This is a genomic window from Streptomyces sp. NPDC046900 (assembly GCF_040644975.1).
Lineage (GTDB): Bacteria > Actinomycetota > Actinomycetes > Streptomycetales > Streptomycetaceae > Streptomyces.
This window is the reverse complement of sequence record NZ_JBEYXD010000034.1, coordinates 1-91,043: the sequence shown is the minus strand read 5'-3', so window position 1 is coordinate 91,043 and position 91,043 is coordinate 1. Positions and strand designations below refer to the sequence as shown.

Here is a 91,043-nt window from a genome sequence, read left to right as displayed (position 1 = left end):
GGCCGGCCGGGGCCGCACATCGCCGACGGCGCACTACGACGGTCTGTGCCTCGCCGCCTGACCGGCACCCGGCCCGCCGGGGTCAGACGAGCGCGAGACGCCGGCTCAGCACCTCGTCCGCGAGCCCGTACGCGACGGCCTCCTCGGCGGTGAAGACCTTCTCGCGGTCCATGCCGGCCCGCAGGGCCGCCACTTCGTGACCGGTGTGCCGGGAGAGCACCTCCTCCACCTGGGCGCGGATGCGGACCATCTCCTTGGCCTGGAGGCTCAGGTCCGAGACCGTGCCCTGCCGGCCGCCGCTGGCAGGCTGGCCGACCAGCACCCGGGCGTGCTGGAGCACGAACCGCCGCCCGGGGTCTCCGCCGGCCAGCAGCACCGCCGCCGTGGAAGCGGCCTGCCCGACGCAGAACGTGGAGATCGGCGCCTGCACGAACGTCATCGTGTCGTAGATGGCCATCAGGGAAGTGAACGATCCTCCCGGGGAGTTGATGTAGATCGAGATCTCGTGTTCCGGGTTCGCCGACTCCAGGTGCAGGAGCTGGGCGATGACGACGTTCGCGACGCCGTCGTCGATCTCGGTACCGAGGAAGATGATCCGCTCGGAGAGCAGCCGGCTGAAGACGTCGTACGACCGCTCGCCCTGCGCGGTGCGCTCGACGACGTACGGAACCGTGTACGACCCCATGTCACAACCCCATCCGTCGGCGGGAGGATGCCGGGCGCACGTCGGCGAGCGACTCGACGACCCGGTCCACCATCCCGTACTCCCTGGCCTGTTCCGCGGTGAACCAGCGGTCCCGGTCGCCGTCCCGCGCGATGGTCTCCTGGCTCTGCCCGGTGTGCTCGGCGGTGATCCGCTCGATGGCTTTCTTGGTGTACTCCAGGTTCTCCGCCTGGATCTCGATGTCGGCGGTGGTACCGCCGATGCCGGCCGACGGCTGGTGCATCATGATCCGCGCGTTCGGCAGCGCGAACCGCTTGCCGGGCGCTCCCACCGTGAGGAGGAACTGGCCCATGCTGGCCGCGAAGCCCATCGCAAGCGTCGACACGTCGTTGGGGATCAGCCGCATGGTGTCGTAGATCGCGAGACCGTCGGTGACCGACCCGCCCGGGCTGTTGATGTACAGGCTGATGTCGCTGCGCGGGTCCTCGGCCGACAGCAGGAGCAGCTGCGCGCACACCCGGTTGGCCGACACCTCGTCGACCTGCGTGCCCAGGATGACGATCCGCTGGGCGAGCAACTGTGCGGCGAGATGGTCGTCGAAGCGGCTGGTCGAGGTCTCGCCCTCCTCCGCGCGGGGCGAGGGCCTGGTGAGTCGGAGCAGTGGAGTCATCGGGTCTCCTTGTCGTGACGCGGGTACGCCGTCGACTCCACTGTCGGCCGCCGGTGACGGCCAGAGGAGATTTCTCTGCCCGCCGCAGATTCGCCACGGGCAGAGCGCGGGCTCAGCCCTTCTCGCGCAGTTGCCGGAAGAAGGCCCGGACGTCGTCCACCAGCAGATCGGGCTCCTCCATCGCGGCGAAGTGCCCACCGCGGTCGTACTCCGTCCAGCGCACGATGTTCTCCGTCCGCTCGGCCTTGTGCCGTAGCGGGACCTGCGGTTCGGCCGGGAAGACGGCGAGCGCGGTCGGGGCGGTGGAGGGTTCGGCGGGCGCGGCGCCCCGGCCCGAGGCATGGGCCCGCTCGTAGTAGATCCGGGACGCGGAACCGGCGGTGCCGGTCAACCAGTACAGCATCACGTCGGTGAGCATCCGGTCCCGGTCGACGGCTTCCTCGGGCAGCTCGGCGCAGTCCGTCCACGCCTTGAACTTCTCGGCGATCCAGGCGAGTTGTCCCACGGGCGAGTCGGTGAGCGCATACGCGAGCGTCTGCGGCCGGGTGGAGTGCACGTTCGCGTAGCCCGCTTCTTCGCGCTGCCACTCCGACCAGCGGTGCCAGGACGCGAGCGTGCGCTCGCGCTCCTCGGGGCCCAGCGCGGACAGCTCCTCGGCGGTCGGCTCGGTGGACTGCTGCGCCCCCGGCAGGAGGTTCAGATGGACGCCGATCACCCGGTCCGGGTGGACGCGGCCCAGTTCGCGGGAGATCGCCGCGCCCCAGTCCCCGCCCTGCACGCCGAACCGTGGGTAGCCGAGCCGGTCCATCAGCACGGTCCAGGCGTCGGCGATACGGCGCGCCTCCCAGCCGGTGTCCCGGGTGGGCCCGGAGAGTCCGAACCCGGGGATGGACGGCAGCACGACGTGGAACGCGTCCGCCGGGTCCCCGCCGTGGGCGGCCGGGTCGGTCAGCGGCCCCACGATGTCCAGGAACTCGACGAACGAGCCCGGCCAGCCGTGGGTGACGACCAAGGGGGTGGCGTCCGGCTCCGGGGACCGGATGTGGGCGAAGTGGACATGTGCCCCGTCGATCTCCGTGGTGAACTGGGGCCACTCGTTCAGCTGCGCCTCGGCGGCCCGCCAGTCGTAGTTGTGGCGCCAGTACCGGACGAGTTCTTGCAGATAGTCGCGCGGGACCCCGTACGCCCATCCCACGCCCGGCAGTTCGTCGGGCCAGCGGGTGCGGTCGAGACGGTCGTGCAGGTCGTCGAGGTCGCTCTGGGGGATGGCCAGACGGAAGGGCCGGATGCCGTCGGCGGGCGATGACGTCGTCATGGTGGGGATGCTAGTTCGGGTGCTGTCGGCGCCCCACGCAATAAATCGCCGTCCGGCCGATGAGTTCCGGGGCGAGGATCGGTCGAAAGAGGTGACCGCGTTCCACGCTCCAGGAGGTGCCCATGCCCACCGAAGGTTTCACCACATGTCTCTGGTTCGACGGCCAGGCCGAGGAGGCGGCGCACTACTACGTCGCGATCTTCAAGAACTCCAGCATCGGCCGGATCGGCCGTTACACCGAGGCCGGTCCGGGCCCCGCCGGCTCGGTGATCGCCGTCGACTTCGTGGCCAACGGCCAGAAGTTCGTGGCGCTGAACGGCGGCCCGCAGTTCACCTTCAACGAGGCGATCTCCTTCCAGATCCACTGCGCCGACCAGGAGGAGGTCGACCACTACTGGAACAAGCTCGTCGAGGGCGGCGGCGAGCCCGGCCCCTGCGGCTGGCTCAAGGACAAGTACGGGGTGTCCTGGCAGGTCATCCCCGACGGGCTGATCGACATGATCGGCGACCCGGACCACGAGAAGGCGGCCCGTACGACGCGGGCGATGCTCTCGATGGGCAAGCTCGACATCGCCGCCCTGACGAAGGCCTACGCGGGGGAGTAGCGGTGGCGCGTGGCGGCCGGCCCACCCGGGACGGGGTGCGCCGGCCGCAGGGCCTCCCGGGGCCGGTGGAGGCCCCGGAGGCGCCCGGACGTGTGGCTCGTCCGCCCGGAGCAGTCCGGTCACCGCTTGGCGGCACCTGGGATGCCCGCACGGTCCCGTCCGGGTAGCCCTGGAGCATGCGCATCCTCGGCGAGTTGGACCGACGGCTGTTCACCCGCGTCGCCACCGCCCGGGTGCCCGGCGCCGATCCGGCGCTCACCAGGCTCAGCCACCTCGCCGACCACGGCCGGCTGTGGATGGGCGCGGCGACCGGGCTCGCGGCGCTCGGTGGCCGTAGTGCCCGGCGCGCCGCCCTGCGGGGGATCGGCTCCCTCGCCATCGCCTCGCTCACCGTCAACACTGTCGTCAAGTGGAGCGCCCGGCGTCCCCGCCCCCTGCTCGACCCCGTACCGCCGGTGCGTCACCTCACCCGTCAGCCGTGGACCACTTCCTTCCCCTCCGGCCACGCGGCCTCGGCCGCGGCGTTCGTGACGGGGGTCGCCCTCGAGTCCACCCGGTACGGCGCGCTGGTCGCCCCCCTCGGCGCGGCCGTGGCCTTCTCACGGGTCTACGTGGGCGTGCACTACCCGGGGGACGTCCTGGCCGGGGCGGCGATCGGCGTCGGCGCCGCGCTGCTCACCTGCCGCTGGTGGCCGCCGCGCCAGGTGAATCCTGAGCGGGAGCGGCCGCCGGCCCCGGCACCGGCCCTGCCCGACGGCGACGGGCTCGTCGTGTTCGTCAACAGCGGCTCCGGAGCCGGGGCAGCGGCCCCCGCGCTGCCGCCCGCCGTCCTCCTCACCGAGCTGCTGCCTCGAGCCGAACTCGTCGAATGCGGCCCGGACGACGACTTCGCCGAACTGCTCGACCGGGCGGTGCGCCGCGCGGTCGAACGGAGCGGTGCGCTCGGCGTGTACGGCGGGGACGGCACCGTCAACGCGGCCGCGCGTGCCGCCGCCGGCAACGGGCTGCCGCTCGCGGTGTTTCCGGGCGGCACCTTCAACCACTTCGCCCTCGACGTCGGCGTGCCCCACCCGGAGGACACCGCGGCCGCGGTCGCCCGCGGTGACGCGGTCGCCGTGGACATCGCGGTGGCCGCCCCACGGTCGGTCCAGGCCCCCGGCACGGAGTCCGTCGAGTTCCTGAACACCTTCAGCATCGGCCTGTACGCCGATCTGGTGCGGATGCGCGAGCGCCTCGAGCGCCGCTGGGGCAAGTGGGCCGCCTCGGCCCTGGCGCTCATGCGGGTGCTGCGCACCGCGACCCCCGTCGAACTGCGGCTCAACGGCCGTCCCAGACGGCTGTGGCTGCTGTTCGCCGGCAACTGCCGCTACGTCCCGGACGGTTTCGCGCCCGCGTTCCGGCCGTGCCTGGACGACGGACTGCTCGATCTGCGGCTGATCGACGGCGGCCACCGCCTGGCCCGTACCCGAGTGGTCCTCTCCGCGATCGTCGGTGCCCTCGGCCGCTCGCCGGTCTACTGCGTCGAACGGGTGGCCTGGGCCCAGGTGGAGGACCTCAGGGGCGCGGACACTTTCGCGTACGACGGGGAGCTGGTCCGTGCCACCGGTGACCTGCGGCTGGAGAAGCGGCACCGCGCGCTCGTCGTCTACCGGCCCGCCGAACCGGGCAACGAGATCCTCCAGCAGGCACGACTCGCCGCCGCCGCGGCCCGCTACCAGAACAGATGAGGGGCCGCCGTCTCCCTGCGGACGGCGGCCCCTCGGCCTGTGTGGACCTCACATGTGGATGACGGTGGCGTTCTCGGGCCCCGGCTGCCTGCCGGGGCGGTAGAGCAGGAACGCGACCAGGGCGCCCGCGGCGAACAGGTCCGCCGACCACCAGAAGGCCGTGGTGTAGCTCTCGATGGTCGCCTGGGCACGGACCAGCTTGTCGGTCGGGTTCTTGCCGGCGAGGTAGTCGGTCGCGGCGCTGGCGGCCAGGGTGTTCAGCAGCGCCGTGCCGATCGAACCGCCCACCTGCTGCATCGCGTTGACCGACGCGGAGGCGACACCCGCGTCCTCGGCCGCGACTCCGCCGGTGGCCAGCTGCATGGCGGGCGGCATCACCAGACCCAGGCCCACACCGATCAGGATCAACTGCGGCAGCACCGCGGTCGCATAGTGCGAGCCGAGCCCGATGCCGGTCAGCCAGGCCATGCCGGCCGTGGCGACGGCGAAGCCCAGCGGGATGACGGCCTTCGGGCCGATCCGCGGCAGCAGCACCGTGGTGCCCAGCTGTGCCGCCACCATCAGCGCCCCGACCATCGGCAGGAACGCCACGCCGGTCTTCGTCGGGCTGAACCCCAGGTTCAGCTGCAGGTAGTAGGTGAGGAAGAGGAAGACGCCGAACATGCCCGCGCCGGTGATCAGCACCGCGAGGAACGAGGCCGCGCGGTCGCGGTCGAGCAGGACGCGCAGCGGGAGGAGCGGGTGCGGCGCCCGGGTCTGCCACCAGGCGAAGGCCACGAGCAGCAGACCGCCGGCGGTCAGGAAGCTCCAGGTCAGCGGGGAGCCCCAGTGGTGTGTCTCGGCGTTGGAGAAGCCGTAGACCACGGAGAAGAGACCGCCGGCGACCAGGAGCGTGCCGGGTACGTCGAGCTTGGAGTTCGCGGCGTCGCGGTGGTTGCCGAGCAGGATCCAGCCACCCGCGAAGGCGACCACGGCGATGGCCACGTTCACGTACAGCGTCCAGCGCCAGTCGAGCCCGTCGGTCAGTACGCCGCCGAGCAGCAGCCCTACGGCACCGCCTGCGCCGGCGATCGCGCCGTACACGCTGAAGGCCCTCGCGCGTTCACGGGCGTCCGTGAACGTCGTGTTCAGCAGCGAGAGCGCGGCCGGGGCGAGCAGCGCGCCGAAGACGCCCTGCAGGGCGCGGGCGGTGACCAGCATGCCGAAGCCGGTGGCGGCCCCGCCCAGCGCGGAGGCCGCGGCGAATCCGACGACGCCGACGAGGAACGCGGGCTTGCGTCCGAACAGGTCCGCGATCCGTCCGCCGAGCAGCAGCAAGGAGGCGAACGCCAGAGCGTAGGCGGTGACGATCCACTGCCGGTTGGCGTCGGAGAAGCCCAGGTCCGCCTGGGCGGACGGCAGGGCGATGTTCACGATGGTGGCGTCGAGCACCACCATCAGCTGGGCGATCGCGATGACCGCGAGGATCCACCACCGCTTCGGCGAGGCCGCCGGCGGCGCCTCCACGGCGCCTGCGCGGGCGCCGTCCTTCACCATCTGGGACATCGAGAACCACTCCAGGGAAAGTCGTTCGGGTCAGCGGTCTAAACGAAACCGTTTCGTACACATAGCTTAGGCGGGCTCTCTCGAAACGACAACGTTTCGATAGGGGGGTGGGCTGGATCACGTCGTACTCGGCGCCGATGTTCAGGGGGGCGATCGAACATTCCTTGACAGGAATATAACCAGCGAGGCATATTGGCTCGGTGTCCGATGCCTCTTTGTGGACCGCCCTCGCCGACCCCCATCGGCGGGCCATCGTCGCGCTCCTTCTGGAGCACCCGCGGCCCGTCGGTGAGATCGTCGAGGCGTGCGGTCTCAGCCAGCCGAGCACGTCGAAGCATCTGAAGGTGCTGCGCGAGGCGGGCCTGGTGCGCGTGCGACAGGACGCGCAGCGCCGGGTGTACGCGCTCGACCCGGCCCCCATCGCCGCACTCGACGCCTGGCTCGCCCCCTACCGCACACTCTGGAACACGAGCCTGGACGCGCTGGGCCGGCGCCTGGACGAGACATCGGACGGCACCGACGAACCCTTCCCGGAGGACTGATCCCCATGGCCGCCGAACTCACCGGCACCTACGTCTCCCTCGACGACGGCCGCCCCGCCGTCCGTTTCACCCGCGTCTACGACCACCCGGCCGCACGGGTCTGGCGGTTCGTCACCGACCCCGACGAACTTGCCCAGTGGTTCCCCTCCCGCGCCGAGTTCGACCTGCGCCCGGGCGGGACCGTCCGGTTCAGCGGCGACCCCAACATGCCCGAGTCGACCGGTACGGTCCTGGCCGTGGAGGCGCCGCGGCACCTCTCCTTCGAGTGGGGCGGCGACGAGCTGCACTTCGACCTCGAGGAACTGGACGGCGAACGCACCCGCTTCACGCTGACCAACGTCCTCGGCGCCCGGAACACAGCGGCCCGCAACGTCGCGGGCTGGGAGGTGTGCCTCTCGGCCCTGGACGCCAAGGCCCGCGGTGAACGGTTCGAGGGCCCGCACGCCGGGATGAGCGCACCCTGGAAGGAGTACTACGAGGGCTACATCAAGGCCGGGATCCCCTCGGGCGCGCCCGTCCCCGGCGCGGACGACTGACCGCTCACGCCATCTGACGCCGGACCAGCTCGTGCAGCCGTCCGGACGTGTCCGCGAGGAGCTGGGCCGGCGAGCCCTGCTGGGCGACCTTGCCGTCCTCCATCACGATGACGCGGTCCGCGTCCAGCACGGTGGACAGACGGTGGGCGATCACGATGCGGGTGGCGTTCAGGGCGCGCGTGGACTCGATGACCTTCCGCTGGGTCTCGTTGTCCAGCGCGCTCGTCGCCTCGTCGAAGAAGAGGATGCGCGGCCGCCGGATCAGGGCCTGCGCGATCATCAGGCGCTGACGCTGACCGCCGGAGATCGCGCCGCTGCCCTGGACGATGGTGTGCAGTCCCATCGGCATCCGCTTGATGTCCTCGGCGAGGCCCGCCATCTCGGCCGCCGCCATCGCCTCCTCGGGCGTGAACGGTTCGGTGCCGCAGATGACGTCCAGGATCGACCCCGAGAACGGCTGAGCGTGCTGCAGCACCACCCCGCACTGCCGGCGCACCGCGGACTGGTCGAGTGCCGTGAGGTCCTGGCCGTCGTACAGGACGCTGCCCGACACCGGCTTGTCGAAGCCGATCAGCAGCCGCAGCAGGGTGGACTTTCCGCAGCCGCTCGGGCCGACGATCGCCACGAACTCGCCCGGCCGCACGTCGAAGGAGACGTCGTCGAGGACCAGTGGGCCGTCGTCGGAGTACCGGAACGAGAGCCTGCGCGCCTCGATGCCGCCGGTCAGCACACCCGGGCGGGTGCTCGCCGTGCGCACCTCGGGCGTCGCGTCCAGCACCGGCTTGATCTCCTCGAACAGCGGCAGCGCCGCCACCCCCGAGACGAACGCGCCGGTCAGCTGGGTGACCGAGGTGAGCAGCATGGTCACGGAGGTGTTGAAGGTGAGGAAGGCGGCGGCGGACAGCGTGCCCCTGGCCGGGCCGGCGAGGAGCATGAACAGCAGCAGTGAGCACAGCGGCAGATACACCGCTCCCATGACCGTCGTCAGGTTCTTGATCCGGCCCACCCGCTGCTGCAGCTCCCGGCTGCGGGCGAACTCCCGCGCCCAGGCGGCGTACGCGTAGTTCTCGGCCGCCGCCACCCGCAGCTTGGGCAGGCCCCGCAGGGTCTGGAACGCCTGGTTGTTCAGCTTGTTGGTGAGCCGCACCAGCCGCCGCTGCCAGCGCACCTGCCACAGCCCCAGTCCCAGGAACACGGCGGCGATGACGACGAGCATGCCGATCGCCGCCAGCGCCATGGGCACGCTGTACCAGAGCAGCAGCGCGAGGTTCACCACGCCGACCGTCACCGACTGGGCGACCACCGGGGCGACGCCCGCGAGCAGTCGGCGGATGGCGCTGATGCCCATCGCCGCGCTGGCCAGCTCGCCGGTGGACCGCTCGGCGAAGAACTTCGTCGGCAGCCGCAGCAGCCGGTCCCAGACGGCGGGCTGGAGCGTCGCCTCGATCCGCCCCTCCAGGCGCAGGATGGTCAGGTTCTCCAGCAGCATGAACGCCGCCGCCACCACGCCGGTGACCATGATCGCGAGGCAGACCTGGACGATCAGCCCCTCCTCGGCCTTCGGCACGAACTCGCCGAGCACTTTGCCGGTGGCGATGGGCACCAGCGCGCCGATGACGACGGTCACCAGACCGCTGAGCACAAGGCCCCACAGATCGCCGCCCGTGCCCCGCATACTGAACCGCAGCAGCCCGAACGGGCCGAGCCGCCGGTCGGGCAGCGGACGGTAGAACATCACGGCACGGGGCTCGAACTCGGCGGCGTTCGCCTTCTCGATCGGTGTCTCCCGCCCCGACGACGGCTGGACGGCGGCATAGCCGCCGCGCCGCCACAGCAGCGCCACGGGCGCGCCCGACAGAGCCCGGTGGCCCACCAGGGGGCCCACGTCATCATGCCACCAGGGTCCGTCGAGCCGGACGGCCCGGGTGCGGACACGGGAAGCGAGCGCGATGCGCTCGACCGGATCCAAACGGTCGCTCTCCGTACCGCTCTGCGCGGGCTCGGCGAGGGTGATCCCCGCGGCACGCGCCACCACCTTGCAGGCCGCGTACGTGGCGTCGGCGTCCGCCGTCGTCGTGCGCTTCGCCGACGGTTTGCCGATCGAGGCGAGCAGCGTCTGGTCCGCCTGGGCACGCACCGCCTCACCCGCCTTGATACCCGCCGCCGTACGGGTCTCGTGGCTGCGCTCCAACTGCTCGATCCACCGGTCGAGCGTGGTGAGCAGGCGGTACTGCTGGTCGACCATGCTCTGCCAGATCGCGGGGTCCATCAGCAGGTCGGCCGCTGCCTCCGCCCCGTACAGGGAGCCGTACTGGACGCTGCCCGGCGGCACCTGCATCCAGAACACGTCGTCGTCGGTGATGTCGGCGGGCCGGTCGTTGGCCATCGGCGCCTGGAAGAGGATCGACAGGCCGCGGCCGACGCCCAGAGCGAGGGCGTACTCCAGCGGGCTCGTCGTCGGTGGCACGTACTGCGGGTTGCCGTACTCGTCGTACGACCACGTCTGGGTGTCGACCTGCTGGTAGAGCTCGCGCAGCTGGATACGGCGCACCACACAGTCGCGCACCGGGCGGGCGACCAGGGTGTGCTGGGGACCGGGGACCGGGCCGAGCAGCAGGGCGCCGGCTTCCAGACGGCCGATGTGGTGCCAGTGGCCCTGCACGACGGAGTCCACCGCGAACAGGTCCAGCGCACCGGAGGCGACCAGCCACAGCACCTGTGGCCCCTCCAGGTCGAGCCGGCCGAGGCCGGCGCAGTCGACCTGGGCCCCCATCTGGCCGAGGGCATTGAGGACGAGGTCGCCCTCGTGAACCGTCGTCATGTCATCGCTCCCTGACCAGCTCGGCGTACGCCCCGCCGGCCGCCACCAGGGCGTCGTGCCGCCCGCGTTCCACGATCGTGCCGTGCTGCAGCACGACGATCTCGTCGCTGTCGCGCACGGTGCTGAGCCGGTGCGCGATCACCACACAGGCGCAGCCGCGCTTGCGGATGTTGTCGATCACGGTCTGCTCGGTCTCCGCGTCCAGGGCGCTGGTCACCTCGTCGAGCACCAGGATGCTGGGGCCGCGCACCAACGCCCGTGCGATCTCAAGCCGTTGGCGCTGGCCGCCGGAGAAGTTCCGTCCGTCCTGCTCGACGCGGCTGTGGATGCCTCCCGGGCGGCGCATGACGACGTCGTACAGGGCGGCGTCCCGCAGCGCGGCGACCACGGCGTCGTCCGGGATCGAGGGGTCCCACAGGGCCACGTTGTCGCGGACCGTGCCCTCGAAGAGGAAGACGTCCTGGTCGACGAAGGACACGGAGGCCGCGAGCGCGCCGCGCGGAAGGTCCTCCAGGCGCTGCCCGTCGATGCGGATCTCGCCCTCCCACGGGGCGTACAGGCCCGAGATCAGCCTGGACACCGTGGACTTGCCGCTGCCCGAGCCACCGACCAGCGCCACCTGCTCGCCGGGGCCGACCGTCAGGTGGAAGCCTGTCAGCAGCGGTTTGTCGAGCGGGCTGTAGCCGAACGAGATGTTCTCGAGCTCGACATGGCCGTGCAGCCGGCGGGTCGACTCACGGCCGCCGGAGCGCCCGTAGAGCGGGTCGGCCTGGAAGTTCTCCACGTCCTTGAGACGGGCCACGTCCGCCGCGAAGTCCTGGATACGGCCCGCGACCCCGTTGAGCCGGGTGATCGGCGCGGTGAAGCGGGTCACCAGCGCCTGGAAGGCGACCAGCAGACCCACCGAGATATGGCCCTCGACCGCCCGCAGCCCGCCGATCCACAGGATCAGCGCGCTGTTGAGCGTGGCGAGCGTGGGGGCGACCACGCCCAGCCAGGCGCTCGGCGCTCCCAGCCGCTGCTGCTCCTCCAGCGTCGTGGCGTGCTGGCCGGCCCACTTGCGGAAGTAGCCGTCCTCGCCTCCGGTCGCCTTCATCGTCTCGATCAGCTGCAGGCCGGTGTAGGACGTGTTGGTGAGCCGGGCGGTGTCCGCGCGCAGCTTGGCCGTGCGCGTCGCCCGCAGCCGCACGACGACCCGCATCGCCACCACGTTCAGCAGCGCGACGCCGATACCGACGAACGTCAACTGCGGGTCGTACGTGTACAGCAGCACCGCGTAGAGCACGACGACGACCGCGTCGACACCGGCCGCCGCGAGGTCGCGGGCCAGGGTCTCGGCGACCGCGTCGTTGGACTGGAGCCGCTGCACCAGGTCGGCGGGGCTGCGCTGGGCGAAGAACGTGACCGGCAGCCGCAGCAGATGCCGCAGGAAGCGGGCACTGGAGAGAGTGGAGGAGATGATCCGCCCGCGCAGCAGGTTCGCCTGCTGCAGCCACGTCAGCACGATCGTCAGCAGCACGCAGGCCGCCATCGACGCGAACAGCACGCCGAGCAGCGAGGTCTGGCCGCCGATCAGGAACATGTCGATGTAGGTGCGGCTCAGCGCGGGGAGCGCGGCCCCGACCACCACCAGGAGGAGACTCGCCAGGACGGCGGCGGGCATGGTGCCCGACGTGCCGCGCAGCCGGGCCGGCATGGCACCGAGGATGCCCGGCCTGCGGCCGCCCCTGGTGAAGCCCTCACCCGGCTCCATCACCAGGACGACGCCGGTGAAGCTGGTGTCGAAGTCCTCCATGGGCACGAAGCGGCGGCCCTTGCCCGGGTCGTTGATGTACACGCCACGGCGGCCGAAGCGGCGGCCCATGCCGTCGTAGACGACGTAGTGGTTGAACTCCCAGAACAGGATCGCGGGTGCTTTCACCTCGGTGAGCGCGGCCGTGTCCATCTGCATGCCCTTGGCCGTCAGGCCGTAACTGCGGGCCGCCTTGAGGAGGTTGCTGGCGCGCGAGCCGTCGCGGGAGACGCCGCAGGCGATGCGGAGCTCCTCGAGCGGGATGTGCCGGCCGTAGTGGCCGAGCACCATCGCCAGGGAGGCGGCACCGCACTCCACGGCCTCCATCTGCAGCACGGTGGGGGTGCGCACGGTCTTGCGCCTGCCCTTGGGAACGGTGCGCTTCGGCGGCGGCGCGGCACGGCGTCTGCCCCGCACCGGGGGCAGGGTGTCCTGGGGAGCGGTCACGGCAGCAGCCAATCGACGGGACGCTGATCGGCCAAGCGGATCGAACCCGTGGCCAGGGTCATGGAGGAGAGGGCGAATGGGGGGCCGTCCGCGGACGACCACTTGTAGCCGCTCTTCGAGCGGGACGAGGAGTCGAGCCGCACGAGCACGGCCACCGGCCGGTCCTTCTTGGTGAACTGCTCGCCCAGCTGGCTGTCCCCGAGGAACGCGGCGATCTGCTGCGCCGACTGGGGGGTGCGGTCCACGGACTTCACATGACCGCGCAGCACGCCGTACTCCTGCGCAGGCACCGACTGGACGGTGAGGTCGACGGCGGCGTCGGCGGGGATGGAGGCGGCGTTCTCGGCGGGGACGTACACCGTCGCGTACAGCGGGTCCGACGCGTGCGCGACCTTCTCCACTGCGGCGACGTTCGCGCCGGTCTGGATGATCTGGCCGATGGTCGCGGCGAGCGCGGTGACCCGCCCCGCGGCGACCGTGCGCACCACCGAATCGCCTTGGCTGGTGCGGACCTGCAGCACGGGGGAGTCGGCGGGCAGCCGCTCTCCCTCCTTGGCGAGGACCGCGGTGACCTGCCCGGCCACGGGGCTCTGCAGGATGTAACTGCCCTCCCCATGCGTGAGGATGGCGGGAGCGCTGACCGTGGAGGCCACGGAGCCCGTCACAGCCCACACGGAGGCGGCGGCCATGGCGGCCACCGTGACCGTCAGTACGAACCAGCCCTGGGGGCGGGCGAAGCGCACCGGGAGGTCGAGCTCTTCGGGCGACTGCAGCTTGGCGAGGGCCTGTTGGCGGAACTGCACGGAACTTTCCCTCACCTGCGGGTGACTGGGAGCCGGCTCGGGTGAGCCGGGTCAACGGGGGAGCCGGCCCGTGTGCGAGCCGACCGATTCACGGCATCCGTGAGTCCCGGAACCGGTATGCGGTTCCGGGACTCAGCGGCGCAGGGGCGCGATCAGAGACCGGCGACCAGCTGGGTGACCGGAGCGGTGTTCAGGCCGGTGACACCCTCGACGGTGCCGACACCCGTGCCGACCAGGCCGGAGACCGGGGCGACGCCGTCCACCAGGCCGGTGACGGTGCCGACGGCGTTGAGGGACAGGCCACCGGACACGGCGTCCAGCTCGGCGTCCGAGATCTCGGCGGTCTCAACCTGGGGGGTGGAGTTCATGATGGAACTTCCCTTCATATGGGTATTCACAAGGGGAGAGCGGCCCGTCTCTGGGGACAGACGTCCGGCCGCGGTCCGCAGGCGCCGGGAACCCGTTGCCGGGTGCATCCTCGGCGGCCCCGCGGTGCAACGGATCAAAGCACGCCGACGCTCGGCGATTCCACTCAACCATCGCTCTCACCAGGGCAATTGACGTAGCCGGAGAGCGATCCGTGCAGGCTTGCGCACGTCTTTGAGGCGACTTCTTCACATGCTGCGCGGCATCGGCGCACACGGCGCCTTGTAGCCGCGGGGCCGAATGGGACAGTCCGCTCCAATGGCGCGTCCCCCGGCGCGCGACTGTGCAGATCTGCCGTACACGGTGACTTGCTTGAGTAATCGGTGTGCAGATTCCCTGAAGCCGGGATTCCGTCATGCGTCCGCCACCTTGCGTCACCGGCCGGTGGCGTACGGTGTCCGAAAGGCCCTCGGCAGGTGTCCGCGGGGCGTCCTCAGCCGAGCAGCGCGTACACCGTGCCGGCCCGCGCCGCGATCTCCGTCTCGCCCTCCGCGGTCATCGTCACGTCGGCGAAGGCCATGCGTCGGCCGAGCTTGGTGAGTACGACCTCCACCAGTACGTCGGCGTCCATGACCGCGCGCTGGAAGCTGGTCGACTGCTGGACCGTCGTCATCGGCACAAAGCCGCCGCGCGCCGCCGAGACCGCGATCACCGTGGCCGTGTCGGCCGCGGCCATCAGCGCCTGTCCCGAAAGACCGCCGCCCTCCCGGGCGAGCCGGGTGGACCACGGCAGTCGCAGGACGGTCCGTCGGTCGTTTAGTTCCACCACGCTCAGGCCCAGTTCGAGCACCCAGGGGGCGAAGTTGTCGGAGAGGAGCTTGTCGGCTTCGGCTGGAGTCATGCGCGATTCTTTCCCCCCGCCGCGCTCCGTCAGACGTGTTTGCCACCTATTTCACGCTTTCGCATACGCCAACTCGGCCAGTTGCAAGAGCGATTGAACGGCCCCCGTGACGCGCGCGTATCAACAGGCATCCAGGCGCCCAGTCAGCTGCCGGACGGCGGCAACGCACCCCGTCCCAGGAGGTCAAGAGTTGAGTCACAAACGCATACCCAAGCGCAAGGCCGCGATCGCGGCGGGAAGCGTGGCGGCGCTCGGAGCTGCGGCCCTTCTGCTGCCCAACGCCAACGCCTCCCAGACGGACTCGTCGACGGACGCCGCCCCCAGGACGTTCAAGGCCGGCGACGTCTCGGACCTCGCCTCGCAGCTGGCCTCCCAACTCGGTGACGCCTTTGCGGGCTCCTACTACAGTGCGGACAAGCAGCAGATCATCGTCAACGTGGTCGGCAACGACAGCAACGTCGTCAACGCCATCAGAAAGGCGGGCGCGGTCCCCAACCAGGTGCGCAACAGCACCGCCGCGCTCCAGACCGCCGCGAAGACCCTCCGGACCAGGGCGACGATCCCCGGCACCGCGTGGTCCGTCGACCCGAAGACCAACGAGATCCGGGTCACCGCCGACAGCACCGTCACCGGCTCCGAGTGGAACACGCTGCAGTCGACGGTCAAGAACCTCGGCTCGGGCGTCGCGACCGTCAAGAAGTCCGCCGGCACCTTCAAGACGTTCGTGTCCGGTGGCGACGCCATTTTCGCCCAGGTGAACGGCGGCGGCGTCCGCTGCTCCCTCGGCTTCAACGTCACGGCGAGCGACGGCAGCCCGGCCTTCCTGACGGCCGGTCACTGCGGAGTCGCGGCCAAGCAGTGGTCCGACTCGCAGAACGGCCGGCCGATCGCCACGGTCGACCAGGCCACCTTCCCGGGCAACGGTGACTTCTCGCTCGTCAAGTACGACGACCCGAACACCCAGGCCCCGAGCGAGGTCAACGTCGGCAACGGGCAGACGGTCCAGATCAACCAGGCCGCCGACGCGGTGGTGGGCCAGCAGGTCTTCCGGATGGGCAGCACCACAGGTCTGCACGACGGGACCGTCACGGGCCTCGACGCCACCGTCAACTTCCAGAGCGAGACCGACCCCAACGGCGTCGACACCGTCACCGGTCTCATCCAGACCGACGTCTGCGCCGAGGCCGGCGACAGCGGCGGCTCCTTGTTCACCCAGGACGGCGGCGCCGTCGGCCTGACCTCGGGCGGCAGCGGCGACTGCACCACGGGCGGCGAGATCTTCTTCCAGCCGGTGACCACAGCGCTCCAGGCGACCGGCGCGACGCTCGGCGCGGGCGGCGCGGCCGGCTCTGGCACGGGCGACCGGTCCGGAGCCGTCGACCCGAGCGCGGGTGAGCAGACGGCGAGCCCGGGCGGCCAGTCGAGCGGCACGGCGGACCCGTCGGGCCAGTCGCAGAGCAGCGGCGTCGGCGACGGCTCGGGACTGGTGTCGGGTCAGTGACCGGGACGCCGTAGCGGTTCCTGCGCGGCCGCGGAAGCGGTCCGGCCCCGGCGGGAGGGCCGGACCGCTTCCGTGTGTTCAGCAGGCCGCATGCGGGCGTTGGCGTCCGCAAAATGAGCAAAGTCGCCCTGTTGCGGTCGGCACCGCGACGGCCGGACCGCGCCGGCGCGCGTCCGCCGGTCGGGCAGGCGTGCGTCGCACGCGCGACGCCGCGGACCTCGGATGCCGCCCGGTCAGGGGCGTTCACCCTCCGTCGCCGGAAGCAGAACGAGGCCCGGCTCGCCGCCCGCCCCGGCTTCCGCGGCCCCCGCCGGAGGCGGCGGAGCCGCGGCCGGTACGCGCATCGTGCGCCGACGTGTCCGGGTCGGCCGGTCGCCCGCCGGGGGCGTGCAGACTGGCCAGCAGCGCCAGCAGTTCGGCGCTGCGGCTGCCCGGTTCGGCGTGGAAGACGACGAGGGTGAGCCCGTCCGTCCCACCGATCTCGAATTTGTTCGAGTGCAGCTCCAGGTCACCGACCTCGGGGTGGGTCAGCCTGCTGAGGCGGCCGCGTCGGGGCAGCACGTCATGACGGCCCCACAGCAGCCGGAAGCGTTCGCTGCGCACGGACAACTCGCCGACCAGCTCGACGAGTCGCGGATCGTCGACCTCGGAGCCCACGTGCGCGCGCAGACTCGCCACGCCCTCGGCGGTGGCCTCTTCCCAGTCGCGGCGCAGATCCCGCTCGGCGGGGTCCAGGAACACGGCCCGCAGCAGGTTCACGCCGGGCGCGTAGTGGGGGGAGAGGGCCGCGGCGAGTGCGTTGACAGCGAGGATGTCGGTGAACCTGTTCTGCACATAGGCCGGATTGCCCGTCCAGCCCTCGATGAGCTGACGGATGCTCACCGGGACCTTCTCGTCCCGCGCGGAGTGCTTTCGGGCGCGGGGCTGTTGGGGCTGTGCCAGGCCGATCAGATGCGTGGTCGTGTCGTCGTCCAGGCCCAGGACGCGGGCGAGCGCCCGGAGGACCTGCACGGACGGATTGCGGTCGCGCCCCTGCTCCAGACGCAGGTAGTAGTCGGAGCTGATACCGGCGAGCGTCGCCACCTCCTCGCGGCGCAGCCCGGGGACGCGGCGCAGCCCGCCACCGGTGATCCCCACATCCTCGGGCCGCACCTGGGCCCGCCGGGCGCGAAGGAAGTCGCCGAGCGCGTTTGTGCTGTTCATAGGACCACGGTAGGACTGCTCGCGGGTCCCAGACTGGCCCTGTCACCCCCAGGAACGCGGCTGAACACGAGCACGGCGGCCGCATCTCGCCCGTCGACGTTTGCGCGTACCGGGTTGCGCACAGGGGCTGCGCCGACGTCGCGGAAGCGCTGTAATTGCAAAATGGGCAGTGAGGGCGCTGCGGTGCGCAGAACGAGATCGCTCCGTGCCGAACTTGCCCTCAAGACCCTCACCACGGACCTCGACCCGCGCGAACGCCTGCGCCGCGTCCTCGAACAGGCCCTCGTCTTCGCCGGTGCGGCCCTCGCCGCCGTCTACGCCCCGGCGGAGGACGGCGGCCAACTGTGCCTCACCGAGTCGGTCGGTGTGCCGCGGACTCTGTACGGACTGCGCGACACCTACTCCCTCTCCGACGACGGCCCGGCGGCGCGCGTGCACCGCTCCAGGAAGCCCGTGTGGCTCACCGCCGAGGACCTCGCCCGCTGCGCCGAGGCCGAACGGCTGCCGGGAGGTGACTTCTCGCTGGCCGTCCTGCCGCTTCCGGACGCAGGGTGGCTGGTCGCGGTCAGCGACAGGCTGGACGGGTTCGACGCCGAGGAGCGCGGTTGTCTGCGGCTTCTCGCCGACGCCATCACCGGACCCGCCCGCGCCGAGGGCGATGTGGTCGAGCCGTCCGGAAGCTCGTTCAGCCTCGCCGTGGACAGCGGCCGGGTCGAGGTCGACGACGAGATGCTGGAGTTGTTCGGTATCGCCCAGGACGAGTTCGACGGCCGGGTCGAGACCCTCCTGGCCCGGACCGTGCCGGAGGACGTGCCCTCCCTGATGTCCGTGGTCGAAGCAGACCACATGTCCCTCGGCGACCGGGAACTGGAGTTCCGCATCCTCAAGCCCTCAGGCGAGCCGAAGTGGCTGCGGCTGCGCGGGCGCATGCTCCCCGGCGGGGAGGGCCGGTCGGCCCGGCTGGTCGGCACCGTCATCGACGCCTCGAAGCTGCGTCCAGCGGTCAGCGACGTCACCCGTATCCAGCGGCTGGCGGCGGACCTCGCCACCGCGGGCACGGTCCGGGACGTGAGCATGGCCGTGATCGGTGCCCTCCGCAAACCGCTCAAGGCCGACCGTGTGGCCCTCGCCGAGCTGGAGTCCGACCGGCTCGTCGTCACCTTCCTCGACCCGCCGGAACCGGAGGCGTGGCCCGAGGTGTGGCGGACGGAGTGGCGCTCGGAGTGGCCGGACGCGCCCGTGCGGGCCATGCCCACCCTCGCCGCCGCGCTGCGGGAGGGCCGCCCCGCGGTCTGGCCCGCCGGCACCGAGCTGGAGCCCGCGGTCGCGGAGGTCGGCCCCGGCGGCCTCGCCGTGCTGCCGCTGCCCGCCGCGGGCACCATGGCCGGTGCCTGCCTGATCGGCTGGGACAGCCCGCACGACTTCGGTGCGGACGAGCGCGCCCTGCTCACCGCGGTGGCGGGCCTCGCCGGACAGGCCCTGGTGCGCGCCCACGCCTTCGACGCCGAGCACGAACTGATCGGCATGCTCCAGCGCGCCCTCCTCCCGCGCCGTCTGCCCGAGCTGCCGGGCGCGGTCGCCGTCGCCCGCTATCTGCCCACCACCGCGGGGCTGGAGCTCGGCGGCGACTGGTACGACGTGATCCCGCTGCCCGACAACCACGTGGCCTTCGTCATCGGCGACGTCCAGGGACACAACGCCGGTGCCGCCACCCTGATGGGCCAGATGCGCACGGCGCTGCGTGCCTACGCCGCCGAGGGCCACCCTCCGGACGTCGTCGTCTCCCATGCCAACCGGCTCCTGGTGGACATGGAGTCCGATCTCTTCGCCACCTGCTGCTACGTCGACGTCGACATGGAGGAGGGCAGTGCCTGGTGCGTCCGCGCCGGCCACATTCCGCCCGTGCTCCGGCACCCGGACGGCAGGACGGAGATCGCCGAGTCGGAGGGCGGACCGCCCCTCGGCGTCCTCACCCGGGCCGACTTCCCGATGAGCCCGCTGCGGCTGCAGCCCGGGACGGTCCTCGCCCTGACGACCGACGGTCTGGTCGAGTCCGCCGACGTGGACATCGAGGACGGCCTCGCCCGGATGGCCCGCGAACTGTCCGCCGCCGATCCCGGGCACCTCGGGCTCGTCGCGGACGCCCTGCTCACCGGTGCCAACCGCAGCGACGACGTCGCCCTCCTCCTCATGCGCTACGACGGCATGGCGGTGCGTCCGCTGCGCGAGAGCTGGACGGTGTGGCGGGTCCCCGAGGCGGTCCGCCACGCCCGCCGCTTCACCCGCCGGACCCTCCGCACCTGGAATGCGACCGAGGAACTCGACGCGGTGCTCCTCCTCGTCTCCGAACTGGTCACCAACGCCCTGGTCCACACCGAAGGCCCGGTCCGCCTCGACCTCACCCTCTTCAACCACCGGCTGCGCATCGCGGTCGCCGACGCCTCGCCACGCACCCCGGTCAGGCCGACGAGCATCGGCTGGGAGGCCACGGGCGGCCGGGGCATCTGGCTCGTCGAGGCCATGTCGACGGCGTGGGGCACAGTGCCGGTCAGCGGTGGCAAGCAGGTGTGGGCGGACCTCGCCCTGACGCAGGCGCAGGCGCCGTCGCCGGAGCGCACCTGAGCCCGGCTCTCCGGGCCCACGCCGCACACCCGGCACAGAGCTCGCGGGCAGGACCGGGCCCGTCCGGCGTGACACCCTGACATCGTGCGCCTGCTCCTCATGTCCGACACCCACCTCCCCAAACACGCCAGGGAACTGCCCGCGCGGCTGCTCGCCGAACTCCCGCACGTGGATGTGGTGATCCACGCCGGAGACTGGGTGGACGTCGCCACCCTGGACCTGCTGGAGAGCCGGTCCGCCCGGCTGATCGGGGTCCACGGCAACAACGACGGCCCGGACTTGCGGGCCCTCCTCCCCGAGGTGGCCCGCGCCGAACTCGACGGCGTGCGCCTCGGAGTGGTCCACGAGACCGGCGCCGCCCAGGGCCGGGAACGCCGTTGCGCCGAGCGCTTCCCCGATCTCGACGTGCTGGTCTTCGGGCACAGCCACATTCCCTGGGACAGCACGGCGGACAGCGGGCTGCGCCTGCTCAATCCGGGTTCCCCGACCGACCGTCGCCGCCAGCCCCACTGCACGTACATGACCGCGACCGTGACCGACGGCGCACTGACCGACGTGGTGCTGCACCGGCTGCCGCCGCGGCCCGGGCGGTCGGCGGACACCTGAGCCCGGCCGCCCGTCGCGGTCGACGCGGCGCGTCCCGGGGTGCCGTAGCGCCGGCGGATTGCCTGCTACGACGGCTCGCGACCGGTCCGGCCGGCATGGATCGCGCCGTCCGTCGCCGCCAGTGGCGTACCGCTGCCTCCCCAGCGCAGTGCGACGATCTCGGCGGCGACGGACACCGCCACCTCCTCGGGCGTGCGCGCCCCGAGGTCCAGACCGATCGGCGAGCGCAGCCGGGCGAGCTCGGCCGGTGAGAGCCCGGACTGCGTCAGCCGGCTCATCCGGTCCTCATGGGTGCGGCGGCTGCCCATCGCCCCGATGTACGCGGCGGGCCGGCGCAGCGCCTCCTCCAGCAGGGGCACGTCGAACTTCGGGTCGTGGGTCAGCACGCAGATCACCGTGCGGTCGTCGGTGGCCGTGGCGTGCAGATAGCGGTGCGGCCAGTCCACGACGACCTCCACGCCCTCGGGGAACCGCTTCGGCGTGGCGAAGACGGGGCGGGCGTCGCACACCGTGACCCGGTAGCCGAGGAAGTCGCCGATACGGGCGACCGCGGCCGCGTAGTCGATGGCGCCGAAGACCAGCATCCGCGGTGGTGGCGCGAAGGAGTGCAGGAACACGGAGACGGCGTCCTCGCGCCGCTCGCCGTGCGGGCCGTAGTGCCGCCGCCCGGTGGCGCCCAGAGCGAGCTCGCCGCGCGCGTCGGCCGTGACCGCCACGTCCAGGCCCGTCGACCCCAGTGACCCCGCCACCTCGTCGGCCCATACGGCGAGCGTGGCCCCACGCGGCGCGGGACCGTCGATCACCGTCGCCACCGTCACCGGACGCCCGGCGGCCACCGACTCGGCCACCGCCCCGAAGGAGACGTCCTCCTGCGGCGTCACCCGGCGCACCAGCAGTGTGATCCGCCCGCCGCAGGTGAGCCCCACGGCGAACGCGTCCTCGTCGCTGTAGCCGAAGGTCTCGAGACGGGCCTCGCCCGACTCGATCACCTCCTGCGCCAGTTCGAACACGGCGCCCTCGACACAGCCGCCCGAGACGCTGCCCACCACGTCGTCGCCGGCACCGACGGCCATCGCGGCGCCCGGGCCGCGCGGAGCGCTTTCGCTGACGGTGACCACCGTGGCGAGTCCGAACGGGGACCCCGCCGCGTACCACCGGTGCAGCGCCGGAAGGATCTCACGCATCACGTCCTCCATCGGTCACGGTCCGCTCCTGTCACCTGCACCGCAAGTCTTCCGTGCGGCGGTGCCCGGCCTCTCGGCGAGCGCGTCCACACCGGTGGCCCGGGCACGTGCTCGGGGCGGGCCCTGAGAGCAGGTCCGGAGCACCCGGTGCGCGAGCCGGTGGGGGAGGCGCGCCCGGCCCGCGACGGGGCCGGATCGCTCTGGGGGCGGGGGAGGACGAGCCGCCGTTCACCGGCCGGGTGCCGCAGGGCGGGTGACGGACGGCAGGCCGTCAGCGTACGGGGCCACCGGATCCGCCCACGCCGCGAACGGCCCGACACGCCGGGAGGGCGCGGTGTGGGGCGGACCGCGGTGGGGCCGTGCCCGCCGCGGACGCCGTTTCGTTGAAGGTTAATCCGTTGCCGTGGCCGACGGGGTCCTGCTGCACTGCACGGGATCAGTCGTCGAGGCCGAGGAGCGGCAATGCGCACAGCGTTCATGTCCACCCAGGAAGGAACCACTCCCATTTCGAAGGACATGACGCTTGGTGCACACGCGCAACCCGCACACTCTGAATCTGGGAATCCTGGCGCATGTAGACGCCGGTAAGACGAGCCTTACCGAGCGGCTGCTGCACTCGGCCGGGGTGACCGACGAACTCGGAAGCGTGGACGACGGCAGCACCCGGACGGACTCGCTCGCGCTGGAGAAGCAGCGCGGGATCACCATCAAGTCCGCCGTGGTCTCGTTCGCGCTCGACGACATCACCGTCAACCTGATCGACACGCCCGGTCACCCCGACTTCATCGCCGAGGTGGAACGGGTGCTGAGCGTGCTCGACGGCGCGGTGCTCGTCGTCTCGGCCGTCGAGGGCGTCCAGGCGCAGACGCGCGTCCTGATGCGGACGCTGCGGCGGCTGCGGATCCCCACACTCATCTTCGTCAACAAGATCGACCGGCGTGGGGCCCAGGAGGAGGGCGTGCTGCGGGCACTGTCCCAACGCCTGTCCGTGGGGGTCGTGCCGATGGGACGCACCGGCGAACTGGGTACCCCTGAGGCGCACTTCGTACCCGGCCTGGTCCCGTCGGCGATCGACGTGCTCGCCGACCACGACGATGCGCTGCTGTCGGCGTACATCGAGGACGCCCTGGACCACGAGCACCTGTACAGGGCTCTCGTCGACCAGACTCACCAGTCCCTGGTGCACCCCGTGTACTTCGGGTCCGCCATCACCGGGGCGGGGGTGGGCGCGCTGATCCGCGGCATCAGGGAACTGCTGCCCGCCGCCGGCGGCGCGCCTGACGAACCCCTCTCGGCCACCGTGTTCAAGATCGAGCGGGGCCCCGCCGGGGAGAAGGTGGCGTACGCGCGGATGTTCACCGGAACGCTCCGCGTCCGCGACCGCGTGCCCTTCGGCGACGGGCGCGGGGAGGGCAGAGTCACCGCGATCAGCGTCTTCGACGACGGCGAGGACGCCCGCGGCGACGCCCTGCAGGCGGGCCGGATCGGCAAGCTGCGGGGACTCGCCGACATCAGGATCGGGGACGACATCGGCGTACCGAGGAAGGCATCTGGACAGTTCTTCGCGCCGCCGACACTGGAGACCGTTGTGGTGCCGGGACCCGGCGTCGACACAAGGGCCCTGCACCTCGCGCTCATCCGGCTCGCCGAGCAGGACCCGCTGATCGACCTCAGGCACGACGAGGTGCGGCAGGAGACCTCCGTGTCGCTGTACGGAGAAGTGCAGAAGGAGGTCGTCCAGGCCACGCTCGCCGATGAATTCGCCCTGGAGGTCACCTTCCGGGAGACGACGCCCCTGTGCATCGAGCGGCCGGCCGGCACGGGAGCGGCCGTGGAGTTCAACAAGAAGGACCCGAACCCGTTCCTCGCCACGGTCGGACTCCGCGTCGATCCCGCCCCGGTCGGCTCCGGCGTGGACTTCCGGCTGGAGGTGGAGCTGGGCTCGATGCCGTACGCCTTCTTCAAAGCCGTCGAGGACACGGTGCGGGAGACGCTCGGACAGGGGCTGCACGGCTGGGAGGTGACCGACTGCACGGTCACCATGACCCACTCCGGCTACTCGCCCCGCCAGAGCCATGCCCACCAGGGATTCGACAAGAGCATGTCGAGCACCGGCGCGGACTTCCGAGGACTGACCCCGCTCGTGCTGATCGAGGCGCTGCGCCGGGCGGGAACCCGGGTGTACGAGCCGATGCACGACTTCCGCATCGAGGCTCCGGCTGACACGCTCGGCGCCCTGCTGCCGGCGCTGGCCGCGATGCGGGCCCTGCCCCGGACGACGGGGACGAGGGGAACCCTCTGCGTCCTGCGGGGCACGGTCCCGGCGGCCCAGGTGCACTCCCTGGAGCAGCAGTTGCCGGGACTGACGCGGGGTGAAGGGGAGCTGGAGAGCGACTTCGGCCACTACGCAGCCGTCGCGGGCGGGTCGTCGCCCAGCCGGCCGCGCACCGACCACAACCCGCTGAACCGGAAGGAGTATCTGCTGAACGTGACACGCCGGCTCGAGGGATGAGCCGCTCGCTCCGGCCACCGCCCGGGGTGCGCGGACGGGGCGACGGCTCCGTCCGCGTCTTTGCTGAGCCCGGTGCGGACGGAGCCGTCGGTGCGGCGGGCGGAGGAGGTCAGCCGGCGGAAGGGCCCGTCCAGTCGGCCGGGACGTGTGCGAGGCGCACCCGCTGAGGGTGGTCGCCGACCGGGACCGAGGTCACCTTCTGGCCCGTGGCGAAGTCGATCGCGGTGACCTGGTCGGCGCCGCTCTCCGAGATGATGCAGTCCTTGCCGTCACCGCTCACCGTCGCCCAGTAGGGCTTGGACGCGGTGACGAGCGGGCCCTCCTGGAGCGTGGCGCGGTTGACGACCGTCGCGTAGTCGTCCATCGTCCCCGCGACGCACAGCTCGGTGCCGGACGGGTTCATCGAGATGCCGTGGTGCCGCGAGTCGTTCACCCATGTTGTACGGTCCTCGCTGGTGGCCGGGTTCTTCGGCAGGGTCTTCACCCGGGTGATCCGGTCGGCGGCCACGTCGTACTCCAGGAAGCCGTTGAAGAACGACACCTGGAAGTAGAGCTTGGACTCGTCGGGGCTGAAGGCCGCGGGCCGCACGGCGTCGGAGAAGTCCTTGAGCCCGATCGCGTCCAGCCGGCTCCGCATGTCGATGACCTTGACCTGCTTGAACGTGGTGGCGTCGACGACCGTGATGTGCCGGTCGCCCTTCGTCCAGTCCCAGGCCGGGTCGTCGAGCGCGGTGTTGACGTCGCCGATGGCCATGTTCCAGATGTACTTGCCGTCCTTGGTGAAGATGTTCTCGTGCGGCTTGTCGCCCGTGGCGAACTCGCCCAGCTGCCTGCCGGTGCCGATGTCCAGCACCTGCACCTTGTTCGCGGTGGACGCGGAGACCGCGACTCTGGTGCCGTCGGGGGAGACCGCCATGTGGTCGGCGCGGTAACCGGCCACGGGGAAACGCCAGTTGATCTTCCCCGTCGCGAGGTCGATGGAGACGACGTCGGCGAAGCTGGGCCGCGAGACGACCATGGACCTTCCGTCGGGCGTGGAGTACATGTCGTCGACGAACTGGTCGTGGCCCTCGCCGACGCTGTTGCGGATGGCCATGAAGTAGATCCACTTGATCGGATCGGCGTTGATCTCCGCCATTCGCTGTGCCTTGTCCGGGATCACGTCGACGCGGCCGATCCTGGCGAAGTCTCCGGTGGACTTGATGACGTCGGCGGTGCCGTCCCAGTTGTTGCCGACGAACATCACCTCGCGCAGCGCGGCGGGGGAGTCCTGCGCGGAGGCGGCCGTGGCCGTTCCGCCGGCGGTCAGGGCGAGGGCGGCGGCGAAGGAGAGGAGGTGGCGGGGTCTGAGCACGGACATGGGGGGTCCCATCTGTGGAGTCAATCCTGATCTAGGCATGACAAGCAGCGTCGGAGGGTCGGCTCGGGGAGCCGGGGGTGCCGCAGTTCGGGAATCTGAATACGCCCGCGTTCACAGTGGACTTACTGGAAAGTAAGGAAGGGGTGGCCCTCTCCACAAGACTCCGTACGCGACAAAATCGAGCAACGGTCGAACGGATCAGTGAGCGACGAGGGGGAGCGGGTGGCGGGCAGGCTCAGGCAGCCAACGGGCCGGTACGGCGGCAGATCGGCCGAGGAGCGCCAGGCGGAGCGGCGCCGGCGGTTCCTGGGCGCCGCGCTGCAACTCTTCGGTGACAGGCCGGGCTTCCGTGCCACTACCGTCGCCGCACTGAGCGAGGCGGCGGGCCTGTCGACGCGTCAGTTCTACGAGGAGTTCCACACCCTCGAGGACGTGCTGGCCGCGCTGCACCTCCAGGTCAACGACTGGGCGGAGGAGGCCGCGACCGCCGCTTTGGCCGGGGCCCGCGACCGGCCGCTCGCGGAGCGGGCCGCCGCGGTCTTCCGGGCGTACGCCGCGAACGTCACCTCCGATCCGCGCCGGATCCGCATCGCCTTCGTCGAGATCATCGGCGTCAGCCCGCGACTGGAGGAGCAGCGGCTCGAACGCCGGTCCCGTTGGGTGGACTTCATCTGCGCGGAGGCCGCCGAGGCGGCGGCGCACGGCGAGGCGGCGCCCCGCGACTACCGGATCGCGGCCACGGCGTTCATCGGCAGCGTCAACGGCCTGCTGCACGACTGGCGGGCCGGCTGGGTGGACGCGACCCTCGACGAGATCGTCGACGAACTGGTCCGGCAACTGCTGGGCATACTGCGGCCGGCCGGGTGGCTGCCGGGCGCCTGAGGCTCGGCCGGGCCGTCGGCCGCAGGCCACGGCGAGACGGCGGAGGGTGCGGACGCGCCTCACCGATGCCGGGTGCGACCCCTGCGAACGGCACGACGGGCCGGCGGACAGGGGTGGGGGCGCGCGGCTCGCAGCACCGAACGCAGAAGGGATACGGACGCGCGCAGACCTGCCGCGTAAACGGGTGATGGCAGCGAAGACCGGCCCTGCCGGCCCAGTTCCGCCCGTGCGGAGAAGGTCCAGGAGAGCCGCGAGCCGACCTGGAACTTCAGACGCCGCTGTCTTCCTACTCGTCCCATGCCTGACCTCCGTCGAGGGCCCGGCCCGGGGAGCGGCGGGTCGTGAAGGGCCTCTTCATCGAGCGTCCCCCGCTGACAGGGGCCCGGCAAGCGCAGCGGACTGTGCCCCTTGCGGGTGAGGGCCGAGGTGCTGCCCGTGACCGTCCGTAGCCCCGTGACGTTGCTGGGGCATGATCTCAACACGACGCATCGTCGCCGCAGTCGGTCTCGCCGTGGGCGTCACGGGCCTGGCCGCGCCGGTGGCCGGCGCGGCCACCGCGCCCCAGGACGCGGGCAGGCTCAACCCGGTCACCCTGCTCGACTCAGTGCCCCGCACCGGTGTCCCGGCCCAGTACAGCGAGGAGATCCCGACGGTCTCCGGCCAACTCGCGGGGCTGAACCACCTGAACGACCTCCAACAGCTCCATCAGGCCACCGACCTGGCCGCGCCCGCGACGGGGCTGCTGCCGGCCGTCGAGTCCTGAGGGCGGCGCGGCCCGCGACCGCAGTGTGACAGGGCCCCCGGCCGCAAGACGCCGGGGGCCTTGACATTCCCGGAGGCCCACCGGAGCATCGCGGGGGATCAGCGAATGGGATTTCACCAGGCGAACAAGCCGCGCGGTTCGCCTGGTCCTCCTGCCGCCCCAGCCCGTACCGAAGGAAGCCGCCATGCCCCTCACCCGCGAACTCCTCATCGGCGGCAAGGACGTGCCCGCCGCGTCCGCCCGCACCACCGTCGACGTCAACCCCTACACCGGCGAGGTGTACGCGACCCTCGCGGCGGCGGGCCCCGAGGACGTACGGCGGGCGGTGGACGCCGCGGACGCGGCCTTCGAGGACTGGGCGGCCCTCGCGCCCTTCGCCCGCCGGGCGATCTTCCTCAAGGCGGCCGACCTGCTGGACGCCCGGGGCGAGCAGGTGGCCGAGACCATGGCCCACGAGGCGGGCGCCACCCGGCCGTGGGCCTACTTCAACGTGTCCCTGGCGGCGAACATCCTGCGTGAGGCCGCGGCCGCGATCACCGCGCCGCGCGGTGAGGTGCTCAGCGCCCAGGAGGAGGGAGCGCTCGGCCTCGCGGTGCGCGAACCCCTCGGCGTCGTGGCCGCGTTCGCGCCGTGGAACGCACCGGTCATCCTCGGCGTACGGGCAGTGGCGGCACCGCTCGCCGCAGGCAACACGGTGGTCGTCAAGCCGAGCGAGGACGCGCCGATCGCCTGCGGTCTGCTCATCGCCGACCTCCTGCGGGAGGCGGGGTTGCCGGACGGAGTGCTCAACGTGGTCACCAACGCCCGGGAGGACGCGGCCGAGATCGCCGAGGCGCTGATCGGCGACGACCGGGTGCGCGCGGTGAACTTCACCGGCTCGACCGGAGTGGGGCGGATCATCGGCGAGCTCGCGGCGCGTCATCTCAAGCCCGCTGTCCTGGAACTGGGCGGCAAGAACGCCGTACTCGTGCTGAACGACGCCGACGTCGACCATGCCGTCGACGCGGCCACCTTCAGCGTGTTCATGAACTCCGGGCAGATCTGTATGTCGGGCGACCGGATCCTGGTCCACGAGTCGCTCGCCGAGGAGTTCACCGAGAAGTTCGTGCAGAAGGTGGCCTCGCTGCGGGCGGGCGACCCCGCGCATCCGCGGACGGTGGTCGGCCCGCTGATCAGCGCACGGTCCGCGCAGCGGCTGGCCGCGCTGGTGAAGGACGCCGTGGCCAAGGGCGCCGACGTGCTGACCGGCGGTGAGCCCGAGGGAGCGGTGTACCCGGCGACCGTCCTCACCGGCGTACCGAAGGACGCGGAGCTCTACTTCACCGAGTCCTTCGGCCCGGTCTGCGTGCTGGAGACGTTCACGGACGACGACACCGCGGTGGCGCTCGCCAATGACACCGAGAACGGCCTGACCTGCGGAATCATCACCGAGAACGCCACCCACGGGCTGGCCGTCGCCCGCCGGGTGCGCACCGGTATCGTGCACATCAACGACCAGTCCGTGGCCGACGAGCCCCAGGCCCCCTTCGGCGGGGTGAAGGCCTCCGGGTACGGCCGCTTCGGCGGACGGTGGGGCATCGAGGCGTTCTCCAACACCCGCTGGGTCACCCTCGCCACCCGGCACGCGCACTACCCGTTCTGACAGAAGGCCCGGGGCGGCGGCGACCGGCCGTCGCCCAGCGGTCACCCGAGCGCCACTGCCGCCTGCCAGGCTGACGGGATGGACATGACGGCACTGGCCAGAACGCTGCTGGAGACCGTTCCGGCGCATCGCACGGCCCGGATCGAGGTGATCCGGGCCGCGGACGGCGCGGCCGAGATCGTGTGCGAGACACCCGTGGAGCTGACCAACGTGATCGGCTCCCTCCACTCCGGCGGACTGATCACCCTGCTCGACGCGGCCGGACTCGGCGCCCTCATCGCGTCGGTCCCGCACGCCCGCGCGCTCGACGGAGTCGTGCCGCTCGGTACGGCGGCGGCCCTGGAGTTCCTCGCCCCGGCCCGGGGACGCCTTGTGGCCTCCTGCCGACTCGACGAGGACGCCGAGCGAAGTCTTCAGCCGCTGTGGCGGGGCGAGACCGATCGGGTCCGGCTCGGCACCAAGGCCGCGATCACCGACGCGGCGGACACGGTGGTGTGCCGTGGCCGGTTCGACTGGAGCGTGCGCCGCACGAAGCCGGCGGGATGACGCGGGCGGCCCTGGCAACCGTAACGGGACCACTCTCGCGAGCTTTTACCCGCGACACCCCCACGCGCCGCACCGTCGCTCCTGACTGTCTTCTCCACCGCCCTCGGCGTCAGCGCGAGTTCGAAGGGCCGCCGGACCTCGGCGAACGGGACGCGACGTGAGTGCGCGGGGGCTATGCCTCACGCCGTCGTCCTGACGCGCGGCGGACCCGGGAGCGGGGGAGCGGGGTGTCCGTCAGCCGCGGCGTGCGGTGATGCTGACCGCGTTGGCGGCCACGACGGCCCCGATGCCCGCCCACTCCGCCCACCCCAGGTGCTGGTCGAGGAGCACCCGGCCGACCACGGCGGCCAGGACGGGGTTGACGCTCATGAAGAGCCCGAAGGCCGGAGCCGAGACCCGGCGCAGAGTGAGCAGGTCCGCGAGGTAGGGCACCGCGGACGACAGGACACCGGCGGCCACCGCGCAGACCGCGGACTGCGCGGTGGGCGGATGCCGGACGGCGACGACGGCTCCGACCGGCAGGAACAGGAGCGCCGACACGGCGGCGGCCGCCGCCGAACCCTGCGCTCCGGGCGTGCGCCGGCCGACGGTGCGGTTGAGCAGGATGTACGACGCCCAGCAGCAGGCGGCCAGCAGACCGAGGCACATCCCGACGTAGTCGGTGGACGGCCGGGGACGCATCAGGGTGACGACACCCGCCGTGGCGACCAGCGCGCAGCACGCGTCGACGCGCCGCCGGGTGGCGGCCAGGGCGATGCCGAGCGGGCCGAGGAACTCCAGGGTCACCGCGAGACCGAGGCCGACGCGATCGATGGCGGTGTACAGAGACAGGTTCATGGTGCCGAACACCAGGGCCAGCAGCAGGACCGGCCACCACTGCCGCCAGGTGAAGGCGCGCAGCCGCGGCCTGCCGACGAGGAGCAGGACGAGCGCGGCGACGTACTGGCGCACCGCGACGACACCGACGGGCCCGAGTACGGGGAAGGCGAGCGAGCCGAGCGCGGCGCCGACCTGGTTGGACAGGCCGCTGCCGGCCATCGTGGCGACTCCGGCGGGGCTCGTCCGGGCGCGCCTCGGGCCCGGGGAGGCCGGACCGGCCCGGCGCGTGACCGCGGCCGCCGGGCGTGCGGATGCTCCATGCATGGTCCGATCGTGCGAGAGCATCGGCCCTTGCGGAAAATGCATCTGCTCCACTGTCCATACGCTTTGGTCATGCATGAAGTGGAACTGCGCCAGTTGCGGTGTCTCGTCGCGATCGTCGACGAGGGCACGTTCACCGACGCGGCCATCGCCCTCGGCGTCTCGCAGGCGGCCGTGTCCCGCACGCTGGCCTCGCTCGAACGCGCACTGGGCGTACGACTGCTGCGCCGTACCTCCCGCGAGGTGACCCCGACCGGCACCGGACTGCGCGTGGTCGCGCACGCCCGGCGGGTGCTCGCCGAAGTGGACGAGCTGGTCCGGGGGGCCACCTCCGGCCCGGCCCGTTTGCGGATCGGCTACGCCTGGTCGGCCCTCGGCCGTCACACCCTCGCCTTCCAACGGCGCTGGGGCGAACTTCACCCGCAGACCGAACTGCACCTCGTGCGCGTCAACTCGGCCACGGCAGGACTCGCCGAGGGTGCCTGCGATCTCGCGGTGGTGCGCAGGCCCGTGGACGACCGCCGTTTCGACTCGGCGATCGTCGGGCTCGAACGCAGGCTGTGCGCGATGGCTGCGGACGATCCGCTGGCCGGACGCCGCTCGGTGCGCCTGGCGGACCTCAGCGAGCGCGTACTGCTGGTCGACCGCCGTACCGGCACCACGACCGCCCACCTGTGGCCGGTGGACGCCCGTCCGGCGACCGAGGAGACCCACGACGTCGACGACTGGCTGGCCGCCATCTCCACCGGGCGCCGGATCGGGGTGACGGCGGAGTCCACCGCCAACCAGTACTCCCGGCCCGGGGTCGTCTACCGGCCGGTGCGCGACGCGGAACCGATCGCCGTACGGCTCGCCTGGTGGCGCGACGGCCCGCATCCCGCTATGCAGCCGGTGGTCGAACTGCTGATCTCGCTGTACCGCACGGGCTGAGCAGCCGCTCGGGACGGGGGGCCCTCCATCGCGTGCGAGCAAGATGGAGGACAAAATTGTTGACAATGTTGGCGGGCTAGATTTAGGTTCGATACGCACTCACTCAGGGAGGGCAAACGATGCAGAAGGACGCCCGTCCGAGCACCGGAGAGCAGGCCAAGCAGCACGCGTTGGAGCAGCTTCGGCAGGCGATCCTGCACGGCGAGATGGCGCCGGCCCAGCGGCTGGTGGAGAACGAACTCGCCGAACAGTTCGGTGTGACGCGGGCCAGCATCCGCGCGGCGCTGATCGACCTGGAGGCCCAGGGCCTGGTCGAGCGGATCCGCAACCGCGGCTCACGGGTGCGGGTGGTGACCGTCGAGGAGGCGGTCGCCATCACCGAGTGCCGCATGGTCCTGGAGGGGTTGTGCGCGGCCAAGGCGGCCGTCACGGCCGACGACGAGCAGCTGACCGAACTGGCCGATCTGGGCACGGCGATGAACAAGGCCGTGGCCGGCGGCGAACCGGTGACGTACTCCGAGCTCAACCAGCAACTGCACGAGCGGATCAGGCTGTTCTCCGGCCAGCAGACGGCCGTGGCACTGCTGGAACGTCTCAATGCCCAACTGGTGCGCCACCGCTTTCAGCTGGCACTCCGTCCGGGGCGCCCGCAGCAGTCCCTGAATGAGCACCTGGCCATGATCGAGGCGATCCGGGCCAGGGACCCGCAGGCCGCCGAGGCGGCCGTCCGTGCCCACCTCACCAATGTGATCGAGGCGCTGCGCGACTGACGCGAGCGAGGCGGGCGCGACCTGTCCAACCCGGCGAGTGAGCCGAAGGGGCGGGTCGGTGTCGAAAGTGTGGGGTGTCCCTGCTCGCTTGAAGCGGCAAGGGGCCAAGGCCCGATGGGCCGAGCACGCTCGCGTTGTCGGCACCGGCTGTGCCTTCCCGTCGGCGAATCGCCTGAACGAGGAGAGTTTCAGCGATGACGCACGGCACCGCGCCCGCCGCCCCCGAACCCCCGGCTTCTCCGCCGCTCCCGGCTCCGCTCGAGCAGGGAGACCCCCATGAGCAGGCGGGACCGCCGTCACGGTCCACGCTCGTCATCACCGCCCACGCGGGGGACTTCGTGTGGCGCGCGGGGGGAGCCATAGCCCTGGCCGCCTCCCGCGGGGAGAAGGTCACCATCGCGTGCCTGACCTTCGGCGAGCGCGGCGAGTCCGCCAGGGCGTGGCGCGAGGGCAGGAAACTGGCGGAGATCAAGGCGATCCGCCGGGAGGAGGCCGAGCAGGCCGCCGCCGCCCTGGGCGCCGAGGTCGTCTTCTTCGACGCCGGCGACTACCCGCTGATCGCCACACCCGAGCTGACCGACCGTCTGGTGGCCGTGTACCGCGAGGCACAGCCTGACGTCGTGCTCACCCACCCGCTGGAGGACCCCTACAACGGCGACCACCCGGCCGCGGCCCGGATGGCTCTGGACGCCCGCGTACTGGCCCAGGCCATCGGCTACCCGGCCGAGGGCGGGGTCATCGGCGCCCCACCGGTCTTCTTCTTCGAGCCCCATCAGCCGGAGATGTGCGGCTTCAAGCCCGAGGTCCTCCTCGACATCACCGAGGTGTGGGAGGCCAAGCGCAAGGCCATGGAGTGCCTGGCAGCCCAGCAGCACCTGTGGGACTACTACACCGACCTCGCCGTCCGCCGCGGCGTCCAGCTCAAGCGCAACGCCGGTCCCAACCTGGGCCTTGCGCACAAGACCATGGCCGAGGCGTACATGCGCCCGTACCCGCAGATCACGAAGGAGCTGGCATGAGCGGCGTGATCGTCACCGACCCGCCGAAGGCGGACGTGAAGGACGTCGAGGCCCTCGCCGGGTACGGCGTGGCCACCGTCCACGAGGCGATGGGCCGCACCGGACTGCTCGGCACCCGGCCGCGCCCCGTGCAGCAGGGCGTCCGGGTCGCGGGCACCGCGGTCACCGTGCTCTCCTGGCCCGGCGACAACCTCATGATCCACGCGGCCGTGGAGCAGTGCGGCGAGGGCGACATCCTCGTCGTCACGACCACCTCGCCGTCCACCGACGGCATGTTCGGCGAGCTCTTCGCCACCGCGCTGAAGCGGCGCGGGGTGCGCGGCGTGATCATCGACGCCGGTGTGCGCGACACCGCCGAACTGCGCGAGATGGGCTTCCCTGCGTGGTCCGCGGCCGTCTCGGCGCAGGGCACCGTGAAGGCGACCGGCGGCTCGGTCAACGTACCGGTGGTGATCGGCGGCCAGGTGATCCGGCCGGGTGACGTGATCCTCGCCGACGACGACGGCGTGGTGGTCGTGCCGCGCGAGGACGCCCGCCGGGCCGCCGAGGCGTCGGAAGCCCGCGAGAACAAGGAAGCGGCGTCCCGCGCCGCCTTCCTGGAAGGCCAACTGGGCCTGGACCGCTACGGCCTGCGTACGACCCTCGAGCGGCTGGGGGTGCGCTACCAGTCCTACGACGAGTACGTCAGGGACGGAGCGGGCTCATGACCGGGCCCGGCGAGGTGCGCTGCATGCTGATGCGCGGCGGCACGTCCAAGGGCGCGTATTTCCTGGCCGGGGACCTGCCCGCCGACCCCGGGCTCCGCGACGGCCTGCTGCTGCGCATCATGGGCAGCCCCGACCCGCGCCAGATCGACGGCCTGGGCGGGGCGCATCCCCTGACCAGCAAGGTGGCCGTGATCTCCAGGTCCGACGACCCCGAGGTGGACGTGGACTACCTCTTCCTCCAGGTGGCCGTCGACAGCCCCGACGTGACCGATCGGCAGAACTGCGGCAACATCCTGGCCGGGGTCGGTCCCTTCGCCGTCGAACGCGGCCTGGTCGCCGCCCGGGACGGCGTGACCTCCGTACGGATCCGCATGCGCAACACCGGAGAGCTTGCGGTCGCGACGTTCCCCACTCCCGGTGGGCGCGTCGACTACACCGGTTCCGTCGAGATCTCCGGCGTGCCGGGGGCGGCCGCCCCCGTGCTGATCGAGTTCCCGGCCGGCGACAGGCCGCTGCTGCCCACCGGGAACGTCCGCGACACTGTCGCCGGCACATCGGTGACCTGCGTGGACAACGGCATGCCGACCGTGCTCATCGCCGCTCGCGCGCTGAACGTCACCGGGTACGAGGACCCCGTGGCCCTCGAGGACGACCCGGTGCTGGCCGACCGGTTGCACGGGATCCGGCTGGAGGCCGGGCGGCTGATGGGGCTGGGCGACGTCGAAGGGACCACGGTCCCCAAGCTCAGTCTGCTGGCGCAGCCCCGGAACGGCGGCGCCGTCATGACCCGTACGTTCATCCCGGTGCGGTGCCACACCTCCATCGGCGTCCTGGGCGCCGCGAGCGTGGCGGCGGGGCTGCGCGTCCCGGGAAGCGTGGGGGAGGGGATCGCACGCCTTCCCGCCCGCGGCGACCGCATCCGCGTCGAACACCCCACGGGATTCCTGGACATCGACACGAGCGTCGATCCCGGCTCAGGCCGGACCCCTCCGGTCGCCCGCCGCACCGCCGTCGTGCGCACCGCCCGGAAGATCTTCGACGGCAGCGTCTTCCCCCGCTCCGCCGGCACCCCCCCACAACTCTTTGGAGGCAACGATGGCTCCGCCCCTCGGTGACATCGCCCATATCGGCCACGCCCAGCTGTTCACCCCGGACCTGGACGCCAGTGTCGCTTTCTTCACGGACTATCTGGGACTCACTGTCAACGGACAGCACGGCGACACCGTCTACTTGCGGACCTTCGACGACTACGAGCACCACAGCCTGGTGCTCACTGCCCGCGAACAGCCCGGACTCGGCCGGCTCGCCCTGCGCGCGTCCAGCGAGGAGGCGCTGCGGCGCCGTGTCGAGGCGAGCGAGCAGGCGGGCCGTCCCGGCCGCTGGGTCGAGGACGAACCCGGTATCGGGAAGCTGTACCTCACCACCGACCCCGACGGACACGAGCACGCCCTGTACTGGGAGAGCGAGCACTACCGCGCCCCCGAGGCGCTGAGACCCGCACTGAAGAACCAGCCCCAGGCCAAACCCAACCGGGGCGTGGGCGTGCGCCGGCTGGACCATGTGAACTTCCTCGCCGCGGACGTGCTCGCCAACGCCGAGTTCCAGGAACGGGTGCTGGGCGCCTGGCCCACCGAGCAGATCCGGCTGGACAGCGGGCGGATCGCGGCCAGTTGGCTGACGTTCACAGCCAAGTCGTACGACGTCGTGTACACGGAGGACTGGACGGGCTCGACCGGCCGGCTGCACCACATCGCCTTCGCCACCGACACCCGCGAGGACATCCTGCGGGCCGCCGACCTCGCCATCGACACGGGCGTGTGCATCGAGACCGGACCGCACAAGCACGCCATCCAGCAGACGTTCTTCCTGTACGTCTACGAACCGGGCGGCAACCGTATCGAGTTGTGCAACCCCCTGACCCGTCTGGTCCTGGCTCCCGACTGGCCGCTGATCACCTGGACCGAGGCGGAGCGCGCCAAAGGGCAGGCCTGGGGCCTGCAGACGATCCAGTCCTTCCACACCCACGGCACACCGCCGGTCGGCTGAGCGACGGGGTGGCCGGCGTACCGGCGTGCGGTGCCGACCCCCCTCCATCAGCGTCTTTGCTGGATCTTCCCAGGGGCACCGGCACAGCCACAGGTGCTCGCTGAGATTGTTGACAAAAGCGTTGACAGTTACCCGCCCGGTCCTTAGCGTCTAGCGCACACCGGGTCCGCCGCACTAGCCGCGTCGACCCTCCCCACGCTCTCGGCTCGCGCCCGAGTACGCGGACCCCCATCACCGATCCCCTCCAGGGACCGCCTCCTGGACGAGAGGAAAACAACGATGTCCTCCTCCCCCGCCCTGTCCGCTCGCGGCAGCAGACTGGCCGCCCTGGTCGTCGGTCTGTGCTGGCTGGCCGTGCTCTTCGACGGCCTCGACATGTTCATCTACGGCTCGGTGCTGCCCCACATGCTGGAGCAGAAGGCTCTGGGGATCACCCCGGGCCAGGCCGGTGACCTCGGCAGCTACGCCACCTTCGGCATGCTGGTGGGTGCCCTGACGGCGGGCACGGTCGCGGACCGGATCGGCCGCAAGAAGCTCATGGTCGCCTGCGTCACGCTCTTCTCGCTGGCCTCGGGCCTGTGCGCGGTCTCGGGCAGCGTCGGGGTCTTCGGCCTCGGCCGGACGCTCGCCGGCGTCGGTCTCGGCGGACTGCTGCCCACCGCGATCAGCATGGTCTCGGACTACGCCCGGGGCGGCCGCGCCGCGCTCACCATCGGGGTGCTGATGACCGCCCACCACGCGGGCGGCATCCTCTCCGCCTATGTGGCGAAGTGGCTTGTGGAGCCGGTGGGCTGGCGCGCCGCTTTCTGGGTCTGTGTGCTCCCGCTGCTCTTCGTCCCGGTGCTCGCCAAGGTGATGCCCGAGTCCCTGAGCTTCCTGGTCGCCAAGGGCCGCACCGAGGAGGCCCGGGCCATGGCCGAGCGCTACGAGGCCGAACTGCCCGCCACCGCCGGCCGGCAGGCCCCGGCCGGTCGCTGGAACGCCCTGGTCGACCTGTTCCGCGGCGGTGAGTGGCAGCAGACCCTGCTGTACTGGCTCGCGTCCTTCGGCGGACTGCTGCTCGTGTACGGCGTCGCCACCTGGCTGCCCACCCTGATGCGCGGCGAGGGCTACAACCTCGGCTCCGCGCTGACCTTCGTCGTCCTGTTCAACCTCGGCGGCATCGTGGGCATGCTGGTCGCCGGCCGTGTCTCCGACCGCTGCGGTGCCCCGCGTATCTCGGCCATCTGGTTCGCACTGACCGCCGCCGGGGTCTTCCTGCTCAGCGTCCACATGCCGCTGGGCGTGACCTACCTGGTCGTGTTCCTCACCGGTGTGTTCCTGAACAGCGCGCAGACGATGATCTACGCGACGGTCTCGATCCGCTCGACCCCAGACAACCGTGCCACCGCGGTGGGCTGGACCTCCGGCATGGGCCGGTTCGGCGCCGTCTTCGGTCCGTGGCTCGGCGGCCAGTTGCTCGCCGAGGGCCATGGCGACTGGGGTTTCACCGCCTTCGCGCTGGCCGGAGTCTCATCCATGATCTTCATCGGCCTGGCCGCGCTGCGCTCGTTCAGGCAGCCCCGTACGGGCACCGCGCAGCAGGAACTGCTCGCCGCCCACTGAGTCGGGCGGACGCGCGCACCGGGCCGGGCTCATCGAGGGAGCCCGGCCCAGCACGTCGGACACCCCGAGGCCGGCCCGGCCCCCGAGCAGACGGCCCCCCGCGCCCCGGACTAGCCGTGGCGCCGCTCGTGCTCCCCGTGCCGGTGGTGGCCGCAGCAGTCAGGGCGCTCCACGGAGGACGCCCCGGCCCACGGCGGCTCGGCGTGCGCCGCGCACTCCGCCCGCTGCGCGCTAACGACCATCCGCTCGCTGTCGGATGCCGCGTTGGCCACACTCGCGCAGCACACCGCCAGCAACACGGCGCCCGCGGCGAACGGCAGGGCCCGCAGCGGGGGAGCGGGGGCGAGCAGCGCCCGTACCCGCTGCGGCACGGCCCCGCCGGTCGCGGCCAGCGCCGCGCGGCGGGAGGTCTCGGAGGCGGAGGCGAGGGCGGCCCGCCCGACCGCGCGGGCGACGACCGTACGGCTGCCGATCCGCGCCGCGGCCTCCTCGTCGGCCCAGCGTTCCAGGACGAAACCGCCGGTGTCGGCGAGCGGCCGCAACAGCGGATTCACGGCTGCCGCGAGCCGCCAGACGGTCTGGAAGAGGTGGTGCCTGCCGCGCAGATGGGCCCGCTCGTGTGCGAGGAGGGCCTCGCGCTCCGCGTCGCCGAGACAGCGCAGCATGCCGCGGGAGACCACGATCCGCCCGGGCGCGCCGGGAAGCGCGAAGGCATGGGGCGTGTCGTCGTCGAGCACGGCCAGTTCCGTGTCGCCGGGCAGACGGGCGCACTCCCGCCGGGCCCACCGGAGATGACGGACCTGACGTACGGCTGAGACGCAGAGCGCGACCATGCCGCCGGCAAGGGCGAGGGCGCCGGCCACCGCGACGACGAGGTACACCGGGTCCTCGGCCCGCAGGGCGTCCACCGACCAGCGGCCCTCCTCGGCGACTTCGGGGATCTGGGCGAAGCCGGTGAAGGCCAGCAGGGCCAGCGAGCCCGTCCAGGCGAGCGCCGCCACCAGAGCGGCACACGCCAGGGCCCAGGCGGCCGGCCTCGGTGCCAGTCGGCGGGCCGGTCGCGGCGCGAGCACCGTGAGCGCCCCGGTGACCAGGAACGGAACGTAGACGCTGATCAGCACCGGGTCAGGGCCCTTCGTCCCGGGGCCGGGTGTCGTCGCGCCCGTCGTGCGCGGACAGCAGTCGCTGCAGCAACTGCTCGTCCTTCTCAGACAGTTCGGAGACGAACCGGGCCAGTACCGCCTCGCGGTCCGAGCCGCGCTCCAGCAGGGTGTGCATCCGTTCCGCGGTGTGGGTCGCCTCGTCCCGGGCCGGCTCGTAGGCGTATCCGCGGCCCTCGCGGTGGCGGACCAGCATGCCTTTGTCGTACAGCCGGGACAGGATCGTCAGCACGGTCGTGTAGGCCAGGTCGCCCGGCAGCCGCTGCCGGACCTGTCGCGCCGTCAGCGGCCCTTCGGACGCCCAGAGTGCGGCGAGCACACCGCTTTCCAGTTCGCCGCGTGCGCGCCTGCCTGATGCCCCACCGGACTCGTCGCTCCTCCGGTCCTGCATCGTTCACCTCCCCTTCGCCACTTGGCTCCTCAGGCTACCCGGTGAGCTACTACAGGGTGTAGGAAGTATGCTCCGGGCTTTGAACCGTGAACTACTACATGTTGTAGAGTTCCGCTCCCCTCGATGTGCGGAGGAAGAAGCCCATGCTCCACCCCGGAACGACGGTTCCCGCGCCCGCGCTCACGGGCGCCGTTCCGCCTCTCAGAGCAGCCGCGACGCCGTCGGGGCGGGTCACGATCGTCTCCGCGAGCGTGGGGGCCGGCCACGACGGTGCCGCCGCCGAACTCGCCCGCCGTCTCGCGGCGGACGGATTCATGGTCGACCGCTACGACTTGATGGACCTGTTGCCCGCACGTCTCGGCAGGGCCGTCAAGGAGAGCTATCAGCGGATGCTGTTCCGGGCACCGTGGGCGTATCAGCGGATCTACAACAGCACCGAGCGTGCCGGCGGCAGCGGCCCGGCGGCGCGGGCGCTGCTGCGCGCCGCCGAGGACCGGGTGCTGCGCGCCCTACCCCCGGGCACAGGCGCGCTCGTCTCCACCTACCCGGGGGCCAGCAGAGTGCTGGGCAATCTGCGTCGCGACGGCCGGCTGACCGTTCCCGTCCTCACCTATCTGACCGACTTCTCGGTGCATCCGCTGTGGGTGGCGGACGGCGTGGACGTGCATCTCGCGGTCCATGCCGTGCCCGCCGCCCAGGCCCGCGCCGCCGGTGCCCGGGACGTCCGGGTGTGCGGACCGGTGACCGATCCGCGGTTCCGCCCCGGCGACGCTCAGGAGCGACGCCGGGCACGGGCCCGGTTCGGGCTGCCCGAACGCGCGCCGCTGGCGCTGCTGGTCGCCGGTTCCTGGGGCGTCGGGCCGGTCCGGCAGGTGGCGCTCGAGCTGCGCGACTGCGGCGCGGCCCTTCCGGTCGTCGTCTGCGGCCGCAACGAGGCCCTCGCCGAACGGCTGCGCGCGGACGGCATCGAGCACGCCTACGGCTGGGTCGACGACATGCCCGGCCTCATGCACGCCTCCGACGTCCTCGTGCAGAACGCCGGCGGACTCACCTCCCTCGAGGCGTTCGCCACGGGCCTGCCCGTCGCCGGCTACCGCTGCATACCGGGCCATGGGCTGACCAACGCCGCCGCCCTGGACGAGGCGGGTGTCGCCGCCTGGATCCGGGACCCGGCCGACCTCAAGACCGTGCTCTGCGACCTGATCGACGGCCCGCTCGGTCTGCGGCAGCGCGAGGCGGGCCTCGCGCTCTTCGCCGGACCGGGCGCCGGCCCCGCGGCCGAGATAGCCCGCGTCCACCGTTCGGGACCCGGGCACGACTTGCCGCCTTCCGCCCCGCGGCGCCGCCGCCGCGGCTCCCGCAGGCTCGCCGCCGCCACCGCCGTGGCATGGGCCGGTGCCGTCGGTACCGGGATCGCCGGCACGGACGACGGCCCCAGCCTGATGCACGCCATCGGCCATGGCCTGGATCTGGACGACTCCGCTCCCGGTCACGCCCACGCGCCGGGGGGCCACCAGTGACCGGGACCCGGCTCGTGCGTGCGGCCGCGCTCGCCGCCCTGCCCGCCCTCGCCGCGGTGCACGCCGCGCCCGTCGTCTCCACCTTCGGGCCGCTGCGCAACCGCGTCATGCCCCGCCTCTCGGGGCGTGGCCGTGCCGGTCACGTCGCCCTCACCTTCGACGACGGACCCCACCCGCTGTCCACCCCGCTCTTCCTGCGGCTGCTCGCCGAACGCCGGGTGCAGGCCACCTTCTTCCTGCTCGGCAGCGAGGTCCGCCGGTCTCCGGGGCTGGTCCGGGAGATCGAGGCGGCAGGCCACGAGATCGGCATCCACGGCTGGCTGCACCGCCCGCTGCTGCTGCGCGGCCCGCGCGCCACGTACGACGACTTCGCCCGGGCCCGGGACATCGTCGCCGAGATCACCGGTCGCCGGCCACGGCTCTTCCGGCCGCCCTACGGGGTGATGTCGGCCTCTGCCCACGTCGCCGCCCGCCGACTCGGTCTCACCCCCGTCCTGTGGACCTGCTGGGGCGAGGACTGGACGGCGCGTGCCACGGCGGAGTCCGTGCACCGCACGGTCACGGCAGACCTGGACGGCGGCGGTACCGTGCTGCTTCACGACTCCGACTGCACCTCGGCCCCCGGCGCCTGGCGTTCGGCCCTCGGTGCCGTGCCCCGCATCCTGGACACCTGCGAGGAACGGGGCTTCGAAGTCGGCCCGTTGCGCGACCACGGCCGGCCCCGCCCGTCCTCGGTGGTCTGACCGCAAGGGCCGGAGGAGCGATTTACTTGAGTTAGGCAACTATATGGTAGACTGGCGGGTATGCCCACTGCACAGCCGCCCTCAGCCGCCGCCTCAGCGGAAGTGATCGAGATCGAGCGAGCGCTCAGCCGTATCACCTATCTGAGCACGCGCGCCCGGCAGCACGACCGTCTGATGGCCATGGCCGGAGTGCCGCTGGACCGTGCGGCGGTGGCGCTGCTGAGGCAGATCGCCGACTCCGAGCCGCTGCGACCGGGCGAACTGGCCAACCGGCTCGGAGTCGAGGCGTCCCATGTGACCCGCCAGGTGCAGCAGCTGGAGAGGACGGGGCATGTCTCGCGGGTCCCCGACCCGGACGACCGCCGCGCCCAGCGCATCCAACTGACCCCCCAGGGCCGGGACGCCATCGACCGCATTCGGGCCGCGGGCGTCCGCGGCATGCAGGCCGCTCTGGCCGCCTGGTCGCCCGAGGACCTCGGGCGGCTGGCCTCCCTCTTCCACCGCATGGTCGACGACTTCCTCGCCTACGCAGCGGACGATGAAGCCGCCCAGGAGATCCCCGCGGCCGCTCACCCGAAATCCTGACCGTCCCGTTTCAGCCCGCCGTCGCCAGGAACTGCGTCGCGGCCAGTTCGGCGTAGAGAGGGTCGGCGGTGACCAGTTCGCGGTGTGTGCCGATCGCGCTGACACGGCCCGCGTCCATCACGACGATCCGGTCGGCCGTGGTCACCGTGGACAGCCGGTGCGCGACCACCAGGACGGTGGTCGACTGCGCGACCTCCGCGACCGTGTCCCGCAGCGCCGCCTCGTTGACCGCGTCGAGCTGTGAGGTCGCCTCGTCCAGCAGGAGCAGCCGGGGACGGCGCAGCAACGCCCGGGCGATCGCCACCCGCTGGCGTTCACCGCCGGAGAGCTTGGTCCCGCGATGCCCGACCAGGGTGTCCAGGCCCTTGGGGAGCCGTTCCACCAGAGCGTCGAGCCGCGTCGTGACGAGCACCCGCCGCACGTCGTCCTCCTCGGCCCGCGGATTGCCGAGGAGCAGATTGTCGCGCAGGGAACCGGACAGCACCGGCGCGTCCTGCTCCACGTAGCCGATGGCGGACCGCAGTTCGGACAGGTCCCACTCGGTGATGTCCCGGCCGTCGATCGTGATGCTGCCCGACTCGGGATCGTAGAACCGCTCGATCAGCGAGAACACGGTCGTCTTGCCCGCGCCCGAGGGGCCGACGAACGCGGTCATGCCCCGGGCCGGTACGGCGAAGGACACGCCGTGGTGCACATACGGCAGGTCGTCGGCGTACCGGAAGCGCACATCGTCGAAGGCGAGCGCGGCCGGCGGCGCGACGGGCGACGGCAACGTGGAGGCCCCGGCGGGCGGTTCGGCGGGCAGCCGCAGCGCCTCGTGGATACGGGCGAGCGCGGCGGCCCCGGTCTGGTACTGGGTGACGGCGCCGACCACCTGCTGGATCGGGGACATCAGATAGAAGACGTAGAGCAGGAAAGCGACCAGAGTGCCCACGTTGATGGCGCCGGTCGCGACCCGTGCGCCGCCCACCGCCAGCACGGTGATGAACGCGATCTGCATCGCGAGCCCCGCCGTGTTGCCCGCGGCAGCCGTCCACCGGGCGGCTCGTACGCTCTGCCGCCACGACTCCTCGGCCGCCGCATGGACGACCTCCTCCTCGCGGTGCTCCGCACCCGAGGCCTTGACCGTGCGGAGCGCACCGAGGACCCGCTCCAGGGAGGCACCCATCGCGCCCACCGCGTCCTGCGCCTTGCGGCTCGCCCGGTTGATGCGCGGCACGATCACTCCGAGCACCATGCCCGCCAGCAGGATCACGCCGAGTGTGACGCCCAGCAGGACCGGGTCGACCAGGCCCATCATCACCACCGTCGCGACCAGCGTCAGCCCGCCGGTGCCGAGGCCGACCAGCGAGTCGGTGGTGACCTCCCGCAGCAGTGTCGTGTCGGAGGTGACCCGGGCCATCAGATCGCCGGGCTCGGTGCGGTCGACGGCGGAGATCCGCAGCCTCAGCAGATACGACGACAGGGCGCGCCGTGCCCCGAGGACGACCGACTCGGCGGTGCGGCGCAGCACATAGGAACCCGATGCGCCCACCGCCGCGTTGGCGACCACCAGGCCTGACATGCCGAGCAGCGCCCCGGTGATGGACCGGTCGTGCGCCAGGTCGTCGATCAGCCCCCTGGCCACCAGCGGCAGGAGCAGCCCGGTGGCGCCGGTGGTCAGTGCCAGCAGCGCACCGGCGAGCAGTGCCCACCGGTGCGGCCGTACGTATCCGAGGAGCAGCCGCCACGAGGGCGGCATCGATTGCGGCTCTGCTTCCGTCTCTGCGATGCTCACGGCTTTCCTTGCGGCGTAGGGGGGTTCAGACTACGTCCGCCGTGGGGCGCGGGTGTCACCCGGATGCGTTCCGGAAGGGTGCGGCCCGCAGCCGATCTCACATTCGCCGCGCGGGATACGTGCGGGGGCAGTGCCCGCCGCGCGAGGATCAGCGTGCGGGCCGCCGAGACCCGCACCGGGCGCGCGAGGCGTCCGCGACACCGACGGGAAGGCAGTAGCACCATGGCGCAGGAAGTACGCGGCGTGATCGCCCCTGGCAAGGACGAGCCGGTGCGGGTGGAGACCATCGTCGTACCGGATCCGGGGCCCGGTGAGGCAGTGGTGCGCATCCAGGCCTGCGGGGTGTGCCACACCGACCTGCACTACAAGCAGGGCGGCATCACCGACGACTTCCCGTTCCTGCTCGGGCACGAGGCCGCCGGGATCGTCGAGTCGGTCGGCGAGGGCGTCGACGACGTGGCACCCGGCGACTTCGTGATCCTCAACTGGCGGGCGGTGTGCGGGAAGTGCCGCGCCTGTCGCCGTGGCCGGCCCTGGTACTGCTTCGACACGCACAACGCGCGGCAGAAGATGACCGTTGCCGCCACCGGCCAGGAGCTCACCCCGGCCCTCGGCATCGGTGCCTTCGCGGAGAAGACGCTGGTCGCGGCCGGACAGTGCACGAAGGTCGACCCGGCCGTCTCCCCGGCCGTGGCGGGCCTGCTCGGCTGCGGCGTGATGGCGGGCATCGGCGCCGCCGTCAACACGGGCAACGTCGGCCGGGGCGACTCGGTCGCGGTCATCGGCTGCGGCGGCGTCGGCTGCGGGGCGATCGCAGCCGCACACCTGGCCGGCGCTTCGAAGATCATCGCGGTGGACGTCGACGACCGCAAGCTCAACTCCGCCAGGGAACTGGGTGCCACCCACACGGTCAACTCCCGGGAGACCGATCCCGTCGAGGCGGTCCGCGGGCTCACCGACGGCTTCGGGGCCGATGTCGTCATCGAGGCGGTCGGCCGCCCGGAGACGTACACACAGGCCTTCTACGCCCGTGATCTGGCCGGCACCGTCGTCCTCGTCGGCGTCCCCACCCCCGAGATGAAGCTGGAACTCCCGTTGCTGGAGGTCTTCGGACGCGGCGGTGCCCTGAAGTCCTCCTGGTACGGCGACTGCCTGCCCTCCCGCGACTTCCCCATGCTCATCGACCTGCATCTGCAGGGGCGCCTGCCGCTGGAGAAGTTCGTGTCCGAGACCATCGCCCTCGACGAGATCGAGAAGGCCTTCGAGCGGATGCACCACGGCGACGTGCTGCGTTCGGTGGTGGTGCTGTGATGACCGCGCGCATCGACCACCTCGTCACCTCCGGCACCTTCTCCCTCGACGGCGGCACCTGGGAGGTCGACAACAACGTGTGGATCGTCGGCGACGACCACGAGGCCGTCGTCATCGACGCCGCCCACGACGCGGACGCCATCGCCGAGGCCGTCGGTGACCGGCGGCTGCGCGCCATCGTGTGCACGCACGCCCACAACGACCACATCGACGCCGCCCCCGCGCTCGCCGAGCGGACCGGCGCGACGATCTGGCTCCACCCCGACGACCTTCCGCTGTGGCGGATGACCCATCCCGAGCGGCTGCCCGACAACTGGCTGGCCGACGGCCAGATCATCGAGACGGCCGGAACCGATCTGACCGTCCTGCACACCCCGGGTCACGCGCCCGGCGCGGTCTGCCTCTACGACGCGGGCCTCGGCACGGTCTTCACCGGGGACACCCTCTTCCGGGGCGGCCCGGGCGCCACGGGGCGCTCGTACTCCGACTTCCCGGCGATCATCGGGTCGATCCGCGACCGGCTGCTGAGCCTCCCGCCCGAGACGGTGGTCCGCACCGGGCACGGCGATACCACGACCATCGGCGACGAGGCGCCCCACCTCGACGAGTGGATCACCCGCGGCCACTGACCCGGACAGGGCGACAGAGGGTCCGGGACGCGGGCGGTCCGGCGGGCCCTGGGTACCGCCGAGCGGATGCCGCCGGGCCTCGGCGGCGGGGCTTCGGGGCACCTAAGGTGGGCAGGGATCACGTCGTCAGGGCCAGGGCGCCACGCCACCGGCCCGTGCGGCCGCGACCGCGCGGTCCGCGGCGCCCTGCCCCGCCCCGAGTGAAAGCAGGACGCGCATGGAGTACGTGAAGCTCGGCTCGACGGGTCTCGAGGTGTCCCGGATCTGCCTGGGCTGTATGAGTTTCGGCATCCCCGACCGCGGCCGTCACCCGTGGAGCCTCGACGAGGAGGCGTCCCGGCCCCTCATCCGCCGGGCCCTCGACGCCGGCATCACCTTCTTCGACACCGCGAACGTCTATTCGGACGGCACGAGTGAGGAGATCGTCGGCCGGGCGCTCGCCGAATACGCACAGCGCGACGAGATCGTGCTGGCGACCAAGGTGCACGGCCGGATGCGGCCCGGACCCAACGGCGGCGGCCTGTCCCGCAAGGCGATCATGACGGAGATCGACCACAGCCTGCGCCGCCTCGGCACCGACTACGTCGACCTCTACCAGATCCACCGCTGGGACCCGGACACTCCGATCGAGGAGACGATGGAGGCCCTGCACGACGTGGTCAAGGCGGGCAAGGCCCGCTACATCGGGGCGAGCTCGATGTACGCCTGGCAGTTCTCCAAGGCCCAGTACACGGCCCGGCTCGGCGGCTGGACGCGGTTCGTGTCGATGCAGAACCACTACAACCTCCTCTACCGCGAGGAGGAACGCGAGATGCTGCCGCTCTGCGCGGACCAGGGCGTCGGCGCCCTGCCCTGGAGCCCGCTTGCCCGCGGGCGCCTGACCCGGGACTGGGACGAGGCCACCGAGCGCAGCCGCACCGACGAGTTCGGCAAGGGGCTCTACCAGGAGGGAGACCGGGCCGTCGTCGAGGCGGTGGCCGCGGTCGCCGCCACTCGGGGCGTCCCCCGCGCACGGGTCGCCCTCGCCTGGCTGCTCCAGCAGAGCACCGTCACCGCGCCGATCGTCGGTGTCACCAAGCCGCACCACATCGACGACGCCGTGGCGGCGCTCGACCTCGACCTCACCGACAAGGAGATCGAGGCACTCGAGGAGCCGTACCGCCCGCACCCCGTCCGCGGCCACTGACGGATCACCGGGACGGGGCCCGCACGGCGGGGCGGTACGCGACGCCCGTACCGTCCCGCGCGGGAGATCCGGCCCGGCACCCTCACAGGGAGCCGGTCAGCCAGGGCCTGACCTGCTTGCGCGCCTCGTGCAGCCGGGACTTCAGCGTGCCCAGCGGGACACCTACACGCTCGGCGGCCTCCGCGTACTCCAGCTGGCAGATGTCCCGGTAGACCAGCGGTGCCACCAGGTGCGGGTGCTCGCGCTCCAGCCGCTCCAGGGCCTCCAGCAGATCCACGCGAGAGCCGGCGATCACGCTGGTGGTCCGCGGGTCCACGTACTGGGCCGCGTCGATGGTGGCGGGTTGCTCGGCGGCCCGCCGCTTCAGCTCCCGGTACTTCTGCCGGGCGCAGTTGGCGACCACGGTGTACAGCCAGGTGCTGAAGCGGCTGCGGCCCTGGAACGTGCCGATCTTCCGGGCCACCTGGAGCAGCACGTCCTGTGCCGCTTCCTCGGCGTCCTCGCGGCACGGCAGGAACCGTCCGCAGCGCCGTACGACCTCCGGCTGGATCTGCTGGAGCAGCGCGTGCAGAGCCGCTCCGTCCCCCGCGGCCGCGCGCCGGGCGAGCTCCTCCGTGTCCGCAGCGTCACCCACTGGGAGCTCCCCTCGTCACCGTTTACCGACCAGGCATGATAGTCCCATGCACTCCCTGGAGCGGATCGACCGCTACCGCCTGCAACGGCGCTTGGGCGGCGGCGCGTTCGGCGTCGTCTGGCTCGCCCTCGACGACGTCCTCGAAGCACCGGTCGCCGTCAAGGTGCTCGCCGAGAACTGGGCCGACCGGCTCGATGTCCGGGAGCGCTTCCTGGCCGAGGCGCGCCTGCTGCGCCGCGCCGACTCGGCCCGGGTCGTGCAGGTCTACGACATCGGTGAGCTCCCCGACGGCAGGCCCTACTTCGTCATGGAGTACGCGGACGGCGGCACCCTCGCCGACCGGATCGCCGACAGTCCGCTCCCGGTGGCCGAGGCGCTGCGCCTGACGGCCCTCGCCGCGCGCGCCGCGGCCGCCCTGCACGAGGCCGGCATCGTGCACCGGGACATCAAGCCGTCCAACGTCCTGCTGCGCACCGCGCCCGACGGTTCCACCCGGCTGCTGCTCGCGGACCTGGGTCTCGCCAAGAGCCTCGCACAGGCCTCGGGACTGACCATGGCGGCCGGATCCGCCGGGTACGCGCCGCCCGAGCAGACGGAACCCGGCTCGGGCATCGACGCGCGCGCCGACGTCTACAGCCTCGGCGCCCTGGCCTACCACCTGCTGACCGGCACGGTCCCCGCCCCGCCCGGCAGGGTCCAGCGCCCCGACCGGCTCCGCCCCGACCTGCCGCCCGAGGTCCAGCGGGCGGTGCTGCGGGCCATGGAGCCCGACCGAGACCGGCGCTGGCCGACCGCCGACGCCTTCGCGGACGTACTCGACCGGCTCGCGGGATCCGCCTTCCCGGCACAGGCGGCCGAGCGGCCGAGGCGCCATCGGGGGACCCTGTACCTCGCCCTGGCGGCCGTGGCCGTCGCCGCCGCCGCGGCGGTCATGACGACCCTGCTGCTGCGGCAGGCCCCGGCCGCGGACGCGAAGGTCCAGGACTCCACCGGGCGCATCCACGCGGTCGTCCCGGCGGCCTGGGACCGCCAGCTGCGCGACGCGGGCTGGGACCCGAAGTCAGTGGGCCTGCCCACCGGGCAGGAACCCGCTCTCGCCGTCGCCGACGACCTGTCTCACTGGTCCGACCTCGGCACCGCTGTGAACGGCGCGTTCATCGGTCTGAGCGTGCACGGGGACCTCGCCGCCAAGGTCCGTGAGCTCCGGCACACGAGCTGCCACTACGCGGGCAGCCGGGATTACCATGGCGCGGTCTGGCAGGGCAGCATACGTACCTGGGACGCCTGCGACGGCGGCAAGGGCACCGTCACGGAGGCCGTTCTAGGCCCGGTGCACAGCGCCGGCCGGACGCAGGTCTACGTACAGCTGCGCCAGGACGGCGGCAGCGACGAGACCGACCGGATCCTGGACTCGGTGCGCGTCACCGGCTGACCCGGGAGCGCCGAGGCTGCCGGTCCGTTCCGTGCCCCGGGGCCGCACGCGAACTTTCCCGCGCCGGCGTGCATCGGACAGGGAGGACGGGGCACACGGCACCGTCCTCACGCACCGCCCCCCCACAAGCGGTGAGCTCAAGGAGCAACAGACATGGTGACCTTCCGGCGCGGCACAGCGGGCCCGGACCTCGGCGGCACGACCCCCCGCCTGACGGCACGACGCGTGGCGGCCGGGTTGACCGCGGTCGCCGCCCTCGGCCTGCTGACCGCCTGCGGTGAGAACCACGGCACGGTCGCTGCCCCGCAGAAGCTGCCCGGGACGGCCCAGCCCGCCTCCGGCGACAACACGAGCCCCGACGGGTCCGCGACGACCACGGGCAGCAGCACCTCCTCCACCCCCTCCGCATCGAAGAGCGGCACGAAGTCCTCCGACGCGGCCTCCGGGGGCGGCGCCACGAGCACCCGCTGCCACACCACCGAACTGCGCGCGTCCGTCGGCGCCAACAATCCGGGCGCCGGGCAGGAGAACTTCCCCCTCGTACTGACCAACAGCTCGGGGCGCACCTGCACGATCGACGGCTACCCGGGCGCCGCCTTCGTGGACGCCTCCGGCAAGCAGCTGGGACCGGACCCCAAGCGCACCTCGGGCAGCCCCACGAAGATCTCGCTCGCGCCGGGCAAGAGCGCCTGGGCCGGCCTCTCCTTCTCCAACCCCGACATCAGTGAGGCGAACAAGGCCACGCCCGTGGCGATCCTCGTCACACCCCCGGACGAGAAGGACGCGCTGAAGGTGAAGTGGTCCGGTGGCGCGGTCCCCGTCTCCGGCAACTCCTCCTCCGTGTTCCTGACGGTCTTCAGCCCGGGCACCGGCGTCTGACCCACCCCCCGAACCCCGCTGTCCGGCAGCGGGGTTCGTCATGGAACCGCCGCGGTTGTCACAGCACGGCAACACGTCCCCGGCCCGGCGATCTTTCCGCCGCCCCGGCCCATCGAACTCGTCGGCCACACCGGAAGGGCTCCGCACGGAGCCGTACGACGAGGAAACGGGGACGACCATGAACGGCATCTCACGCAGGCGCCTGCTGACCGCGGGCGCGACGGCGGGCGCCCTGGGCGCACTGTCCGCCTGTGCGCCCGGCGGCTGGTCCGTGGGCGGCGACAGCCCCTCGGGCGACGGCAAGGACACCGTCCAGCCCCCGCCCGTGAAGCTCATCGGCGACGGCTCCACCGCGGACACCGGTGCCCAGCCGCACCAGCCCACGGCGGAGCGGTTGAAGCCCGGTCAGCGTCCCCCGCAGTTCGTCGTGTTCTCCTGGGACGGCGCGGGTGAGCTCAGCAACCAGCTCTTCTCCCGCTTCCGCAAGGTCGCGTCCGACCACGGGGCCGCGATGACCTTCTTCCTCAGCGGCATCTACACCCTGCCGGAGTCCAAGAAGAACCTCTACCGGCCGCCGCAGCACGCGGTCGGCGCCTCCGCGATCGGCTACCTCGCCGACCGGCACATCCACTCCACACTCCAGCAGGTGCGCGCCGCCTGGCTGGAGGGACACGAGATCGGCACCCACTTCAACGGCCACTTCTGCGGCGCCGACGGAGTACGCAACTGGTCGTCCGCCGAGTGGCGGAGCGAGATCGACCAGGCCGTGCGGTTCGTCACCGAGTGGAAGACCAACACCGGCTTCACCGATCTCGACCCGCTGCCCTTCGACTACCGCAAGGAACTGATCGGCGGGCGCACCCCCTGCCTGGAGGGCCAGGCCAATCTGCTGCCCACCGCGGCGGCGCTCGGCTGGAAGTACGACGCCAGCTCGCCCGGCGGCCTGCAGATCTGGCCGGGGAAGGTGCAGGGCGGCCGGATCTGGGACTTCCCCCTTCAGTCCATACCCTTCTCGGGCCACTCCTTCCAGGTCCTGTCGATGGACTACAACATGATGGCCAACCAGTCCGGCGGCAATCCCCTGGGCGACCGCTCCCAGTACGACACCTGGCGTCTCCAGGCCCGTGACACGTATCTGGCGGGCTTCCGGCGCGCCTACGAGACCAACCGCGCCCCCTTCTTCATCGGCAACCACTTCGAACGCTGGAACGGGGGCATCTACATGGACGCCGTCGAGGAGGTGATCGAGCGGATCGCGGCGTACGACGACGTGCGCATGGTGTCCTTCCGGCAACTGGTGGAGTGGCTGGAGGCGCAGGACCCCGCGGTCGTCAGGAAGCTGCGCACCCTGGCCCCCGGACAGGCGCCGCTCGGCGGCTGGGAGGAGTTCCTCGGCGTCCCGGCGTCCCCCACGGCCACGGCGAGCGCCGGCTGACGGGCCCTCGGCCGATCGTCTCGACGGCACCGACCGGTGCCCTTGGGCCAACCGGGCTAGTAGCGTCGGCGCATGGATCACATGCGGCGGTTCGAGGGGTACGGCGTGCTGATCACCGGTGCGGCGCGGGGCATCGGCGCCGCGACCGCCCGGCGGTTCGCGGCGGAGGGTGCCCGCGTGCTGGTCACCGACGTGGACATGGCGGCTGCGGAGACAACCGCGGGCGCGGTGCGCGAGTCGGGCGGGCGGGCCGAGGCGTTCCCGTGCGACGTCGCGGACCGCGCCTCGGTGGAGGGGGCCGTCGAGCGCGCCGCGGAGGCGTTCGGTGGGCTCGATGTGCTGGTCAACAACGCGTACGGCTGCACCCCTGACGTCCCGCTCTTCGAGGACGAGCCGGACGCGGTGTGGGCGCGCGACCTCGACCTCACCCTGACGGGGGCCTACCGCTGCAGCCGGGCGGCCCTTCCGTACCTCGTGGACTCGGGGCGCGGCGCCATCGTCAGCATCGGCTCGGTCAACGGCATCCAGGACTTCGGCAACCACGCCTACAGCGCGGCGAAGGCGGGTCTGATGTCGCTGACCCGGACCCTCGCCGGGCACGCGGCACCGCGCGGGGTCCGCGTCAACCTCGTGGCGCCCGGCACGGTCCGCACCACCGCCTGGGAGGGCCGCGACGCGGAACTCGGCGCGGTCGCCGAGCTGTACCCACTGGGCCGGGTCGGCGAGCCGGAGGACATCGCGGCCGCGGTCGCGTTCCTCGCCTCCCGGGACGCCGCCTGGATCACGGGGACCGCGCTGTGCGTCGACGGCGGCCTGCTCGCCGTGAACACCGGGTTCCGGCAGGCGTTGCGGCACCCCGGCGAGTCCCCGGACCCGGCGTAGGACGATTCAGCGGGCGGACCGTGCGTCGCACCGGTACAGCAGGAGCCCGTCGGCGTCGCCGTGGTAGGCGGTCGGCGGCACGGCCGTGCAGTGGCCGGTGACCCAGTGGGTGATCGCGGCGTTCCCCGCCGAAGCTTTCCCCGCCTGCCGCCGGCTCGCCCCGTACGTCCCGGCCCCGCCGTGCGGCGCGGCCCCGCTGTCCCGTGCGGGCCTGCGAGAGCCCTGCAGAGCGACGTAGTGCAGTTCGCCCGAGCCGACCAGCCGGCGCAGCTGGGCGGGAGTGGGGTCCGGGACCCGTCCGGTGAAGCCGCCCACGGGAAGCACGGACGCGTTGGCCTGGAGGATGTAGGGCGCGGCGTCCGGCCAGCGGGGGAGCGCCACGAGGTACTTCGCCCCGTCCCGGTGGGCGGTGAGATACGACAGCAGACGCCGGTCCCCAGGCGTGAGCAGGGACGGATCGGTGCGGGCCGGGTGGATGCCGGGGCCCACCCGGCCCATGCCGCCGGGCTGGTTGTAGCGCGTCGACAGAGCAGAGGCCGACCAGGCTCCCGGTATCACCAGGAGCGAGGCGAGTCCGGCCGCAAGCCCGGCCACGAGGATCCGCGGGCGGGCCGCCCCCGGCCTGCGGCCGGCCCCGACGAGCGCCAGGGAGAGGACGCACAGCCCGACGGCAGCGGGAGCGAGCCAGCCGTGGAAGTGCGGGTAGCAGAGAGTCAGAGCGGCGCACCAGACGACGTTCACGGCGGTCACCGCCGACAGCACCCAGGCACGGCGGTCACCGGCCCGGCACGCCGCCCACGCCCTGGCCAGACCGGCACCGCTCAGCGCCGCCAGGGCCACGGCGACGACCCCCATGTAGTACGTGTGACCGGTGACGCTGCCGAAACTGAAGGTGGCGAAGAAGGTGGCCAGCCACACGCCCCACAGCAGATACCCGGCGAGGGCCGGGTCGGTGCGGGCGGCGCGGCGGCGCCGGGCGACGACGAGGCCCCAGACGAGGGAGCATCCGGCCAGCGGGTACAGCCACCCCGTCTGCGTGGCGAGGCCCGGGCTGAACATCTTCAACTCGCTGTTGCCCATGGCGGGGCCCGTCCAGCCGGTGGGCCGTGCGGTGTGGCCGGTCGTGCCGGCCCCGCCCGCGCGGGTGCCACGACCGGGCCGGTCGCTGATGCGGGTGCCGTGGCCGGTGCCGCCGCCCGCGCCCCTGCCGGTCGCGTGGACCGGACCGCCGCCCCGGTGCGAGGTCTGGCCGGTGACGACACTGCCGGTGGCGCCGGCGTCGACGCCGAGCGTGGTGAACCGGGTCAGGAAGTTGTAGCCGACGACCATGCTGAAGGCCGAGTTGTCCGTGGTGCCGTCGATGTAGGGGCGGGACTGTGCGGGGACGACCGTCGCTACGGCCACCCAGGACGCCGACACCGCCACGGCGACCGCCCCGGCCACGGCGACATGACCGATTCTGCGGCGCGGTGTCGTGGGCGCGGCGACCAGATAGGCCACGGCCAGCGCGGGCAGTACCGCCCAGGCCTCCAGCATCTTGCACTGGAAGGCCACTCCGACCCAGACAGCGGCGAGCAGCAGTGTGCGCAACCGGCCGCGTTCGACGGCCCGCCAGGTGGCCTCGGCGGCCAGGAGCAGCAGCAGGACGAACGGCGCGTCCTCCACGACCGATCGGCCGAGGCCCACGGTCACCGGGGTGAGCGCCAGGAACGCGGCGGCCAGCAGTCCCGCCACGACACCGGCCCAGCGGCGTACCAGCAGATGGAGGAGGAGCACACACGCCACGCCCTCCACGGCCTGTGGCAGCACCAGCGCCCAGGGGTGGAAGCCGAGGACCATGGCCGACAGGGCCTGGGGCCACAGGAAGCCGGGCAGCTTGTCGAGGGTGATGGAGTTGCCCGGGTCGAACGAACCGAAGAAGAACGCGACCGGGTTGTCGGTCATGCTGCGCACGGCGGAGGCGTAGAACGTGTGGTAGAGGCTGTGGCCGATGCCCCAGGTGTAGAGGACGGTCGCGAGCGCCGCGATGCAGAGCAGCGCCGGGAGTTCGTATCGCGGCCGTGGCCCACGGTGTGGCCGTCCTCCGTCGTCGGGGTGGCCCGTGCCGGTCGAGGCCGCCACGGCCGTGCCCGGCTCCCCGCCGGTCGCCGCAGTCGGTTGCGCATGAGGGCTGAGCATGGTGGGCCTTCCAGGACTCCCGCGGATTCTGCACCGTCGTGTCGGTCCGGTCCCGGGGATCCCGTCGCCGCTCCGTCGCCCACGAAGAGGAGTCGTGCTCGCTTCCCGTTGTCCGATTTGTTCAGGATCTTGGTAAGAACATGCTCACCGTCGTCCGGAGCGTCCCAAGGGACGAAGCCGCTCGTCGGCGTGTCTTCGCCCCCGAACAGGTGAAGGATTTAGTCCGGTCAGCCGTGCGTAAGGTACGTGGGCGGGGCACAGGGAAGAGAATGCTGAACCCCTCCCCACTGGACCGTGCGATGACCCACCCCACCGGACAGACCACCGCCCGCGCCGCCGTGATCCTCGTCGGCCCGCCGCTGGACAAGGCCCCGGCCTTCACGCGGCAGGAGCGCGCGGTGCTCGGCCTGGACGGGCCGGGTTCGCCCGCGGTGGACACCCTGGACGTGTGCGTCCGCCGGGCCCACCGGGCCCGGGTGGCCCCTGAGGCGGCCGACGCGGATCAGCGCGGGAGGGTGGCGAGGACACAGTGGACCCCGGACCCCCCGGGCCGCTGATGCTCCGCGCACCGTCGACCCCGCAGTCCGCCACGTCGCACCGGCGCCGTGGCGGGACCTCGGCGGGCATGGGCACCGCCGAGCGAGCACCGGGCCCGCCACACGTCGGGCCATCGGCCCGGAGCGCTCTGCGCCCACGGCCCCCGCCGGGTCCCTCACGTAGCGTGGAAGGGCCGAGGGGAGTCCCCTCGGCCGAGGCCGGACACGCACGCGAAACCCTACAAGATGTAGGGTCCAGTTCCAGAGCCGAACCCGGACGCACCCCTGTCCGCGGGATGCCCTCGCGGATGCCACCGAGCCGTGGCGGTGACGGGTCAGTCGTCCGGAGAGAGCCGCAACCCGAGACGAGAGGTGGCCGTGTCGATCGACAATCCCGGATCAGACGGGCCGGAACCGGACATCAGCGTCGTCGTCATCGTCTACAACGATGCACGGCGGCTCCCGGTGGCCGTACGTTCCGTGCTCGACCAGACGCTGCGCAACGTGGAAGTGATCATCGCCGACGACTGTTCGACGGACGACTCCCACACGGTCGCGCGACAGCTCGCCGCGGACCACCCCGGCCGGGTGCGGGCGATCCGGCTGGAGCGGAACAGCGGCGGTTGCGGGGAGCCGCGCAACCAGGGCATGGCCGTGGCCCGCGGCCGCTATGTGATGTTCCTGGACAGCGACGACACCCTCGAGCGCAACGCCTGCCGCAACATGCTGGAAGCGGCCGACCGCACCGGTGCGGACCTGGTCTCGGGACTGTGCGTCCGGGTGCACACCGACAGCCGGCACGACAAGCGGATCCCCTGGTACCCCTGGCTGTACCAGTCCACGCACACCGTCGAGTCGATCGCGGAGCTGCCCGACCTCTTCGTCTTCGACACCCTGTCGACCAACAAGTGCTACCGGCGCGCGTTCCTCCTCGAGAACGAGCTCAGCTTCCCGCGGGGCATCCACTACGAGGACCTGCTCTTCTCGGCGCAGGCCTATCTCGCGGCGGGCCGGATCACCCTCATCCCCAACACGGTCTACTACTGGCACGTGGCGGAGAAGACCACGGCCAAGTCGATCAGCAACCGGCGCCACGAGATCAACAACTTCACGGACCGGCTGGAGATCCACCGCCGTATCGACGCCGTGCTGGACCGCCGGGCCCTCGACGGACTCAAGCTGCAGAAGGCCATCAAGTTCCTCAAGCACGACCTCGTGCTGTATCTGCGCGACCTGCCGTTCCTCGACGACGGCTACCGGCACCGCTTCGCGGAACTGGCCCGCGGCTACATCCAGGACTTCCCCGAGGCGGCGTACGCCCAGCTGGACCGCGTGCACGCCATCTGCGCCTACCTGCTGCTGCGGGAGGACTGGGACAACCTGATGCCCGCGATCGACACACTGATCAACCGGGACAAGATCTCCGCGCCGCTCGCCGAGCGCGACGGCCGCGTCTACTGGTGCCACCAGTACCTGGACGACCCCAAGGCACGCGAGATCATGGACGTCACCGGTCTCGGCCACCACGGCACACCGCTGGAGCGGATGTTCCTGCGCAACCTGCTCACCGGATACGCCGTACGCGGGGACCTGGTGGTGCTCGAGGGCGCGGTGGTCAATCCGCTGGGGACCGTCGCGCCGGACGCCCGACTCGCCGCCGAGCTGGAGTTCCGGGCCCGCCGCCGTAGTCTGCAGACCTTCCGGTTCCCGGTGCGGACGGTCCGTCACGCGGGCGACACCATCACCTGGCAGGCCGTGATCCCGCTGTCCGCCCGCTTCCGCCCGCTCGGCGTCGTCGACGAGGTCTGGGACATCCGGCTGCACCTGACGGCGGACGGCAAGCGCACCACCACCCGCATCACGGCCGGGCGCGTCGACCTGGAGAACTCCGCGTCGGTGCCCGTGCAACCCAGGCTCAGCCGGCTCGTGGCCGACCGGCTCGAACCCCAGGCCTCGGCCAAGGGGCATCTGGCCTTCCGCCTGACCCAGCACAGCGCGCCGGCCCGCCGCGGGCGCGCCGTCGTGGACCGCAATCTGCACGGCTCGGCGGCCAGGACCGTCAAGGGTGCCTACCGCACCGCCCGGGCCGTCAGAAGAGAGCTGGTCTCCGGCCCGCGCAAGATCCAGGGGTACCACCACATGCTGCGCCTCCTTCCGGTCCGCAGGGGCACGGTCGTCTTCGAGAGCCACATCGGCCGGCAGTACAGCGACAGCCCGAGGGCCATCTACGAGGAACTGTGCCGCCGCCATGCCCCGGTCACCGCCATCTGGTCCTACGCGGGCAAGCGGCCCGAGGGCTTCCCGGCCGACGCCGAACTCGTCCGCCGCTGGTCCTGGCGTTACCTGAGGGCGCTGGCCCAGGCCGAGTTCTGGATCGACAACCAGGGGTTCCCGCTGCGGCTGTCCAAACGTCCGGAGACCACCTACATCCAGACCTGGCACGGTTCGGCCCTGAAGAAGATGGGCTTCGACGAGCCCGGCTACCGGGTGATGCCGGAGCAGGAGCAGCGCGCCTACCAGGCGGCGCTGGACCGCTTCGACCACTTCCTGGTCCGCAGCGAGCACGACGTCCGCACCCTGGCCCGGGCCTACCGCATCCCCGAGGGGAAGCTGCTGCGCTCGGGCTACCCCCGCAACGACGCCCTCGTCCGGGCGGCCCGCGACCCACAGGCGCCCGACCCGGACCTGCGCCGGCTCGCCGAGAGACTCGGCATCCAGCCGGGACACCGCGTGGTGCTGTACGCGCCCACGTTCCGTGCCCGTGCCGACGGCGCCGTGCGGGCCTTCGAGTTCCCCTTCGACGTGGAACGCTTCGCCGACCGCTTCGGGGACCAGTGCACCCTCCTGGTCCGCTCCCACTACCTGAACCAGGTCGCCCTGCCGCCGTCGGTGGCGGGCCGGGTCGTGGACGTGACCGGTGAACCCGACATCACCCCGCTCCTGCTGCTCGCCGACGCTCTGATCACCGACTACTCGTCCGTGATGTTCGACTATGCGCTGCTGCGCCGCCCGCTCGTCTTCTACGCCTACGACTGGGAGGAGTACGCCGAGGACATGCGCGGCACGTACTTCGACCTGCTGACGGAGGCCCCGGGACCGGTGGCCCGCACCGAGGACGAACTGTTCGCCGCGGTGTCCGACCTGCCGGCCGTGGGCACCCAGTACGAGGCGCAGCTCAAGGAGTTCGTGGACAAGTACGGCGAGTACGACCGCGGGGACGCGGCGGCTCGCATCGTGGACCGTTTCTTCGGCCCTGCGGGAGAGACCCGATGACGCAGCGTGAGATCTACTTCGTCGCCAACGAGGTCAACGAGCTCGGTGGCGTGGGCCGCTGGCAGGCCCAGATGGCCCGGCTGTTCGCGGAGCGCGGCCACCGGGTGCGGATCATCGGCATCTCCCCGCCCGAGGTGCCGATGGACCTCGGCGAGGATCCGCCGTTCGAGACGGTGACCCTCTACGACCGGCGGCCACCGGGCCGGCGCAGGCCGCGGGTCCGGCTGGGCCGGCTGGATCCCGCCGTACGCCGCCGGGAGGCGGGTATGCGGGCCGCGGCCGAACGCCTGACCGGCATCTTCCGTGCCGCACGGCCCGGCGCCGTGATCATCGTGACCCAGGTCTGGGCGATGGAGTGGGTGGCGCTGGCGGACACCGCCGGGCTCCCGGTCATCGGCATGAGCCATGAGTCCTTCGACGCCTCCCGCCGCTCCTCGCGCTTCGAGCGGGTGAAGAAGTACTACGAGGGCGTGGACAGGCTGCTGGTCCTCACCCAGGAGGACGCGGACCGCTGGGTGCGGGAAGGCCTCAACAACGTCGGGTTCATGCCGAACCCGCTGCCGCTGATGCCCGGCGCTTCCTCGCCGCGCACGGAGAAGGTGGTGGCCAGCATCGGGCGGCTGAGCCACGCGAAGGGTATCGACCTGCTGCTGGACGTCTGGGCCGAGGCCGCGCCGCGGCAGCCCGGGTGGATCCTGCGGATCTACGGTGCCGGCGAGTACGAGGACGCGCTCCGGCAGCAGTGCACCGGGCTCGGTCTGGACGACTCGGTCGAGTGGGCGGGGCAGACGGACGACGTGACCGGGGCGCTCGGGCGGTCCTCGGTGTTCGTGCAGTCCTCCCGGGGCGAGGGCTTTCCGCTCGTCCTCCTCGAGGCGATGGCCTGCGGCGTGCCGTGCGCCGCGTTCGACTGTTCACCCGGGGTGCGCGAGATCGTCAGGGACGGCGAGGACGGTCTGCTGGCCCGGCACGGCAACATCTCCGAACTCGCCCGGCAACTGGTGCGGTTGATGGCCGACGAGAACCTCCGCGACACGATGGGGGAGAAGGCGCGCCAGAACGTGCAGCGCTTCGCCCCCGATGTGATCACCCGTCGGTGGGAGGAGCTCTTCGACTTCCTGGAGCGCTGAGGGAGGGCGCCCCGGCGCGAACCGGGGCGCGCGGTCGTGCGGGGACGAGGTGGGACGGGGCGCTCGCCCCCCTGCGAATGCCTCAGCCGTCGTACGGATGCATCAAGAGTTGAAACCGGATTCCGCGAGGGGTGTGAGAACCCTTGACGTACCTACCCGTTGAGGTTTAACTCACGTCCTAAATTAAGCCATGAGGAGCTTCGGGGGCCGCACGTGTGCCGCTGCCGCAGCCTTCCTCTGGGTTTCGACTCCCGGAAAGGGACACCAGGAGCCATGCGCAGTATCCGAGCCGCGGCCGTAGGCGCCGTCACCTTGTCTCTCGCCCTTGCCGCCTCGGCCTGCGGAGGCGGTTCGTCGACGAACGGCGGGTCCAACGACTCGCCGAAGACGCTCACGTACTGGGCCTCCAACCAGGGCGCCAGCATCGAAGTCGACAAGAAGGTCCTCCAGCCCGAGCTCGACAAGTTCGAGAAGCAGACCGGGATCAAGGTCAAGCTGGAGGTCGTCCCCTGGTCGGACCTGCTGAACCGGATCCTCACCGCGACCACGTCCGGTCAGGGCCCCGACGTGCTGAACATCGGCAACACCTGGAGCGCCTCCCTGCAGGCCACCGGGGCGCTGCTGCCGTGGGACGCCAAGAACTTCGACAAGATCGGCGGAAAGGACCGCTTCGTCGACTCGGCGCTCGGCTCCACGGGCGCGCAGGGCAAGGACCCGGCCGCGGTACCGCTGTACTCGATGGCGTACGCGCTCTACTACAACAAGCAGATCTTCAGCGACGCCGGCATCTCCCAGCCCCCGGCCACCTGGAACGAGCTGGTCGCGGACGGCAAGAAGATCCAGCAGAAGGGCAAGCAGGTCCTCGGCGCCGAGGGCTCCAACGTCTCGGAGAACATCCACCACGTCTTCGTCTTCGCCAAGCAGCACGGCGCCGACTTCTTCACCGCGGACGGCAAGGCCGACTTCACGAGCGACGGAGTGGTCGCCGCGGTCAAGCAGTACGTCGATCTGATGGCCAAGGACAAGGTCATCCCGCAGGGCAACGCCGAGTACGCGCAGAACCAGTCGGTGAGCGACTTCGCCAAGGGCAAGACGGCGATCCTCCTGTGGCAGTCCGCCTCCGCCAACCTCAAGTCGCAGGGCATGAGCGAGGACGCGTACGGCATCGCCCCGGTGCCCGTGCAGTCCGGCGCCCCGGGGACGGGCACGAACGTCAACTCGATGGTGGCCGGAATCAACCTGGCTGTCTTCAAGAACTCGCACAACCTCGACGGCGCCACGCAGTTCGTGAAGTTCATGACCAGCGACGCGGAGCAGAAGATCCTCAACACCGCGTACAGCTCCATCCCGCCGGTCAAGAACGCCCAGTCGGACGCCGCGTTCAACAGCCCGGCGAACGCCGTGCTCAAGAACACCCTCGCCACCAGCGCCGCCGCACTGCCGCAGGTCGCCGACGAGTCCCAGTTCGAGACGACGGTCGGCACGGCCGTCAAGGGACTGTTCGCCGACGCCGCGGCCGGACGGCCGGTGACCACCGAGTCGGTGAAGGCGGCACTCCAGAAGGCCCAGCAGCAGATGCCGGCGAAGTGAGCGCGGACACAGCCATGACCACCACGACCGCCTCCGCCGAACCTGGCGAGCGGACGGTACGGAAGAGCTCCCCCGGTGCGGCGCGCGGCCCGCGCCGCACCGGGCGGATCCGCCGCATCGCACTGCCCTACCTGCTGCTCCTGCCCGCCCTGATCCTCGAACTCCTGGTCCATCTGGTGCCGATGGTGATCGGCATCGTGATGAGCTTCAAGGAGCTCACGCAGTTCTACATCCGCGACTGGGGCACCGCCCCCTGGTCGGGCCTGGACAACTACAAGGTCTCGGTGGACTTCAACGCCCCCGTGGGGGACGCGCTGCTCCACTCGTTCCTCGTCACCGTCGCCTTCACCCTCCTGTCGGTGGGGCTGTGCTGGCTGATCGGCACCGTGGCCGCGATCTACATGCAGGACGCCTTCCGCGGCCGCGGGCTGCTGCGGGCGCTCTTCCTCGTGCCGTACGCGCTGCCCGTCTACGCCGCCGTCATCACCTGGGTGTTCATGTTCCAGCACGACAACGGCCTGGTGAACCACGTCCTGCACGACCAGCTGCACCTCACGGACAAGCCGTCGTTCTGGCTCATCGGCGACAACAGCTTCATCGCCCTGCTCGTCGTGTCCGTCTGGAAGGGGTGGCCCTTCGCCTTCCTCATCGTCATGGCCGGTCTGCAGAACATCCCCAGGGAGCTGTACGAGGCGGCCGCCCTCGACGGCGCCGGGATGTGGCAGCAGATCCGCCGCATCACCCTGCCGTCGCTGCGCGCGGTCAACCAGGTGCTGATCCTGGTGCTGTTCCTGTGGACGTTCAACGACTTCAACACCCCGTTCGTCCTGTTCGGCAGGGCCGCGCCCGAGGCAGCGGACCTCATCTCGGTCCACATCTACCAAGCCTCGTTCGTCACCTGGAACTTCGGCACCGGCTCGGCCATGTCCGTGCTGCTGCTGCTCTTCCTGCTCGTCGTGACGGGCGTGTACCTGCTGCTGACCTCCCGAGGAAGGAAGACGGCCGATGTCTAGCACCATCCGGACACCGCGCCTGACGCGTACGCCCAGTGCGCCCCGGTCGCCGATGGCCCCGCCGCGCTCCTTCCTCTGGTCCCGGCGGATCTTCCTCACACTGCTCACCGGCTTCGTCCTGATACCGGTCTACGTGATGGTCTCCAGCTCCCTGAAGCCGCTCGCGGATGTGTCGGGGAAGTTCCGCTGGCTGCCGAGCGGCCTGACGATCCGCCCCTACATCGACATCTGGTCGACGGTCCCGCTGGCCAAGTACTTCATGAACTCGCTGATCGTGGCGGGTGCGGCGACCGTCTGCTCGGTGGTGATCGCGGTGTTCTCGGCGTACGCCGTCAGCCGCTACGACTTCCGGGGCAAGCGCGTCTTCACGGTCACCGTGCTGTCCACCCAGATGTTCCCGGGCATCCTCTTCCTGCTCCCGCTGTTCCTGCTGTACGTCAACATCGGCAACGCCACCGGCATCGCCCTGTTCGGCTCGCGCGGCGGGCTGATCCTGACGTATCTCACCTTCTCGCTGCCGTTCTCGATCTGGATGCTCATCGGGTATCTCGACTCGGTGCCGCGCGATCTGGACGAGGCGGCGCTGGTGGACGGCTGCGGACCGCTCGGCGCGCTCTTCCGGATCGTCGTGCCGGCCGCGATCCCCGGCATCGTCGCGGTCGCCGTCTACGCCTTCATGACCGCCTGGGGCGAGGTGCTCTTCGCCTCCGTGATGACCAACGACACCACCCGCACCCTCGCCGTCGGCCTGCAGGGCTACTCGACGCTGAACGACGTCTACTGGAACCAGATCATGGCCGCCTCGCTCGTCGTCAGCGTCCCCGTGGTCGCGGGCTTCCTGCTGCTGCAGCGCTACCTCGTCACCGGGCTCACCGCCGGAGCCGTGAAGTGACCGACACACCTATTCCTGAGAGGACTTCTGTGTCCGAACGCATCGACCTCGCCGCGCTCCCGCACGACTTCCTGTGGGGCACGGCCACATCGGCGTACCAGATCGAGGGGGCCGTCGACGAGGACGGCCGCTCGCCGTCGATCTGGGACACCTTCTCGCACACCCCGGGAAAGATCGCAGGTGACGACAACGGCGACGTCGCCTGCGACCACTACCACCGCTGGCGCGAGGACATCGGGTTGATGAAGCAACTCGGCACCAACGCCTACCGGCTGTCCATCGCCTGGCCCCGGGTGGTCCCCGGTGGCGACGGCCCGGTGAACCCCAAGGGGCTCGCCTTCTACGACGAGTTGGTCGACGCCCTGCTTGAGGCCGGCATCACCCCGTCGGTCACTCTGTACCACTGGGACCTGCCGCAGGTGCTCCAGGACCGGGGCGGCTGGCCCGAGCGGGAGACCGCCGAGCACTTCGCCGCCTACGCGTCGGTCGTCGCCGAACGGCTGGGCGACCGCGTCACCCACTGGGCGACGCTCAACGAACCGCTGTGCTCGGCCTGGATCGGACACCTCGAGGGCAAGATGGCCCCCGGTCTCACCGATCTGACCGCCGCCATCCGTGCTTCCTACCACCTGCTCCTCGGCCACGGCCTCGCCGTCCAGGCGATCCGCGCCGCCGCCCCGGACGCCCGGGTCGGCATCGTCAACAACCTGTCCACCGTGCACGCCGCCAGCGACAGCCCCGAGGACCAGGCCGCGGCCCACCGCATGGACGGTCATGTCAACCGCTGGTGGCTGGACCCGGTCCACGGCCGCGGCTTCCCGGAGGACATGCGCGAGGTCTACGGGGTCGAACTCCCCGAGCGTTCCGGCGACCTGGAGACGATCGCCGCACCGCTGGACTGGCTGGGCCTGAACTACTACTTCCCGGCCACTGTCGCCGACGACCCGGCCGGTCCGGCTCCCCGCGTCCGCTCGGTGCGCCGCTCCGGAGTGCCGCGCACCGGCATGGACTGGGAGATCGACGCGAGGGGCATCGAGACGTTGCTGCTGCGCCTCACCGACGACTACGGCGCCCGCAGGCTCTTCGTCACCGAGAACGGCTCCTCCTTCCCCGACGTCGTACGTCCCGACGGCACCGTGGACGACCCCGAACGCCAGGACTACCTGATCGGGCATCTCGCGGCCTGCGCCTCGGCGGCCCGCAAGGGCGCCCCGCTGGCCGGCTATTTCGCCTGGTCGCTGCTCGACAACTTCGAGTGGGCGTACGGCTACGACAAGCGGTTCGGCCTCGTCCATGTCGACTACCGCACCCAGGTCCGGACGATCAAGGGCACCGGGCACCGGTACGCGGACATCGTGCGCACCCACCAGCGCCGGGCCGACAAGGCCGCCTGAGCCGTGCTCGCCCGGGTGTGGCGCGCGTCCGCGCCACACCCGGGCAGCAGCGGTACTCAACGCCGGGTGCCCATCCGCGCCCTGAGCCGCGGGCCGGCACCCGGTCGTGGACCCGGAGGGCGTCAGTACCTTCAGTACCAGCCGTAGCCGCCCCAGACGTCGTCCCCGTGGCCGTGCTGGTGCTGTGCCCGGTGGGGGAGCCGTGGCGGGGGTGCTCACCATTGCCACTCCGCTGCTCGCCGCACCGGTCGGCAGCATGGTGCCGGCGATCAGCGCGACCCTGTTCCCCGCTCCGCGGTCGGATCCGTATCGGCCCCCGTACCACGGCCGGGGCCGCCGTGTGCCCCCGCTCACCACCGCGGAGGGGGATCCCGGTGGAATGTCACCGTTTCGTCGCAGTGTGATTCGTGCTACAACCAGGGCGGCTCGATGCCGGTCTATCACACGAAACCTGTTACTCAGGGGAGAGCACCCCGCTCGGGGCGCGCACGGATGACGAAAGGGCCGCCATGGGGGACATACGCAGACGGGGAGCCGTCGCACTGGGCATCACCGCATTGGTGACTCCGCTCACACTCGCACTCAGCGCCGCGCCCGCGGGTGCCGCGAGTTGCACCACGAGTACCGGCCCGTATCAGAAGCAGGTCGAGAAGTTCCTCGGCCGGCCGGTCGACGGCAAGCAGTCCGCCGCCGACTGCAAAGCCATCCAGGCCTTCCAGAACAAGCACGGCATCACCCCGACCATCGGCTACGCGGGTCCCGTCACCTGGGGCGTGATGGACCTCATGAACAAGCAGAAGGCCGTCGGGAAGAACCCCAACAAGGACGGGAAGTGCCCCGTCAACAAGGGCCGTATCGCGTGTGTGAACCTCACGCTCCAGCTCAGCTGGATCCAGGACGGCAGCCGGCTCGTCTACGGCCCGGTCCCGGTGCGCACCGGCCGCAACGGCTACGAGACCCGCACCGGACTGAAGAAGATCTACTGGCGGGACATCGACCATGTGTCGAGCGTTTACCACGTGCCCATGCCGTACAGCCAGTTCTTCGACGGCGGCCAGGCCTTCCACTCCGTCGGTCTCAGCATGTGGAACCCGCCGGGCTCCCACGGCTGCGTCAACATGACCACGACGGACGCCAAGAAGTACTGGTCGCTGCTCAAGGTCGGCGACGACGTGTTCGTGTACGGCCGCAAGCCGGGCACCTGATTTGAAGGCTCCCCTCCCTGAAGGGAGGGGATTCTCCACCCTCCAGGGTTGAGCGGGGATGTACGGCTCAGGCTGCCACCGGAGCCAGCGGCTCAGGTGGTCTCACGCCCTCGACACCGTCCGGGTTCCAACCTGCCCGGACCAGCATCACGCGGGCGGAGTTCTTGTCCCTGGGGGACACGGCTCCGCACACGGTGCAGGCATACGTTCTCATCGAGAGAGGGAGTGCGTGCTTGGTTCTCGCCCCGCACGTTGCGCAGTCCATCGTGGTGTGCGCCGGGTGCACGAGACGGACGTCCCGTGCGTGCTTGCGGCCCATCTCGACCGGGGCACGCTTCGTCGCCGCGATGGCCGCGTCGGCCGCCTTGCGGGCCATGGTGGTCTTCGCGAGGAACTTCGGCCTGAAGTCCTCCACCGCCACTCCGTCATGATCGCGCATGACGGCCTTGGCCCACTTGCGGCCGGTGTCCTCCCGCTGCCGCGCGATCTTCCTGTGCAGCTTCGCTGCCTGTGCCTGCGCCTTCCGGTAGCCGGTGGATGCACGCTGTCCTTTCGGTCGCCGGCGCCGGGCCATCATCCGCTGGTACTTCGCGAGCCGCTGAGCGGACCGCTTGCCGTGTTCGGCATGCGGAAGGTCGTAGGCGTCGTCGGTGGTGGTCGCGGTCTCCTTCACACCCCAGTCCACCCCGAGCACCCGCCCCGTGAGGGCAAGCGGTTCGCTCTGCGCGGGGGCGACGAAGGACACATACCAGTGCCCGAGCGTGTCCCGGTACACGCGCACACTCGACGGGTCGGCCGGAAGAGCCCGCGACCACACCACGCTCAGCACGATCTGGCCCGCAAGGTGCAGACGACCGTCCTTCAGACGGAAACCCCGCTTCGTGTAGTTCAGGCTCGGCCTGGCCTCCCGCTTCCGCTTGAAGCGGGGCATCCCCGCCCGGCGGTGCTGCGCAAGCCCGTCCTTGACGTCCTTCAACGCCTTCGCCTTCGACCTGGCGAAGTCCCGAATCACCTGCTGCTGCGGCACCGAGGCACCCTCGGCCAGCCACGGCATCACCCGACGCGCCTCAGTCAGCATCCTGTCCAACTGCGCCGGACCACACGTCAGCTTCTCGCCGGACTCCTTGCTCTGCCGGTGGACCTGCTTGGACTTGGCCACGCATTCATTCCAGAGCCACCGGCAGCGATCCCACTCGGCTTCGAGTGCGCGCCGGGCTGTCTTCGACAGGCGTACACGGAAGGTGTACCGGGCATGCCCGGTGTCCTTCGTGGTCGCTTCTGTCGTCATGCATCCGAACCTACCTGGGAGGACTGACAGTTGAGAGTTCTTGACCGTTGTGGGCGGCATCACGGCCGTGCGGGGTGGACGCCGGATCGCCCTGACGGCGATCCGGCTGTCCCTGCCCTGCTCCGCAGGAGTCCGATTCCTCCCCGGCCTGAAGGCCGGGGCATCCTCGGAGAAAGCCGGTGAACCCGCGGCCCGGTCGTCCTCGTGCACGGCCGGGCCACGTACAACCCACGTGGGTGCGTCCCTGTTCCCTCCTGAGAAGTGATCAGCTTCACGGCCCGGAATGCCAGGAGATGCCTGATTACTCACAGCGCCTTCACGCCGGGCCCCGTATGCTTCACGGCATGTCCACCACTCCCCAACCTGCGGCGGAACGCTCCGCCGACGAGGTGAACGAGGAGATCCGGGCCTTGTGGTTCCGGAGCGGCGGGACGCTGAGCATGGAGGAGCGGCGGGAGTACGAGCGGCTCGTCAAGGAATGGGCCGCGGCGTCGCCGGACCCGACGCAAGCGGCGTGAGGGCCCGCCCGGTCGCTGCGTGAAGCTCCCCGCTTCGGAAGACCGACGGCTCGGCAGATCCGCTGCTCTCCCCGTTTCCCTCGATACCCGCCGTTCTCAACAGCAACGGCCCTAGCACGCCGTCCGACGCCGCTCAGGCACGGGCGCCGGCGCTGCGCACCCGTGCCTGAGGAGCCTCAGCCCCAAGTGCCGGAGTAGGCGCGGCGGTAGGCGTTGCGCTCCTGTTCCGTGCGGATGTAGCGGGTGGCGACCAGGGCGACGAGGCTGCCCGCGATGACGAGAAGGCCCGGCCCGACGTTCCGCGGGTCGGTGAGCCGTGCCACGAAGCCGTCGGAGGCACCGGTGACCCCGACCCCCTGGACCGCGCCGGGAGCCGCCGGGCCGGGAGCCGCCGAGCCGGGCACGATGGCCGCACCCTGCGCGGGCGAGGCGGACGGCGCGGGACCTCCCGAGGTCTGGGCGCCCGCACTCGCCGACGCCGGCGACTGCCCGGTGAGCTGCACACCCAGCGCCGCCATCGCCTGCGTCACCGGCTGGAAGAACGTCGTACCGCCCGACCGGCAGTCCCCGCTGCCGCCCGACGTGACCCCGAGCGCGATGCCCTCGGAGAACAACGGGCCGCCGCTGTCTCCCGGTTCGGCGCACACCGTGGTCTGGATGAGGCCGGTGACCGTACCCTCGGGATAGTTGACCGTGGCGCCCAGCGCGGTGACCTCGCCCTCGCGCAGACCGCTGGTACTGCCGCTGCGGAAGACCTTCTGCCCGACGACCGGGTCCCCGGACGCCGTGATGCGCACACCGCGACCGCCGCCGATGGCCACCACGTTCTCGCCGGGGGTCTCCTGACCGTTCTCGTACCGGATGAGGGAGAAGTCTCCGTTGCCCGGGAACTCCGATGTCACCGTCCGGCCCAGCTGCGTGCGGCCCGTGTTGTCGGAGAACCAGAGCGTGCCGCCGGGCCCGCAGTGTCCGGCGGTGAGGATGAACTTGCTCTGGCCGTTGGTCACATTGAAGCCGGCCGAACAGCGGCCACTGGTCGAGAAGATGGGCTGCGCGCCGTTCACCCGGGTGGTGAATCTGCCCTGGGTGCGCTCCATGTGCACGAAGTCGCCGATGCCGTCGGCGAGTCGGGTCATCCGGGACCAGTCTGAGGCGGAGACGCTGCTGTCGGCCTCCACCACGACCTTGTTGGTCCGGTAGTCCACAGCCCAGGCGGTGCCGGCCACCCTGGGCGCCGAACTCAGCTCCTGCGTGGCTGACTTGAGCTGGTCCATACTGTGGCCGACCATCTTCGCCCGGGCCCCGGCCGCCGTGACGCGAGAGGCCGCGGCACGGTCGGTCACGGCCACGACGGGTGTGCCGTCGGAGGCCACCCAGCTGCCCGCTGTGCGCGAGGTGCCGAGCCCTGCCAGCAGTTCGGCACCCGTCCGTGAGGCGACCTGCACCGATGTGCTGTCGGGAGTCTGCGCGCCGGACGGTTCGGCGGCCAGAGCCTGGGTGACCATCAGTCCTCCCAGGAGCACTCCGCCGGCCGCCGCGATGCGTGCCCCCCGCCGGACCATCCGTCGTCGTGCATGCCTCATCCATGGCTCCCGAACTGCGAACGCACGGCGTCACCACCGCGGGGCACTCCGGTCGTCGAGCGCCTCCACTCCATACGTGCGGCCGCGCCGGGGTGTTCAGCGAGGAGCCGTGGAACTCACCCTGTGGGCGATGCCGAGAACGGCCCCAGCAGCACGCCGCTGCGCTCGTCGCCCCACATCGAGTCCCCCTCCACGTACGGCCGCAACAGCGCGGCGTGGGATCACCTCGTCCGTTCAGCTCGTCCGAGGCGATCTTCCGGGTGATCCCGGCGAGGAAGTCGGCGAGTTGCACCCACGGGTCCAGCCGTGAGCCGGCATGCGGCAGTACCTCGGCTCCGGCGAACTTCGGCGGCAGGTCGCCCGGTTCTGGGCGCTCGAGCGGCCGGTCGGTGCGATCTGCCACGGCGTCCTGGTCCTTGCGCGGACGCCTGACGGCGGAACCGGACGCAGCGTGCTGGCCGGCCGCCGTACGACCTGTCTGCCGAAGTACATGGAGCGCACCGCGTACCTCACCACAGCCTGGCGTCTTGGCCGCTACTACCGCACGTACCCGGCGTACGTGGAGTACGAGGTGCGCTCGGCGCTCACCGGGCCGGGGGCCCGGTTCGAGCGCGGGCCCCGCGTGCTCACCCGACGCGGCACCGCCACCGACGACAGCCATGCGTTCGTGCCTCTCCGCCCGCTGGCCGGGTGACGCTTATCTCTTCGCACGGCGGTTCCTGGCCCTTCTGGCCAGGTGAGCGCCCCTGCCCGGATCTACTCGCGAGTAACTTTCTACCGGGGAGTAACTTCTCGGTGGTCTGTCGTCCACTCTTGGACGTGAACATGTCGAGCGCGACGGCGGTCGAGGAACTGCCGCCGATCTGAAGCGAGTTGGACGCGAGAGAAGGGACCGGCATGACAAGACCGGGTGTGGGGCGCCGGATCGGCGCGGTATCGGCGGTCGTGGCGCTGAGTATCGGCGGCACGGTCGCCGCCGCGCAGACGGCTTCGGCGGCTCCTGTCAAGACCACCGTGAGCGTGACGGCGGCACAGGCCTCCGCCGTCGACTACGCCACCTGGCAGGCGGACGTGAAGTCCGTCATCGACCAGGCGCGGCCGTACGTCCAGCAGCGCACCGCGAACGCCGCCGGGCAGAGGCTCGCGATCGTCTTCGACATCGACAACACCACGCTGGAGACGTACTTCCACCCCTGGTACCAGCTGCCCACCCCGGCGGTGAAGCCTTCGCTGGACCTGGCCAAGTACGCCAAGTCCCGCGGCGTCTCCGTCTTCTTCGTCACCGCGCGCCCCGGCATCATCGAGGAGCTCACCGAGTGGAACCTCAAGACCGTGGGCTACCCGGTCGACGGGCTGTACGTGCGTGACCTGCCGGACCTGTTCGACGAGGTCAGCGCGTACAAGACCGCCAAGCGCGCGGAGATCGAGGCGACGGGCTACACGATCATCGCCAACGTCGGCAACAACGACAGCGACCTGGTCGGCGGCCACGCCGAGCGCACCTTCAAGCTGCCCGACTACGGCGGCCGGCTCTCCTGACGCTGCTCTTCGCGTATCCCGGCGCCGGTACGGCCGTACACCCGTACCGGCGCCCCGTACGATGCCGTGCCGGGCCGCGAGGTGCCTAGACTTGCGGCCCATGGACGATGCCTCCCTGGACCGGCTCGCGACGGGCAAATATCTGCTGATCACCAGTTACCGCAAGAACGGCACCGGGGTCGCCACCCCGGTCTGGGTGGTGCGGGACGGTGACGCGCTCGGTGTGTGGACCACCGCGGACTCCTGGAAGGTCAAGCGGATCCGGGCCCGCGCCGATGTCCTCGTGGGGCCCTGCGACGTGCGCGGCAATCCGACCGGCGATCAGGTCCCGGCCACCGCCGAGTTGACCGACGCCCCCGCCACGGCCCGCTACCGGCAGCTGATCGCGCGCAAGTACGGCATCCTCGGCCGCCTCACCCTCCTGGGCAGCCGGCTGCGGAGGGGTGAGCAGGGGACGGTCGGTATCCGGGTGACGCCGACATCCTGACACCACCCGGCTGAGCGGGCGTCGCGACGATCACCGGCGCCCATTGACCTCGCTGGTTCCTCCACCTAATGTCTGTCTACATGGGTAGACGGCATCTGCATGTGAGGACGATATGAGCCAACCGGTCGTCACCTCGTTCTCCGTGTACCCGGTCGCCGGCCGGGACTCCATGGCACTCAACCTCTCCGGCGCCCACGGCCCCTACTTCACCCGCAACGTCGTTGTCGTCGAGGACTCCGAAGGGCGTACCGGACTGGGCGAGGTCCCCGGCGGGGAAGGGATCACGCGCACCCTGCGCGAGGCCGAACCGCTGGTCGTCGGCGCGCGTGTGGGCGATTACCGACGCGTCCTGCGCGCGATGGGCGACCGGTTCGCCGACCGGGATTCCGGCGGCCGCGGCGAGCAGACCTTCGACCGGCGCACGACGGTGCACGCGGTCACCGCCGTCGAGTCGGCGCTGCTCGACCTCCTCGGGCAGCATCTGGAGGTGCCCGTCGCCGCTCTGCTGGGCGACGGCAAGCAGCGCGACTCCGTCCGCGTCCTCGGCTACCTCTTCTACGTCGGCGACCCCGACCGCACGGACCTGGAATACGTCCGCGAACCCGACGCCTCCGTGGACTGGTACCGGATCCGCCGCGAGGAGGCGCTCACCCCCGAGGCGATCGTCCGGCAGGCCGAGGCCACCCAGGACCACTACGGATTCAGGGACTTCAAACTCAAGGGCGGTGTCCTGCCGGGCGGGGAGGAGGCCGAGGCGGTCCGCGCGCTCAAGAAGCGCTTTCCCGACGCCCGGATCACCCTCGACCCGAACGGCGCGTGGTCCCTGCGGGAGGCCGTCGAGCTGTGCCGCCCACTCGTCGGCACCCTCGCCTACGCCGAAGACCCCTGCGGGCCCGAGGGCGGCTACTCCGGCCGGGAGATCCTCGCGGAGTTCCGCCGGGCCACGGGGCTGCCCACGGCCACCAACATGATCGCGACCGACTGGCGTCAGCTCACCCACGCGCTGGCGCTCCAGTCCGTCTCCATCCCGCTCGCCGATCCGCACTTCTGGACCATGCAGGGGTCGGTGAGAGTGGCCCAGTTGTGCAACGCCATGGGGCTGACGTGGGGTTGCCACTCCAACAACCACTTCGACATCTCCCTGGCCATGATGGCCCATTGCGGAGCCGCCGCCCCCGGCGAGTACAACGCGCTGGACACACACTGGATCTGGCAGGAGGGGCTGGAGCGCCTCACCGCCGAGCCGCCGCGGATCACCGGCGGCGAGGTCGCCGTTACCGACACACCCGGCCTCGGTGTGCGGCTCGACCGGGACCAGCTCATGGCCGCCCACGACCTCTACCTGCGCAAGGCGCCGCCGGACCGCGACGACGCCGTGAGCATGCAGTACCTCGTCCAGGGATGGGCCTTCGACAGCAAGCGGCCCTGCCTGGTGCGGCCGTAGCCCGCACGGCACGGTCCCTCGCGCCCGGCGGAGAACGCGGCATCCGCCCGGTCGCGGGCGGTCTGGCCGACTATGCTGACCGAATGTTCGTTCGGCACCTGAGGTGGTGAGTGGGATGTCATCTGCGCAGGACTCCGCGGCGGAGGCCATGTTCGCCGAGGACAAGGCCTCGCGGCGGCTCGGCATCGAGCTGCTGGAGCACGGCCGCGGGACCGCTGTGCTGCGCATGACCGTGACATCGGACATGGTCAACGGTCACGGGATCGCCCACGGCGGCTATCTCTTCCTCCTCGCGGACACCGCCTTCGCCTGTGCCTGCAACAGCCACGGCCCCGTGACGGTCGCCGCCGCGGCCGACATCGACTTCGTGGCCCCGGCCCACGAGGGCGATGTGCTCGTCGCCACGGCGCGCGAACGCACCCGGTTCGGGCGCAGCGGCATCTACGACGTCAGCGTCCTGCGCGGTGACGAGCTGATCGCCGAGTTCCGCGGCCGCAGCCGCAGTCTGCGCACGGTGCCGGCCCCCGGGCCGACGGGGGAGTGAGGCCCGCAACGGCTCCCTGTGCATCGCGCACCGGCGACGCCGTAGGATCCGACGGCCCGTCACGCACCCGTGGTAGGAACAGGCGGTGCCGAGCTCCGTCCCTGCACCTCCGCCCACTCCCGGAGTTCGTTCTCGCCGACCTCCTCGATCGTCGCCTGCAGCGCCGTCCGTGCCGCCGTGTCGCGCTCGGCTTCGGGGAGCAGCAGATAGCGGTCGACGGACCGGCGCAGGCTCTGGCCGGACTGGGACGCCAGCACCCAGCGGGGAGCGGGGTTGAAAAGCTGGCGCATACCGGTGAAGAAGACGGCGCTGCCCGCGATGAGGGCGGTCAGCCACGCGGGTGCGTGCAGGCCGGCCGCGACGACCGTGGACGACGTGGCGACGAGGGCCCCGATCTCCGTGGCGTAGTGCTCCCGCCTGGCGCGGTCGCGTTGCCTGCCGTAGAACGCCAAGTCCCGCCGGGCCAGGGCCAGTAGGGGGTCCGGCTGCGAGGTCCAGCCCTCGTCGCGGCGTGCCTGTCGTCTCATCACACCATCATCCAGGTTCGGCCCGGCGCCGGGGAAGACGAGCGGTGATCTTCCAGCGGATCCTCGCCGATGGCACACCGCGGGCGGGCCGCCGCAGTGCCGGTCAGCGGTGGTGACCCCCGGGCGCCCCGGTGTGATCGTGCTGTCCGCCGTGCTCGTGGTGGTCGGGCGCGCCGCCCATCGTCCGCAGCATGGCCGGGCCGCCGGTGCGCAGGAACCGCACCACCAGGACCGCGGCCAGGAGCAGGAACGCGATGTTGAGCCAGGTCGTGTAGTCCCAGGTGACCCCCTCCTCGGGGATCCTGGCGTCGGCCTGGTCGGGGATCAGGCCGAGACCGCCGAAGAGGAACTCCACCCCGAACCCGGCGACCACCATCGCTGCGTAGAAGGTGCCGAGGAGGAACGCGGCCATGCGCGCTCCATAGTACTTCCGGTAGATGTTCAGGATCGGCAGGATGACCAGGTCCGCGTAGATGAACGCGATCACGCCGCCGAAGCTGATGCCGCCCTTCCACAGCACCACCGCCAGCGGCACGTTGCCGATAGAGCAGACGAACGTGGCGATCGCGACCAGCGGTCCGACGAGCGGCCCGATCACCCGGGCCGCAGTGGGGTGGTCGGCCAGGAAGAACGTACGCCAGAAATCGTCCGGCACCCATGCGGCGATCGCGCCCGCGATCAGCAGCCCCGCCACCAGATCGCGCAGGATCGCCGCCCACTCCATGGCGAAGATGTGCGACACGGACGTCAGGCCGTCGCGCGAGAGCAGCCGGCGCAGGAAGCCGCCCTCGCCGCCCACCGACATGTCCATCGCCGCGTGCCCCTCCATCGAACCGGCCAGCCCCCGCTCGGCCTGCTCCCGGGCCTCACGCAGCAGCCGGTCGCGCAGCAGCACACGGAAGAGGACGGCGAGGACCACGATCATCACCGGTCCGCCGACGAACTCGGCGACGGTGAACTGCCAGCCCATCAACAGGGCCAGGATCACGCCCAGTTCGACCACGAGATTGGTCGAGGCGATCTCGAAGGCCATCGCCGCGGTGAAGTTCGCCCCCTTGCGGAACAGGGAGCGCGCCAGTGCCACAGCCGCGTAGGAGCACGAGGACGAGGCGGCGCCGAGTCCGGAGGCCAGCGCGAGCGTGCGCGGCCGGTCGTCGCCCAGCAGCCGTACGACCGTCGACCGGCGCACCACCGCCTGCACCACCGCGGACAGGGTGAAACCGAGGATCAGCGCCCAGGTGATCTCCCAGGTCATCGACCCGGTGATGAACAGTGCGTGCCCGATCGCATGCCACATGGGGTGCCCTTCGCCATGGCGGTCCGGTACGCGGACATACTGCACCCCCAGGGGGTATCGGGAAACGCTCCGAAACGGACTCCGGGCGGGCGGATCGTGCGACGGCTGGGGGATTCCGTTGAAGGCTCCCCTCCCTGAAGGGAGGGGATTCTCCACCCTCCAGGGCTGCGTGGGGATTCACGGCTCAGGCCGCCTCTTGGTCCGGCGGACCAGGAGGTCTTACGCCCTCGGCACCGTCCGGGTTCCAACCTGCCCGGACCAGCATCACACGGGCGGAGTTCTTGTCCCTGGGGACACGGCTCCGCACACGGTGCAGGCATAGGTTCTCATCGAGAGAGGGAGTGCGTGCTTGGTTCTCGCCCCGCACGTTGCGCAGTCCATCGTGGTGTGCGCCGGGTGCACGAGGCGGACGTCCCGTGCGTGCATGCGCCCCATCTCGACCAGAGCGCGTCTGGTGGCGGCGATGGCGGCATCGGCCGCCTTGCGGGCCATCGTGGTTTTCGCGAGGAACTTCGGGCGGAAGTCCTCCACCGCCACCCCATCATGATCACGCATCACCGCTTTGGCCCACTTGCGGCCGGTGTCCTCCCGCTGCCGCGCGATCTTCTTGTGCAGCTTCGCTGCCTGGGCCTGCGCCTTCCGGTAGCCGGCGGATGCGGGCCGGCCCTTCGGACGCCGACGCCGGGCCATCATCCGCTGGTACTTCGCGAGCCGCTGAGCGGACCGCTTGCCGTGCTCGGCATGCGGGAGATCGTAGGCGTCATCCGTGGTGGCGGCCGTCTCCTCACACCCCAGTCCACCCCGAGCACCCGCCCCGTGAGGGCAAGCGGTTCGCTCCGCGCGGGGGCGACGAAGGAGGCGTACCAGTGCCCGAGCGTGTCCTGGTACACGCGCACACTCGACGGGTCAGCCGGAAGAGCCCGCGACCACACCACGCTCACCACGATCTGGCCCGCAAGGTGCAGACGACCGTCCTTCAGACGGAAACCCCGCCGCGTGTAGTTCAGGCTCGGGCGGCTGTCCCGCTTCCGCTTGAAGCGGGGCATCCCCGCCCGACGGTGCACCGGAAGCCGGTCCTTGACGTCCTTCAACGCCTTCGCCCGCGACCTGGCGAAGTCCCGAATCACCTGCTGCTGCGGCACCGACGCACCCTCAGCCAGCCACGGCATCACCCGACGCGCCTCAGTCAGCATCCTGTCCAACTGCGCCGGACCACACGTCAGCTTCTCACCGGACTCCTTGCTCTGCCGGTGGACCTGCTTGGACTTGGCCACGCACTCGTTCCAGAGCCACCGGCAGCGGTCCCACTCCGCTTCAAGCGCGCGCCGCGCGGTAGCCGACAGGCGCACACGAAAGGAGTACCGGGCATGCCCGGCCCCCTCCGTGGTCGCGTCTGTCGTCATGCATCCGAACCTATATGGGAGGACTGACACTTGAGACCTCTTGATCGCCACGGGCTCGCTCACCTCGTCGCAGGTGGACGGTCCTTCGCCCGGGAGGCGAAACCCCTATTTCCTGCCCTGCTCCGCAGGAGACCGATTCCTCCCCCGCCTGAAGGCCGGGGCATCCTCGGAGGAACCCGGTGAAGCGGAGGACCACCACTGCGTTGGTCAGAGCCGTCACCCCTGCCAGAGTGACCTGCTTCGTCCCGCGTTCTGCGAGGAAGTTACACAAGGCGTCGTCGAGGCGGCCGGCCGCCGAGGCCGCCCATCGGCGCTCGGCCTTCGGCACAGAAACCGACCGCACGAGCCCGTCGTCACGGGTCAGCGCGAACTCGACGCGCTCTGAAGGTAGCGGGCGTCGAGGCGTGGCGGATAGCGTTGGTGACCATCTCCCTGACGATCAGCACCGTCCCGAGCTAGACGCCCTCTCCTGGACCCCATGTGTCCCGTTGGCACTGCCCAAGGGCCCACGCGGTGCCGACGACGGCGACGTCACTCGCGAAAGCCCAGACCGCCAGGTGGTCAGGACGCGGTGCGCGCGACGACCAGTCGGCCGTCGCTGGACGCGACGGCGCCAGCACGATCCCTGCCGCCTGGAAGCACGCGTCCACATCCGTGCCCGGCCTGTCGAGGGCGACCTGCAACAGCGTCGCCGCTACGGGCCGGGCACGAGCGATGGGGGCAGCTTGAGCGGCCCTTCCTCGTTCTCCCGTCCCGGCTGTGGGGGGAGGCAGCCGGGCTCGCGTCGGGCGGCCGCCTCTGACCACCACTTCAACGGTCCGCCCGTGCACCGCGCCCTGGGCAGGCCCTCGCCCTCGGCCCCAGCACCCCTCTGCCACGCGGTAAGAGTCCGGGCGATGCATGACGCGAATAGGGTAGAAGAGACACTCCAGCACCGTCTGGGAGGTAGGCATGCCGGAGTACCGCAAGAGCCAACAGCGCATCTCACAGCTCACCGACCGGCAGTACCGTGTGACCCAGCGGGACGAGACGGAGCCCTCGTTCTCCAACGCCTACTGGGACAACAAGGCACCCGGTATCTATGTGGACATCGTGTCCGGGGAGCCCCTCTTCGCCTCGGTCGACAAGTACGACAGCAGGACCGGCTGGCCCAGCTTCACGAGGCCTCTGGAGTCCGGCCACGTCGTCGAGAGGCCCGATACCAGCCACGGCATGGTCCGTGTCGAAGTACGGTCGGCTGAAGGGGACAGCCACCTCGGGCACCTGTTCCCGGACGGGCCCAGCGAGCGCGGAGGACTGCGGTACTGCATCAACTCCGCCTCGCTGCGCTTCGTCCCCCTGGAGGATCTGGAGCAGGAGGGGTACGGCCAGTACCTGAGCGTCTTCGAGACGACGGAAGAGGACACCGCCGAGAGCCGATGACCGGCGACCAGGGCAAGGCCCCGGAGCCCGAACGGCATGGTGGCTCGGCGCACCGTCATGCGGCTCGGGGCCCAGCAGGGCCCCAGCCGATACCCGTGTACAGCAGTACGGAAAACGCTCATGTGCTGCGGAACCCAAGGGGTCGAGTCACCTCCACGGAGCGGAGGCAGCCAAGACAATAGAGCAGACCCCCTCCAATGGGGTCATCTTCCGCAGCGCTGAGCCATAAGACGCCCGCCGGACCTCACGAGCAACGGAACCTTCGGGCCCGAAAGAAGGACCGCACAGTGACCAGGAACATCGACAGCCTGCACCCAGAAGACGGCGCCATCGTGCCGCCTGAGCAGATCCCCACCGCTGTCACCGCAGGCCGCCTGGCCTACGGCGATGGCACGACCCAGATCTTCCAACCCGATGGGAGCACGTCATACTTCGAGACAAGACGCCAGACGGAGGGCACCTGGTCCGTCGACGAGAATGGGCGCTTCTGCTCCTTCTGGCCGCCCTCCTACCAAGCGTCCTACGATCTGCGCTGGGTGGTGGAAGGGGGAGCAGTCGTCGGCCTGCGGTTCTCCGACCTGAGGAGCGGTACCTGCTTCGACGGCCGTTTCCAATAGCCCCAGGTTCCGCTTGATGTGGCAAACCCGAGCGGTGGCCCGCCAGCTTCCAGCGGCCCCGCCTTCCGGTCGTGGCCGGCAGCACCGAGCGGAAGGGATGACCGTTCTTGCCGCCCTGACGGCGATGGCGTGCCATCCGCGGGAGAGGCCTCTCTCACCGTAGGGACGTGTCAATAGCCCCTGGTCCCGCCCCCCAGGGCGCTCTCGGTCGATCAGGCCCGTCTCGACCTCCTGCGCAAGCGCCTCCGCCTGGCCGGGTGACGGGCTGCTGCCAGTACGGACAGTGGCCTCTCGCCAACTCAGCACCAGAAGTGATCCAGAACCCAAATTCAGCGGTTGCCGACAGCCGGGCATACGATTCAGGAGAGCCGTGTCCCGTCGTGGGGAACCCAACAAGAGGCACCATCGTCCGTTCCGCCGATGAGGTGCCGGTCCATTCCGCGTTCCGCGCTGGGTGCCCCAGTACCCCGTTCCGTCGATGTGCCGGCGAGATGACAGCCGTCGGCAGTCCCGTGCCGGAGCTGGGCGGCGCCTCCCAGCAGTCAGACAGGCGGTGGTCCCCCAGAGAAAAGGCCCGGCCGCGTAAGAACTCGACCGTCCACAGCGCTAAAGACCCGGGCTTGAGTCGGTCGCTGACCCGTCTCGGGGCAGTGCCGGCGCGGCCGGCTGTCCCGCACAGAACGAGGCACCCCGCTGCCATCGACGCCGCGGCGGTGCCCGACGAGGAGAGAGAGCGTTATGAGAGCGACCATCCAGGGCCGAGTGCTGGCCGAGGCGTCCGACGATGAGATCGTCATGATCGAGGGGAACGTGTACTTTCCTCCGGGCACAGTGGCGCACGAACTCCTCAGCGAAAGTGAGACCCCCTACGTGTGTCCCTGGAAGGGACGCAGCCAGTACTTCAACGCTGTCATCGACGGGAAGGTCGTGGACGATGTGGGTTGGAGCTACCCCGCCCCTCTCGCCAGCGCCGTGAAGCGCGTCGGGCGAGACTTCTCCGACTTCGTTGCCTTCAGCCCCTTCGTAACCGTAGACAGCCACGGCTGATCTCACGTACAGACACACCGGATGCTCCTGGCACCGCACCCGCGCTGCGCAGTCGCACCGTCACGCCCCGTCGCCTGCGCCAGTGCGACTCGTCGGCCATGAGATGCAACGGAACAGCGCCCGTGCCCAGGACATGTCCCTCCGACACCCCGCCCAAGCGGGCCAGCAGACAGGTTCAGGGCGGACGAAAGCGCGCCCTCTGAGCGTCGCCGTACTCCCAGCTGCAGGCGGGACCGCCGTGGACACAGGCGGAGCGTCCCGACTGGCGGTCCCGCCCGGGTCGGCGTAGGGATGGTCTGGTGGGCGTAGGGCACACCGCCAGGGCCGCCACTGCGCAGACGTGGGCACGCTCGGGCGGTCTGCACGGCTCGCCTCACCACCCCTGGAAGGTGCGGGAAACATGACGAGCGCGTTGAAGGATCTCTCGGACGCTGGTGTGTCCGTGTGGCTGGACACTCTGTCGCGCGAGCGGATCATCTCGGGCAGCCTGGCGGAGCTGATCAGCAGCCGGCACGTGGTGGGCGTCACGACGAACCCGACGATCTTCGGGGACGCAATATCGCACGGAGCGGAATACGGGGCCCGGATGTCCGAGCTCGCGGTTCGCGGAGTGTCAGCCGAGGAGGCGGTCCGCACCATCACCGCGTCGGATGTACGCGATGCCGCCGACATCCTTCGCCCCATTTTCCTCGCGTCCTCCGCCGGCCAGGACGGTCGCGTCTCCATCGAGGTCGACCCCCACATGGCTCACGACACCACGGCGACGATCGCCGAGGCACGTCACTTGGCCTGGCTCGTAGACCGCCCGAACACATACATCAAGATCCCTGCAACCAAGGCGGGCCTGCCCGCCATCGCCGAGACCATCGCCCAGGGCATCAGTGTCAACGTGACCCTGATTTTCTCGCTGGCGCGCTACCGGCAGGTTGCTGACGCCTATTTGACGGGCCTCGAGAAGGCCCGTGCCACTGGGCGCGACTTGTCGCAGATTTCCTCGGTCGCATCGTTCTTCGTCTCCCGCATGGACACGGAGGTCGACAGGCGCCTCGACGCCCTCGACACGCCGGAAGCCAGAGCCCTCCGGGGCAGGGCCGCCGTCGCCAACGCCCGCCTGGCCTACGAAGCCTTCGAGGAGGTCTTCTCCGGTGAGCGCTGGAACCGCCTGCACCGTTCGCGGGCGAACAAACAGCGCCCGCTGTGGGCCTCCACAGGCGTCAAGGACAGCGCGTACGAGGCCACCAAGTACGTCGCCGGGCTGATCGCCCCCGACACAGTGAACACCATGCCCGAGGCAACGCTGCTCGCCGTCGAGGCACAGGGGCTGGCCGCAGGCGGCGACGTCCGCAGCACATACGACGAGGCCCGGGCCGACCTCGAAGCGATCGAGCGCCTGGGGATCCCCTACACCGAAGTCGTCCAGCAGTTGGAGGACGAGGGCGTGGCAAAGTTCCAGGAGTCCTGGGACAGCCTTCTCACAGCGACCGCGGCCCAGCTCGAAACCGGCACACACAGGCTGCACACGTGGCAATGAGAAACGCCCCTCCGGAACACCCCGATTCCCGGGGGCTGCCGCACCTCCCGCACGCTGTTCCCTCCTCCCGGGAGGGCGGGGTAAACCGCGTCCAGGGAGACGGCAGCGGCATTCCGACATGGCTCGAAAGCGCGGCCTGCCGGGATCTCGTCACCGAACTGTTCTTCCCCGTAAGCCCGAAGTGCCCCGGCCGGCGTCAGGCCGACGAAGCGAAGGCCGTGTGCAAGCCGTGTCCTGTCCGCCAACAGTGCGCCAGTTGGGCTCTCGCCACAGCACAGCAGTACGGAATCTGGGGCGGAATGGACGAGGAAGAATTGGTCCTGGCCCGCAGCAGAAAACGCCTCAGAACCCGGAAACGGTCCAGCTCCCGGCCTGAAGCCTGAGCCCGGATCCACCGGCTTGATGCCTGTGGATCCGGGTTCAGGGAAGCGGCCGGGCGGCCGTCTCGGGAGCGGCGGGTGTGGATGGCGTCAGCGACGTGGTCCCGGCCGTCGTCCGGGTGGTTGGGCGGGTTCGGATCGGGCTGTGGGCGGCTCGACAGATCGGGTCTGCACCGCTTCTTTGGACAGGACTATGACCTCCCCGCGGTGGCTGATCTGAAGGGGTTCGCCCTCCAGCAACGTATAAGTCACCTGCGAGCCGGTGAGATCGATCCGCAAGCAGCGTTGCCTGAAGTCAAGCGAGAACGAAAGTCGGTTGAGCCTTTCAGGCAGGCTGGGAGCGAAGTGCAGGACCTCTCCGTGGTCGCGCATCCCGCCGAAGCCGGCAACCAGTCCGATCCAAACGCCTGCGAGGGAAGCAATGTGCAGGCCGTCGCAGGTATTTTTCGCAAGGTCCGCGAGGTCCACCAGGGCGGCCTCCCCCAGGTAGTCATAAGCCAGACTCAAGTGGCCGACTTCGGCGGCCATGACGCATTGGATACAGGCCGACAGTGAGGAGTCCCGGACGGTCAGCGGTTCGTAGTAGGCGAAGTTCCGTGCCTTCTGTTCTTCTTCGAAGGCATCACCGCACAGGTACATCGCCAGGACCAGGTCTGCTTGTTTGACCACTTGTTTTCGGTACAGGTCGAAGTAGGGAAAGTGCAGCAACAGGGGGTACTGCTCGGGGCATGTGCCCGCGAAGTCCCACACGTCGAGGCCGGTGTACCCCTCCGCCTGCTCGTGGACGCGAAGCGCGCGGTTGTAGGGCACAGCCATCGCCTTGGCCGCGTCACGCCAACTGGCGGTCTCCTCCTCGTCGACGCCGAGCGCAGCAGATTGCGCGGGGTGGCGTTCAGCGGCCTCGGCGGCGGCCTGCAGGTTCGCCCGGGCCATGAGGTTGGTATAGGCGTTGTCGTTGGCTACCGCGCTGTATTCGTCGGGACCGGTGACACCATCGATGTGGAAGTGGCCACCAGGGTCGTGGTGGCCGAGGGAGCGCCACAGCCGGGCGGTCTCCACCAGCAGTTCCAAACCGGTCTCGCGTTCGAAGTCCGCATCGCCCGTGGCCCAGACGTAGCGCACGACGGCGGCCGCGATGTCGGCGTTGATGTGGAAGGCGGCAGTGCCTGCCGGCCAGTATCCGGAACACTCTGCTCCATCGATCGTCCGCCAGGGGAAGGCCGCCCCGCGCAGTCCGAACTGGCGAGCGCGGTCGCGTGCCGCGGGCAGGGTGTGCTGCCGCCAGCACAAGGCCTCAGCGACGCAGTTCGGCGAGGTGTAGGTGAGGACCGGCAGGACGTAGGTCTCCGTGTCCCAGAAGGAGTGGCCGTCATATCCGGAACCGGTAAGGCCTTTGGCCGGGATCGCCCGCTGCTCGGCCCGGCGGGCGGACTGCAGCACGTGGAAGAGCGCAAACCGTACTGCCTGCTGGATCTCGGCATCACCGTCGACCTCGACGTCGACATGCCGCCAGAAGTCGTCGAGAAAGTCTCGCTGCTGGTCCACCAGCCCTTGCCAGCCGATGCTGCGCACACGGGCGAGAGCGGCCTCCACTTGATCCCGGACCGCTGGCAATGAGCGGAACCCGGACCAGCCGTACGCGACGAATTTCTCGAGGCGAAAGGTCTGTCCCGGGCTGAGGAGCGTGGTGACGGTCAGGCGTCCCACGTCGTCGCTGCTCTCGCTCCAGGCTCGGGTCGAGTCCGGACCGTGCAGCACGTGGTCGGCAGCGGCAGCGACACGCAAATTGGTGCGGGCTGTGCGGTGCACCAGGCGTAGCCGCGTGTCGCAGGCAGTGTGTTCTTCGGGCTGAAGGCAGGACTCGATGGCGGCGGAGGCACGGGGATCGCCGGTCCGCGTGGGCAGTTGCTCGTTGGCGACGAGTTCCGACTGGATGACGAGGTTTGTTTGGGCGTCCACCGGTTCCACTTCGTAGGCGACCGCGGCAATGGCCCGTTGGGTGAAGGAGACCAGTCTGGTGGAGCGCACCCGGACCGTCTTGCCGACCGGTGAGGTCCACTCGCAGACGCGGTGAAGCAGTCCACTGCGCAGATCGAGAGTGCGCTCGTGCGACCGCAACCGTCCGTAGCGCAAGTCGAACGGTTCGTCATCGACCAGCAGGCGGATCAGCTTACCGTTGGTAACATTGATCACCACCTGCCCGGACTCCGGGTATCCGTAGCCGGCTTCCGCGTAGGGCAGCGGGTGGAGCTCGTGCACACCGTTGAGGTACGTGCCAGGCAAGCCGTGCGGCTCGCCCTCATCAAGGTTGCCGCGCCAGCCGACATGACCGTTGGACAGCGTGAAGACGGATTCGCTCTGGGCGAGCCCCTCCAGGCGGAGCTCGCTCTCGCGCAGACACCACGGCTCGATGGCGTAAGCGGGGTGGCTGATCATGTGCGGCCTTTCAACGACTCGGAGAAGCCCTTCACCACGATGTCGGCACCGGGCCAGCGCAGGCGCCCGCTTGGCCTACTGCGACCGAAGCGCACCACGGCCCCGGCGCCGCTTCGACCGCGCCCGGCGGCGATCGCAGTGTCGATCCGCGCGGAAGCCGCCTCCATTGCCCGTGGAGATCAGAATCCCGCGGCACTGGCACTGGCACTGGCACTGGCACTGGAGGAGAAATCAGCCCCAGTACGTCCGCCCGTGCTCCCCGGCAACACGTTCCCGCCTGAGGCCGTGCACGGGCGCACCCGCCAGTGCGGGCACCCGTCGACGCGCTGCCCATAGAAGCACGTCGAAGCGACGGAAGGTGGGTCCCGCCGCTTGCTGCAGAAGTCGTCGGGGGCTTCCTTCCATGCGGTGACGCGAAGGACTGCGGCCTTTGCCAGCACACAGTCCACATCCCAAAAACACACTGCACATCGTCCGGAAGATTGCGTTTTATCACCCTTGACGTTCTACCCCGTTCCGGCCCGTTGCAGCCATCCGGGGACAGGGCGCTCGCCCCTGGGCACAGGATGTCGGACAGCCGCCCTCGTGGTTGCCTGGCGCCAGTGGCTGTGTACAAGCGCAACCTCTTGGACTCGGCAGGGTGGGCCATGAACGGCCAGGAGGACATGACTCTTGAAGGCTCCCCCGCCTGAAGGCGGGGGATTCGCGTCCGGCCTTGCGGCCGGACGCCCCTTTCGGGGCGCCTTCGGGCGTGCGTGGGGATTCCAGGCTCAGGCAGCCTTCCGGGCCAGCGGCCCCGGAAGGTCTTACGCCCTCAGCACCTGCCGGGCACCAACCCGCCCGGACCAGCATCACGAACGCGGAATTCTTGTCCCGAGGGCGCACGGCTCCGCATCGCGTGCAGGTATACGTTCGTTCCGAGAGAGGCAGCGCATGCTTGGTTCTCGCTCCGCAGTCTGCGCACTCCATCGTGGTGTGCGCGGGATGCACCAGCCGCACACCCCGCCCATGCGCCGTGCCACATCCGTGGTTACACGGCCGGCCGTCCCGTCTTCGACACCGGGGGCACTGCACGTGTGACTGCGGCGGGGCTGCCCGCAGATCGCAATTCACGCGTGATTGGTGCGTGAGCGATCAAGCGAGCTGGCCGTGCTCCTGCCTTCGCGCCGCCTCGCGTGCCGGTCCTCCCGGACAGGACCCCGACGACGTGCCCCGACGTGGTCAATGAGCGGGTCTCGCCTGCGCGAGGAGGCTCCTGGTGCCGTTCGGTCCCGCTGGGAGAGTTGGCGTGCCGCAGCCTTCGCATCGGACGCCCGGTCCGCGCGAAGGCTGCGAGGAAAAAACAGTCCCCGGTAGTGCTGCGCGTGTCCTGAAACTTCAGTCGTCACTGTCGCCTCGGTATCGCGCCGGCTTGCCGGGGGCCTAACCCACATCCTGACCAAGTCACTCCGTCGATCAGGCGCCTCATCGACTTTGTAAACTCTTTCGGTGTTGTGACCTAATAACCACAATGCACCGCATATTTTCTAAGCCAAGACGTTTTTGCGTTAATTTGACGGGAAGTTCGACGTGATCACCCTCCGACTGCCGCACTCGGCACCCGGCGGCCTACTCCATGAAGCCGGGCACGGCATCGGCACGGCAGTGCGTGCACGCCGACACCGAACCGCCGCAGCGCGTAACACAGCAAGGGCCCCAGGAGAACGTACTTAAGCACGCAATAGAACACGGGCACCTCCCGCCGAATCTCTCCGGTATGCATGTGTGGGGCTTTCCCTGGCAGCGTCGGCATCGCCTGAAAGCCTGGCCAAGGGGCGTCGGCAACATCAGCCAGGTAGGAGTTCCGTCTACCTAAAGAGCACGCCTCGGAATGCGGTCCGGATCTGCCTGGGAGACGCTGAAGTCATGGTCGAGCGTCCCCTAATCGTCGAGGCACCCGGCGGATCTGGCGGCCGCAGTGTACGCGTCGGTGACGAGACCCTGGGCACGGCCAATTCGTTGCACGACCTGACCGTTTTCCTGCAATGCATCGGGCTGGTGGGTTGGGATGAGCTGGACGTGGCCGAATCGGACCTCATCGAGTGGCACGGCGGTGGTCCGGAAGTTTGGCCGTGCCAGGGTGGTGGGCCGGATTGCTGGCCGGGTGAGCCCGCCCCACCACTGAGGAAAGCGAGGCGCGCCTGACAGCGTCCCCTTTGGGCCCGAACAATGAAGTAAGAAACTCCTCAAGATCAATACTCGTCGGGTTAATCACTCGTGAATTCATACCATTCATTCAAATTTAACCTCGTCCGGTCAGCCAGCCGACGCGGCAGCACCGCCCCGCATGCCGGATCAGTCCCTCACGACTGCTCAGCCCGGATCCACCGGCTTGATGCCTGTGGATAGCTTCTCCAGAAACGAGGAAGTGCCTTGTGACCTGCGATGATGGGAATTCTTCAGGCTTCCAGCACGCACGATCGGCAAGGCACTTCCGAGATGCAATCTTCCCATGCCGCGGCGAGGGTCTCCGCACGGTTTGATGATCCGAATCTGGTCGGCTACGGCGGGCTGGCCCCGGTGGTACGGCTGGCCGAGCGGTGCGCACTGCCCGCACTCGTCGACGAGCACGTCCGGCTGCCGGCCTCGAAGGACGGCACCGGGGCCTTCCCCGCGGCGAAGCTGATGTCGCTGGTCGGTGGCATGGTCGCCGGGTCGGACAGCATCGATGACATGGACCGGCTGTGGCACGGTGGGCTGCCGCGGCTGTTCAGCGGGGTGCGGGCGCCGTCCACGCTGGGCTCGTTCCTGCGCTCCTTCAGTCACGGACACGTGAAGCAACTGCACGCGGTGGCCCGCCGGTTCCTGCCCCACCTGGCCGCGCACACCCCGCTGCTGCCCGGCGCCGACCAGGTGGCCTACGTGGATATCGACGACACGATCCGCCGCACCTACGGCTTTGCGGTCCGCATGTACTGGGTAGGCGGTCCCGTCAGGTGCGGTCCTTAAGCAACCAATGCATGCGGAGGTAGGCATCTCGGTAACAGGAGTACACAATGCATCGTGGAGTTTTGGGAGGTATTCTCACCGAAAGTCGGCCTGAAACTGGGTGTGTGGGAAAGGTGTCAGGCAGGTGACCGTGCAGCCGGTCAGCGGACGCGTGACCGACGCAGAGTAGGTCATGCAGCTGCGCCCGCGAGGGCTCTTCGCACGAAGACCTCACTCACCGCCTGAGGGGTGAGCTGCCGGAAGGGTTTGCCCCGGAGGGCGACGGGAGACACGGCCGACACCGACGGAGAGCGCATTGACGACCAAGTCGGCGACGAGTGTGCGGGACGCCCCTTGGGCTGGGACACCAATGTCGTTGGCGCCAGCTACGACGGCGACGACTACTGGGCTCGAGATGTCGTCCTGACGGCGGTGCGGCTTCTGCGCAAGAGGCGGCCGTACACGTAGTTGCAGACACCAGGGACGACAAGTGAGTCGCGGCCCAGAGCCGTTCGGAGCCGACACGTTCGGGCTGCTGCCCCCGAACGGTGCCGTTCGAGCGGGGCAGGCGCACGGCCGACTGGGTGATAGGACGGGTATTTCGCCCCGAAGGGTATGGGGCGCACTGTCATCGCTCGGCAGTGTGGGGAGTCATGGACGGCCTGATGGGGCAACTGACGGCGGCAGAGGTAGCGAGGCAGGCAGTTTCAACGCTCTCTACGAAGAAGCAGTCACAGAGTATCCACGCTGAACACCGAGGATGGCGAACATGCCGATCATTTCGCGAGGATTCCACGGGCGGCGCTCTCCTTCGCAAGGGAAGCTGCCACCCGGGCAGTACGAGACGACGGGCTTTCCCGTGCTGGCGGCTGGGCCCACGCCCCGTGTACCGATCGACGATTGGGAACTGACCGTGGTCTCGGAGTCCGGCACTCAGCACACCTGGGACTGGCCCGCCCTGAATGCGCTTCCGGTGGAGTCCCCGACGGTCGACCTGCACTGCGTGACCAAGTGGTCTAAGTTCAATACCCAGTGGCAAGGCGTGTCCCTCGACGTCCTGCTGGCAGATGTACGGACGGAGGCCGAACACGTCCTCGTGTCCTCGTACGGCGGCTACACCACCAACGTGCCCCTGACGGATCTGCTCGACGGTCGGGCGTGGATCGTGTTCGCCTACGACGGTCACCCTCTTGCACCCGAGCACGGCGGACCGGCCAGGCTGCTCGTGCCGCACCTCTACCTGTGGAAGTCCGCGAAATGGGTCCGCAGGATCGAGCTTCGCGAAACGGACGAGCCGGGGTTCTGGGAGAGCGCCGGCTATCACAACTATGGAGACCCATGGCGAGAACAGCGGTACAGGGGAGACTAGGCGACCGCCTCCGCTGGAGGGTGGCCGACGTGACCAGCCGACGTGAGGAGTCCGCTTCGGCCCGCACGCTGTCCCTGGAGGTCTTGGACTGGCCCGGACACCTGGCAGGGCAGCACGTGGACGTGCGGTTGACCGCAGAGGACGGCTACAGCACTCAGCGGAGCTACTCGATCGCCTCGGTGGCGGACGGCGCCCGCGTGGACCTCACGATTCAGCGCACACCCGGAGGAGAGGTGTCGCCTTACCTGGCAGATGAGCTGATGCCCGGTGACCAGTTGGAGCTGCGGGGGCCCGTCGGAGGGTGGTTCGTGTGGAGCCCGGAGCAGACCGAGCCGGTTTTGCTGGTTGCCGGTGGCTCAGGGCTCGTCCCGCTCATGTGTATGATCCGCTCCCGCGCTGCGACCGGCAGCCGCACGCCCTTCCGGCTCGTGTACTCCCTGCGAACACCCGCCGAGCAGCTGTACGTGCCCGAACTGCGCGGCGGCTCACCGGGTCTGGACACGGCCCTTATCCACACCCGTGAGGCTCCTCCGGGAGCGCCCAGGCCGCCTGGACGTATCACCCCGGAGGACCTGGTCCAGCACAGCTGGCCGCCGGATTTCGAACCGACCTGCTACGTCTGCGGGCCCACAGCGTTCGTCGAGAAGGTCGCGGCTTACCTCGTGCTGCTCGGGCACGACCCGGGACGCATCCGCACCGAACGCTTCGGCGGCAGTGGAGGTTGACATGATTTCTGCAGAGCAGGGCGTAGCGGATGCCGGCTACGTGGACGGCAACGTGCTGGCGGGCCCTTTGTCCGAAGTCTTCGTGGCCGACGTGACCGTCGCGACAAGCCAATGCGCCCATTGCGGATCCACAGGACCTGTAGCACTCCTCCACGTCTACGCAGACGCGCCGGGGCTCGTGGCCCGGTGTCAGCGCTGCAGCGAGGTCGTCCTGCGGATCGTGCGTACGAAAGAGGCAGTCTGGGTCGACATGCGCGGCACCGTGGCCCTGTCAATCCCCCTGGAGGCGGAATGAGGCGCTCCGGGCTGGCTTCGAGGCGGACCCGCGCTATCTGGCAGACCCTTCCGACCCCGACGACGAGGACGGCCATCACGACTACGTGATGGCCGGCAGATGGACATCCCTGGACTCGCGGTCTGGTCTCGGGGATCAAGCAGAATGCGCGGAACTGCGGCCGTGCGCACCGGAAACGAGCAGCTGTGCGATTCTCGCGGAAGCCCACGGAGGCGCGTTACGTACCAGTTTGGTCACCGTTGTTCCTTACCGCCGCAGTCGGCGATGTCGCCGACGGTCAGGTGAGGGACAATTACTTCCGACCTGGCCTCGCTCGGGGCGCGAGGCCGAGGGGGTAGGCCCTTGGGGCTGCAACGCCGCTGTCTCATGCTACTCGCCAGTTCGGCCCGCCTCGTCGTTCCTGATGCCCTTTTCAGCCTCGGTCTCCTCGGCTGCAACCTCTTGTGCGACGCTGAGGACCCTGCGCAGGCTCGCAGAAGGAATCACTACACCCCCGGCGCTGTCCATGTAGACGTAGTCGCCTGGTTCTACACAGACACCGGAGATTTCGACGGCTACGCCGAAGGCGTGAGGCATCACTGTGTCGCCGCCCCATCGGACGGCCTCCCCGCTGCACCACGTAGCGAAGCTGTAGCTGCGCAACTGAGCGAAGTCCCGTAGTCGGCCGTCGACCAGGACGCCCGCCAGCCCGCTGCGGTCCGCTCGGGCCAGCTTGGTGCCGCCGCCGTGGGACACGTCAGGGTAGCCGCCACTGGAGAGCACCAGTACTTGGCCCGCGAGTGGCCTCTCTCCGACCGCCCCGCGGTAGAAATATCCGAAGTCAAGGTCTGCCGCAGTCAGGTCCTCACGGTAGGGCACGTAGGAGATGGTGGCCGCGGACCCGAACAACGGGCGACCGGGGTCGGGGCTGGTCATGGACGGAATGTGCGCCCGATGGCTGTGGATCCGGCCCATGGCATCTACGAGCGTGGCGCAGCCCAGCCGGGCGGCCTTCGCAGCCAATGATTCGTCCTTCATGTCCCGCCTCTCTGTACCCGTCCAGCACAAGGCCGGTAACCGCCGGGTGCTGGACGGCCCTGGAAAGCGCGGAGAAGCACGGCTGCTGGCGGCTCCGCCAGCCCAGACTCCCGGCAGAAAATCTTGTAGCCGTCCACCATCTCGTCGCGGTGGTGCACGTAGCCATATCCCACACCATTTCGCGCGCTGCCGGCGGAACCTGAAGCTCTGCGCCGAAGAGGCGCCGCAGGGCGCCAGGCAGCGAGCCGCGACGCGTCGGAAGGCGTCTGGTCCGAAAATAACGTATGACTGACCGCGGGTTATGGGTAAAGTCACGCCGCTTCGATAGGTTCGAAGCGGACGGTGAGGCCGAGGGCGTTGGCTTGTCAGGTGATCCGGCGAAGGGCTCGATCCGGGTCGTGCTTGGTGTAGTAGTTGCCGCCCAGGTCGTGTGAAGCGGTGTCGTGGGTGAGCATGTGCCGCATGGCGGTGACGATGGAGTGCTCGAGGGCGGCCAGGGCTATCTTCTTGCCCAGGCGGGGCATCAGCTGCATGTAGCGGGCGCCGAGATAGGTGCGGTCGCGGTCGCGGAGTCGCCGCCGACCACCAGCGTCGCGCACCAGGATCACCACCAGAGGATGGCGCCGCCCTCGCTCAGCACGCCGGTCGGGGACCTGCCGCAGCCTGCTGACCAGCGCAGACTCCACTGCCACAGGGTCGGCGGCGAGCTCGGCCTCCCACAGCGTGAGGTCGGTGAGCTCGCCAAGGACAAGGCTGGTCAGGGAGAATGCGGGCACGAGCGCGGCTCCTGAGACGATCTTCTGACGTAGTAACCCGAAAGATCATCAGAAGCCGTGCTCGCCTTGCAACTTGCCACCTCACTCTACGGACAAACAACCCAAAACACATCAAAGATCAACTACGCCGGGGCCGTGGACAGCAGACGATCAACGACACCTCATCGCCCCAAGCGAATCGCCGAGGTTAGTAGCTGTTGTCGTACCGATCTTGGGGTTTGCCGATCGAATGGGAGTCCCGATTGGGTGGTCGCGGGGTGCTCGGCGCATACGAGCGGGGCCTC

The 91,043-nt window shown here is 70.5% G+C and carries 77 protein-coding genes and 3 pseudogenes; 52 read left to right on the top strand and 28 right to left on the bottom strand.

The window, feature by feature from the left end:
- Positions 1 to 82: 82 nt before the first annotated feature.
- From ABZ904_RS28360 to ABZ904_RS28350, 3 genes are all read right to left on the bottom strand, one after another.
- The gene (locus ABZ904_RS28360; protein ID WP_361826212.1) at positions 83 to 685 is read right to left on the bottom strand and encodes an ATP-dependent Clp protease proteolytic subunit; all 603 of its coding nucleotides are present in this window, start codon (positions 683 to 685) and stop codon (positions 83 to 85) included.
- A 1-nt stretch (position 686) separates the two neighbouring features.
- Entirely contained in the window at positions 687 to 1,334 is a 648-nt protein-coding gene (locus tag ABZ904_RS28355) for an ATP-dependent Clp protease proteolytic subunit (protein WP_359406551.1), read from the bottom strand.
- Between the two features lie 112 nt (positions 1,335 to 1,446).
- Positions 1,447 to 2,649, bottom strand: coding sequence for an epoxide hydrolase family protein (locus ABZ904_RS28350; protein WP_361826209.1), 1,203 nt, complete (start codon positions 2,647 to 2,649; stop codon positions 1,447 to 1,449).
- Positions 2,650 to 2,771: 122 nt separating this feature from the next.
- Here ABZ904_RS28350 and ABZ904_RS28345 point away from each other — a divergent pair, with 122 nt between their 5' ends.
- Positions 2,772 to 3,254 carry a VOC family protein gene (locus ABZ904_RS28345; protein ID WP_359406545.1) on the top strand — a complete coding sequence of 161 codons (483 nt, stop codon included), beginning with the start codon at positions 2,772 to 2,774 and terminating at the stop codon, positions 3,252 to 3,254.
- Between the two features lie 176 nt (positions 3,255 to 3,430).
- Complete coding sequence (locus tag ABZ904_RS28340) at positions 3,431 to 4,981, top strand: phosphatase PAP2 family protein (RefSeq protein WP_360993623.1); 1,551 nt, start codon at positions 3,431 to 3,433, stop codon at positions 4,979 to 4,981.
- A gap of 48 nt (positions 4,982 to 5,029) precedes the next feature.
- Here ABZ904_RS28340 and ABZ904_RS28335 read toward each other — a convergent pair whose 3' ends face one another.
- Positions 5,030 to 6,526 carry an MFS transporter gene (locus ABZ904_RS28335; RefSeq protein WP_361826205.1) on the bottom strand — a complete coding sequence of 499 codons (1,497 nt, stop codon included), beginning with the start codon at positions 6,524 to 6,526 and terminating at the stop codon, positions 5,030 to 5,032.
- A gap of 200 nt (positions 6,527 to 6,726) precedes the next feature.
- On the opposite strand from ABZ904_RS28335, the gene ABZ904_RS28330 reads away from it, so the two are divergent.
- A complete protein-coding gene (locus ABZ904_RS28330) occupies positions 6,727 to 7,068 on the top strand; it encodes a metalloregulator ArsR/SmtB family transcription factor (RefSeq protein ID WP_359406536.1) in 342 nt (113 codons plus the stop codon).
- Between the two features lie 5 nt (positions 7,069 to 7,073).
- A complete protein-coding gene (locus ABZ904_RS28325; RefSeq protein ID WP_359406533.1) occupies positions 7,074 to 7,604 on the top strand; it encodes an SRPBCC family protein in 531 nt (176 codons plus the stop codon).
- A gap of 4 nt (positions 7,605 to 7,608) precedes the next feature.
- On the opposite strand, the gene ABZ904_RS28320 is transcribed toward ABZ904_RS28325, so the two are convergent.
- From ABZ904_RS28320 to ABZ904_RS28300, 5 genes are all read right to left on the bottom strand, one after another.
- Positions 7,609 to 10,425, bottom strand: a complete 2,817-nt coding sequence (locus ABZ904_RS28320) for an NHLP bacteriocin export ABC transporter permease/ATPase subunit (protein WP_360993611.1) — start codon at positions 10,423 to 10,425, stop codon at positions 7,609 to 7,611.
- A 1-nt stretch (position 10,426) separates the two neighbouring features.
- Positions 10,427 to 12,634: an NHLP family bacteriocin export ABC transporter peptidase/permease/ATPase subunit gene (locus tag ABZ904_RS28315; protein ID WP_359406582.1), complete on the bottom strand. Its 2,208-nt coding sequence runs from the start codon at positions 12,632 to 12,634 to the stop codon at positions 10,427 to 10,429.
- Between the two features lie 26 nt (positions 12,635 to 12,660).
- Complete coding sequence (locus ABZ904_RS28310; RefSeq protein WP_359406527.1) at positions 12,661 to 13,467, bottom strand: HlyD family efflux transporter periplasmic adaptor subunit; 807 nt, start codon at positions 13,465 to 13,467, stop codon at positions 12,661 to 12,663.
- A gap of 152 nt (positions 13,468 to 13,619) precedes the next feature.
- A complete protein-coding gene (locus ABZ904_RS28305; protein WP_359406524.1) occupies positions 13,620 to 13,835 on the bottom strand; it encodes a type A2 lantipeptide in 216 nt (71 codons plus the stop codon).
- 491 nt (positions 13,836 to 14,326) lie between these two features.
- The gene (locus ABZ904_RS28300; protein ID WP_359406521.1) at positions 14,327 to 14,734 is read right to left on the bottom strand and encodes a PaaI family thioesterase; all 408 of its coding nucleotides are present in this window, start codon (positions 14,732 to 14,734) and stop codon (positions 14,327 to 14,329) included.
- Positions 14,735 to 14,924: 190 nt separating this feature from the next.
- Here ABZ904_RS28300 and ABZ904_RS28295 point away from each other — a divergent pair, with 190 nt between their 5' ends.
- Positions 14,925 to 16,235 carry a S1 family peptidase gene (locus ABZ904_RS28295; protein WP_361826198.1) on the top strand — a complete coding sequence of 437 codons (1,311 nt, stop codon included), beginning with the start codon at positions 14,925 to 14,927 and terminating at the stop codon, positions 16,233 to 16,235.
- Positions 16,236 to 16,478: 243 nt separating this feature from the next.
- Here ABZ904_RS28295 and ABZ904_RS28290 read toward each other — a convergent pair whose 3' ends face one another.
- The gene (locus tag ABZ904_RS28290; RefSeq protein WP_360993601.1) at positions 16,479 to 17,438 is read right to left on the bottom strand and encodes a helix-turn-helix transcriptional regulator; all 960 of its coding nucleotides are present in this window, start codon (positions 17,436 to 17,438) and stop codon (positions 16,479 to 16,481) included.
- A gap of 162 nt (positions 17,439 to 17,600) precedes the next feature.
- On the opposite strand from ABZ904_RS28290, the gene ABZ904_RS28285 reads away from it, so the two are divergent.
- Together ABZ904_RS28285 and ABZ904_RS28280 are read left to right on the top strand one after the other, a co-directional pair.
- The gene (locus tag ABZ904_RS28285) at positions 17,601 to 20,060 is read left to right on the top strand and encodes a SpoIIE family protein phosphatase (RefSeq protein WP_360993598.1); all 2,460 of its coding nucleotides are present in this window, start codon (positions 17,601 to 17,603) and stop codon (positions 20,058 to 20,060) included.
- An 84-nt stretch (positions 20,061 to 20,144) separates the two neighbouring features.
- Positions 20,145 to 20,666 (top strand): metallophosphoesterase, encoded by a 522-nt coding sequence (locus tag ABZ904_RS28280; RefSeq protein WP_361826194.1) that lies wholly within the window; start codon positions 20,145 to 20,147, stop codon positions 20,664 to 20,666.
- A gap of 65 nt (positions 20,667 to 20,731) precedes the next feature.
- Here the strand turns inward: ABZ904_RS28280 and ABZ904_RS28275 are convergent, their stop codons facing one another.
- Entirely contained in the window at positions 20,732 to 21,850 is a 1,119-nt protein-coding gene (locus ABZ904_RS28275) for an XdhC/CoxI family protein (protein WP_360993592.1), read from the bottom strand.
- Between the two features lie 526 nt (positions 21,851 to 22,376).
- Between ABZ904_RS28275 and ABZ904_RS28270 the strand changes: the two genes are divergently transcribed.
- Positions 22,377 to 24,362, top strand: coding sequence for a translation factor GTPase family protein (locus ABZ904_RS28270; protein WP_360993818.1), 1,986 nt, complete (start codon positions 22,377 to 22,379; stop codon positions 24,360 to 24,362).
- A gap of 109 nt (positions 24,363 to 24,471) precedes the next feature.
- On the opposite strand, the gene ABZ904_RS28265 is transcribed toward ABZ904_RS28270, so the two are convergent.
- Positions 24,472 to 25,722 (bottom strand): YncE family protein, encoded by a 1,251-nt coding sequence (locus tag ABZ904_RS28265; protein WP_361826191.1) that lies wholly within the window; start codon positions 25,720 to 25,722, stop codon positions 24,472 to 24,474.
- Positions 25,723 to 25,944: 222 nt separating this feature from the next.
- Between ABZ904_RS28265 and ABZ904_RS28260 the strand changes: the two genes are divergently transcribed.
- The 4 genes from ABZ904_RS28260 (at position 25,945) to ABZ904_RS28245 (ending at position 29,555) form a co-directional block, all read left to right on the top strand.
- Complete coding sequence (locus ABZ904_RS28260) at positions 25,945 to 26,604, top strand: TetR/AcrR family transcriptional regulator (protein WP_359406576.1); 660 nt, start codon at positions 25,945 to 25,947, stop codon at positions 26,602 to 26,604.
- A gap of 469 nt (positions 26,605 to 27,073) precedes the next feature.
- Positions 27,074 to 27,367, top strand: coding sequence for a hypothetical protein (locus ABZ904_RS28255; RefSeq protein ID WP_359406500.1), 294 nt, complete (start codon positions 27,074 to 27,076; stop codon positions 27,365 to 27,367).
- Positions 27,368 to 27,551: 184 nt separating this feature from the next.
- A complete protein-coding gene (locus ABZ904_RS28250) occupies positions 27,552 to 29,009 on the top strand; it encodes an aldehyde dehydrogenase family protein (protein WP_361826188.1) in 1,458 nt (485 codons plus the stop codon).
- Between the two features lie 78 nt (positions 29,010 to 29,087).
- Complete coding sequence (locus ABZ904_RS28245) at positions 29,088 to 29,555, top strand: DUF4442 domain-containing protein (protein ID WP_360993582.1); 468 nt, start codon at positions 29,088 to 29,090, stop codon at positions 29,553 to 29,555.
- Positions 29,556 to 29,789: 234 nt separating this feature from the next.
- On the opposite strand, the gene ABZ904_RS28240 is transcribed toward ABZ904_RS28245, so the two are convergent.
- Positions 29,790 to 30,593 carry an EamA family transporter gene (locus ABZ904_RS28240; RefSeq protein ID WP_361826216.1) on the bottom strand — a complete coding sequence of 268 codons (804 nt, stop codon included), beginning with the start codon at positions 30,591 to 30,593 and terminating at the stop codon, positions 29,790 to 29,792.
- Positions 30,594 to 30,767: 174 nt separating this feature from the next.
- Here ABZ904_RS28240 and ABZ904_RS28235 point away from each other — a divergent pair, with 174 nt between their 5' ends.
- The 7 genes from ABZ904_RS28235 (at position 30,768) to ABZ904_RS28205 (ending at position 37,772) form a co-directional block, all read left to right on the top strand.
- Positions 30,768 to 31,625, top strand: a complete 858-nt coding sequence (locus tag ABZ904_RS28235) for a LysR family transcriptional regulator (protein WP_360993579.1) — start codon at positions 30,768 to 30,770, stop codon at positions 31,623 to 31,625.
- Between the two features lie 119 nt (positions 31,626 to 31,744).
- The gene (locus ABZ904_RS28230; protein ID WP_361826184.1) at positions 31,745 to 32,395 is read left to right on the top strand and encodes a GntR family transcriptional regulator; all 651 of its coding nucleotides are present in this window, start codon (positions 31,745 to 31,747) and stop codon (positions 32,393 to 32,395) included.
- A gap of 194 nt (positions 32,396 to 32,589) precedes the next feature.
- The gene (locus ABZ904_RS28225; RefSeq protein WP_361826181.1) at positions 32,590 to 33,414 is read left to right on the top strand and encodes a PIG-L deacetylase family protein; all 825 of its coding nucleotides are present in this window, start codon (positions 32,590 to 32,592) and stop codon (positions 33,412 to 33,414) included.
- Positions 33,411 to 34,121: a 4-carboxy-4-hydroxy-2-oxoadipate aldolase/oxaloacetate decarboxylase gene (locus tag ABZ904_RS28220; RefSeq protein ID WP_361826178.1), complete on the top strand. Its 711-nt coding sequence runs from the start codon at positions 33,411 to 33,413 to the stop codon at positions 34,119 to 34,121. Before ABZ904_RS28225 ends, ABZ904_RS28220 begins: the two co-directional genes overlap by 4 nt.
- A complete protein-coding gene (locus ABZ904_RS28215; RefSeq protein ID WP_361826175.1) occupies positions 34,118 to 35,236 on the top strand; it encodes a 4-oxalomesaconate tautomerase in 1,119 nt (372 codons plus the stop codon). Before ABZ904_RS28220 ends, ABZ904_RS28215 begins: the two co-directional genes overlap by 4 nt.
- Positions 35,217 to 36,167 carry a VOC family protein gene (locus tag ABZ904_RS28210; protein WP_361826172.1) on the top strand — a complete coding sequence of 317 codons (951 nt, stop codon included), beginning with the start codon at positions 35,217 to 35,219 and terminating at the stop codon, positions 36,165 to 36,167. The genes ABZ904_RS28215 and ABZ904_RS28210 overlap by 20 nt, the downstream gene beginning before the upstream one ends.
- Positions 36,168 to 36,446: 279 nt before the next feature.
- On the top strand, positions 36,447 to 37,772 hold the full coding sequence (locus tag ABZ904_RS28205; RefSeq protein ID WP_361826169.1) for an aromatic acid/H+ symport family MFS transporter: 1,326 nt from the start codon (positions 36,447 to 36,449) through the stop codon (positions 37,770 to 37,772).
- A gap of 110 nt (positions 37,773 to 37,882) precedes the next feature.
- On the opposite strand, the gene ABZ904_RS28200 is transcribed toward ABZ904_RS28205, so the two are convergent.
- Together ABZ904_RS28200 and ABZ904_RS28195 are read right to left on the bottom strand one after the other, a co-directional pair.
- Entirely contained in the window at positions 37,883 to 38,893 is a 1,011-nt protein-coding gene (locus tag ABZ904_RS28200; protein WP_360993563.1) for a M56 family metallopeptidase, read from the bottom strand.
- Between the two features lie 4 nt (positions 38,894 to 38,897).
- A complete protein-coding gene (locus ABZ904_RS28195; RefSeq protein ID WP_360993560.1) occupies positions 38,898 to 39,323 on the bottom strand; it encodes a BlaI/MecI/CopY family transcriptional regulator in 426 nt (141 codons plus the stop codon).
- A 143-nt stretch (positions 39,324 to 39,466) separates the two neighbouring features.
- Here ABZ904_RS28195 and ABZ904_RS28190 point away from each other — a divergent pair, with 143 nt between their 5' ends.
- From ABZ904_RS28190 to ABZ904_RS28180, 3 genes are read left to right on the top strand one after another with little or no spacing between them, the layout of a single operon-like run.
- A complete protein-coding gene (locus ABZ904_RS28190; RefSeq protein WP_359404563.1) occupies positions 39,467 to 40,843 on the top strand; it encodes a UDP-N-acetylglucosamine--N-acetylglucosamine transferase in 1,377 nt (458 codons plus the stop codon).
- Positions 40,840 to 41,586 (top strand): polysaccharide deacetylase family protein, encoded by a 747-nt coding sequence (locus ABZ904_RS28185; RefSeq protein WP_359404566.1) that lies wholly within the window; start codon positions 40,840 to 40,842, stop codon positions 41,584 to 41,586. The genes ABZ904_RS28190 and ABZ904_RS28185 overlap by 4 nt, the downstream gene beginning before the upstream one ends.
- Positions 41,587 to 41,646: 60 nt before the next feature.
- Complete coding sequence (locus ABZ904_RS28180; RefSeq protein WP_359404569.1) at positions 41,647 to 42,171, top strand: MarR family transcriptional regulator; 525 nt, start codon at positions 41,647 to 41,649, stop codon at positions 42,169 to 42,171.
- 10 nt (positions 42,172 to 42,181) lie between these two features.
- On the opposite strand, the gene ABZ904_RS28175 is transcribed toward ABZ904_RS28180, so the two are convergent.
- Positions 42,182 to 43,948, bottom strand: coding sequence for an ABC transporter ATP-binding protein (locus ABZ904_RS28175; RefSeq protein ID WP_361826164.1), 1,767 nt, complete (start codon positions 43,946 to 43,948; stop codon positions 42,182 to 42,184).
- A gap of 222 nt (positions 43,949 to 44,170) precedes the next feature.
- Here ABZ904_RS28175 and ABZ904_RS28170 point away from each other — a divergent pair, with 222 nt between their 5' ends.
- The 3 genes from ABZ904_RS28170 to ABZ904_RS28160 all read left to right on the top strand — a co-directional run bounded on the left by ABZ904_RS28170 (position 44,171) and on the right by ABZ904_RS28160 (position 47,074).
- The gene (locus tag ABZ904_RS28170) at positions 44,171 to 45,259 is read left to right on the top strand and encodes an S-(hydroxymethyl)mycothiol dehydrogenase (RefSeq protein ID WP_359404575.1); all 1,089 of its coding nucleotides are present in this window, start codon (positions 44,171 to 44,173) and stop codon (positions 45,257 to 45,259) included.
- Positions 45,259 to 45,888: an MBL fold metallo-hydrolase gene (locus tag ABZ904_RS28165; RefSeq protein ID WP_359404578.1), complete on the top strand. Its 630-nt coding sequence runs from the start codon at positions 45,259 to 45,261 to the stop codon at positions 45,886 to 45,888. The genes ABZ904_RS28170 and ABZ904_RS28165 overlap by 1 nt, the downstream gene beginning before the upstream one ends.
- A 217-nt stretch (positions 45,889 to 46,105) precedes the next feature.
- Positions 46,106 to 47,074, top strand: coding sequence for an aldo/keto reductase (locus ABZ904_RS28160; protein WP_359404581.1), 969 nt, complete (start codon positions 46,106 to 46,108; stop codon positions 47,072 to 47,074).
- An 82-nt stretch (positions 47,075 to 47,156) separates the two neighbouring features.
- On the opposite strand, the gene ABZ904_RS28155 is transcribed toward ABZ904_RS28160, so the two are convergent.
- Positions 47,157 to 47,708 carry an RNA polymerase sigma factor gene (locus ABZ904_RS28155; protein ID WP_359404584.1) on the bottom strand — a complete coding sequence of 184 codons (552 nt, stop codon included), beginning with the start codon at positions 47,706 to 47,708 and terminating at the stop codon, positions 47,157 to 47,159.
- A gap of 46 nt (positions 47,709 to 47,754) precedes the next feature.
- Between ABZ904_RS28155 and ABZ904_RS28150 the strand changes: the two genes are divergently transcribed.
- The 4 genes from ABZ904_RS28150 to ABZ904_RS28135 all read left to right on the top strand — a co-directional run bounded on the left by ABZ904_RS28150 (position 47,755) and on the right by ABZ904_RS28135 (position 52,336).
- Positions 47,755 to 49,140 carry a serine/threonine-protein kinase gene (locus tag ABZ904_RS28150; protein WP_361826159.1) on the top strand — a complete coding sequence of 462 codons (1,386 nt, stop codon included), beginning with the start codon at positions 47,755 to 47,757 and terminating at the stop codon, positions 49,138 to 49,140.
- A 153-nt stretch (positions 49,141 to 49,293) separates the two neighbouring features.
- Positions 49,294 to 50,019, top strand: a complete 726-nt coding sequence (locus tag ABZ904_RS28145; protein WP_359404590.1) for a DUF4232 domain-containing protein — start codon at positions 49,294 to 49,296, stop codon at positions 50,017 to 50,019.
- Positions 50,020 to 50,197: 178 nt separating this feature from the next.
- Positions 50,198 to 51,454 (top strand): hypothetical protein, encoded by a 1,257-nt coding sequence (locus tag ABZ904_RS28140; protein WP_360993541.1) that lies wholly within the window; start codon positions 50,198 to 50,200, stop codon positions 51,452 to 51,454.
- Between the two features lie 72 nt (positions 51,455 to 51,526).
- Positions 51,527 to 52,336, top strand: a complete 810-nt coding sequence (locus ABZ904_RS28135) for an SDR family NAD(P)-dependent oxidoreductase (RefSeq protein ID WP_360993538.1) — start codon at positions 51,527 to 51,529, stop codon at positions 52,334 to 52,336.
- Positions 52,337 to 52,342: 6 nt separating this feature from the next.
- On the opposite strand, the gene ABZ904_RS28130 is transcribed toward ABZ904_RS28135, so the two are convergent.
- On the bottom strand, positions 52,343 to 54,514 hold the full coding sequence (locus ABZ904_RS28130; RefSeq protein WP_361826155.1) for a glycosyltransferase family 39 protein: 2,172 nt from the start codon (positions 54,512 to 54,514) through the stop codon (positions 52,343 to 52,345).
- Between the two features lie 299 nt (positions 54,515 to 54,813).
- On the opposite strand from ABZ904_RS28130, the gene ABZ904_RS28125 reads away from it, so the two are divergent.
- From ABZ904_RS28125 to ABZ904_RS28090, 8 genes are all read left to right on the top strand, one after another.
- A complete protein-coding gene (locus ABZ904_RS28125; protein WP_359404601.1) occupies positions 54,814 to 55,071 on the top strand; it encodes a hypothetical protein in 258 nt (85 codons plus the stop codon).
- Between the two features lie 357 nt (positions 55,072 to 55,428).
- Entirely contained in the window at positions 55,429 to 58,323 is a 2,895-nt protein-coding gene (locus tag ABZ904_RS28120; protein WP_361826152.1) for a CDP-glycerol glycerophosphotransferase family protein, read from the top strand.
- Positions 58,320 to 59,453 (top strand): glycosyltransferase family 4 protein, encoded by a 1,134-nt coding sequence (locus ABZ904_RS28115; RefSeq protein ID WP_359404607.1) that lies wholly within the window; start codon positions 58,320 to 58,322, stop codon positions 59,451 to 59,453. The genes ABZ904_RS28120 and ABZ904_RS28115 overlap by 4 nt, the downstream gene beginning before the upstream one ends.
- A gap of 273 nt (positions 59,454 to 59,726) precedes the next feature.
- A complete protein-coding gene (locus tag ABZ904_RS28110) occupies positions 59,727 to 61,043 on the top strand; it encodes a sugar ABC transporter substrate-binding protein (protein WP_359404610.1) in 1,317 nt (438 codons plus the stop codon).
- Positions 61,044 to 61,057: 14 nt separating this feature from the next.
- The gene (locus ABZ904_RS28105) at positions 61,058 to 62,056 is read left to right on the top strand and encodes a sugar ABC transporter permease (protein WP_361826148.1); all 999 of its coding nucleotides are present in this window, start codon (positions 61,058 to 61,060) and stop codon (positions 62,054 to 62,056) included.
- 52 nt (positions 62,057 to 62,108) lie between these two features.
- Entirely contained in the window at positions 62,109 to 62,948 is an 840-nt protein-coding gene (locus ABZ904_RS28100; RefSeq protein WP_359404651.1) for a carbohydrate ABC transporter permease, read from the top strand.
- Between the two features lie 29 nt (positions 62,949 to 62,977).
- Positions 62,978 to 64,342 carry a GH1 family beta-glucosidase gene (locus ABZ904_RS28095; RefSeq protein ID WP_361826145.1) on the top strand — a complete coding sequence of 455 codons (1,365 nt, stop codon included), beginning with the start codon at positions 62,978 to 62,980 and terminating at the stop codon, positions 64,340 to 64,342.
- Between the two features lie 509 nt (positions 64,343 to 64,851).
- Positions 64,852 to 65,547: a L,D-transpeptidase gene (locus ABZ904_RS28090; RefSeq protein WP_360993522.1), complete on the top strand. Its 696-nt coding sequence runs from the start codon at positions 64,852 to 64,854 to the stop codon at positions 65,545 to 65,547.
- Between the two features lie 67 nt (positions 65,548 to 65,614).
- On the opposite strand, the gene ABZ904_RS28085 is transcribed toward ABZ904_RS28090, so the two are convergent.
- Positions 65,615 to 66,835 (bottom strand): transposase, encoded by a 1,221-nt coding sequence (locus tag ABZ904_RS28085; protein WP_361826141.1) that lies wholly within the window; start codon positions 66,833 to 66,835, stop codon positions 65,615 to 65,617.
- Positions 66,836 to 67,167: 332 nt separating this feature from the next.
- On the opposite strand from ABZ904_RS28085, the gene ABZ904_RS28080 reads away from it, so the two are divergent.
- A complete protein-coding gene (locus ABZ904_RS28080; RefSeq protein WP_359404622.1) occupies positions 67,168 to 67,353 on the top strand; it encodes a hypothetical protein in 186 nt (61 codons plus the stop codon).
- Positions 67,354 to 67,529: 176 nt separating this feature from the next.
- On the opposite strand, the gene ABZ904_RS28075 is transcribed toward ABZ904_RS28080, so the two are convergent.
- Both ABZ904_RS28075 and ABZ904_RS28070 read right to left on the bottom strand, forming a co-directional pair.
- Positions 67,530 to 68,936, bottom strand: a complete 1,407-nt coding sequence (locus ABZ904_RS28075) for a S1 family peptidase (RefSeq protein ID WP_360993516.1) — start codon at positions 68,934 to 68,936, stop codon at positions 67,530 to 67,532.
- A 116-nt stretch (positions 68,937 to 69,052) separates the two neighbouring features.
- Positions 69,053 to 69,246, bottom strand: a pseudogene (locus ABZ904_RS28070) (hypothetical protein); the annotation flags it as partial.
- A 6-nt stretch (positions 69,247 to 69,252) separates the two neighbouring features.
- Between ABZ904_RS28070 and ABZ904_RS28065 the strand changes: the two are divergent.
- From ABZ904_RS28065 to paaI, 5 genes are all read left to right on the top strand, one after another.
- Positions 69,253 to 69,630 carry a type 1 glutamine amidotransferase domain-containing protein gene (locus ABZ904_RS28065; RefSeq protein ID WP_361826138.1) on the top strand — a complete coding sequence of 126 codons (378 nt, stop codon included), beginning with the start codon at positions 69,253 to 69,255 and terminating at the stop codon, positions 69,628 to 69,630.
- A 203-nt stretch (positions 69,631 to 69,833) separates the two neighbouring features.
- Complete coding sequence (locus ABZ904_RS28060) at positions 69,834 to 70,475, top strand: HAD family acid phosphatase (protein WP_361826135.1); 642 nt, start codon at positions 69,834 to 69,836, stop codon at positions 70,473 to 70,475.
- Between the two features lie 100 nt (positions 70,476 to 70,575).
- Positions 70,576 to 70,962, top strand: a complete 387-nt coding sequence (locus ABZ904_RS28055; protein WP_361826132.1) for a PPOX class F420-dependent oxidoreductase — start codon at positions 70,576 to 70,578, stop codon at positions 70,960 to 70,962.
- Positions 70,963 to 71,074: 112 nt separating this feature from the next.
- Positions 71,075 to 72,406, top strand: coding sequence for an enolase C-terminal domain-like protein (locus ABZ904_RS28050; RefSeq protein ID WP_361826129.1), 1,332 nt, complete (start codon positions 71,075 to 71,077; stop codon positions 72,404 to 72,406).
- A 115-nt stretch (positions 72,407 to 72,521) separates the two neighbouring features.
- Positions 72,522 to 72,950, top strand: a complete 429-nt coding sequence (gene paaI / locus ABZ904_RS28045; RefSeq protein ID WP_361826126.1) for a hydroxyphenylacetyl-CoA thioesterase PaaI — start codon at positions 72,522 to 72,524, stop codon at positions 72,948 to 72,950.
- Positions 72,951 to 73,009: 59 nt separating this feature from the next.
- Here paaI and ABZ904_RS28040 read toward each other — a convergent pair whose 3' ends face one another.
- The 3 genes and pseudogenes from ABZ904_RS28040 to ABZ904_RS28030 form a co-directional block, all read right to left on the bottom strand.
- Complete coding sequence (locus ABZ904_RS28040) at positions 73,010 to 73,477, bottom strand: SLATT domain-containing protein (RefSeq protein ID WP_360993498.1); 468 nt, start codon at positions 73,475 to 73,477, stop codon at positions 73,010 to 73,012.
- A 103-nt stretch (positions 73,478 to 73,580) separates the two neighbouring features.
- The gene (locus tag ABZ904_RS28035; RefSeq protein ID WP_360993495.1) at positions 73,581 to 74,774 is read right to left on the bottom strand and encodes a permease; all 1,194 of its coding nucleotides are present in this window, start codon (positions 74,772 to 74,774) and stop codon (positions 73,581 to 73,583) included.
- A 184-nt stretch (positions 74,775 to 74,958) separates the two neighbouring features.
- Positions 74,959 to 76,177 (bottom strand): annotated as a pseudogene (locus tag ABZ904_RS28030) (transposase).
- Between the two features lie 951 nt (positions 76,178 to 77,128).
- Here ABZ904_RS28030 and msrB point away from each other — a divergent pair.
- The 5 genes from msrB (at position 77,129) to ABZ904_RS28005 (ending at position 81,177) form a co-directional block, all read left to right on the top strand.
- Positions 77,129 to 77,599 (top strand): peptide-methionine (R)-S-oxide reductase MsrB, encoded by a 471-nt coding sequence (gene msrB, locus ABZ904_RS28025; protein WP_361826122.1) that lies wholly within the window; start codon positions 77,129 to 77,131, stop codon positions 77,597 to 77,599.
- 287 nt (positions 77,600 to 77,886) lie between these two features.
- A complete protein-coding gene (locus tag ABZ904_RS28020; protein WP_361826119.1) occupies positions 77,887 to 78,216 on the top strand; it encodes a hypothetical protein in 330 nt (109 codons plus the stop codon).
- Positions 78,217 to 78,954: 738 nt separating this feature from the next.
- A complete protein-coding gene (locus ABZ904_RS28015; protein ID WP_359409832.1) occupies positions 78,955 to 79,263 on the top strand; it encodes a DUF427 domain-containing protein in 309 nt (102 codons plus the stop codon).
- A gap of 400 nt (positions 79,264 to 79,663) precedes the next feature.
- Positions 79,664 to 80,794, top strand: coding sequence for a transaldolase (gene tal, locus ABZ904_RS28010; RefSeq protein WP_361826116.1), 1,131 nt, complete (start codon positions 79,664 to 79,666; stop codon positions 80,792 to 80,794).
- Positions 80,791 to 81,177, top strand: a complete 387-nt coding sequence (locus ABZ904_RS28005; RefSeq protein WP_359409828.1) for a WhiB family transcriptional regulator — start codon at positions 80,791 to 80,793, stop codon at positions 81,175 to 81,177. The genes tal and ABZ904_RS28005 overlap by 4 nt, the downstream gene beginning before the upstream one ends.
- Positions 81,178 to 81,264: 87 nt before the next feature.
- Here ABZ904_RS28005 and ABZ904_RS28000 read toward each other — a convergent pair whose 3' ends face one another.
- Together ABZ904_RS28000 and ABZ904_RS27995 are read right to left on the bottom strand one after the other, a co-directional pair.
- Positions 81,265 to 83,610 carry a glycosyl hydrolase family 65 protein gene (locus ABZ904_RS28000; protein ID WP_361826112.1) on the bottom strand — a complete coding sequence of 782 codons (2,346 nt, stop codon included), beginning with the start codon at positions 83,608 to 83,610 and terminating at the stop codon, positions 81,265 to 81,267.
- 780 nt (positions 83,611 to 84,390) lie between these two features.
- A pseudogene (locus ABZ904_RS27995) lies at positions 84,391 to 84,621 on the bottom strand (zinc ribbon domain-containing protein); the annotation flags it as partial.
- A 1,467-nt stretch (positions 84,622 to 86,088) separates the two neighbouring features.
- Here ABZ904_RS27995 and ABZ904_RS27990 point away from each other — a divergent pair.
- The 4 genes from ABZ904_RS27990 (at position 86,089) to ABZ904_RS27975 (ending at position 88,966) form a co-directional block, all read left to right on the top strand.
- A complete protein-coding gene (locus ABZ904_RS27990) occupies positions 86,089 to 86,598 on the top strand; it encodes a hypothetical protein (protein ID WP_361826109.1) in 510 nt (169 codons plus the stop codon).
- A gap of 748 nt (positions 86,599 to 87,346) precedes the next feature.
- Entirely contained in the window at positions 87,347 to 87,946 is a 600-nt protein-coding gene (locus ABZ904_RS27985) for a sulfite oxidase-like oxidoreductase (protein WP_359409816.1), read from the top strand.
- Positions 87,916 to 88,671: a ferredoxin reductase gene (locus ABZ904_RS27980; protein WP_359409814.1), complete on the top strand. Its 756-nt coding sequence runs from the start codon at positions 87,916 to 87,918 to the stop codon at positions 88,669 to 88,671. Before ABZ904_RS27985 ends, ABZ904_RS27980 begins: the two co-directional genes overlap by 31 nt.
- Before the next feature lies 1 nt (position 88,672).
- Positions 88,673 to 88,966, top strand: a complete 294-nt coding sequence (locus ABZ904_RS27975) for a DUF6510 family protein (protein ID WP_359409812.1) — start codon at positions 88,673 to 88,675, stop codon at positions 88,964 to 88,966.
- Positions 88,967 to 89,335: 369 nt separating this feature from the next.
- On the opposite strand, the gene ABZ904_RS27970 is transcribed toward ABZ904_RS27975, so the two are convergent.
- Together ABZ904_RS27970 and ABZ904_RS27965 are read right to left on the bottom strand one after the other, a co-directional pair.
- Positions 89,336 to 89,983 (bottom strand): RraA family protein, encoded by a 648-nt coding sequence (locus ABZ904_RS27970; RefSeq protein ID WP_359409810.1) that lies wholly within the window; start codon positions 89,981 to 89,983, stop codon positions 89,336 to 89,338.
- A 365-nt stretch (positions 89,984 to 90,348) separates the two neighbouring features.
- Positions 90,349 to 90,759 carry a hypothetical protein gene (locus ABZ904_RS27965; protein ID WP_361826104.1) on the bottom strand — a complete coding sequence of 137 codons (411 nt, stop codon included), beginning with the start codon at positions 90,757 to 90,759 and terminating at the stop codon, positions 90,349 to 90,351.
- Positions 90,760 to 91,043 lie beyond the last annotated feature (284 nt).

What these genes read in the sequence shown, in the direction of transcription:
- ABZ904_RS28300 (WP_359406521.1), bottom strand. Translation starts at nt 14,734, where the DNA reads ATGACTCCAGCCGAAGCCGACAAGCTCCTCTCCGACAACTTCGCCCCC.
- ABZ904_RS28245 (WP_360993582.1), top strand. Translation starts at nt 29,088, where the DNA reads ATGGACATGACGGCACTGGCCAGAACGCTGCTGGAGACCGTTCCGGCG.
- ABZ904_RS28210 (WP_361826172.1), top strand. Translation starts at nt 35,217, where the DNA reads ATGGCTCCGCCCCTCGGTGACATCGCCCATATCGGCCACGCCCAGCTG.
- ABZ904_RS28000 (WP_361826112.1), bottom strand. Translation starts at nt 83,610, where the DNA reads ATGATCAGCCACCCCGCTTACGCCATCGAGCCGTGGTGTCTGCGCGAG.
- ABZ904_RS28080 (WP_359404622.1), top strand. Translation starts at nt 67,168, where the DNA reads ATGCTTCACGGCATGTCCACCACTCCCCAACCTGCGGCGGAACGCTCC.
- ABZ904_RS28040 (WP_360993498.1), bottom strand. Translation starts at nt 73,477, where the DNA reads ATGAGACGACAGGCACGCCGCGACGAGGGCTGGACCTCGCAGCCGGAC.
- ABZ904_RS28345 (WP_359406545.1), top strand. Translation starts at nt 2,772, where the DNA reads ATGCCCACCGAAGGTTTCACCACATGTCTCTGGTTCGACGGCCAGGCC.
- ABZ904_RS28115 (WP_359404607.1), top strand. Translation starts at nt 58,320, where the DNA reads ATGACGCAGCGTGAGATCTACTTCGTCGCCAACGAGGTCAACGAGCTC.
- ABZ904_RS28235 (WP_360993579.1), top strand. Translation starts at nt 30,768, where the DNA reads ATGCATGAAGTGGAACTGCGCCAGTTGCGGTGTCTCGTCGCGATCGTC.
- ABZ904_RS28265 (WP_361826191.1), bottom strand. Translation starts at nt 25,722, where the DNA reads ATGTCCGTGCTCAGACCCCGCCACCTCCTCTCCTTCGCCGCCGCCCTC.
- ABZ904_RS28060 (WP_361826135.1), top strand. Translation starts at nt 69,834, where the DNA reads ATGACAAGACCGGGTGTGGGGCGCCGGATCGGCGCGGTATCGGCGGTC.
- tal (WP_361826116.1), top strand. Translation starts at nt 79,664, where the DNA reads ATGACGAGCGCGTTGAAGGATCTCTCGGACGCTGGTGTGTCCGTGTGG.
- ABZ904_RS28240 (WP_361826216.1), bottom strand. Translation starts at nt 30,593, where the DNA reads ATGGCCGGCAGCGGCCTGTCCAACCAGGTCGGCGCCGCGCTCGGCTCG.
- ABZ904_RS28350 (WP_361826209.1), bottom strand. Translation starts at nt 2,649, where the DNA reads ATGACGACGTCATCGCCCGCCGACGGCATCCGGCCCTTCCGTCTGGCC.
- ABZ904_RS28360 (WP_361826212.1), bottom strand. Translation starts at nt 685, where the DNA reads ATGGGGTCGTACACGGTTCCGTACGTCGTCGAGCGCACCGCGCAGGGC.
- ABZ904_RS28015 (WP_359409832.1), top strand. Translation starts at nt 78,955, where the DNA reads ATGAGAGCGACCATCCAGGGCCGAGTGCTGGCCGAGGCGTCCGACGAT.
- ABZ904_RS27975 (WP_359409812.1), top strand. Translation starts at nt 88,673, where the DNA reads ATGATTTCTGCAGAGCAGGGCGTAGCGGATGCCGGCTACGTGGACGGC.
- ABZ904_RS28075 (WP_360993516.1), bottom strand. Translation starts at nt 68,936, where the DNA reads ATGAGGCATGCACGACGACGGATGGTCCGGCGGGGGGCACGCATCGCG.
- ABZ904_RS28215 (WP_361826175.1), top strand. Translation starts at nt 34,118, where the DNA reads ATGACCGGGCCCGGCGAGGTGCGCTGCATGCTGATGCGCGGCGGCACG.
- ABZ904_RS28305 (WP_359406524.1), bottom strand. Translation starts at nt 13,835, where the DNA reads ATGAACTCCACCCCCCAGGTTGAGACCGCCGAGATCTCGGACGCCGAG.
- ABZ904_RS28220 (WP_361826178.1), top strand. Translation starts at nt 33,411, where the DNA reads ATGAGCGGCGTGATCGTCACCGACCCGCCGAAGGCGGACGTGAAGGAC.
- ABZ904_RS28145 (WP_359404590.1), top strand. Translation starts at nt 49,294, where the DNA reads ATGGTGACCTTCCGGCGCGGCACAGCGGGCCCGGACCTCGGCGGCACG.
- ABZ904_RS28355 (WP_359406551.1), bottom strand. Translation starts at nt 1,334, where the DNA reads ATGACTCCACTGCTCCGACTCACCAGGCCCTCGCCCCGCGCGGAGGAG.
- ABZ904_RS28205 (WP_361826169.1), top strand. Translation starts at nt 36,447, where the DNA reads ATGTCCTCCTCCCCCGCCCTGTCCGCTCGCGGCAGCAGACTGGCCGCC.
- ABZ904_RS28150 (WP_361826159.1), top strand. Translation starts at nt 47,755, where the DNA reads ATGCACTCCCTGGAGCGGATCGACCGCTACCGCCTGCAACGGCGCTTG.
- ABZ904_RS28275 (WP_360993592.1), bottom strand. Translation starts at nt 21,850, where the DNA reads ATGCGTGAGATCCTTCCGGCGCTGCACCGGTGGTACGCGGCGGGGTCC.
- ABZ904_RS28290 (WP_360993601.1), bottom strand. Translation starts at nt 17,438, where the DNA reads ATGAACAGCACAAACGCGCTCGGCGACTTCCTTCGCGCCCGGCGGGCC.
- ABZ904_RS28340 (WP_360993623.1), top strand. Translation starts at nt 3,431, where the DNA reads ATGCGCATCCTCGGCGAGTTGGACCGACGGCTGTTCACCCGCGTCGCC.
- ABZ904_RS28255 (WP_359406500.1), top strand. Translation starts at nt 27,074, where the DNA reads ATGATCTCAACACGACGCATCGTCGCCGCAGTCGGTCTCGCCGTGGGC.
- ABZ904_RS27990 (WP_361826109.1), top strand. Translation starts at nt 86,089, where the DNA reads ATGCAATCTTCCCATGCCGCGGCGAGGGTCTCCGCACGGTTTGATGAT.
- msrB (WP_361826122.1), top strand. Translation starts at nt 77,129, where the DNA reads ATGCCGGAGTACCGCAAGAGCCAACAGCGCATCTCACAGCTCACCGAC.
- ABZ904_RS28140 (WP_360993541.1), top strand. Translation starts at nt 50,198, where the DNA reads ATGAACGGCATCTCACGCAGGCGCCTGCTGACCGCGGGCGCGACGGCG.
- ABZ904_RS28285 (WP_360993598.1), top strand. Translation starts at nt 17,601, where the DNA reads ATGGGCAGTGAGGGCGCTGCGGTGCGCAGAACGAGATCGCTCCGTGCC.
- ABZ904_RS27970 (WP_359409810.1), bottom strand. Translation starts at nt 89,983, where the DNA reads ATGAAGGACGAATCATTGGCTGCGAAGGCCGCCCGGCTGGGCTGCGCC.
- ABZ904_RS28085 (WP_361826141.1), bottom strand. Translation starts at nt 66,835, where the DNA reads ATGACGACAGAAGCGACCACGAAGGACACCGGGCATGCCCGGTACACC.
- ABZ904_RS28090 (WP_360993522.1), top strand. Translation starts at nt 64,852, where the DNA reads ATGGGGGACATACGCAGACGGGGAGCCGTCGCACTGGGCATCACCGCA.
- ABZ904_RS28135 (WP_360993538.1), top strand. Translation starts at nt 51,527, where the DNA reads ATGGATCACATGCGGCGGTTCGAGGGGTACGGCGTGCTGATCACCGGT.
- ABZ904_RS28055 (WP_361826132.1), top strand. Translation starts at nt 70,576, where the DNA reads ATGGACGATGCCTCCCTGGACCGGCTCGCGACGGGCAAATATCTGCTG.
- ABZ904_RS28325 (WP_359406533.1), top strand. Translation starts at nt 7,074, where the DNA reads ATGGCCGCCGAACTCACCGGCACCTACGTCTCCCTCGACGACGGCCGC.
- ABZ904_RS28250 (WP_361826188.1), top strand. Translation starts at nt 27,552, where the DNA reads ATGCCCCTCACCCGCGAACTCCTCATCGGCGGCAAGGACGTGCCCGCC.
- ABZ904_RS28160 (WP_359404581.1), top strand. Translation starts at nt 46,106, where the DNA reads ATGGAGTACGTGAAGCTCGGCTCGACGGGTCTCGAGGTGTCCCGGATC.
- ABZ904_RS28005 (WP_359409828.1), top strand. Translation starts at nt 80,791, where the DNA reads ATGAGAAACGCCCCTCCGGAACACCCCGATTCCCGGGGGCTGCCGCAC.
- ABZ904_RS28125 (WP_359404601.1), top strand. Translation starts at nt 54,814, where the DNA reads ATGACCCACCCCACCGGACAGACCACCGCCCGCGCCGCCGTGATCCTC.
- ABZ904_RS28035 (WP_360993495.1), bottom strand. Translation starts at nt 74,774, where the DNA reads ATGTGGCATGCGATCGGGCACGCACTGTTCATCACCGGGTCGATGACC.
- ABZ904_RS28105 (WP_361826148.1), top strand. Translation starts at nt 61,058, where the DNA reads ATGACCACCACGACCGCCTCCGCCGAACCTGGCGAGCGGACGGTACGG.
- ABZ904_RS28225 (WP_361826181.1), top strand. Translation starts at nt 32,590, where the DNA reads ATGACGCACGGCACCGCGCCCGCCGCCCCCGAACCCCCGGCTTCTCCG.
- ABZ904_RS28170 (WP_359404575.1), top strand. Translation starts at nt 44,171, where the DNA reads ATGGCGCAGGAAGTACGCGGCGTGATCGCCCCTGGCAAGGACGAGCCG.
- ABZ904_RS28100 (WP_359404651.1), top strand. Translation starts at nt 62,109, where the DNA reads ATGGCCCCGCCGCGCTCCTTCCTCTGGTCCCGGCGGATCTTCCTCACA.
- ABZ904_RS28065 (WP_361826138.1), top strand. Translation starts at nt 69,253, where the DNA reads ATGCGGCAGTACCTCGGCTCCGGCGAACTTCGGCGGCAGGTCGCCCGG.
- ABZ904_RS27985 (WP_359409816.1), top strand. Translation starts at nt 87,347, where the DNA reads ATGCCGATCATTTCGCGAGGATTCCACGGGCGGCGCTCTCCTTCGCAA.
- ABZ904_RS28335 (WP_361826205.1), bottom strand. Translation starts at nt 6,526, where the DNA reads ATGTCCCAGATGGTGAAGGACGGCGCCCGCGCAGGCGCCGTGGAGGCG.
- ABZ904_RS28050 (WP_361826129.1), top strand. Translation starts at nt 71,075, where the DNA reads ATGAGCCAACCGGTCGTCACCTCGTTCTCCGTGTACCCGGTCGCCGGC.
- ABZ904_RS28190 (WP_359404563.1), top strand. Translation starts at nt 39,467, where the DNA reads ATGCTCCACCCCGGAACGACGGTTCCCGCGCCCGCGCTCACGGGCGCC.
- ABZ904_RS28130 (WP_361826155.1), bottom strand. Translation starts at nt 54,514, where the DNA reads ATGCTCAGCCCTCATGCGCAACCGACTGCGGCGACCGGCGGGGAGCCG.
- ABZ904_RS28195 (WP_360993560.1), bottom strand. Translation starts at nt 39,323, where the DNA reads ATGCAGGACCGGAGGAGCGACGAGTCCGGTGGGGCATCAGGCAGGCGC.
- ABZ904_RS28110 (WP_359404610.1), top strand. Translation starts at nt 59,727, where the DNA reads ATGCGCAGTATCCGAGCCGCGGCCGTAGGCGCCGTCACCTTGTCTCTC.
- paaI (WP_361826126.1), top strand. Translation starts at nt 72,522, where the DNA reads ATGTCATCTGCGCAGGACTCCGCGGCGGAGGCCATGTTCGCCGAGGAC.
- ABZ904_RS28230 (WP_361826184.1), top strand. Translation starts at nt 31,745, where the DNA reads ATGCAGAAGGACGCCCGTCCGAGCACCGGAGAGCAGGCCAAGCAGCAC.
- ABZ904_RS27980 (WP_359409814.1), top strand. Translation starts at nt 87,916, where the DNA reads ATGGCGAGAACAGCGGTACAGGGGAGACTAGGCGACCGCCTCCGCTGG.
- ABZ904_RS28165 (WP_359404578.1), top strand. Translation starts at nt 45,259, where the DNA reads ATGACCGCGCGCATCGACCACCTCGTCACCTCCGGCACCTTCTCCCTC.
- ABZ904_RS28180 (WP_359404569.1), top strand. Translation starts at nt 41,647, where the DNA reads ATGCCCACTGCACAGCCGCCCTCAGCCGCCGCCTCAGCGGAAGTGATC.
- ABZ904_RS28320 (WP_360993611.1), bottom strand. Translation starts at nt 10,425, where the DNA reads ATGACGACGGTTCACGAGGGCGACCTCGTCCTCAATGCCCTCGGCCAG.